Below are 115,343 nucleotides of genomic sequence, written 5' to 3'. Positions count from 1 at the left end.
CTGTTTCACCAAAACGTTTCGCATGTTGGGCCAAAAACAAAAAGCGACTACGGGATAACATACGGCCATTATTGCCTTTACGATAGGCTTCACGTAAAAACAATGTACATAATTCGGCGGCGCCAGTGTAATCGTGGCAAAGGGTTAAGGTTTCAACCTCATTACGCACATCAATTTGTTCAGAATGATAGACTTCGGTACCGAGTCGATAATGGTAGAACGCATCTTCCATCCCGACAGCGGCCTCAATGGCACAAGTGCCGACCACTGCGCGGGTATCGGTATCTTCCAATACCATCAGATAGCCTTCATCGAAGGGAGTCTCTACAGGTTTGACGAATGAGGCTTCTGCTCTCGCAATTTTATGTTTGAGCAAATCGGCATTCACAGGTAATGACGTAAAACCATGGCCAGACTCTTCGGCAATTTGATATAAAGCCTCAAAATCACCAGCCTGAATAGGACGTATGATTAACATCTTAGTGTCTCCTCACTTTGGCTTGCTGCGCACCAAGGCACCTATCTAAATAAGACAGGTAGTGATGCACACAAGCATTCCCTGACAAAAAAGGAGTGCGAATAAATTCAGCACTCCTTAGGTCATTTAGGCGGCAGCTATGCTCGCCACAGCACGTTCAAAACGAGCTAGACCTTCAGCAATATCTGCCTCGGGGATCACCAGAGAAGGAGCAAAACGCACCACGTTAGCACCCGCCATCAGACTCATTAAGCCTTCGGCGACAGAGGCGACCAAAAAGTCGCGTGAACGACCTTGGTACTGTTCATTAAGAACGGCCCCTAAGAGTAAACCTTTACCGCGAACTTCTGAAAAAACATGATATTTTTCATTGATTTTATTCAAACCATCACGCAGTAATTGCTCGCGATGTTTCACGCCATCTAACACTTCTTGCGTGTTCACAACATCTAATACTGCATTACCGATAGCACAGGCCAATGGGTTGCCACCATAGGTAGAACCATGGGTGCCCACTTTTAAATGCTCAGCAATTTCAGCCGTAGTCAGCATAGCTGCAATCGGAAAACCACCACCCAAAGCCTTAGCAGTGGTGAGAATATCTGGCACTATGTCTGTTCCCATATAAGCATAAAGCTCACCAGTACGGCCAACACCGGTTTGGACTTCATCAAAAATTACGAGGGCATTGTGCTTATTCGCAAGTTCACGTACCGCTTTGAGGAAGGCGGGCTCGCCACTGATAATACCGCCCTCACCTTGTAGTGGCTCAAGCATAATGGCACAAGTTTTATCCGATACTGCGGCTTCTAATGCTGCGATATCGTTATAAGGTAAATGTGTAATGCTCTGTGGTTTAGGACCAAAACCATCGGAATAGGCCGCTTGCCCACCCACACTTACAGTAAAGAAAGTACGACCATGGAAGGCTTTATCGAATGCGATGATTTCGTCTTTTTCAACACCGTATTTTTCTAAGGCATAACGACGGGCTAATTTTAATGCGGCTTCGTTTGCCTCAGCACCTGAATTAGCAAAATACACTTTGTCGGCAAAGGTGCTGTTCACTAATTTAGTCGCTAAGGCTAAGGCAGGTTCGTTTGTCATCACATTGGATAAATGCCACAGTTTTTCGCCTTGAGTTTTTAGTGCATTCACGAGAGCAGGATGACAGTGACCTAAGCAATTTACCGCAATACCGCCAGCAAAATCGATAAACTCGTTACCTTCTTGATCCCATACTCGGCTTCCTTCGCCACGAACGGGGATCACTGCCGCTGGCGCATAATTAGGCACCATCACTGCGTCAAATTGGGCACGGTTTAACTTCATATCAACGCTCATTCTTCTTCATCCTTTGTTTTTGTTTAGCGGCATAGGGCGCCGTCAGAATACCCTGTGTATCTTTATCTAGAGTTAGTGATACAGGGAATGCTTGTGTCTGTTAATAGCCATTATTAGCGAAAATGTGATCAAAATACCAGTTTTTCACAAACATCAATCGCTATGCTTTGACACAAAGTGCATAAAGATTGCAGTTTAAGAACTATACAAGCGTTTATCCCTAAGGCTTGTAGCATATTTAGTCAGAAAAAAAGTTATTTACCTCTATTTTTGCTAGCTATTCACTGAATATGAATAACTACACAATTTTAACGAATCAAATGTGAAAGCACAAAGTGACTGATTTTCTCCCTCGCCTCGAGGGCCTCAGGTAACAAGTCAAACATAGGAAATACGTGAGGCATATTGGGATAGAATATGCCTTGGATCTCCCCACCACTCGCTTTAATTTGAGTCACTAACCGTTCTGAATCCTGTAATAGCAACTCCCGAGTACCCGCGATCACTAAGAGCGGCGGCAGGCCTGCCAAGTTCCCTTGTAAAGGAGAAACTCTTGCAGACATAGGATCTGCGCCTGCAAGATAAGCTCCCCGTAAACGCAGCAATGACTCTATGGTAAAAAAAGGATCATCTGCACCAAGAATAAGCTCAGTGTCCCCCGTTATCGCCAAATCTAATGCTGGCGATAAGAGTACGCAGGCTTGGGGAAGCGGTAAATGAAGACGCTTAAGTTCGAGCAATAAACTTAACGCTAAATTACCTCCCGCAGAATCCCCCATCAGTACCAAATTATTTGCACCTTTCAAGTCGATTAAGCGTAAATACGCCTCCATCACATCATCACAGGGCGCGGGAAAAGGATATTCGGGAGCAAGACGATAATCGGGAATATAGATATCTAACTGACAACGCCGACCGATATCTGCAACAAGCCTTGCATGGGCATGGGGGGTTTTAAAGCAAAAACCGCCACCACGAACATAAAAGAGATTTCCTAATAGAGGTGATTTAGTCAGATGCACATAGTGCAATAGATTTGAATGCCTAAGCGGAATGGTGGCACTGACTAATTTATCGGGCCAGGGGATCCAGCGCTTATCCAGCTCAATAAGCTTTTCACGCACTTGTGCTAAGGGGACTTTTGCCTTGCCTCGGCTGATGGATGGGCGGGCAACGTAGGATAAAATAGTGTTTAATACAGATGATTGCCAGCTTGACATCTTCCCTCCACATCAGCGCCATATCGACACTGATAAAAGGGCATCGATTACAGCAAATCTAACTTTCGATAATTTTGTGCTTTTAAACGCAGCACTTCTTGCTCTGTTAACTCGTAATAATCAAACATTAAACGCTTTTCTTGCGGCTCAATATGGCGCATCTCTTCAAGTAACACCACCTTAGCATAACAATTAGCCCGTGCGACAATCGCGGCTTGAGGTGAGAGTTCACGATAGCTTAAAGTTTGATCAAGTTCTTTTAATAACAAAGTTAATGGACTATGTTCAAACTCAAGCAGTGTTAATAATTGCCAATTAAGTTTCAGCCCATGATTTAACACTTGTTCAAAAACCACTTTAGCAGGGAATTCTGTTGCTATCACAGCATCGTATACTTCTTTATCGCGGCTGCTACTGGCTTCCCGTATCCAAGTTCCCCATGTTTTATCGAATAAGCGAGCACTTAAACTCAATACAACCGACGTACCTAACTGGTTTAACAGAGCACTACTATAAACCAGTGCTGAGTCAGTATTGTGAAGCTTAGCCAGTGCATTGGCTGCAATACCGCTGATAATGCTGTAGCGCCAAAGTTTACGGGTAGTCCACAGCAATTTAGCATTGCCGCTAGGTAACCAGTTACGTAAACAAAAATAGGGAATTATGGTGCGAAGGTTCTCTATTCCAATGTAACTCATCACTAATTTGATATCAGTGACATGCACATCAGCCCCCTGAGGTCGATGGGCACGAAAGGCGGGACTGTTGACCATATTGGTTAAATCGCGACATAACCAACTTAGATTACTGATAAGCGGTCGTAATCGAGTGGCATCAAGGTTTTTTGCAAGTAGGAGTTCTAACAATAAAATTTGGGACTCATTGATATCAGCCTGCACCAAAACCAATTCAGGGGAGGCTAATTGATGCTCAATGGCGTTATTAACGGTTGCGGTCAATTGTTTCGACACCGCTTCAAAAACTTCTCGGGCTTGGAGCTGTTTCATCATACGCGCCAAAATGGCTTCGCGTTCAATATCCAACTTATTCGCATCGGCCTCAAGCTCCCTATCAAGTTCATCCAATAGTGTTGGACTCGCCTTTTGTTTGCCGAGGATTAATTGCTGATAGAGCCTATGTTCTATCTCTATAATTTTGCCAGGCCTTACGCCACCCGCTACCGAAATCGCCACTATTCATCTGTCCTATTAAGCCATGCCTGTGACGTCAATATTCTAAAATCCTAAAAAACATTATAATTTCAGCACATACAATCAATCTTAGCAATAAACAAACCCTGCTGCTTAGTACCTCTCAAATTTACTAACTTAAACATAAAAAAGGCCTCTTAAAGAGGCCTTTGTAAAACGCTAAACGCGCTTATTTGAGTTCTTGTTCAAATAGCTTATAGATACGACGATATTCATCTAACCAACTCGATGGCTGACGAAAACCGTGTGGCTCAACAGGATAAATTGCCATTTCAAACATCGGCTTTTCCAGTTCAATCAGGCGCTGCACCATGCGAACACTGTCTTGGAAGAAGACGTTATCGTCCATCACACCACTCATAATTAACAATGGCTTAGTTAATCCTTGGGCATGTTCAATCGGTGAACTGCGCTCATAGGCAATAGGATCCACATCAGGCGTGTTTAAAATGTTCGAGGTATAAGGAGCATTATAGTGTGCCCAATCTGCCACAGGGCGCAGTGCGGCGCCCGCTTGGAATAGATCTGGCGCGGTAAACAGCGACATAAAGGTTAAGAATCCACCGTAGGAGCCACCATAAGTACCGACACGTTGAGTATCGACATTGGCATGGTTCCCCATCCAAGTCACACCATCCTTTAAGTCCTCTACTTCGGGATGCCCCATATTGCGATAAATCGCAGTACGCCAATCACGGCCGTAACCCTTAGAGCCGCGGTAATCCATATCCATCACCACATAACCTTGTTGAGTTAATAGGTTATGGAACATAAACTCGCGGAAATAACCGCTAAAGCCATAGTCAGCATTTTGCAAATAACCTGCACCATGGTTAAAAATCACCGCTGGGTACTTTTCAGCGCGGGATTTATCATAGCCTTGGGGTAAATAGACTCGAGCATAAATATCACCTGCACCGTAATTTGACGGCACCGCCACCACTTCAGGCGCTTGCCATGGGTAGTTTTTAAAGGCATCACTCGTATAAGAAGTTAGTTGCTTTAACTCGCCGCCAATAGATTGAATATAGAGCTCATTCGGTTGTGTACGGCGTGAGGCATTGAGCAACAGCTTAGTTCCATCAGGGCTTAAGCTGTAATCTAAATTACCATCCCACTGAGTTAATTGCTCATTTTTACCCGTGGATATATTCACGCGGTGAACATTATAAATACCTGGATGATTTTGATTTGCTTTGTAATAAATAAAACTTGCATCCGGTGATAGCGTGATATCGCTTACCACAAACTTACCTTGGGTTAACGCACGTGGCTTTTCGCCTAATGATTTAATGTAAAGTTGCGAATAACCTGTTTCTTCCGACAGATAGTAAAGCGTATCTGTCCCTGGTATCCAACCGAACTGGTTATAGTCATAGTTCACCCAAGCATCATCATGGAGGCGATGTTCAGTAATAAACTTCCCCTTTGAGAGGTCAACACTGGCTATCCAGCGATCTTTATTATCTGTGGCTTCCAACATGAGGGCGACTTTAGCGCCGGACTCATGCCACTGAATCGCACTTTGTGTCCAACCCCAATCCTGCATTAACTGAATTTTACGTGGTGCGAGAGTGCTTTGATAAGTTTCGCCTTTAGCCTTGGCATTCTCAGTTTTAACCTTTGCCAGTACATCCTCATCGAATCCTGTTAGGCCTTCAATGGTGATATTGATTTGTTTGTGCAGGGTTAGGTCAAGTAATACAAAGCGTTGCCCAGGTGGAGCATCTTCAGCTACACGAGCGCGCACAGGCACAGGATCGATATATCCTTTGGCACCAAGATAATTAGGCATGATGTCATGCTCATTACGGCCGTTATAATTTTTATCGGTTAACGCCACTAAAATATAACGGCCATCAGGAGACAGGCTAAGCTCAGAAACCACCTCACTATCGCCTAAATACCAAGTACTGGCCGCAAGCGTCGGATCGTTTTTCTGCAAATCATCATTGAACTTCGCCTTAGCTTTGGCGTTTTCCTGTTGCAGTGCCACATATTGAATTAATCTGTGCTGCTGTTTAGCCAAATAAGTATTAGGCTCTTTTACCCCTTCTGGCGCTTTTGCCATTTTGATTTCGGCAAGCTGCTCAATTAACCCTGTCTCTTGATGAATTTGGAAAACATTACCCCCCTGCCAGTATGCAATGTCGCCATTATTCAAATAACGTACACCATCAATCGCAGTACGTTGGCGAGTCAATTGGGTGATCTTCCCTGTACTTAACTGCTTAACAAAAATATTGCCTTGATAGAGGTAGGCTTTATAAGACTGCGTGGGATCTACGACCCCAAATTGCTGATCAGCGGTATGCAGCTTATCGATAGCTAACTCAAGCGCACCAGTATCATCAATACCTTGCTGATAATAACTCCGCAAAGGTGCACCACTGGCTTGACGGGCAAAAAATACACTTTGACTATCATCACTCCAATAAGCTTCTTTAGCGAAAATCCCCATCCAATCGGGATTCGCCATAATTTGATTAAGCGTAAGGGTCTCTGAAACCTGCGGAGGTTGCGCCAATGGGACTTGGAACACCTGCGGCAATGATGTAGGGATTGACGTTTCTGTCGATGTTGCGGCACAACCCGCTAACACCGCAACGGTAAGTGCACTAAATCCCAAACTTCGGATTACGCTTTTCATTTATCCTTCCTTTTTATTGTTATCGCAACAGCCAAAGTATGATCTGTCTATCTTGTCTGTTTAGCGTAGTTTTGCGGCACTTATATCATATTTAGCGACTAAATTGACGCAAAAGGAGGGATAAATCTTGTAACAGAGAATGATAAAAGAGTGAATAAAAACGACTTTAACTTGGGGATAAAGATAAAAAGTTTGCTAAAAGATCAAGCCCTTGCTCAGTTAAAATTGATTCCGGGTGGAATTGCACCCCATAAAGCGGTAAATGTTGATGACTCATTGCCATAATCTCACGTCCATAGATAGGATCATCAAACCAAGCGTCGAGCACAAACCCCTCTGGCACGGCGTCCACAAGTAATGAATGATATCTTGTTACCGTCAAAGGGTGATTTAGCCTTGTAAATAATCGCTCACCACTGTGCTCAATTTCACTTACTTTGCCATGCATCACTCGCTCGGCACGAACGACATTCGCCCCAAAAACCTGAGCCATAGCTTGATGGCCTAAACACACACCTAAAATAGGTAAGTGTGTCGAAAAATGCTTAATCGCCGCGAGGGAAATTCCCGCTTCATTTGGAGAGCATGGGCCAGGGGAGATCACCAGATGAGAGGGTGCAAGGGCTTCAATCTCATCTAAGCTAATTTCATCATTACGTTTTACCACAATCTTTTGCCCTAGTTGCTGAAAATACTGCACTAAGTTAAAGGTAAAAGAGTCGTAATTATCGATCATTAACAGCATTAAAATACCAATAGATTAATTTTAAAAGGCAATTAAAGAATAACCCAGCTATTAGCTGGGTTAGTTTTAATATTAGCGATTAAAAGCATTTATTCTTATCGCTTCAATCAGTACCGCTCTAGAACGGAATATCGTCATCCCAGCCATCATCCAAATCTGGCGTAAAATTCTGTTGTGGCTGTGGTGCTGGACGCTGTGCTGGTGCTGCTGGCGCTTGATAAGCTGGCGCAGGAGCGGCTTGTGGCTTAGGCGCATAACCACCTTGTTGTGGTTGTTGAGCCTGTGGCTGACCATAACCTTGTTGCTGAGCAGGTGCTGGCGGAGCATATTGTTGCTGAACTGGCGCTTGGTAAGCAGGTGCTGCTTGAGGCGCTGGCGCATACTGATTTTGTGCAGGAGCGGCTTGCTGAGGTGCTGACTGATAGCCTGCATTTTGTGGCATACCGCCGCCCATTGGCGCACCTTGTGCTTGAACACCTTGACCACGGCTACCTAGCATTTGCATGCTACCGCTTTGATCGATAACCACTTCAGTGCTGTAGCGATCTTGACCGCTTTGGTCTTTCCACTTACGGGTTTGCAGTTTACCTTCAAGATAAACCTGTGAACCTTTACGTAAATATTCACCTGTAATTTCAGCTAATTTGCCGAACAGAACCACACGGTGCCATTCGGTGCGCTCTTGCTGTTGACCCTGTTGGTCTTTCCACGATTCGCTAGTCGCTACTGTAATGTTTGCGACTGCATTACCGTTTGGCATATAACGCACTTCTGGATCTTGTCCCAAATTGCCAACCAAAATTACCTTGTTAACACCACGACTGGCCATTGAAATCTCCTGCGATTCTTTAAATAATCTATTAATTCAGTATGTTGTTTATCAGTGTTGCCATAAGGGGAAATCTAGGTCCCAAAATACTTTGGCTATCACACATATTATTGAGCAGAGCCTAACACAGCTCGGGCTTCTCTTAAATCGAAATGCTCGTCTACCTTGAGATAAGCCACCTTCTCGTCCAGTACAACTATGGCTTCAACAACACCCATTAATTGCGATAACTGGGTTGCCATATCGCGCGCTTGCGCCTTATCTTTTACTTCGGCTTCTAAGGTGTAACTCTTTAACAGTACAGGATTTTGCATACCTAATGTCAGGAATAACCATATAGACATTAAGATCACAGCAACAATAAAGACCCCGACGGCGCCCACGAGCTGAAAAGCACCGCCACCGAGCATACCACCACAAAATGCCCCTAAGAATTGGCTTGTGGAATATACCCCCATGGCAGAACCTTTCTCCCCTACGGGACAGAATTTAGCAATTAAGCTCGGTAATGATGCCTCGAGATAGTTAAAACCAGTAAAAAACAATAATACCGCCGCACTCAAAGCCCATAGATTACTGGCAAATATTGCCATACCAGCCAATGAACATATCATGATCACCAGCGCAATTTGGAACATGGCTTTAGTATTCTTACGCTTAACCCCAATGATGATTAACGGCACCATTAAAATAAATGCGCCCACGAAAGCGGGAAAATACAGCATCCAATGTTTTTCTTTAACCAGCCCCGCATCAACCAGATCTAGCGGTAAGGCCACAAATACAGCGGTAAGCACTAAATGCAGGATAAAAATCCCAGCGTTAAGCCTAAATAATTGCGGCTCAAGGAACATACGTTTGAGCTTAGCGGGAGTGGCTAACGTGTCACCTTTCGGCGCCTGAGTGATGGGATTAGGCACTAAAAATTGGATCAACAACATACCCACAATCGCCAATACAGCCGTTAACCAAAATAATCCTGTCAACCCAAGATGCTGCGCGACTATCGGCCCCATTAGCAAAGACAGGGCAAAGGATAGCCCGATGCACATGCCGATGATCGCCATCACCTTTGTACGTTGTTCATCACGGGTTAAATCTGCTGCAAGCGCCAGTACTGCGGCTGCAATCGCGCCCATCCCCTGCACTGCTCGGCCAAAAACAACGCCATAAATTGTATCTGCATTAGCTGCGATAACACTACCGACAGCAAACAACACTAAGCCACCAAGAATAATCGGCTTGCGACCATACTTGTCAGATAAAATCCCCATAGGGATTTGCAGCACGGCTTGAGTTAGACCATAGGCGCCGATAGCAATACCCACCCACAGAGGCGAAAAACCTTCGAGGTGCTGACCATAAAGCGCAAAGACGGGCATGATCATAAATAAGCCCATCATGCGTAAACCAAATACACTGGCTAAAGAAAACGCGACTTTTTTCTCAGTACCTGAAAGCCCGTTGTTACCCATGATTATGCCCTAATATGAAGTCTTTTAGGGGGCGCATGTTATCACACCCAAAAGGGTTTGCTCAAAAGGAAATCGTGGCCTAGTCCACAGTGTTTGCACGCCCTATTTGTCCTTGAAAAACGAGCATTACACCTTCATAGGTCAATAATGCCATTACGCCACCATTACAACATGCTAACCAAGCGGTCACAAATATAATGAAGGCCATATAACATATCGCATTAATCTTAGTTAATCCTCATAGACTTATATCCCAAAGGAAGTACAACACTCCTCTATAAAGGCTTAAAAGCGACAAGGTATGGAATAGGTTTAGATCACAGAATCAACTAAACTCAGCGGCAGAACTGTGCGATACTTATGCTCATTTTTTTAAACGCATATGACTTGAGTGATAGATGGATAAGATTGAAATACGCGGCGCCCGCACCCACAATCTCAAAAATATCAACCTGACTATCCCAAGGGATAAACTGATTGTCATCACAGGTTTATCTGGGTCCGGCAAATCCTCCCTTGCATTTGATACTTTATATGCCGAAGGCCAACGACGTTACGTTGAGTCCCTATCAGCCTACGCTCGTCAGTTCTTAAGTTTGATGGAAAAACCCGATGTAGACCATATTGAAGGTTTAAGCCCAGCCATCTCTATCGAGCAAAAATCGACATCCCATAACCCGCGCTCTACGGTGGGGACCATTACCGAGATTTACGATTACCTACGTCTACTATTTGCTCGTGTAGGCGAGCCACGCTGTCCAACGCATAATCAACCTTTGGCAGCGCAAACCGTCAGTCAGATGGTCGATAAAGTATTGGAAATGCCCCAAGATAGCCGCTTAATGCTATTAGCCCCTGTGGTCAACGCCCGTAAGGGTGAACACGTTAAACTGCTGGAAGGCTTAGCCGCTCAGGGATATATCCGTGCCCGTATCGACGGTGAAGTATGCGATTTAACCGATCCACCAACACTGGATTTACACGTAAAACACACCATTGAAGTGGTCGTTGACCGTTTTAAAGTACGCGACGATATCCAGCAACGCCTAGCTGAGTCCTTTGAAACTGCGCTAGAACTCTCCGGCGGCATTGCCATCGTTGCCAGCATGAATGAAGGTGACGGTAAGACCAAGAGTGACGAGCTCATCTTTTCCGCTAACTTTGCCTGCCCGCATTGCGGTTATTCGATGGCAGAATTAGAGCCACGGATTTTCTCCTTTAATAATCCTGCGGGGGCGTGCCCAACCTGTGACGGTTTAGGCGTGCAGCAATTTTTCGACCCAGAGCGCGTGATCACTAATACCGAGCTTTCACTGGCAGGCGGTGCGATTCGTGGCTGGGATAGACGCAACTTCTATTATTTCCAAATGCTCAGTTCACTTGCCGAGCATTATAAGTTTGATGTGGAAGCCCCCTTCGAACAACTGAGTGAAAAAGTCCGCAAAATCGTACTCTATGGTTCAGGCAAAGAAAGCATTGCCTTTAAATACATTAATGACCGTGGCGATGTAGTGGTGCGTAATCACCCCTTCGAAGGCATTCTAAACAATATGGACAGGCGCTATCGCGAAACCGAAAGTAACTCGGTACGTGATGAATTAGCCAAGTTTATCAATACTCAAGCCTGTCAAAGCTGTGGTGGCTCGCGTCTACGTGAAGAGGCCCGTCATGTGTTTATTGGCGATCTCAACCTACCCAAACTCACCACTTGGTCAATTGGTGAAGCCTTGGACTACTTCGAGAAAGTCGAATTTAGCGGTCAGAAGGCGCAGATCGCTGAGAAAATTTTGAAGGAAATTCGCGATCGCTTAGGCTTTCTTGTCAACGTAGGTCTCAATTATTTGAGCCTGTCACGTTCGGCTGAAACCCTTTCCGGCGGTGAAGCCCAGCGTATTCGACTCGCCAGCCAAATCGGTGCAGGGCTCGTCGGCGTGATGTATGTGCTCGACGAACCCTCAATTGGTCTGCATCAAAGGGATAACGAACGCCTGTTGCAAACCCTGATCCATCTGCGGGATTTGGGTAACACTGTGATTGTGGTTGAGCATGACGAAGATGCGATCCGTATGGCGGATCATGTGATCGATATCGGTCCAGGCGCAGGAGTGCACGGCGGCGAAGTTATTTGCGACGGTCCGATAGAGAAGATCATCGCCTGTGAAGAATCGGTCACCGGCCAATATATTTCCGGTAAGCGCAGCATTCATATCGATACGCCGCGCATTCCGTTTGACAAAAACCAAGTCATCCAATTATTTGGCGCTCGCGGTAACAACCTGCGCAATGTCGATTTAACCATTCCTGTGGGATTGTTCACTTGTGTGACAGGTGTGTCTGGATCAGGTAAGTCGACCTTAATCAACGATACCTTCTTCAAAATCGCCCATAGGATGCTCAACGGAGCGACTGTGGATGAGCCATCACCCTATGATCGTATCGAAGGGATGGAACTGTGCGACAAAGTGGTCGATATCGACCAAAGTCCGATTGGCCGTACACCGCGCTCGAATCCTGCCACTTATACGGGCATCTTCACCCCGATCCGCGAGATTTTTGCCGGCACCCAAGAGTCACGTACTCGGGGTTATCAAGTCGGCCGTTTCTCCTTTAACGTAAAAGGTGGACGCTGTGAGGCTTGCCAAGGCGACGACTTGATCAAGGTCGAAATGCACTTCCTACCCGATGTGTATGTACCCTGCGATTCCTGTAAAGGTAAGCGCTATAACCGCGAAACCTTAGAAGTACGCTATAAAGGCAAGAATATTCACGAAGTACTGCAGATGACAGTGGAAGATGCGCGTCAGTTCTTCGATGCCGTACCTGCCATTGCCCGTAAACTGCAAACCTTGATGGATGTGGGTTTGTCCTATGTGCGCCTCGGCCAGAGCGCGACCACGCTTTCGGGCGGTGAAGCCCAAAGGGTGAAACTCGCCAAGGAGCTGTCCAAACGTGACACAGGTAAAACCTTGTATATCTTGGACGAACCGACCACAGGCTTACACTTTGCCGATATCCAACTACTGCTCGATGTACTGCATCGCCTTAAATCCCACGGCAATACCATTGTGGTGATTGAGCATAATCTGGATGTAATCAAAACCGCAGACTGGATTATCGACTTAGGCCCAGAAGGCGGCGGTGGTGGCGGCATGATCTTAGCCACAGGCACGCCAGAAGACGTCGCCGAACATCCAACCTCCCATACGGCACGCTTCTTAAAGCCACTGTTAAAACGGGATGTTGAACTGGCAAAGGCTAAAAAAGCCAAGGCGTAAAAACCAACCGCAATTATATTTAGAAGCGCAGTCGTTTAAGGACTGCGCTTCTTTAACTGAGTCTGCATTTGAATTACTTCAATTAAATGTTGAATATTTAAAGAATTAATGGGAAGTGGCGCGTTTCTTGCTCAGTTTTAGCGAAAAAAATGCAGAAAACAGGTTAAATAGTGTGACTCTGATTGGTAAAGTGGCTGCTATGCTGCTATAATCCGTCGTTCGCGGGAAATCGACACGGGGTTGATTTTCTGTCTGTGAAACTATTTAGCGCCATTTCGCGCGCATCCACAAGGCTACAACCCAATGTCATCCGATGAAAGAACTTTCCGTGAACTCGGCCTGTCCGAGAATTTGTTGCGTGCTCTTGACGAGCTAGGTTATGAAAAACCCACGCCAATCCAATCAGCCAGTATTGATCCACTTATGGCTGGCAAAGATATTTTAGGTCAAGCGCAAACAGGTACAGGTAAAACTGGCGCCTTCGCGCTGCCGCTACTTAACAAAGTCACCAGCCAAACTACACCGCAAATTTTAGTATTAGCGCCAACGCGTGAATTAGCGGTTCAGGTTGCTGAAGCATTTAGTAGCTATGCCAAATTTATGAAGAATTTCCACGTTCTGCCAATTTACGGCGGTCAAAGCATGCAACAACAGTTGAATGCCCTGAAACGTGGTCCACAGGTTATCGTGGGTACGCCAGGTCGTGTTATGGACCATATGCGTCGCGGTACCTTGAAACTTGATTCATTAAAAGCACTCGTGCTTGATGAAGCCGATGAAATGTTAAAAATGGGCTTCATCGACGATATCGAATGGATCCTTGAGCACACGCCAAGCGAGCGCCAATTGGCGTTATTCTCTGCCACTATGCCAGAGCAAATTAAGCGTGTTGCTAACCAACATTTACGCAGCCCTGTGCATGTTCGTATCGAATCAAGCCAAACAACGGTTGAATCAATCGAACAGCGTTTTGTGCAAGTGTCACAACACAACAAACTTGAAGCTTTAGTACGTGTATTAGAAGTTGAAAACACTGAAGGTGTGATCATATTCGTGCGTACTCGTAACTCATGTGTTGAGTTAGCTGAAAAGTTAGAAGCCCGCGGTTATGCTTCATCACCACTACACGGTGACATGAACCAGCAAGCCCGTGAGCGTGCAGTTGACCAACTGAAACGTGGCAAGTTAGACATTCTGATCGCGACTGACGTTGCGGCCCGTGGTCTTGACGTTGAGCGTATTGGTCACGTTGTGAACTACGATATTCCGTATGATGCCGAAGCTTATGTGCACCGTATTGGCCGTACAGGCCGTGCTGGCCGTACTGGTATGGCAATCCTGTTTGTGACAAGCCGTGAAATGCGCATGCTGCGCACTATCGAGCGTTCAACTAACAGTCGTATTTCACCAATGAAAATCCCAAGTCCAGAGACAGTTGCAGAACGTCGTCTGTCTCGCTTAGGTGAGCAATTGGCTGAAACCATCAACGGCGATTTAGATTTTATGAAAGAAGCTGTTGCTCAATTATGCCAACAGTTAGAAGTCGATACCGATCTGCTAGCCGCAGCCTTGTTACAGCAAGTTCAACAAGAACGTCCTCTGCAATTGCCAGCAATTCAAGAACGTGTTCGTGATGAACGTAATGAGCGCACTGAACGTAGCGACCGCGGAAGTGATCGTAATGACCGTGGTGGTGAGCGTGGTGAACGCAGAAGTCGCGAACCGCGTCCAATGCCAGCCAGCTTAGGCTCAGCTGAAGCGTTGAAAGACAACCCAGATTTAAAAATGTGCCGTTACGTGATCGACGTAGGTCGTGAGAATGGTGTAGGTGTGGGTAACATCGTTGGCGCTATCGCGAACGAAGCTAACATCGACAGCCGTTACATTGGCGCAATCCAACTTTACGATGCAGTGACCACTGTTGACCTGCCAGACGGCATGCCAAAAGACGTGTTACAGCATCTACGTAAAGTACGTGTTTGTGGCAAGCCATTGAACATCCGCGAAGCTGGCGATCAAGTATTTGTTGATTCAGGCCGCAGTGCTCGTTCAGACCGTCCTGCTGGTGACCGTAAACCACGTGGCGATCGTCCAACGGGTGACCGCCCAGCGGGTGATCGTAAGCCTCGCGCTGCGTCTACGGGTGACAAACCATTTGCTGATCGCAAACCACGTGCAGACAAACCTGCCGGTGAGCGTAAGCCACGTAAACCACGTGAAGACTAATCTAGCTTAAGCTAGAGACTAAAAAAGGAGCCTAGGCTCCTTTTTTGTTGGCTTGATTTTGTCTTAGTTTGCCTTTAGCAAAGATAAAGCTTAGTGTCTAATCTCCAAAGAGTTTAATGGCATAAGTAATCGACTCCAATGAAAAAAGCCCTTACCGCTGGACTATTATCCGCCTTCGTCGCCCCCGGCAGCGGCCATTTCTATCTTAAGCATAAACGCACTGGCCTAGTGTTTTTTGTACTGGCAATACTGAGTCTCGGCCTGATGCTGCAACAAGTCATGCAAGTCGCACAGCTTATCTCGCTGGATATTCAAACTGGCGTTTTGCCGTTGGATATAGGCGTGATTGCGGCCGAAGTGACCAAGCAAACCACCGCAACCATTCGGGATGGTGCAGACAAGTTAATGTATGGCTTTATCCTCTGCTGGCTAATTGCCTTACTAGATAGTGTGCGCTTGGGACTGAAACAAGATAAGCAAGATGCAGTCACGGCCCAAAACAATGCCTAGTCGCCAACTGTCCATGCTTGGATAAAGCTATGGTAGCAAGTAACGAGCATATCGGCGCCCTTGGCATAATCGGGAATGGTTTCAGGACAATAGAGGGCGCAGCGGCTACCTGCATTACGCGCAGTTTGCAGATCAAACAGATAATCGCCTACATACAAGATATCCGCCGGACTCAACTGCCATTGCTCGCAAATCAAGTGGATACCCTGCGGGTGAGGTTTAGGCTCGGCATCATAGCGCGTTAATACCAGTGCAATATCGATGCCGAGTTTATCGATAGTGATTTGCGCCGCTTCTGGCATATTGCGAGTCAAAATAGCCAAGGGCAGTGACTTGGCCCGTAGGCATTCGATAAGCTCCCTCGCGCCATCAATCCAACTGGCCTTGAGTGAACTTTGTCTTTCGTACTCATGGACAATGTCTAACGCCTTAGCCCGTGCTTCATCAGTACTGAGACTCTCAACATGGGCCAAGATATCCGTGCCAGAATGAATCCCCAATTCACGCCGCAGCCCAGCAAAGTCGGGATTAGAATGCGCAAGCGTACCGTCGAGATCGAAGATCACGCCACGGATATCCTGAAGTTTTAATTCGCTGAGTCTAGTGATCACTGGCCTTTCCCATAAATAAAATGTATGCGTTAGGCAGCCTGTAAACGCTTCGCCTGACGATTACGGTACATAGGCAGCAATTGCACCACCATCACAGACACAATAATCACGCCAATCCCCAGCAGAGATAAACCATCTAATTCATCAGCGCGGAATACTTCTGGCCACCAGCCAAGGCTCACCACTAACGCCGTGGCACTAAAGCTAAATACTGGCGTTAGGGCCAACATAGCGCTCACCTGTGCCGTCGGCCAATATTTTATCGACTGACCAAAACAACCATAAGCGATCAGTGTATTGGCAGCGCAAAACAGGGCAACCTGCCAATCGAAACTGTCCATGTTGGCGAACTGACTAAAGTCACTAAAGGGTGCCATAACCACAATGCCTAAACCATAGAGCACTAATAGTACGTTCGCGGGCGATAAACGGTTCAATAAGGATTTTTGTAATAACGCATAGGTCGTCCACGATAAGGCAGAGAACTGAATAATCATCACCCCAAGCCAAACCTGATGATTATCCGATGCAGAAAAATCTAAATACGGATGGAAAAACATCAACATACCTAATGCTAAAGTCGCAAAACAGCTGAGCTGCACCGCATTAAGCCGTTCCTTAAAAAACAACACACCACCAAAGGCGAGGAAAAAGGGTGAGGTTTGGAAGTTAAGCTGGGCGGCACCCGGTGCAAGAAAATCGAGGGAATACACAAATGAAACGTAGTTAAGCATCAAAAAGATGCCAGCAAGTACCAACCTTAACCAGGCCGTTCCCGTCAGTCCCGCAAATTGTTTTAAACTGCCCGCACTCCACTGGATAACTAAGCTCACTAGCCATGCAACTAAAAAACGAAACCAAGTCAAAGTAATGGGATCGATAAACGCGCCCGACAGTTTCAATGCTATGGGTAAAATACCCCAAAATAAAACCGCAACTGAGATGAATAGGAGCCCGAGTTGAGCATGATTATTTGCCTGAGGGGCGTTATGGCTAAGATTCACGAAGGAGTCCAGTAGAAACCGCAAAATGGACAGCCATTCTGGCACTGAGCTAACACAATATCTAGCGGATCATCATGGAAACATTCGCGTTAGCTTGGATACTTTAGCTGACACTTATGTGAGGCAAGTATCAGCATCTTACGATGGCTGAAATATTGGCCCTACGTTTGAATCAACGACAGCAGATTTACCCCGAAAGCCAACATTGGCATTTCCCGCGTTGCCAATAACCGAGTATATTTGGCCCATAAAAATGGCTTCTGCCACACACTCCCTAGGCCACTTCTTTTTAAGCTACGCTTTAAATAGGAAAGTTAATGTTATCTACCGTCACACTCGAACAAGTTAAAACGCATATTAATACCGCAGCCAAAGAATTAGCCGAGCGCCGCACCGCAGGCACGAGCGGCGATTTACTGATCCCAGAACTAAGGCCAACCAGCTTCGAACAGGCCTTCGCTATTCAACAAACCGTGGCAGAAATATATAAGGCAAGCGATAACAATCCTATCGCGGCGTGGAAATGCCTCTTACCCACAGCGGAAAAAACCGTGGTGGCGCCTATTTATCAAGTTGATGTGTACCAACAATCGACCACTTGCCCACTCTATCCATCGACTAAAGGGCTTGCCCGAGTCGAACCTGAACTCGCCTTCGAGATTGCTCGCGATTTACCGCCAAGAGCCACGCCTTACACTGAGGCTGAAATTGATGCGGCCTTAGGCTATATACGCTTAGCCTTGGAATTGATCAAAAGCCGCTACCACACACCCAGTGAAGCGACACATTTTGATGCCCTCGCCGATGGCTTAGTCAATCAAGGGCTGTGGTTAGGGCCAGTACTTAATCCGCAAGAAGGTTTAGAAACGAGCCGTTTTGAACTCCGCGTTGATATTCAGGATGGCGACACACTGCAAAAATCCGCCATTCATCCTAACGGTTTCCCTAAGGCGGGACTCTACTGGTTAGTTAACTTTTTATCCGCCCAAGGCATTGGCTTAACGCAAGGGCAATATGTGATCACAGGCTCCTACGCTGGCGTGCTCGATCTGCCATTGGCACAGGTCTGCAAATTTGAATACGGCGCGCTTGGGCAGTTCGCCGTGACTTTTATTGCCAAATAATCCGGTAGTCATTTAGTCATAACAACAAATAAAGTAAGCGACCCAGTGACAACTGGGCTCGCCTATTTTCAATCTAAGTGCTCAACACCTCTACCGCAAATTAACAAAAACCAAACTGACTTGTCCCATAATCCACATCTATGTATCATCCAACTTCATTAATAATAAGGATATATAGAATGTCACACGGAAAAATGCTGCCAATCGCCTGTCTTCTTACCCTCACTTTAGGCACTTCTCTTAGCGTGCATGCCTCAGAAAATAGCTTTGCCAAAGCCTATAGTGACTATCAAGCCGCCGTTGAAAAGGGCGATGCCGCGAATATTGAAGCGAGTGCTAAAACCGCTTATCAACTCGGCGAAGCTCAATATGCCAAGGACAGTATCGACCTAGCAAATCTCGCCATAAACTGGGCCAGCGCGATAGAAAAGCAAGTCGTACCCTACCCATTTGCAGAAAAAAACCTACCTCAAACTGCCAAGGCTAATGAGCTATATCAACTCGCACTGGCGAGCTATAAAGCCCATTACGGAAAAGAAGCCCTTGAGCTTATCGATCCCTTGCTAGGATCTGCTACAACCGAGAGCAAAGCTAAGGTTGCAAAAGATTACCTGCAAGCAGCAATTGATATCGCAGAAAAATCGGATAATAAAAAACTCATAGCCGATGTAAAAATGGCTGCCTTCAATCGCTTATCCAATACTGAGCTATACACCAAAAGCATAAGAAACTATGCCTTCGATGCCTATGATATTTATAAAGAAATTCTTCCCGAAAATGCATTAGATAGAGTCAAGGCAACCTATGTGGTGGGTGCCGTTGAGTATGCAGAAAAGCATGATGACAAAGCGATTCCATTGCTTTTAGAAGTCGTTAAGCAGTTTGAAGCCCTTAACTTTAGCCATCCCTATGCCTTAAGTGCCCACGCTTATTTAGTCGAACTCTATGAGCGCCAAGGAAAGCGTGAGGAGTCCACCGCTCACTGTATTGCTATCGGCAAAATGCGCCCATGGGCCGACGCACAGGAACAACAACCTATTTTCCGTATTAACCCTAAATATCCATTATCCTATGCCCAACAACGGAAAAGTGGCTGGGTTCAGCTTAAATTTACCGTAGATGAACATGGTTTCGTGAAAAATCCTGAAATTTTAGCCTCTAATGGTGGCATTTTATTTGAAAAAGAGAGCATTAAAGCCCTAGATAAATGGCGTTACGCACCAAAGTTTGAAAATGGTAAAGCGGTTGAAGCACAAACTAGCGTGCAACTGGATTACACCATAGATAAGTAACCCACTACCTATGAATAGCCTGTAATCAAGAAATAGCCGTTACTTCGCCTCATAACCTAGCCCATCCCTCACACTCGATGGGCTTTTTTCATCCTGCGCTTTAAGCTGATCCTGACTTAAACCCAGCTTGAGTTGGCTTAAACAAGCTTGGCAAATACACGCATCGCTAGGCGGTAAAATAGGGCTTAATGCCCCTTGCAGCGAACCTGATGCTTGCGCTTGCAAGGCGGCCAAAGGTGGAAATGTTTGCAGAGCGCACCAACAGTCCTTAATGCCCTTACCTAAAATTACAGCACATTGATTCGCGCCTTGGCACAAGGGGCAAATTTGCGCAGTTTCTAACTTAGGTTCTTCCAATCGCTGAGACACGGTAATCCTTATAGCAAGATAAGTCGTTATAGCGCGGGGATCATAATGGTTTTTTGCAACTCAGGCTTAGTTGATTTGCACCAAAGTGAGATTTTAAAACTTTCCAAACTTCGTTTGAATGCTTTAGTTAAAAAGTCGTGGGGCTTCACCCCTCAGGCTAATATTGGTGCTGTTTAGCACAATGCTATATTGATTGCGGCCTTACGGCCGAGATAAATCAAAGTCGTGGGTCTTCAACCCACACCCGACCAAGAGGGGATCAACAGCAATTCCCTCTTGGATCTCCCTTGCCGCCCCTAGCGAAGTTACATGCATTAGAGACTGACCTTGGTCTTATGGATAAATTGCTATCGCTTCCGAAGGATGCGTCCCTGCACCTGCGAAAGCTAGCCGGACATCCATGTCCGGACTCACGCAATTTATTCCAGCGCCCCACGGCAACTTCGCAGGGGATGGTGAACTTCTGTCGCCACAGTGCCAACGATTAATCCCCAAAGATCTGTGCCTGTCCGATCTTGCAATTGGTTGTATTCATTAAGTCGTACCTAGTTCAAATGATATTTGGGTGTATTCATTTGGCTCTGTGAGCTGCATTCCTGCGTTATAGCAAGTGTGTTCATAGATGCATACATGCTGATTGCGATTTATTGTTAATCCGAAGGTTGAATAGATAAAATATTTATTTAGAGGAATTCTTTAACGCCCGCAGCACGCGCGGCCTTGTAGTGTAGGCGCAGCCGCAACGAAAAGGCCGTCGCCGTACCAGCGCTTGTTATATGGCACCTCAAATGCCCATTAGAGTGTTCAAACTCTCAAGAAAGATAGGCCGTTGCTGGCTGTTCACAATTAAGCCCGAACGACAATTACTAATCGATACATCGTTTAATGAAACTGCCACAATCTCACCACCGCTGCAGCAATCTTGCTTGGCAGCTCGTGAAACAATTTCAACGCATGGAGCCAAAGGAGATAAGTTATATATTTCCTTAACAGCATCGCTGCCAGAACCTATAGAGGGAAATTGATCATCGGGCAAGTAAAATTGCTTTTCCTGGATATTATAGCGTAATACATGCGTTTCTAAACACGTAACCAAGATAACCTCTAGTAGGAGTTTGTCACACTCTCTCTGTGAATCTGTAACGTATTGATCCAAATAGTGGGGAAGATCCAGCACTAATTTTCTATAAGAAGCGTGTGACAATTGCCCGTAATTTTTTACAAAAAAATCTTGAGTAGCAGCCATAAGATTGCTTACACCAGCGCAACCACACAAAAGCGTAAAAGCACCAAGCTCGTATTTTACAATTTTAGGGGGGCTTAGCTCTGAGGCATTACTCCTGGATACTGAAATATCAACCCCATTTCCATCATGGTACAGGCTATCTGAGGCCAAAACCCCATTTAAATATGCAACTGTGGTCATGCCTATCCTCGTGCCATATAACGCCGCCAGCACGAGCGGCTTTGTAGCGAAGGCGAAGCCGCAGCGAAAAAGACGTCGCCGTGGCTGGCATTGTGTACGCCCAGCATGGGCATGAACTAATGAGGTGAAAGTCCTCTGTAGGAAGGTCACCGTTCAATAACATGCTGTTATTAAACGTTAACTACTAGCGAATGGCAAGGGCTTATCCGCGAGGATTGGTCTGAAGGAAGCCGCTAGCAAATTTGCGAGCTGATGAACAAGAACATCATATGAGGCGTAGGCTAGAGGTGAGTTGGCACAAGACGACGAAACCACGTGATCTAATGGCCACCGTAAATGATGCAGCAGTGCAAAGAAAGTTCATGTTCTTATCTGGGGAGATCTGCTTAACACGCGATCGGTCAATAACCAGTAAGGCTCTGGTCTATTAAGTGCCTTGGCTTTTCAATCTCATCGACTGAAAAGAGCGAACCAGATGAAAACCGATAGCGCATGACGGGGTAACTCGGTATGTGATTAAGCAGAAGTCAGCAGACGGCATAGTAGCCCAACGCCCATCGTAATGGTTGGGATATGGTGAAGGCCTGAACATTTAGAAGAAGGAGGAGTCTTGTCAAACTTGTCGATACCCACTACGTCGCCAGACGATTACTATCGGCAGCGTATTGATATGCAACCGGCCTTCAACAGCGATTTATTCCAACAACTACTCGAACCTGAAAATCTACACCGAGCTTGGCGTCAAGTTAAAGCCAATAAAGGCGCGGCTGGCATCGATGGCATGACTATCGAAGCCTTCCCGCTTTGGATGCAACAAGGCGGTTGGCAACGGTGTAAATCTCTACTGGAACGAGGTGAATATAACCCTTCAGCAGTCAGACGCGTAGAGATCGACAAACCCGATGGAGGTAAACGCAAACTGGGTATCCCTAACGTCATTGATCGTGTGATACAGCAAGCTATTGCTCAAATTCTCACGCCGTTGTTTGACCCTTTCTTCTCGGCTAATAGCTTCGGCTTTAGACCGAATAGGAATGCCAAACAAGCGGTCTTGCAAGTCAGAGATATCATCAAACAGAAGCGCAAATTTGCCGTCGATGTTGATCTGTCCAAGTTCTTTGATCGAGTAAATCACGACCTGTTGATGACTCAATTGAGGATCAAGGTACAGGATAAGCGTCTGCTGGCGCTTATTGGTAAATACCTGCGAGCTGGTGTGATGGTCAACGACCAATTTGAAGCAAGCTTCGAAGGCGTGCCTCAAGGCGGCCCACTCTCGCCATTACTCTCTAACATTATGTTGGACAGTCTTGATAAAGAGCTGGAAAGCCGAGGGCACAAATTCGCCCGCTACGCGGACGACTTTATCATTTTGGTAAAATCTATTCGAGCGGGAGAGCGGGTACTCAAGAGTATTACTCGCTACCTTGCCACTAAGCTAAAACTGGTTGTTAATGAACAGAAAAGCCAAGTGGTAGAGGTAGGTCAAAGCAAGTTCCTCGGTTTTACCTTTAACCGCGGGAAGATCCAGTGGCATGCTAAAACATTACACATTTTTAAACAAAAGATGAAACGCCTGACGAACCGAAATTGGGGCGTTAGCATGGGATATCAATTGTTTAAAGTACGGCAATACATGCAAGGCTGGATCAACTACTTTGGCATAGCCAACGCTTATCAAGGGTGTGTCGATTTAGACCATTGGATCCGTCGTCGAGTGCGTATGTGCTACTGGCGTCAGTGGCGAAAACCGCGGACTAAGGTACAAAACTTACTTAAACGTGGCGTCAGGATCCAAGCTGCCGTTGCTTGTGGGATCACAAGTAAAGGCCCATGGCGGAGCTCGAAAACACCAGGAATACAGCAAGCGCTGAGTAATGAGTATCTTAAGAAAGCAGGATTGTATTCACTGAGAGATGGATGGATCGCGGTTCACTATCCGAACCAGAAAACAGGTTAGGCGTTCTAAATGAACCGCCCTGTGCGGAGCCGCATGCAGGGTGGTGTGGGGGCTGGAGGCTAGATACCTCCGGCTACCCGATTATATTTTACCAACTTCGTACACCGGAAACACTTAGAGGACACTCACAAAGCTTTTCTCGGAATTTTTCTTCAATGTGATCCTGATTAGGATAAAAACCATTGTTTTCAATGTCCATTTCAATTTTACGTGTTGTCTCGATAAATAATTGTAGTAACTTGTTGCTTGCTTCTCTAAACGGCTTAGAGTCGAGAGCTATCATATGATTAAAAATAGAGTGACTATCGGAGTCCGTTGGTAGTTTAACAACTATGATTTCGCGTTGTGTTTTTCCGTGAGCCAGAAAATCTCTTAATTCAAAGCATTTTTTGGCAACTTGGTATTCTTTACTCCCCAGATAGTTCGGAAGATTAACAGCCCTAAAAAGCCGTCTATGAGAGTCCTTTCTACACTCTTTCTGCTCATTCCAGTCTTTAAAGAATATTATCCCGTAATGATTGAACATAGCCTCAAGAGCAAATGCTGTAAACGTAATACCTGTAATAGAATGATGCTCGATTTCCCATTCTTCTCCGGAGCGTTTGGCAAGCTCTAGACTAGTTGTTGCAACCCTGAAACAGTCACGAGCTGATCTTGCTTCTAACTCCACATTTATCGAAAGCAATCACTGAGCTCCAAGTAAAATATAACAGTGTATTACCCACTCTTCTTATAAAACCCAACCCGAATAGAGCTAGACATGGGAATAAACGAGTAAATAATTTAATGACGCCAATAAGTTAACATCAGCATCAGTGGCCTATCAACATTTTTCATCCTGAAAAATCGAGACCTTATTTACCGAGAAGCATTTTGGCGCGGTAAATAGTATTAGGCAAAGTGAAAGAGTAATAATTTCAGTTGATTGCATAAACACCCAAGCAAAAACCGATACTTTTTTAGGCTCGCTTTGAAGCCAGTTTATAAATTTCACATTATACCTGTATGTCTAAACAGTGCTTGAGGTTGGAACGCTCCGAGATTTCCTCTTACTAAAGAAATACAGTAAGGTGTAACAATACTTTGTTCCCTTTGACCAAAAACCATTGTAAATCAGCTTATTAGAAAACGTAGAGAGGGTTCGACTCCCCCGATATGTTTTGCACACTCAAGATAGTTTAATAAGCCACCCATGGCTAAATTCTCTGTGTACTTTAGATCAACAGATAACACTAATGCTCGAAAGGTGAGTCATGGTGATTTGCGAGACGACCGTCCGCCCCATGGACGGGGCGGTCGAGCATCCACGGATGGACTGGCTGCGTGTCGGTGAGCGAATACCATGACAAGCCGATACTAGCGGGCTAAACCACTAAGTATTAATACCCTGAAATCACAGAGCGCTCAGTAGAATTGACCAACACATGTTTGACCAATAAAAAAGCCAGCAAAGCTAAATGCTTACTGGCTTTTTTGTCTAATCCATTAACTCACTTTACTTCATCACGAGCACTTAATCTCAGCGGCTCAACTACGACTTCTTAGGAAAAATAGGATAGGCCTCAGCGCCTAACACTTTGCCATCGACTGTGACACCATAGTAGTCGCTGTCATTATGGTATTTCTCCTGCGCTTGCTTCACATCACCCTTGTTACGTGGGTCCTGCGGACGCTCGTGGGAGTTGATGTAAGCGGCAACATCCCAAGCCTGTTGGTTCGTCAACTGCATACTCTTACCAAAGGGCATATTTTCATAAATGAAAAATGCGGCAGTATTGACCCTGTGCATTCCCGCTCCCCAGTTATAACTTTGAGGTCCCCACAGCGGCGGCAGTGCATACACGCCAGCAATGGCTTGACCTTGCCCATCGGTGCCATGGCACGCTTGGCAATGGGCGACATACACGGCTTTACCTCGTTCAGGTGAATAGGCTTGTTCGGGTTTTGGGATCTCAGGATAAGCTCGGCCCGGCAAGTTAGCACGCTGTTCAACTGTCATCGTCTTAGCTAATGCCTCTGGTAATGGGAAGTCATCCCGCTTAGCACCTTTGACTAACTCAGCATCACTGATCTCAGGAACAGGACCACTGATATTAGCCTCATCCATCAAGCCGCCCATACCTAACCAATAAGCGTAAGCAGAAAGCGCCACTAACTCAGGGCTACCTGATGCTGGGGCTTTACCATTCATCGAATAGTTAAAACAACCTTGAATGCGTTCTTCAAAGCTACTGACTTTATCATCTTTTTTACGATACGCCGGATAAGCAAAATACGCGCCCCAGAGGGGGGATGCATTGGCTTTACGGCCTGCATCCATATGGCAATTGGTGCAGTTAAGCTCATTACCTACATACTTATCACGCAACTGTTGGGTATTCACAAACAGTTGATAACCTAAACGCACTTTGTCACCAAAGGCGCCTTCGGGAATCGCACTCAAAGGTCTAGGGGTAAGATAGGTTTGATCCGCTACCTTAGGGAAAGAAGGCAGCGGAGCTTGCTTATCTGGCCGTTCTTGTACTGGCTCAGTTTTAGCTTGTGCCTGCACAGTTAACGACCCCATCGCGGCCAGTAATAACATTGCGGAATATTTCATGGCCGGCTCCTTATTTTAAATTCGCAAAGTAGTTGGCTAACGCATCAATCTCGGCGACGGTGAGCTTATTCGCGACGCTCCCCATCATGCCATCGGCATCACCTTTACGTGTTCCCGACTGCCATGCCAATAATTGCGTTTTGATATAACTCGCCTGTTGACCTGCTAAGCGAGGAAATAAGCCGCCACCTAATGCAGAAGGACCATGGCAGGTCACGCAGGCGGGTAAACCACGGGACCAATCACCTTGATAGGCTAAACGGGCGGTGTCGTCATTAAAAACAACTTGTTCACCGCGGATAACGGGCTTGACGTCATTGACAGGCTTTGCTGAAAAATAGCTCGACACTTGCTCAATACCGTCACCTTGGAGCGTCATTGCCATAGGCATCATGGTCGCATTTTGGCGAACGCCCGTTTGGAAATGCTGCAATTGTGTCGAGATATATTCTTTAGATAATCCCGCTAATCGAGGGCCGAGTGGTTCAATTCCCTCACCCTTTGCCCCATGGCAAGACACACAGAGTTGCGCTGCGGGTGGGATAATGTCCATCGATTGTTTGCCAGAAGGCACATCAGAGGCGGCTGCATAACCGCTGCATAGGGTTAGACCTATGACGAATGTTCTAATATTCATTTTCTATCCTGAAAGAGAGGTAAGCTCTAAAGCATAGGGATAAGGTTATTTATGTGGGTTTGCTCACACATAATGCTTGTTACCTTACTCCGCAAACCTAAAAACGACAAGCATAAAAAAAATCTAATATATCTAATTACAATCAATAACCAAATCGCGTCGATTCGAAACGATTCAATAACTTATGTATCAGGTAACATAAAAGTAGCGTGCCAACGATAGCGATTAAAATACTGCTCACTCGGTATAAGGCACTGAAGATTAAATCGTTACCTGGGGTCAGATACTGGCCAAACAAAATCCCTAAGGTAGTCATAGCCCCAAAACCGACACCAGAGCCACTCGCCTCGCGCACATGAGCTTGGCTAAAAATCATCAGTCCAATCCACAATAAAGGAACAACTAACACCAATAACCCAGACCAATCATAAAGCAGTAACTGCACGAGTATCCCAAACGACACCCCCAACAAAGTACCGATGGCGCGCTTACGGGCATAGTCGAGTGCGCCATTCCAATGCATAGGAAACAGCAGTAAAAGAGTGGTTGCTTGAGCCGACATCGAATCCCGCAGATCAAATATTTGGAACACCAGAAACGATACCGTCGCTATAGTCGCACCAAGCAAAGCTTCGTGGCGCATTCGATGCGGCGCCTTAGGCCCAGGCTTGTAAGCCGCTCTTGGTTCAACATCGGGCCAGAGTGCCGTCATAGCGTAGGCAATAACAACTGAAAGGGCTGTTGCCCAAAAGTTACTGAAAATTAAATCGTTTAAATCAACGCCAGGATAACTAGCAAAGTGCAGCATGATACTGAGACTCAGCACACCGTTAGCACCAAAGAGAAACAAACTGCCGCGGGACATGGCTGCAAAACGGTATAAAAATAATAGGAAAACGATAGGAGTCATCATGCCGGGATGGCTACCAAAGAAACCACCGAGCAACCCAACCTCTAACCCAGCTATGGCAGATGAGGCCAATAATTGGCGCATCGCATGACCATTCATTACGGGCACTAATCCGAGGAGTAGCATAGGTGTCACAGTGAAAAATACCCCGTTACTCCAACCAAAAATTTTACACAGGGTAAAACCTAAGGTCGCGCCAGTCGCAATCCGTAAACACTGGCGTAAATCGTTGGCCGTCAATGGGCTATGGCGTAGTAACATGCTCGTCGCCTTGTTCTATCGATACATTAAATGAGGATGTTTAGCTGACTTATGCTGCGTTCATGCTTATGTTGTGAACTCTTTTACGACTCGCGGTAAATACAAATCAACCACGAATCACTGAGACCTCAACAGCGAGAAGCGCGAGTAGATAGGCTAGTAAATGGCTAGTAAATATAGTGCAACAGGCTTATCACTTTAATTTGCACTTTAGCGAGTAAACCAAACAGGCTATTATCCGGAAGTAACTGCACCGTAGCGCGCGCACCTGAGGGTAGGTCTTTCATTCCATCGCCATCCAAAATTAAGTGCAATCTGAGCCTTTGAGCATCACGCACCCAGCGGTCAGACTCCTGCGGCGCGGCTAAACGCCCATTGGCATCGAATTGCCCTGCGCTCACGCCCGCATCGACGCTGCTGACTTGAGCGCGATATAAACGACCGGGTTCGCCATCAAACGCAATCAAAGCAGTTGAAGAGGCATTAACACCACGCAGACTTTTCTCGCGAAAATCGGCAATAATATCCACTTTATCCGAGACCAAGGCCAACAGTGGCTGACCAACAGTGGCAAAACTGCCGACCTCAAGTTGCAAGTTAGTGACGACACCATCCTGATCGGCTCGAATCTGCGTGTAAGATAGATTCAGTTCTGCCTGTTCAAGGCTATTAAGTGCTTGGCGAACTTTAAGATTTGCCTCACCATAAGCACCACGGCTCACTTTAAGTTTATCTAAGCGCGCATTGGCGGCGAGTAAATTAGCTTCCGCGGCGTCAGCATCACTATCGGCCTGATCGCGCTGTTGCTGCGATACACCGTGGGTGGCATATAGGGCATCCAGACGTTTAGCTTCGCTGCGTTTTTGTAATGCAGTTGCTTTACTCGCATGCACATCCGCTTTAGCTGCGATAAGTGAAGCATCTAATTCGGCATTGTCCTGGCGAGCTTGTTCTAGTGCCAATTTAGCTTGTGATACTGCGAGCTCATAGGGCGCGGGATCGACTTGAAACAATAAATCACCTTTAGTGACGGCTTGATTGTTCGTCACCGCTATCGTCTGAATTTTACCGCTGATCTGTGGTGTCACTTTAGTCACCACACGGGTAGCCATGGCTTGAGGTGTCAATGGCATCACTGTATCGGCAAGCATGAAATAGCCAAAAATCATCACAAAGCCAAACATGGCAAATTTTACTAAACGGGCAAATTGTTGATCTGGTGTCATCTTTTTTCTCACAAAATGGTGTCTGTTACCTTGGCTAATTTGGCGCTGGCGTTGTCACTGATCAGGCTAATAATGCGTTCAAATTCACTGAGTTCAGTGGCACTGATCCCATCGAGTAACTCACGGCGAACTTGAATAATCCGCGCTTCCATTTGCTTTAAAACCTCTAATCCCGCAGGCGTCAGACTCACAATCCTTGCCCGCTTATCTTTGTCGCAGCAATGACGCTCGACTAAGCCCTGCTCCTCTAATTGTCCTAAAGTGCGCATAAGCGAAGCCAATTCAATCTCTAGCGCATCGGCCAATACTTTTTGACTCAGGTTGTCGCCTAAACGCAGCAGTTTCCATAGGGCAGTCCAGCGTGGATGAGTTAATCCTAAAGGTGCCAATTCAACATCGGCGACAGTGCGCCACAACCGATGTAGACGGCCTAAATGTTCCGCGAGGGATAATTCCTTTAAACGCTCTAATTCTGTTTGCATCATGCTTACCAGTTTACTTAGCCTGCTAAGCATTATACTTAGTTAGCAGGCTAAGTAAATAATTGAGGATAAAAAAGATCTGTGTTCAAGACCACGAAACCAACGTAAAGAAGGAAAAATAACCTAAAAAGGTTCGTTCCCTCTCAAATATTGTCATGTTGTATCTCTATAATATTAAACAGATAATTTAGATAGATGCGCACATGAACTGGAGGCTGCTTTGATAAATCTAAAAATTAGTACGAGGATCGTTATCGGGATCTGTCTATTACTGTTAACAGCTATGAGCTTTATCATGCCGCTCGTGCTCTCCGAATTCAGTCGCCAAGTTGCTGAATCCGAACAAAGAGAACTCCATAAGCTCTATGAAACCGCAGTGGCCGAAATCGCCTCTTCGGGCAAATTAGCCGAAGCAATGGCAACCATCATCTCACTCACACCTGAAGTGCAAAGCACCTTTGCAATAGGTGATCGTGATGAACTCACCACACGCACCTTGCCTATCTTTACCCAACTAAAGCGTGATTTTGCCGTTCAGCAATTCCAATTTCATAGGCCACCTGCCACATCTTTCCTGCGTTTACATCGCCCTGAAAAATTTGGCGATGATCTCACCAGCATACGTAAAACCATCGTTGAGACAAATAGCCAAAAACGCCCCCTCTATGGCTTGGAATATGGAGTGGAAGGATTGGGTATTCGCGGCTTAGTACCAATGAGTTACAACGGACAACACACAGGTTCGGTGGAATTTGGCATGTCCTTTGGTCAACCTTTTTTTGATAATTTTAAACAAGCCTATCAAGCGGAAATCGCCCTCATCTTGCCAGATGATTCTGGATATAAGTTATTTGGCGCTACATTCACGCCTGATACCCAAGCGACAGATGAACTCAATAACGTCATGCAAGGCCATGAAGTCATACGCACTATTTCCTTAAATAACAAAACCTACGCCCTGTATCGCCACGCCATAAAAGATTACTCAGGAAACGTGTTTGGCGTACTCGATATTGCGATGGATAGAACCCATTCAGAACAAGCGATAGCGGATATTCGCCTTAAGTTGATCCTTATCGGTTTAGTAGCTCTGGTCATTGGAACCGCCATTGCTTGGTTTATTGCCAAGGGTATTACGCGTCCTATCGCAGAAACCACCCAAGCCATGAATGATATCGCCGAAGGTGAAGGTGACTTAACCCGCCGAATCGCGGTAAATGGTAAGGATGAGATCGCAGAATTATCCATGGCATTCAACCGCTTTGTTGAAAAAATTCACAGCACAGTTTCCCAAGTTGCCGACTCTACCAGCCTGCTCGCCACCTCCGCAGAGGAAATGTCGAGCATTACGCGAGAAACCCAGCAAATGGCGGATCGCCAACACCTCGAAACCGAGCAAGTTGCTACCGCAATGAATGAAATGGCCGCAACGGTACAAGAAGTTGCCCATAACGCCACCGATGCGGCCGATGCCGCCAATCACGCCAATGACTCAACCGAACAAGGCAAATTGGTCGTACAAAAAGTGGTATCAACGATAGCAATTCTAGCCGAGGAGATAGCCACAGCAGCGAGCGCAATCAATGAATTAGAGCGTAATACCGCTGAAATTGATTCTGTGCTTGTGGTTATCCGTAATATTGCCGACCAGACTAACTTACTCGCACTCAATGCGGCAATTGAGGCCGCAAGGGCGGGTGAACAAGGTCGAGGATTTGCGGTCGTTGCCGATGAAGTGCGCACCCTTGCTAGCCGCACCCAAGCATCTACCACAGAAATTCAGCAGATGATCGAAGTGCTTCAACATAAAGCTAAATCCACGGTTAATGCGATGGAAACCAGCACCCGTACCACCCAAAGCTGCGTATCCCAAGTCCACCAAGCGGGTGAAGCACTCGAAGCCATTACCCATGCCGTTTCAACTATTAGCCAAATGAACATTCAAATTGCCAGCGCCGCAAATGAGCAATGCGCCGTTTCGGCAGAAATTAATAAAAATGTCAATAACATCAATGATATTGCAACCAATGCGACAGATAGTGCGGTACAAACTGCACGCGCTGGCGATGAACTTGCCCAACTCGCAGCCCGTTTAACAACGTTATTGGCTCAATTTAAAATTTAAAGTACAGAAAAAACAAAACGCCGCATTCTCTGCGGCGTTTTTATTAGCTCATTTTATAAGGTGTTATTTAGGGCGCACGCCTAAAGTGTGGCAAATCGCGTAGGTCAATTCGGCGCGATTTAAGGTGTAGAAATGGAAATCCTTCACGCCTTCACGGGACAATACTTTTACCATATCGATTGCCACGTTTGCCCCCACCAATTGGCGTGTACCCGCATCGTTTTCTAGGCCATCAAATTGCTTATGTAACCAATTAGGTAACGACACATTGGTCATGCCCGCGAAACGTTTTAGCTGGGTAAAGTTAGTCACAGGTAAGATGCCTGGCACGATTTCAACATCGATACCAGCGGCAACGCAGCGATCACGAAAACGCAGGTAAGATTCCACATCGAAGAAAAATTGGGTAATGGCACGGCTGGCACCCGCATCAATCTTACGCTTAAGGTTGATCAAATCCGCCTGTGCATTGCTCGCATCGGGGTGCACTTCTGGATAGGCCGCAACGGAAATATCAAAGTCAGCCACAGAGCGCAGCAAACGCACTAAATCGGCCGCAAAACGGGTTGGCTTTGGGCTGCCTGCGGGTAAGTCACCACGCAGTGCCACTATGTCACGGATGCCCGATTTCCAATAATGTTTCGCCAGTTCTAATAATTCTTCATCGCTGGCATCCACTAAGGTTAAGTGCGGCGCGGCAACAAGATCCGTTTCCTGTTGGATACGCTCAATCACGCCATGGGTACGGTCACGTACGCCAGAGTTAGCACCATAAGTCACAGACACAAACTTAGGATTCAGTGGCTCTAAACGACGGATAGAATTCCACAGGATCTGTTCCATTTCGGGGGTCGATGGCGGAAAAAACTCAAAAGAAACATTAATATCGCCATTAAGCTCAGACAAGCTCTGGTTTAGCGAATGTGAATGTTGTGCGTGATGAAAAGCCATGTGTATTTCCTCAACCGCCCTTGGCACGACTAACCGCCCATGGCACGACTCTATAGTTCAGTGGTTCAAATCAAATGGACGTTTGGACGTCTACATGTCCATATACTAGAGAAACTGAGATGCAAGTCAAGCCAAAAAATCCATTCAGGCCAATTTCTACCCCATTGCGTTCTAGAGTATTAACCCTTTCAAAAATTGTTTTGCAATATTTCCCATAGGAGATCTACAAGGTAAACTTTTAAAAAAAAAAATTAATAAGTTATACTAATTAATGATGATTGATAACGAGGCGGTAACAGTTGTCATTGTTCTCCTTCCTCGCTAATTTTAATCAACCGTTTTATTCCTGCTTAGAAAAGATCTAGGAATCCGCATGAACATATCAAATGATGAGATACGTGAAGTTGTTGAGATATCAATATTGGAGTTATTTGATAGCTTCCAAGCTGCACCTTATAGCTACTTATTCGAGTCAGATATCCAATCGATGCTGTATTCAGAAATTAAAAGGAAATTACCTCATCTAATAGAAATTTCCGGCACAGGACACCCTCATGCAAAATACAATATATCCGTTGTTCACACAGAATATTTCAATAAAATTGATATAGCTTGTATAGATGTTGAACGATATTTTGATCATCCCACACGAGTTCACAAGGGTAGTGATATACACTTGTATGATTTGCCGATCCTAAAGGGGATTGAGATTAAGTATAGAAAACTCGGCGATAAATTTGGGATAAAAGCTTGCTTATCTGATATGACGAAATTACAGAACATAGGGATAAAAGAACCAGTAGTACTCGGTTTTATCCAAAACGATACAGATGTAGATGACTTTTTTTCTGGCAGTAATGTTGGAATGAGATCTATTGAAGAGAAAATGAATGACCCACTTAGCAATATTAGTATTGTAAGCCCGACACGAAGATGGCGAATAGAGTTAGCCTAGCATATTAAACAATTAGAGGTAGCAAAGCTGAGTAGATAATGCTTAAGCTATTTCAATCAAACCAACGTCCAGCAGTGTTTGTAGGCTGCCATAAAGGATGAGTAGCCCTAAAAACAATCTTCTCTAATCGACAATGAACCAACTTAAAGTATCATCCCATATGCCACAAGCAAAAAAAGGACTCGAATGAGTCCTTTAAGCTTTTGAATTTAAATCTATTCCTGCAATAGATCGCGACAAATCTGGGTCAAGTCTGACTGCACTGCTGCCGCTGTCACTTCGCGGCCTGCGCCCGGTCCACGGATGATCAGCGGATTACCTTGATAGAAGGCGCTGCGGATCACAAACACGTTATCCCCCGGGGTTAAATTGGCATAGGGATGATCGGTATCAATCCACTGCAAGCCCACTTCAGCCTTAAGCTCTGGGCCGCTGTTGTCTAAGGATGCCACGTATCTGAGCACCTTATTTTGCTCAGCCGCCGCACCATATTGTTGCAGCAAATCGGCATCTAACTCGGCAATGCGAGCAAGAAACTGCTCTAAGGGAATATCCGCTAAATGTGCGGGCACTAATGAACGCAGCTCAATATCTTCAAGCTCTATTTCAAGGCCAATTTCACGAGCTAAAATAAGCAACTTACGCTGCATATCACGGCCGGATAGATCGTCGCGGGGATCGGGTTCAGTAATACCTAAGCCTCTGGCTTCAATCACTAATTCTGAAAATGGCTTGCTGGTATCGTATTTCTCAAATAACCAACACAGGGTGCCGGAGAAAATCCCCCCCACGGCCTCAACGCTATCACCGCTGTTACGCAGATCATTCAGCGCATGCTGGATAGGCAAGCCGGCGCCGCAACTAGCATTGTAGCGCCAAAATAAGCGACGATTACCTAGTTGCTGCTTTAACTCACGGTAAAAAGGTAGTGGACCCGAGCCCGCGAGTTTGTTCGCGCTCACCACATGGATACCGCGCTCGAACAGTTCTGGATATTGCAGCGTCAAACTGGCGCTGGCACTGATATCTAAGGCCACCAGCTCATCGCAGTTAACTTGCTCTAACTGCTCAAATAAATGCTCATATTGCCAAGGCGTAGCATCTGCCTCGAATTCGGTCTGCCAATTGGCTAAGTTAATGCCAGCGGATTTGATCAACGCCTTACTGGAGCTAACTAATCCCACTAACTCAACCTTAGCCTCAAGTTCATGGTCCAGTGATGGCGAAACCGACTTGAACAGATTGACCCAAGCCTCACCGATATTGCCCACACCGAGCAGTAAGACGCCAATGCGTTTACGCGGGCCAGCACAGCGGCGGTGGACTTTTTGGGTTAACAGATTCACCTGTGACTGTGGCACTAGCGTCACTAGGCTTAAATCGCCACTGAACAAAGGTTTAGCATCACGGCTCAGTAAACGTGCGAAGCTGCGGCGATAATGTTCGGCGTCCGCACTCACTAATGCGACTAAACCAAAATCTGTGTTGATCTGCTGATCGCTGATCCCGAATGCTTCTGCCTCGGCATCGAGTAATCTTTGAACTTGTTTTTGATTCTCAGCGGTATAAGCAAGTTCAACCCTTTGATGGGCAGAGGTCCAATGGGCCAATGGCGTGAAACCCGCGGCAATCAATAAATCTAATAAACGAGTTAACTCCCCTGTGAGTTTAAAGCCGAACAAGACAACGGCATTGAGATTAGTCACCACAGGCGCACTCGCCGACGAACTGTGGGGCGCGATTAAGGTAAAGTCAGTGTGGGACGCATAACTTGAACGCACCGCTAAGCTCACTTCGGTATTGAATAACGGCTGCAAAGTGCGCGAATGCAATACTGGCGAGCCTAAACGCGCTAGGCGATCGGCTTCGGCAAGTGACATACTTTTTAGTAACTTAGCATCGTTGATTTTATTAGGATCGGCGTTGAACACCCCTTCCACATCGGTCCAAATGGTCACGCGCTCGATATCGGCAAGACTAGCAATCAGGCTGGCGCTAAAATCTGAACCATTACGACCAAGTAATAAGGTATCGCCACGCTCGTTAGCGCAGATAAAACCTGTGATCACTAAGCGTTCATTGGGATGCGCGGCTAATAGGGCTTGTACTTTAGCGCGGGATTCCTGTACCCGAATTTGCGGCACAGCGGCTTCATCGGCCACTAAAATTGAACAGGCATCCACATGGCTTGCCGCCACACCAGATTCGCGCAGCAGCGCCGCCATTAAGCGTGCCGACCAACGTTCGCCAAAGCTCACCACATGGTTGATTTGGTAATCGTTGCGAACGTCTAAGGATAATAAGCTGATAAGTTGCGCTTTATCAGTCGCCAAACGCTCACGCAGATCGCGGGCTTGTTCATTCGACAACAACTGCTCAATCAACCCCTGTTGGTAGCTGATCAGCACTTGTAATTCTTCTTGCCATAGCTGAGCCGCATCACGCAGCGCTAATAATTTATACAGAAAATTCGTGCTCTTACCCGCTGCAGAGACCACCACAAGATCATCACTATGACCGTGGGTTAACAGGATATGGGCGACTCGACGATAACAATCGGCATCCGCTAAACTGGAGCCACCAAATTTATGTAAGTGACAACGTGCCATCTATTATTCCTCTACTGACAAGCCGCAGCGGCGGCTAATCCTGCTTGAATATCTGCAACTAAATCGGCGGCATCTTCAATACCCACCGATAGACGCAATAGGGTGTCTTTAATACCAGCCTCGAAGCGCGCCTGCGGCTCCATGGCTCTGTGGGTCATAGTGGCGGGCACGGCCACTAAACTTTCGACGCCACCTAAACTTTCTGCCACGCTAAATAAACTTAATGCACCTAAAAAGGCCACCACTTCGGTCTCGCCGCCTTTGAGCTCAAAGCTCAGCATAGCGCCAAAGCCTTTTTGCTGCTTGGCCGCAATGGCGTGACCAGGGTGATCCGCAAGACCAGGGTAATAGACTTTGCTCACCACAGGGCTTTGGGTTAATACCTCAACAATGCGCTGGGCATTGGCTTGATGTTCGCGAATGCGTACCGCTAGAGTACGTAGGCCGCGCAGGGTCAGATAACTGTCGAAGGCTGACCCCGTTAAGCCTAGAGTGTTCGACCACCAATGTAAGCTTTCGCCGATTTGTGCATCTTTGGCGACCACAGCGCCGCCGACCACATCGCTGTGACCATTGATATATTTAGTGGTGGAATGGATAACGATATCCGCACCTAACAATAGGGGTTGTTGCAATATCGGCGATAAAAAGGTGTTATCGACCACCACCAGCGCGCCGACATCATGGCTCGCCTTAGCAATGGCTTCGATATCCACCACACGCAATAACGGGTTCGATGGGGTTTCGAGCCACACCATCTTAGGATTCTGCGCTATGGCTGCGGCTAACGCTTGACTGTCAGTTTGGTCCACCACAATCAGCTTAAACTGGCCTTTCTTCGCCAAGTTGGTAAATAAACGGTAGGAACCGCCGTAACAATCGTGGGGCACAACCAAGAGATCATCTGGGCCGAGTAAGGTGGTCACTAAGGTGATGGCCGCCATGCCAGTGCATGTCACTATAGCAGTCGCCCCCTTTTCTAATTGGGCTAATGCTTCGCCTAAAATGCAGCGCGTTGGGTTGCCTGAACGACTGTAATCGAATTCGCGGGGATTGTTATGACCATCGAAGGCGTAATTAGTCGACAAATAAATCGGTGGCACAACGGCACCATATTGAGTATCGCTTTCGATACCCTGACGCACTGCCAGTGTGGCTAATTGACGCTCTGCCATGGGTGGACTCCTAAATTCGGTAGACTGATAGAGATGTCTGGACGTCTAAATGTACCTAAGCCCAACCACATCGTCAATAGGCGTTAAGACGTTTAGACGTCTAAACATAAAGAAATCTGTTTGCAATCCCTAAGAAATAGTAGCAATAATTTGACTGTTGTTTGTAAGGGTTTAAAATCTGCCCCGAATTTAGCGTTATAACAGGTGAGTCAATGACTGAATGGAATGGGGAATATATCAGCCCCTATGCTGAACATGGCAAGAAGAATGAGCAAGTAAAGAAAATTACTGTGTCCATTCCGCTCAAAGTGCTTAAGATCCTTACGGACGAACGTACTCGTCGTCAGGTCAATAATTTACGTCACGCCACCAACAGCGAGCTGTTGTGTGAGGCATTTTTGCACGCCTACACTGGCCAGCCATTGCCTAACGATGACGATCTGTCAAAAGACAACCCAGATAGTATTCCCGCCGAAGCCAAGTTGTTGATGGACGAAATGGGGATCGAGTGGGAAGACATGGAATAGCGACTCGTCGCTTCCAAGATTGCTGTTATTTTCAAGATCACATTGCTCATCAATAGGGATCGTTAACGGTCCCTTTTTGTTTATGCCTACATAATCTCAAGCGATGAGTTTATCTTGAGATTTTGGGGTATGTAGGAACCCTATGTTTTCTATGATAGATCCCCAGACACTTGCCTTAGCCTCGCTAATCGTGTTTATGGGCGCCTTAACCCAAAGCCTGATTGGATTTGGGCTTGCGGTTGTTGCTAGCCCCTTGTTGTATATCGTCGATCCGCAGCTTGTCCCTGCACCCGTTATTGCGATGGGATTCTCTATCGCGCTACTTACCTTAGTGCGTGAGCGCGGTCATTTAGAATTCAATGGCTTGCAATATGCTCTTATCGGTCGCGTACCCGGCGGTTTTATCGGTGCCAGCCTGTTGCTGTTTGCGCCTCAACCCATACTCGGTTTATCCATCGCCGCCATTGTGACAATCGCGGTTATTCTCAGCCTATATAAATTCAGTCTCCCCGTTAATAAAGCAACCCTCTTCAGTGCGGGTGTGGTTTCAGGGATTTTCGGCAATATTGCCGCAATTGGTGGCCCGCCAATGGCGATTTTATTGGCAGGCAAAGATGCCTCGCAGTTTCGCGCAGCTTTATCGGCCTTCTTTATTTTTAGCTCTATGATTGCGCTGTGTATTTTAGCTGTAACAGGCTTGCTAGAGATCAAACACCTATGGCTCTCCTTAATGCTATTACCCTCAGTCATTTTGGGTTATTTAGTCGCAGGTAAACTCGTGGGACGCATCGATAAACATAAAACAAAAATGGCGACATTAGCCCTCTGTGCCATCAGCGCGTTAGTGTTAACGGTAAAGTCGGTTATCGAGCTATTACCCCAATAAGTGCCCTGCTTGTACAGGCAAACCTTCTCAAGATTCAAACAATAAAAAGCACTGACATTGCCAGTGCTTTTTCTTTATCTCTCAATATGTAAAGCCTATCTACACTCAGCTTAAGTAGCTTTGTCCTGCGTACACAATAAAGTGTCTCAGTGCGAGCACGCCCGTTAAGCTAGCACAGGCAACCATGATCATTGCGCCCTTAGTATGGCGAGTCGCAGCGGGTAGCAGCATAAACAGCAATGGAATACCAAAGCCGATACCCACTACGCCAATCCAGAATACGCTTGCCCAAACACCTGTTGTCAATGAAGCCAGTGCTGCAGCCGCAGCACCACCTTTAAAGTACAAGGCGCAGAACAACATAAACAGGAACATGACTTCAATCGCCATCACAGGCAATTCTAAACCGTGCATTTTGACAAGCGTTTTATCGTGACTGTCTGTCTTAAACATCAGCAACGCCAGTACCGCGTTAGCCGCAGCGCCCGCCGATAAGCCTGACACTAAAAACAGTGCAGGCAGTACCGCAGTATTGAGCATAGGATAGGCATTCATGGCCGAAATTAAGAAGCCAGTGTAAGCCCCTACGCCAATAGCGAGGACAAACAGCAATACTTCAATCACCTTTCTAAAGGGCATAAGTAACTTAGCAATAGGCACTAAGAAACCTAAGCCCCACTTTGGCAAATCGTCACGCAATACGAGAATCGCGTAGGCAAATGCCAAGGGTGAATAAGCCAGCAGCGCCAACACCCCAATAGCCATCACTGACTGGAAGTTGTAGTTAATCAAGATTAACCAGAAATGGAATGGCTTGGTTAAATCAAACACTAAGCACGCCAAACCTAAACTGATCGCTACAGGCCCAATAATGGCCGCCGCCTTAAGAATACTGCTTTCAACTCCAGCGTTAAGCTCCTTATTCGCCCAACGTAGACCGATACCAATCAGTAAACTGCCCGCGGATAACCCCGCCATAAATAGGTAGACGGCGATAACCCAGTGCCAAGTCACTGGATCATATTGCGTCATATCGCCCCAAGTATTGTTCATAATCAAATCCCCCCTCTTTTGGTAGGAACGCGATACACCCTAGGCTTAGTGCCCAAATGGGTTTTATCTTGGTAAGTGATTTTGGTATTGAGCATGATGGCCACTTCACTCTTAGGATCATTGGCATCACCAAACACAAGCGCATCGGTTGGACACACAGTCACACAAGCAGGCTCTTCACCCCGCGCTAAACGCGTGTCTTTACAGAAGTTGCACTTATCCGCGACTTTAGTTTCTGGGTTCATAAAACGTACTTTGTAGGGGCACGCCGCCACACAGTACATACAACCCACACACTTATCTGCATGAATAGAAACAATGCCGTCTTCACCCACATAGGCAGCCCCCGTTGGGCACACCTTAACGCAGGGTGCATCTTCACACTGTTGGCAGGATACCCTGTGGTATTTGAAATGCAGATTGGGCATTTCACCATAGGGGCCTTCGACACGTACCTGTAGGCGGGTAACACCTTCAGGTACACCATTTTCACTGCGACACGCCACGTTACAAGCTTGGCAGCCGATGCACTTATTCTCGTCGTGCACCATTACATATCGTTTATTCATTTAAGCCTCCGATTAGCGCTTTGCCAGCGTGACACCCGTAGTGTGCACATTCATGCCGCACACAGGTGCTGTCACGTGGGGAAGTAAGTTTCCGCAGTGGATACCTTTGCCCGTTGCTCTGACCAACTCTTTGTTTTTAGAGCCGAAACCCATATAAGCAAATACAGTATCTGGGCGAATACCTGGTGTGACTAAGGCATGACCTTCTTCGGTACCTACGCTACTGGTGAGACGAATTGGATCGCCATTACTGATCCCTAACTTGCCCGCTGTCACTGGGTGAACCCAGATAGCGTTATCAGGCATCAGGTTCGCCAACATAGGAATATTGTGGGTGGCGCCATTGGTGTGTACAGCCACTTTGCCTTGGATAAAGTAGAGCTCGTCTGGTTTTTTCAGAGCCACTTCGCGGAACTTAATCACTCCACGCCCCGGAGCCATCGCTTCAACTTTAGCGGAGGTGAGTTCAATTTTGCCGCTTGGGGTTTTAAAGGTCAGTGCACTGGCGTAAGTGCCGTCTTCATCGGCGGGTCGCGCATTGGGGTATGCCTTAATAAACTCGGCAACCATCTTAGGTTCGCGCAACATAATAGGCTTACCAAAGCTGACAAAACCTTCATCCTTAATTCGGCGTAACAGCGCGGTATCGCGGTTCACTTGCATTAATTGCAGGGTTTCAATGTTGTCCCATGGATAAAACTCACCGAGGCCCAGTTCATTGCCAATGTCTTTAAAGATTTGCCAAGAGGGTCTTGTATCACCGAGTGTTTCAACCACTCGTTGACGCACATAGTAAGCAGGATTTTTCCCCGACCTATCGGCAATTTCTTCATCGCGCTCAAGGTAGGTTGATTCAGGTAAAATCACATCAGCATAGGCCGCAGTTTCACTGATATACACATCACACACGGCGATAAAGTCGAGCTTTTTCATGGCTTCAACAACGCGCGCTCTGTCTGTCATGGTTTGCATTGGGTTAGTGCGGGACATCACCCAGCCGTGTAACTGATATGGCACTGCACTTAAGGTCGCATCGAGAATGGTTTGGTAAATCCCCCCCGATGACCACATCATGGCGTATTGTTCTTCCACTTGGTCAATGCGTTTTGCGGCTGGTTTTGGCATATCTTTTATGCCGGGTTTGGCCAACACTGGCGCAACCGCTTCACCGGCGAGCTTGTTGTAATCACCCGGCTTTTGGCCGATATAAATCCCCCCCTTACGCTCAATGTTACCAATCAAGACGTTGGCAGCATAAAGGGCGCGGCGCATATCAAACTCTTCCGTAGTGAATGTCGCTCTATGACCAAAATCGACTACAGCATGGGGGGCTTTAGCGGCATATTCATGGGCGATACGGCGAATGTCCTTGGCGGGCACATCGGAAACCGTTTCTGCCCATTCAGGGGTATAGGCTTTCACTTCGTCGGCAAAGGCTTCGAAGCCTTCAACATAACGCTCAACAAAAGCTTTATCGTATAGATTATCTTCAATTAATACATGGCATAACGCTAAGGCGACCGCGACATCGGTGCCGGGGCGAATGGCATACCATTCATCGGCCTTGTCGGCCACAATCGAGAATCTTGGCTCGAACACCACCAACTTGGCGCCTTTATCCATCTGTGCTGCCATCATGCCGCGGGTTTCGGACATGTTAATGCCTTCGTACAGGTTATGGCCGAAGTTGATAATGTATTTTGAATTGCCTAAATCACGTTTTAACTTAGTCCCAAAGATGGCTTTGGCGGCAATTTCATAACCACCGGGGCAAGTTGATGCGTGGGTAAAGGTATTTGGACTGCCATAAGCCGTGGCTAAATGGAACAAATGCTGTTCGAGTGATCCAGATTTTGACGAGAATGCTACGGCTTCAGGACCATGTTCCTTTTTAATTTTATTCAGATTATCCGCAATCAGTTTATAGGCTTCGTCCCAGCTGATCTCAGCCCATTTGCCTTCGCCACGCTCACCAACACGTTTAAGTGGTTTAACAATACGTTGTGGATCGTACAGCAAGCTGTGACCTGCACCACCACGGGCACAGACTTTACCACCAAAGGATTTAGCCGCTTTATTGCCGCTAATGAAGACATTTTTGCCCTCAATCACCCGCGCAGAAATAGGGCAACGGGTTGAGCACATTTCACAAATACTGGCAATATCCTTGCCCATGCCCTTTAGCTGTTTATTCTCTAATGCCGCTAAGCTGCCCGGCAGCAGACTGGCTAAGGCACAGGTTGCACCGCTCGCCCCAGCACCCTTTAAAAAGGTTCGCCTATTAAGCTCTATCATGGTTACCTCCATCACGCTCATCCAACCCGTTTAATGCCTTTTGGCCATATCGAGTTAAAGTGTGCTCACTGATTTTGTTTTGCTTTTATCGTTATCAGCGCATTAAAGTTCGTTTAATGCACTTCTTCTAATCCAAGGCAATTGTTAACCCTAAAGAGGTAAGCGGATATTGTGGTAAACCACATAGGGGAGAGCGGTGTGATCTAAGGCAACTAAAAGCTAAAATCAATCTAAAAAATCGTGAATAAGATCAATAGACTTGCTGAGGACTTTTAGAGGAAAAAGATGATGTTTTTTTATAAAAAAATCATCTTCGATAAACATAAAAATTTATGAAAATACTTTAAAAATAATTAGTTAATACTGATTAAACCGCATTTTAATCGACAAGTTCGATATCGAGACAATTGAGCAAACGAATCGCCTCATCACAACTAAATTTAGCCCCTTTGATTTTATTATTAAAAATATCAATATCGTAATTTGTCGCTTCAGAGAAATCCGCATCAGCTAATTGGGTGCGGCCAAACAGGCTATGGCTAAAATCCGTGTAGGTGAAATTGGCTCGATTGAAGCTGCCTTCTCGAAAATCCACATCGTGGGCTTTACACTCCTCAATCACTATTTCGTCGAGGGATAAACCAAGAAAAGAACTATCGTTGAGGATGCATTGTTTAAAGGAAAATGGCGCAGCAAAGGATAAACGTGGCCATGCAGCGCGGGTCCAATCTATACCGACGAGCTTACATTCTTCAAATACAACGGCATTGAACTGGCATTGGGGCACTTTGACTAAACTCAAGTTACAGCGCACAAAGCGGCACTCGATAAACTTACATTTACGGAAGGTACTCTCGCTAAAATGGCAATCCAAAAACTCGCAATCCTCAAATTCAACCTCCTGCCACTCCTGCACATTCTCGGATAAGCCACTAAACTGCTCAGATAAAAAATGGCTACCCTGTGGTGCCGCCCTTTGGCCAATCTTAAATGCCATCACCTACCCCTTTATAAAATGATTCCAATGCCATAATTCCACAGACATTGTTCAACGGCCAATTGCGCCATCATCAATAAACCTTAGGATTTTGTCCACTGCGTCGCACAAATAGCCATGGTAAATTTTGTCAAAAACGGTAGAATGTCGGCACTTTTTCGCGGCAGTCTAGAACAAGGTTCTCTCGGATTAATGGTTAGCATTTTCGAGCAAAATGACACGGGCCCAGCCCGCTTTAGCAGACCACTTTCACTGTGGTGCCAACCTTGCCCTGCGTTCGTTCCATCCCTTGCCTTATCTCCAACAAACACAATTCAAACACCGCCCGAAAACAACATTTTTGCTGTTCAAGATTTAACATCAAATCCCACCAATGGACTTCTCCAATTAAATGGTAAGCCTTTGGTAAATAATAAAAAGATTGTACTAAACAAGGCGCTCGCTCGAAGCATGGCCCTAGTGCAAACCGACACCTATAAAAACCTTATCCCTACACTCTTAATCCAAAGGAATACTCGTCATGAGTCTTGCTGATTCCGTATTAGCCGTGAACAACGATTTACCCATCCGTACCGACAGCCCAGTCCACAGCGGCAAGGTACGTAGCGTTTACTGGCTAACCGACGCCGACAGCCGCCGTTTAATCAAAACCAAAGGTTATAACGTCCCCGAAGATACCCCGCTCGCCATCATGGTGATAAGCGACCGTATCTCCGCCTTTGACTGTATCTTCCACGGTGAAGGCGGTTTAAAAGGCATCCCAGGTAAAGGCGCTGCATTAAATGCCATTTCTAATCATTGGTTTAAGCTGTTCGCCGAAAACGGCCTAGCCGACAGCCATATTTTGGATATCCCGCATCCCTTCGTATGGATAGTCCAAAAAGCCCGTCCCATTAAAGTCGAAGCCATTTGCCGCCAGTACATCACAGGCTCCATGTGGCGCGCCTACTCTAAGGGCGAGCGTGTATTCTGTGGCATCACACTGCCAGAAGGCTTAGAGAAAGATCAAAAGCTGCCTGACTTACTGATCACCCCTTCAACTAAGGGCATTTTAACCGGCATCCCAGGCGTGCCAGCCCAAGATGACGTTAACATCAGCCGCAGCGATATCGAAGCTAATTACCAAGCCTTTGGTTTTGAAAAATTAGAAGATATCGACCTGTACGAAAAACTATTAAAAGATGGCTTTAAGGTTATTTCAAAAGCACTGGCCGACATTGACCAAGTGTTTGTCGATACCAAGTTCGAGTTTGGCTATGTGACCGACAAAGATGGCAACTCAAAGCTGATTTATATGGATGAAGTCGGCACCCCAGACTCATCACGTATTTGGGACGGCGCCGCCTACCGCGATGGCAAGATTTTGGAAAACTCCAAAGAGGGTTTCCGCCAATTCCTGCTAAATCATTTCCCTGATCCTGATGTGCTGCTCAACAAAGACAGAATGCCAGAGCGTGAAGCCCTCGCCCGCGACAATGACCTCCCACTTGAGGCCATGATGCAAGTGTCACGCACTTACACCGGCGTTGCCGAGAAAGTGACTGGCGCGGCGATTCCGCTTCCAGCGAATCCAAAGGCAGATATCATTAAGATCCTACGGGAAGAGTATGATCTGATTCTCTAGTAGAGAGTTGTAAGCAAATCTGAGGTTTTGGGTGGTTTACCCATAGCTGAATAGTAAAAAAGGCGCTTAGGCGCCTTTTTCTTTAAGTTATTCATAAACTAAACCAATACATCGCTGATGATTAAGCACTGTCATTCCAGTGACACGCCATAAACTCATCCATGAGGGCTCGACGACGGCATCCATGCCGTCAACGGTCACTTACATGCCAATGCTTAATTCAACCAACTCCCCAGTAATCTGCATGCCTTTTTACAAGCATACACTTTGCAAATTTAACAATGGGTGGCTCGTTAAATTGTTAGCTGTTAATCTCAAAAGAGTGCAGCCTGCCCTATCTTTGTCTTAAAAAGCCATGGGGTAATAGTTTTGGGACAGAGGTTATTTTGTCGATATAGCAGGGGTTAATGAAGAAATCATTAGACGATATGTGCGCCATCAAGGTAAATAAGATCTGGAACACGAGGCTAAATTATCGTGGCAGACGATGTAGGCTCTTGGAATAGCTCCTTCCAGGGAAAAGTCAAAGCCGCCTTCTAAAAAGGCGAGTTCTTTACTGAGAGTAAGCTGGCTACATTTTAAAATGTTATTCTGTAAATTAATAGTTTAGTATTAAAGTATCTATTTTTAATGCAGTAATTTTCTAGATCTTAATTTTTGAAAGAAAATATAATTATATACCTGTATTTAAACCTAAAAAAACCACTAAAGTGCTTCACTCCTATAATACTATTTAAAACATGCTCATCTTTTATATTATGATTTCAATTCCGTCAATAATTATTCTACTATTAACCCCACATATTTCAACTCATATCTGTCATTAACAACTTCATTGTAAACTAAGGTTTAATAAGAATCATGTTTATATGTTTTAATGGGAAAGCTCAAAAACAGTTGAAAAGCAATTAACATCCAGATCACGGCAAGCTCCTCTCCTTTCATAAAAACACAACTCCTATCTAAAAATTAATTAAAAATCTATATATCTTTATTTAACTCGTTATGTGTATCAAAATAAAAACCCTGAAAATAGTCAAATGGCAAATAATAAACAGTCAAAAAATCCTGCTTTGATTGGACCTTTTCTGCGATAAGCTTGGCATTATTATACTTTAATCTATATAAGTGATCAGTAAACCCATTGATATCATTCTTTATACTTTTATAAACAATATCCATATCGATTTTTATATATTGATAGTCATCTACAAAAATGTGTGTTTTCTTTTCAAAAGAATAATCATCTGCCGCAAAATCAATATCGTCAACCAACATTTTGTAGAATACATTTTTTATATTTACATCTGTTTCATACTGCCTTTCTGTAACTTCGTAAACAAGCTTTACTCCCTTCATCTTTAGTTCTTTATTTGCAATAGTTAGTATATCAACTACTTTAGGGTCAACAAGTAAATAACGGTCTATATTTAAAAAGTATTTATAGCCACTAAGATTAAGTATTCTCCAGTTTTTAGTCAGATTAAGAAGTTGATGTTTTATTAACCTTTTATCCTTATCAACACTCATGGTATCAAAATACTCTTCAATATTGTTACTCGGGTTATAATGGGGCCTTGATAATATTTCTACCGCATATAACTTTCCATATCTATCAATAATATGCTGAAAAATATAATAGTGCTCACAACCTTTTTTTCACAATTTAATCCAAAAAAAAACACAACGTTTGCAAAGAGTATCTTTCAGCAACCTAAACATCAATTCTCTCCATAATATTTCTATATTTGTAGTAAATTATTAAACTACCAACAAATAACTAGCAAGAAATATTGCCAAAGAGACCAATGTGTCAAAAATATGACTCAATGATAATAAAAGGTGATAATATCGTTTCAAAAAAAATTAAGATTAACAATGGTTGCAGTTCTTCGTATTATCAAATTATGTATCATTCAGAGAGCCAATAAATCCTACTACCCATTGTAAAACAATAATATAATGCATTTTTGATATGGGGTAGAGTAACGGCAAGCCGCCATAGGCGACTTCCGCGCTAAAAGCACTAGAAAGCACTATTCGAATGGACATTGCTTAGCTAAATAGGTCGATATGGCTTTCTAAGCCCGCTACAAATGGAGGACAAGATCTATTTCTCCCAACACTAATTGTCAATTGCTGCAATTTTTTTAAAGATTCCATCTAACTAATCATTATTATAAGTCGTTTCTTGAATTAAATGGCCATCTTCATTATAGCTTTTCCAAATACCTTCTTTCTTACCATTTTCATAAGTTCCTTCTACTTCTATTATACCATTTTTATAATAACTCTTAAAAAGCCCCTCTCGCTCTCCATTTTTATAATATTCCTCAGCTTGCAATATTCCTTCCTCATCATAGGCTTTATAAAGACCATCTAATTGATCATTTTTATAAACGCCTTCCGCCTCTAATTTACCGTATTCATTATAATATTTAAACAGACCATTTCTAACACCATTAACATAGGTTTTTTCCACTGTTAATCTACCATTTTCATTATAACACCTCCAAACACCTTCTAATTTTCCATTTATATACAACGCTTCATTCTCTAGTTCACCATTACAATGATAAGTTCGATAAAAACCGTCTTCTTTCCCATTTTTAAAAATTTGCACTGTTACTTGACCATTTTCATTATAATATTTCCAAACACCTTCTAAAGTCCCATTTTCATAAGTCAATTCTGACTCTAACTGACCGTTTCTATAATAGCTTTTACAAATACCCTCTTCTTTCCCATTTACATAAAACTTTTCCTCCATTAGTTTTCCATTAGACCAATAATGCTTATAAATGCCTTCTCTATTGCCTTTTCTATAAGTTCCCTCTTTTTCTAACTGACCGTCTTTATAATAACTATTACAAATACCATCTAACACTCCATCTTTATAATTCTCTTCTTTTTCTAGCTGACCGTTTTCATAATAACTATTACGAATACCATCTAACTTTCCATCTTCATAATTTTCCTCAATCCTTAGTTGACCATTTTTATAATGACCTGTTACTTTTCCTGTAAATATTTTTTTACTCATTTTGCTATACCATAATTAAGATAACCCAAATTCAACTCCGAAGTGCGATACTCTAATCGAAGCAAGATTAACGCCCAAGAGTGCCAATCTCAATCTATCAGTTCTATTTTCAACCATAGTTTACTCAAAAGCATACTTATGTTAACCATAGATATAAGAGACTATCACCATGAATTATCTGTATTTGACCATAGTAAGACGATACCAGATTTCTGTTCTTTTAGAACAAAGCTTTCGATATAAATGTACTGATTGTCATCGTCCTAGTGACGATAGGCAATCCTCCCATGCCTAAAATCGGTGGGGGTTTGCATGTTTAAAAACGCCTTTTTTAATGAATTAGTTTGATTTTTGTCCCCTATATCGTCCCATCATTTCTAATGGTACTCGTTCAAGCAATTTTCGTCATAACAGATTGTAGGCAAAAATGGAAAGTGCATTATATTGTTGTTTGTAAATAGCTCTCAACATTTCTTATTAAATCTAATAACATCTACCATCAAGATAATATTAAAGTAAAAAAGGTATAACACTTAGCGTGTTACACCTCGATGATTAGTACTTTAATTTTAAGGAATTAAAAATATCTAGAATCGATATTCAACACCTAAACTTGCTTGTTTAAAGTCCGTTTCTGTATTTGCACCATTAGCTACATTATCTGCATTAATCTCTGCATCATACCAAGTGTACTCAGCATTAATTAAAAATCGGTCTGTGACTTTAAATGCGACACCTGCACCCGCAAATACACCTTCATCATCTTTATTTCCAGAAAAGCCTACGACTTTATAATCGGTGGAATACCATAGCTGCCCAGCTTTAGCGTACAACTCGACTCTGTCTACAATTGGAAACATGACTTTAAGGCCTGCAGTATAACCATCCGTTTCGGCCTTAGCTAAGTTGTTGCCATACTTGCCAAAGTTAATGTATCCACCTTCAAGGGCTAAGTACTGGTTGAAACGATAACCAACAAGACCTTGAAAAACATCGCTGTTATCATCAAAATCGTCGGCTCCATCGACCTTTAAATACCCATAGTTAGCGCCTACATAGATGCCATTTTGTGCAACATCGATGTTGTTAGAACTATTGGCATGAGAATATGTACTAAAAGACACTAAGGAAATAATGGCTGCCAAAGTAATAATGTTATTTTTCATAAAGTACTCCTAGTTAATTAATTTAAATACACTAAAGTACATTACAAATTTGATGCCAGCTTTTAATAAGTAGCATTGGACAACTTAAATAAATCAAAACTTACCTTGATTATCAATGCTATGCCATATTTAATATAATTAATTCTAAATAATACAGCTTTTTAAAAGTGTTCAAGATGCTTATGTAATGATGACAAAATTCACACTCATTCTATTTTAATGTATTTATTTCCGATGCATTTGTAACTATTTCATAAGCCATTCCATAAAATATGAGCTTATCTTATATAGTGCCGCGCCAATGTAAAATACAGCGATGTCTTATCGGGATAACGGGATCAAATAGCCTGAATTTGCTATAAATGCTGGCGGATATCCATCACATGGGCGACCAGATAGTTTTGATGCTCCAGTACACCATAGGCAAAATGCGGAGTAAATGTGCTGCTTTGCGCAACAGTTAACAAATGTAAATAACAATAACTATCATTAACACTAAAGTGCTATTGCGCTATATTGTGCCCACTTTTGCATTTGATTCTTCACACCATTGGGCCTATTGATGAACTCACCACGCTTATCCCTACTCTATTCAGCCATGTTGCTGGCGCTAGGCACCGCGGGCCTAAGCCATGCGGATGACAGTGCCACCAACAATAAAACCACTGATAATATTGAAAAAATTGAAGTGAAAGGCAGTTATATCGCTGGCTACAATGCCAGCACTGCCAGCGGAGCCTCTCGCCTTGATTTAGCAATAAGCGATATTCCCCAATCGGTATCGGTGATCACCAATGCCCAGATGAGTGATTTCCAACTCACTAACATTAATACCGCCCTCGACTCGGCAACGGGTGTGAATGTTGAGCGAATTGAAACCGACCGTACCTATTACACCGCCCGTGGTTTCGATATTACCAACTTCCAAGTGGATGGCATTGGTTTACCCTTAAGCTCGGGTAGTAATCATGCCGATGAAGATACCGCGATTTATGATCGTATCGAAGTGATCCGTGGTGCTAACGGTTTGATGACGGGCGTGGGTAATCCTTCGGCGACCATTAACTTTATCCGTAAACGCCCAACGGCCGACACTCAACTGAATATCAATGGCAGTTATGGCAGCTTTAATAACACCCGCCTCGAACTCGACGGCTCCACCAAGCTGAGTGAGAATATTGCCGCCCGCGCCGTGGCGGTAAAACAAACTCAAGACTCGTACCTTGACCGTTATGAGCAAGACAAAACCGTGCTCTATGCCTTTATTGAGGCCAATTTATCCGATAGCACCAGCTTTTCCATCAGCCACAGTTATATCAATAACGACGCCAACGGCGGCCTGTGGGGCGCATTGCCACTGTATTTTACCGATGGCAGCGCCACAAACTACGACCGCTCCACCAGCACATCGGCCAATTGGTCGGCTTGGGTGGTAGAGAAAAACAATACCGTAGTTGAACTGAGTCATTACTTTAATGATGATTGGCACTTACGGGCGACTTATTCCCATAAATCCGCCGATGAAGACACTGAACTCTTTTATGTTTTCGGTACACCTGATAAAACCACTGGCTTAGGGTTAACGGGTTACGGCAGCGCCTATGATGCGAAAGAAACCACCGATCTTGCTGATATTTATGTAAAAGGTGATTTTAGTCTGTTTGGCCGTGATCATCAGTTAGTGTTTGGTGCTAACTATTCCACCGCCGATAAACAAGAACACTCCCTCTACGATGACACCACGGGCAATGGTTTTCCGAAAATGCCCGATCTCAACACTTGGGATGGTAATACCCCGTACCCCACCTTTGTTGACAGACCATCGGGGAGCGATACCGAATCGACTCAAAAAGCCGTCTACTTTACCGGACGCTTTAATCTGTTTGAGGATATGCACCTTATCGCTGGGGGCCGTTTTAACCGTTGGGATACCAAAGGTGAATCCTATGGTAAGTCTCGTGACGCCGAAGCCGAGGAGTTTATTCCCTATATCGGCGCCGTTTACCGCTTTATGCCAGAATTGGTCGCCTATGCCAGCTATACCGAAACCTTCTTGGCGCAAACCGAAGTCGATATCAATGAGCAACCACTCGATCCAGTGACGGGTGAAAGCAAAGAAATCGGCCTCAAAAGCGAGCTATTTGAGGGTAAGTTGATTGCCAGCTTAGCTTATTTCCAAATCGATCAGGTCAACCTCGCGAAGTTAGATCCTGCCACCATTAACTTACCGCCTAACCAGCAAAAATATATTGCGGCTGACGGTATCAGCAGTGATGGCTATGAAATAGATATTGCAGGCGAAATCTATGATGGTTTGCAAGTGAGTGTTGGATTTACTGACTTCAATATTAAAGGCGATGAGTTAGTGGCCAACTACACCCCAAGCAAGCTATTCAAATTAGCGGCAACCTACGATGTTGCCCAACTAGAGGGCTTAAGCTTGGGGGTCAATATGCGCTGGCAGGATGATATTTCTCGCGAGCAAGGCACGGTCGGTGCAGGTTTTGCTAATGCGGGAGACACCATTATCACCCGTCAAGACGCTTATGCCATCGTCGACCTGATGGCGCGCTATGCCTTTAGCGAAAACATCAGCCTCACCTTCAATGCCAATAACGTGACCGATGAGAAATACATTAACAGTTTGTACTGGGCGCAAGGGTTTTACGGCGCACCAGCCAACTACAGCGCAACCTTAAGCTGGAAGCTGTAATACATGTCATCAAAGTGGGCTGCTCATATCAAGCAGCCCAAGGTCAAATCTTCACACAGACAAATAAGGCATTACCCGAATTTAAATCCCATGGAATAATTTTTTCATAGTCATGTTCAAAAATATGCACTTCAAAATAGGGGGCTAACAGTTCCTGTAGCTCAGCAAAACTGGTGGCAACCATGGCATGTTGATCCTGCCATAATTCTGTTTGGCGCTGGCTTTCCTCGGCATTAAACTCTACATCAGTGAACCGACTGAAAGGTTGATTACTCTTCTCAATACTGAGCGTTAGCGACTGTTTCTCACCTTGTCCGCTGTAATGCCAACCAGATTCAAAGGCGAAGTGGTTACCCTCAAACTCGGCAAAATGCTTAATCGAGCTTGTGTTATCGATTCTGTGCTTATCAACCGTATTAAAACAAAACAGCCCACCATCATTAAGTGCGCTATGCACACTGGCGATACAGCTTTTAAGGCGTTCGATGCAAGCACTGTAATGGATGGAGTATAAAAAACAGGTAATCAAATCGACGCGCTCTTCTAAATAAAAAGCCGTCATATCTTGGAGGTTAAACTGAGCTTCAGGGCAACGACGCATGGCCATGTCTAGCATAGGCTGATTAATATCAAGGCCACTACACTGATAACCAAGGTCGATAAAATGCCGCACATGTGGACCAGTGCCACAGGCTAAATCAAGATGTTGCTTACCATTATTGCCGAGGAACTGATGCAGACGATGGATACTCGCGCTCTGTTGCTGGTAGTTGATATCGGAACACATTAAATCGTAATAACCGGATAAATCGGTATAGAGCGCGTTGGAAGACATAGTAGCGAATAGGTAACAAGGGCAATTTTAGGTGGCGCATGATATATCAGTTAGCCGATATCAGAAACAAAGAATTATCCATCGAGTCTCAGCACGTGTTATCACTCTAATCGTGCAACGATATCAATCCACCTAACCATTTACTTTGGGGCGTGAAAGCTCAGCTCTTCATAGGAACTCAAATATTCGAGTTGTGGTTTGGCAAAATAATAACCTTGAAAATACTCAATCCCTATTCCAGCGAGATAATTAAGTTCGGCTTCAGTCTCAATGCCTTCAGCCAAAACTCTTGTATTAAGCTCTAAACAAATACGCAGTATTTCATCCACGGCTAACTGCTTTTCTTTGTCTAGATCGATATCTCGGATCAAGGTCATATCGAGTTTTAATACTTTTGGAAGAAGAGCTTCGAGCCAGCTTAAATCGGCAAAGCCACTGCCAAAATCATCGATTGCCGTGATAAAGCCACGCTTAGCATAGCTCTCGAAAATACGCATTAATTTTGCCCGATCGACAATTTGCTCGCCCTCAGTCATTTCAAACATGATTTTATGAATATCAAAACCATAAAGATCTGCAGCTTCAATCGTCGCGCGGATACAGGTCTCAGGGTTATATACGGCATTAGGTAAAAAGTTGATGCTGAGCATTTTATCGAGTCCCAGCTTTGAAGCGGTTTCTATCGCTTTAACACGGCAAGCCTGATCAAAATAGTATTTATTATCTTCATTAATCCGCTCAAACACCCACGCAGCACCTTCTCCATTTGGGCCTCGAACAAGGGCTTCATAACCGCTAATTTCACGACTAGGCCAATGGATAATAGGTTGAAATGCCATTCGGATTTCAAAGCCTAATGACTTACCACTTAAGCAATCCATGCAAGTTTGTTGCTTTATTCGAGCGGGAAAATCCATAAACGGCCTCCTAAACATTAACCTTACTAGTGTGAGGATAAATGCTTAAATTTGCCAGTTTTTACTGTTCATCATCCTAATAAAATCCATCACATATAGAGTGAAGAATGCTATTTCCAAAAATATAAAACGATTGTAAACGGCATAAAAAATGGATGAATCCCAATAGGAGCTTCATCCATCACCATATGCCTCTGACTGATTTACTTCAGTTTATAAATCACTTCGACTCTATCTTCGATGCTTACTTGGCCGTATTGATAGCTCTCGGCGGCGCCTATGGCATCGGCTTTGGCGCTCATGCGTAACATAACAGGTTGCACAGGGCGTTGATCGTAATAACGGATCTGCCAAATTTTACCGAGGTTTTCACCAAAACCTTTAGCCAAAGATTCGGCTTTTTGCTTAGCATCCGCTATCGCCTCTTGACGTGCTTTTGCAACATATTCTGCTTCTTTGCTCGACTTAAGGGCAATGTTATTCACCCGATTCATCCCCTCTTCTAAGGCCGAATCTAAGATAGCATTTAAGCGGCTTAAGTCTGTCACCGTCACAGTAATTTGGCGACTGGCGGTATAACCCGTCAATTCTGGCGCTTTATCCTGCACATACACATATTGCGGCTGCAGATTTAAATTGGCGCTTTGGATTTGATCCTTTGCTACACCAGCAGCCGTTAAGCGAGCAATAAACTTAGCCACTGCCGCATCGGAATTATCCTTAGCGGCTTTAGCGGTTTTTTCTGTCACGGCCACTTCCACATTTAAATCCGCCATATCGGGTTCGACTTGGATTTGGCTCACACCCATGGTTTCAATATGCGGAAAATCGACCTCAGCGGCGAGCACTGCTGGCGCCATAAACGCGCTAGAAAAAAGACCACCCGCCACCAATACCGCTAAAAGAGAATTTTTCATAACTTACTCCAAAAATTTAAGATAAATAAAACTGAATATTCTCGACTATCTAAACTGACTATCTAAGCTATCACTTAAAGAGACAAATACCTGTGTCAATATGTAACCCTGCTAGAAGCTAGAACCTTGCACTGATAAACGCGCTGAAATTTAAAAAGGGTTAATTTTTCTGAAAAATGTTTAGATCTTTTTATCCCGATGAGTTTTACCGCAGATCGTTGGCTTATCTTCCTATGTCCACACCCAGAATAGGCCTTTGGGTTAACTGGCATATTCAACGCCTTGGTTGTACATTTTTCAGCCAAAGCTACTGTACCTTTTAATCACTTCAGGTATAATCCGCCAACTTTTTTAAGGTAGCTTATATCTCAGCGAGAAACCATGACAGTTGAAACGTTTAAACCCAAGCAAACGACCACGCTTGATACCCCAGCAAAAACATTAGAAGCAACAAGCACTAATGCTGTGACCACTGGGAATCGCATCGGTTTCGTGTCTTTGGGCTGCCCAAAAAACCTCGTGGATTCAGAGCGTATTCTGACTCAGTTACGCATCGACGGCTACGAAGTGACTAACAGCTACGACAATGCAGACTTAGTTATCGTCAATACCTGCGGCTTTATCGATGCTGCGGTGGAAGAATCTCTGGACGCTGTACGTGAAGCCTTAGAAGAAAACGGCAAAGTGATCGTCACTGGCTGCCTTGGCGCCAAAGAGAACCAAATCCGCGAAGTGCATCCAGATGTATTAGAAATCACTGGCCCACACAGCTATGAAGCGGTGTTAAAGCACGTTCACAAATACGTGCCTAAGCCAGAGCACAACCCTTTCACCTCGTTAATCCCACAAACTGGGGTTAAGTTAACGCCTAAGCATTACGCTTATTTAAAGATTTCAGAAGGTTGCGACAACCGTTGTACTTTCTGCATTATTCCTTCACTACGTGGCGATCTCGACAGCCGCCCAGCGGGCAGCATCCTAGATGAAGCTAAGCGTTTAGTGGAATCAGGCGTACAAGAAATTTTAGTCGTCAGCCAAGACACCTCGGCCTACGGCAAAGACAAAGGCGGTCGTACCGATTTTTGGGACGGCATGCCAGTCAAGCAAGACATTACTAGCCTAGCGCGCCAACTGGGTAAAATGGGCGCTTGGGTGCGTCTGCATTACATCTATCCCTACCCATGGGTTGACGATTTGATCCCGCTAATGGCCGAAGGTTTAATCCTGCCGTATTTGGATATTCCAATGCAGCATGCTAGCCCACGTATCCTGAAGATGATGAAGCGTCCAGGCCGTGTTGACCGTCAGTTAGAAGCGATTCAACGCTGGCGTGAAATCTGCCCAGATCTAGTGATCCGCTCGACCTTCATCGTCGGCTTCCCAGGTGAAACCGAAGAGGATTTCCAAATCCTGCTCGATTTCTTAAAAGAAGCTCGTCTTGATCGCGTAGGTTGCTTTAAGTATTCTGAAGTGGATGGCGCTGTAGCCAACACCATCGCTGAGCTTATCAGCGAAGAAGTGAAAGAAGACAGATACCACAGATTTATGGAAGTCCAAGCCGAGATCAGCGCCGAGCGTTTAGCCCGTTTCGTTGGCCGCACCTTAGATATTCTGATTGATGATGTAGATGAAGAAGGCGCCATTGGCCGCAGCTTCGCCGATGCACCTGAAATCGACGGCATGGTGTTTATCAATGGTGAAACTGAACTTGAGCCCGGTATGTTGGTTCGTGCCCGCATCACCCATTCAGATGAACACGATCTGTGGGCCGAAGTAGTCGACGCTGACACTCAAGATTAAGCGAGATTCTAGGTTCTAGGTTTTAGAGCCTAGATTCTCGCAGCTGCGCCTTTTGCAGCGGCCTAGCAGGGCGAAGCCCGCCCTGCTTTCTACCTTCACTAGGCATCTGGCCCTAGCATCTTATTGGCATTGACCCACAGATCGAATTCTTCCGCCGTCACAAACTCCAGCTCTAATGCCGCTTGGCGCAGCGTCTTATGCTCGCTATGGGCTTTTTTGGCTATCTTAGCGGCCTTTTCATAGCCGATATGTTGATTCAGCGCTGTGACTAACATAAGTGAGTTTTCCAGATGCTGAGCAATCTGCGGCTCGTTCGCCGCTATGCCGACCACACAGTGATCCTTAAACGACTGGCAAGCATCCCCCAATAAGCGCCCCGATTGCAGCACATTGGCGATAATCATCGGCTTAAACACATTGAGCTCAAACTGACCATTGCTGCCGCCAATCCCAACGGCGACATCATTACCCATGATTTGCGCACACACCATAGTCATAGCCTCGACCTGAGTCGGATTGACTTTTCCCGGCATGATTGACGAACCGGGTTCATTTTCAGGCAGTAATAACTCACCGATGCCGCAGCGCGGGCCAGAACCTAACATCCTAATATCATTTGCGATCTTCATTAAACCTACCGCCGCCACTTTATAGGCCGCCGACAGAGCGACCAATTCATCGTGGGCAGCAAGGGCAGCAAACTTATTCGGCGCCGTCACAAAGGGCAAACCCGTGAGTTTTGCGATATTGTCCGCCACCTTAACGGCGTAATCCTTGTGTGTATTCAGCCCAGTGCCGACGGCGGTCGCACCTAAGGCTAGCTCAGCTACACGCTTGAGACTGTGCTCAATGCCTTCGATGGCATGACTTAACTGCGCGGCGTAACCCGAAAACTCTTGGCCTAAGGTTAACGGCGTCGCATCCATAAAATGCGTGCGACCGATTTTAACTAGGTGCGCAAACTCCTCGGCCTTCTTCTGCAAGCTCTGCTGCAATGACTTCATGCAGGGCAAAACCAGTTCCACCGCTTGGCGATAGGCGGCAATATGCATGGCGGTGGGAAAGGTATCGTTGGAGGATTGCGAGCGGTTAACATCGTCATTAGGGTGCAAGCATTTAACCGCATCGGTGAGTTGCCCGCCCGAGAGCACATGGCCGCGATAGGCGATCACCTCATTGACGTTCATATTGGTTTGCGTGCCCGAGCCCGTTTACCAAATCACCAAAGGAAATTGCGCATCGAGTTCACCTGCAATCAGCTCATCGCACACTTGGGCAATCAGTTGGGCTTTATCTTGATGCAAGACGCCAAGCTGTTGATTGGTGATGGCGGCGGCCTTTTTTAAATAGCCAAAAGCATGGATCACTTCGACAGGCATAGATGCCTCAGCACCAATACGAAAGTGCTGCCGCGAACGCTCAGTTTGTGCGCCCCAATAACAATCGGCGGGGACTTTCACCTCACCCATAGTGTCGTGTTCAACTCGATATTGCTGTGCCATGTGCATCTCCTTCGCTAAAACCCTCTAAGCGTTCACCATACTCGCTCAGGGCGAAAGTACAATTAACCTCCAACAAGGAGTATCAATAATAAAGCTGATTTAAGCGTAAAGATTGGCGTAAGGACAGATGGAAGAGCATGAATAGACTGGATTAACGAGCACTAAAACAACAAACTAAAACAGCGAACTGAGGCCGTAAAAAAGCAGATTAACAAAAGCGCAGACCTAAAAAGTCGAAAGGGGCATCGCCCTTATGCTGATGCCCCTTTCGGTTTGCTGCTTTACGGTCATATGACCCTTTGCCCTTTTTCGCTTTCTCGGTGCGGGTCCTAAACAAGGGACTCGTCACTAAGGCTTTGAGTGCATTATCGGTAATGGTGCCTCGACCACTTTCGTGTTCTAAAGTTACATTTTGCGGTTTTTGCTTAGTCATTTTATTCCTCACTGCTTAATGAAAGTTAAGCCCATGGCCTAACGGCGCAAACTATAGCGCAATCTAATCAGATGTACAGAGTTTGTGCTATCTACCCTAAAAAATGGCTTTTACCCACCTAAAAGTATGATAGATTACCTCAACAAAAATAACACATTAGCCCAACAAAGCATAAACAGTCACCGTTGAATTTAGCCATCATGTTTTGGCAAATAGATTACTGATGTAATCGCTAGATAAGGAGATCAATATGAAATCCGGATCCATATACAAAATAGGACTTACCGCTTTTTGCTTATTTATTGCCCTACAACCGATATTAAGCTATGCCTTTTCCAGCGCCGAATCCTGCGTACTCACTATGGGATATCGCACCAGCGAACGCCTTCCCTTTATTGAAGGAGAACCCAGTAATAACGGGCTATATCAGGATATCTACCAAGCTGCCGCAGAAAAAATAGGTTGCAAGCTTAATATTGTTCGTGCGCCTAAATTACGTATTTTACGGGATATAAAACTTGGCAATATCGACTTTTACCCCGGCCTTAATTTTACTGAAGAACGTGCAGAATATGCGCTTTTTATCCCTAATGGTCTGTCGGAACGTGCCATAGGCATTAGTCGTTCGGGAGCCGCAGATATTCGCTCTAAAGAGCAGTTATCCCAAAGCGGCCTAACTCTCTTAATTGCTCCAGGCAGTTATGATTTTGGTGGTTTAGCAAACAATATGCAGGTACGTAAGCCTCCAGAGCTAGATGTATCGAGAGCATTAGATTATTTATTGTCAAATCAGGGTGATATATTTATCTATGATCAAGCCACTATCAGCTACTACTTGCGAAATCGTGATAAAACTCGGTTTAAACTGCACTATACCTGCTGTGAAATCCCACAAGAAATGTATTTAGGTTTCTCAAAAAACAGTCAATATTTTCGCAGCGAACCCAATCCCCACTATCGCAGCGATAAACCGCTAAGCCCTGATAACAGCCCCATATTGTTATCACCTCAGTCTAAAGCCTATGAATTTGCCAAAGCACTGGCAGCTATGGACTCGGGTGGAGAAACAGAGCAAATTTACTTCCACTACTTTGGCTAATAGCTCAAGACAGACCTCTATACCCAAACAAGCTATTTGCATATCTAAATAAAATGATAAATGGGGCTTACTTTACTTAAGTCTTTATTTTATAAGGTATGCGACAATATGCCGCACCTACCACAATGAGATAATCTTTATAATGCAGCGCAATTATCCAAGTGAATGGAAGACAATAAAATGGCTGCAAATTCTGCGTATTTATCTCACGCCTTTAACACCTCAATACTCTATTCATCCCTTGCGATTGCGCTAGGAATTGCCCCTATAACACAGGCAATGGCAGATGATAGCGAAGTCGCTAATATTGAACATATCCAAGTCCATGGTCAGCAAAGTGAGCCCCGAAACATCCTAGGCTCAGCAGAAAATAGACTTAAAGAACAAGGTGTTGATTTTTCTGAAGCGGGCGGCGTATCGGCCCTACCTATCCTCAATGGCATGATGGGCGATCGCATCAAAGTGCTGGTCGATGGCGCAGACATTACCGCCTCCTGCGCAAACCAAATGAATCCACCGCTGTCCTATATCTCCGCCAATCAAATCACCACGGCCGAAGTCATTGCGGGCGTATCGCCAGTCAGTGCCGGTGGCGACAATATTGCGGGTGTGATCAAGGTTAGCAGCCTTAACCCTAAATTTGGTGAAAGCGAGGCTATCAAGTGGAATAGTGGCGATATTTCAACTGGATACCGTAGCGTGAGTGACACTTTATTACTCGGCACCAACGCCACAGTCGCCAGCAAAAATGTCAGTCTTAGCTATCAAGGCGCCTATGAAGATGCCAACAGCTATAAAGATGGCAATGGCGATAAAGTCATCGATACCCTGTACCGCGCACAAAACCATGCACTGACCGCCGCATGGCGCGATGAGACTCAAGAAGTTGCCATCAAATTGACCCACCAAAATATTCCATTCCAAGGTTTTGCTAACCAATACATGGATATGACGGATAACAAGAGTTACGGTGCCCTCGCCCGTTATCAACTTAAACTCGACGATGACGGTGAATTCAGTGCCCAAGTAAACTGGCACGGCGTGAAACACGAGATGGGCTTTTTCACCCCAGAAAAAACCGGCAAGATGCCAATGAACACTGAAGGTGATGACTACAGCTATCAACTACACTGGCGCTTGCCAATGGGTGATGACAGCACCTTACTGGTCGGCCAAGAATACTATAGCTACCAGCTCGACGATGTTTGGCCTGCGGTGCCTGGCACTATGATGGCGCCCAATGACTACATCAACATCAACGATGGTGAACGCCGCCGTGCCGCCGTTTATGGCGAATGGCAGCAAGATTTAAGTCAAAGCTGGTGGTTATCGGCGGGTATTCGCTTTGAGTATGTCACCACCAATACCGGTGAAGTCCAAGCTTATAGCCCTAGCTCTATGATGGGCATGCCCAATGTCGACGCCGAAGCGGCAAAAGCCTTTAATGCAATGGACAGAAGTAGAGACGATAATCTTATCGATGCGACATTACTAGCGCGTTATCAATTATCGACCAATCAACAACTGGAATTTGGACTCGCCCGTAAAAATCGTGCTCCAAACCTTTATGAGCGTTACAGCTGGGGCCGCGGCACTATGGCGACCACTATGATAGGTTGGTATGGTGATGGTAATGGTTATGTGGGTAATCCGGATCTTAAACCAGAAACCGCCCATACCTTAAGCGCAGCCTACAAATATAACGATGATAGCTGGCAAGTCTCGACCACGGCTTGGTACACAGCTGTGACTGACTATGTCGATGCCGAAGTCATTGGTAGCTTTAATCGTACCAACACGCCTGATGGCAAACGCAATATTCTCCAATTTACTAACCTCGATGCCAATCTCTATGGCGCACGTTTTAATGCGCTCTATCAGTTTGCCGAAACCAGCACAGGTAAGTGGCAAGTGTTAGGCAAAGTGAATGTCACCCGTGGCGAGCGAGATGAAGGTGATGAACCTTTATATCAAATCAAGCCGCTACAAACGGAACTGGCACTGCAACATCAGTTAGGTAACTGGGAAAACAGTCTTTCATGGCAATGGGTTGCGACCAAAGATCGCGTCGATGACCGCCGCCTTGAAAATGAAACTGACAGCTACTCCTTGCTCAATTTGAACAGCAGCATGAAATGGCAAGATCTGACCGTCACCTTCGCCGTCAATAACCTGTTTGATACCTATTATGCGTTGCCACTGGGCGGCGTGAGTGTGGCTGAATTTAAGGCCGATAATACCAATGGCTTTAATCAGGTGGCTGGCGCGGGACGCTCATTTGAACTCAGCGCAAGCTATGCGTTTTAACCTTAGCGGTTCATTAGACGAATAGCCGTAATCAGCGCGTTATACAAAAAGGGCAAGCAGATTAAATAGTTAATCGCTTGCCCTTTGTTATTTTAATTCAGTAGCTTAAATATGGATATTAAAACCTAAAGCACTCAGTGCCCAACTCACTGCGCACAGATGCGCATCTGTGCGCATTAGTTACCTGCAATCTTCATTTCAGATAACAAGATACCGCCGGTACGAATCGATGAGCGCAAATCAAAATCCTTACTCACGGCTTGTACGCCACGGAACATCTCTTTCAAGTTGCCCGCGATAGTGATCTCTTCCACTGGATATTGGATCTCGCCGTTTTCAACATAGAAGCCCGCCGCACCACGGGAATAATCCCCCGTGACCATGTTCACGCCTTGGCCCATGACTTCGGTCACAATCAAACCTGTGCCCATGTCTTTAACTAGTTGGTCGAAAGTTTGGCCCGTGTGGCCAAGCGTCCAATTGTAGATACCGCCCGCATGACCCGTGTTCGGCAAACCTAATTTTCGCGCCGAGTAGCTAGTCAACAAATAGGTTTCTAACATGCCGCGGTCGATAATGCGTCTATCTTGGGTCGCCACGCCTTCGCTATCGTAGTTCGCACTCGCCAATGCGCCCAGTAAATGCGGCTGCTCTTCGATACTGAACCAATCGGGGAAGATTTGTGTGTGGATTGCATCCAATAAGAAGCTGGATTTACGGTATAAACTGCCGCCACTGATGGCACCAATTAAGTGACCAATTAAGCCAGTTGCTATCTCAGGAGCCAATAAAATAGGTAAACGTGTCGTGGCAATCTTGCGCGCACCTAAACGGCTCACCGTCTTCTCGGCGGTCTTTAACCCTACGGTTTCTGGCGCAAGCATCTCACTGAATTTACGGGCGATAGTGTAATCGTAATCCCGTTGCATATTGCCTTCGCTATCTTCACCGATCACGCTGCAACTCAAACTATACCGTGAGCTGCAATAACCGTTTAAAAAGCCATGGCTGTTGCCATACACTTTAACCGCGGTGTGCGCATTGGCACTGGCGCCATCGGAATTATTGATACGAGGATCGGCATCGAGTGCCGCAGTTTCGGCGCGGATGGCAAGCTTCGCTAATTCCTCGGGGGAAATATCTTCAGGATAATAGAGCTTAAGATCGCGGATCTGATTTGCCATCAAGGCGTTATCGGCAAGGCCACTGAATGGATCGGGAGAAGTATAACGGGCGATATCGTCGGCCGCTTTCACCGCTAAGGCAATGGCCTCAGGGCTTAAATCCGACGTTGATGAACTGCCCTTGCAACCATCGCGGTAAACCGTAATTCCTAAGGCACCATCTTTATTAAATTCAACGGTTTCAACTTCTTTTAAACGGGTAGAAACCGATAATCCCTGTTGTTTGCTGATCGCCACTTCGGCCGCGTTCGTTCCTAGTTTGTTGGCATATTCGAGTGCCACGGCAACCGCATCTTTCAGCGCGCCCAATTCACTATCAATTCTGTTCAAAGACACAAAGCTACTCTTTCGTTGTCGGCAATGGCGCTAGCATAACAAACACAAAACCCATTCACATTAATTATTAACGTCATATCAGTAGCAAAATGAGACTGATGACCCGCACTATAAGCACATTCACCTAGGCGATTTTTGGCTGGAGATGTTATTATTAGCAAGATTTTTACTTGAGGTTTTATCTATATGAAGATAGTTGGTGATTCAGAGCATTTTAAACAGCCCTACGACATTGATGAAGATTATGTCAGCAGCAAAACATCGGACAAGCGTGATAGCGAAGCCGTGCAAAAAGTCGGTATGGAGCTTGTTTCACTGAGCAAGACTCAGCTAGATAAAATCGAGCTGGATGAGTTTTTGTACGACGCTATTTTGCAAACGCGCAAAATCAAGGTCAATACTGAGGCGTACCGTCGCCATATGCAGTATATCGGCAAATTGATGCGCAATTTTGATATTGAACCGATCAAAGCTGCTCTCGCTGTTGTGTTAAACAAAAACAACAACGAAACCGCTAAACTGCAGATGTTTGAGAAAATGCGTGAGCGTTTGTTAACCCAAGGTGACGATGAAATTCAAACCTTAGTCGAGCACTATCCGCAATTAGACAGACAAAAACTGCGTACTTTGGTGCGTCAAGCGACTAAAGAGCTGGCTAAAAGTCCAGAATCAAAATCATCTAAAGAGCTGTTTAAATATCTACGCAGCGAAATCCAAGACTAATTAACTTCAGCCTCACAAGGATGTTGCTTATGCGACTCAGCAAAATGTTAGCGGTATTTTCTTGGGTGTTACTGGGCGCATTAGCGCTCAGTGGTTGTAATGGCGCCGCCGATGAAGATAATGGCGGCACAGATGCCACTGACGGTATCTATAAACTGTCTATCGACTTTAAAACCTTATCGGGTTCTGAATGCGGCAGTTTGACGTCACTCCAACATTTCCCTAAAGACACAGGGTTTTGCGCAGTCGCGAAGTTAAAGAAAAGCTCAGCCGCAGTCAGTAATCAGAAAGTCGACTTTACGACTGACCTTGGTGTATTAACGCCCAGCAGCAAGCTAACCGACAATAACGGTGAAGCCATTATTATCGTGAGTAATCCAGATTTACTCATCAATGCTGGAACAATTTCGGCAACAACCATCCCAAAAGATTCCACAACAGCACTCACCGCTAGCCGCAATTTTGAGTTTTTAAGCACGGGCGATAATACCTCTCCGACCACCCCTAAACTCAGCGCCAGTATTTTAAGCAGTTCGGCCTTAGTCACTCGCTTTAAAGTCGATGAGGCGGTGCAACTGCAAGCCATATTGCTCGATAGCGAAAGTAAGGGTATCGAAGGCGCTAAAGTGACCTTTACTGCAGGTTCGGCAACGCTCAATCCAGCCAGTGCGCTAACCAACAATCAAGGTATTGCGCAGGTGACCTACACGCCAAGTGGCAGTGAATTAGGGGCAAACGCCTTAACGGTCACTGTGGATTATCAAGGTCAATCGCTGCAAACCAGTAGCCTGTATGAAGTGTTGAGTAAAGATGCCGTCAACCAAGAAGGTACGCTAAAACTCGGCTCATTCAATGGCACAGTGTTTACCGAAGGCAAATTAGCAAGCACCTTAACGGCCGATGCCAAGGGCGTATATAAGATCAGCGCAGGTGGCAGCTTTGGCGTAAGCGCAAGTTTAGTCTTAGAGGCCAATGACGGCACAATTACGCGAGTACAAACACCGGCTTCCATCAGCTTTAGTTCAGATTGCACCACAAACAATAGTGCAACTCTCGATACCCCCGTTACCACCCTATCGGGTAATGCCAGTTCGACCTTCCAAGACACAAGTTGCAGCGGCAATAGCGAGCGTAACGATCAAATCATCGCCACCACAGTTGCGGGCAATCAAACCTTAACGGCTAGCCTACCTTTTACCCTACAACGCCAAACGCTGGCTAGCTTAAGTTTTGAATCGGCGGAACCCACTCAAATTCGCATCAAAGGTGCGGGCGGTACGGGTTCAAGCGAATCCTCTTTAGTCAGCTTTAAAGTCACCAGCGCCAATGGTCAACCCGCAGCGCAGCAAGAGGTCAGCTTTACCTTAGATACGGTTGTCGGTGGTTTAAGTTTTGCCAATGGCACTGCGAATGCGCAAAGCCTGACTAACTCCCAAGGTATCGCCAGTGTACGGGTATTATCCGGTACCGTCCCCACGCCAGTGCGCGTAGTCGCTACTGCGGTTGATACTGATACTAAAGAAGTCATCACTAGCCAATCTGAACAATTAACCGTGAATACGGGTCTGCCACAACAGCTTGGATTTAGTTTAGCGACCAGTAATGCCAATCCTGAAGCGGGTAACATTGATGGCGAAAAAGTCACAGTGACCGCAAGACTGTCTGATAGTTTTGGCAACCCTGCGCCCAATGACACAACAGTTAACTTCACCAGTGAAGGCGGCCAAATAGAGCCAAGCTGCTTAACTCAAAATGGTGTCTGCAGTGTGACTTGGACATCAAGCGATCCAAGACCTCAAGACCATCGCATAACAGTATTAGCCTACGCTTTAGGTCACGAAACCTTTTTCGACACCAATGGTAACAACCAATTTGATTCGGCCGATGGTAGCGCCATTGCAAAAGCTTGCTTGATAAATGGCGTTCCTGTGGCTTGCAGTGGTAACGGCTTAGATGTAGAAACCTTCCACAACTCAGGCTTTAGCGATCTGCCGACAGCCTTTCGCGATGATAACGAAAACTTTGCCTATGACAGTGGTGAACGCTATTTCGATAACCTCGCCAGCAGCACCTATAAAGGCGCCGATGGCAAGTTTAACGGCCCTCAATGTCAAGGCGCACTGTGTGGCACAGGCCAAGCCAACAAGACTTATGTTCGCAAAGCAACCGTGATGGTAATGTCAGGTTCAACAGCCTATTTCAGCCTATGGCAAGATGGTGTCAAAGTATATGAAGATCGCCAAGGTCAAAATATTCTCAATAATCTTGACGCATTAACTGCAATCCCTGCCGGGAAAACGGCTAAATTTACCGTAAAATTCTACGATAGTGCCGATCAAATTATGCCCTCGAGCACAACGCTTAATATCGGTGCGGATAAAGGGGAATTACTATCAACAACCTATACTGTCCCTAAAACGAATAATGCTAATGCTGGTATGACGGACTTTTTCCTCAAGAATACTGGAACCGCTAGCAGCCAAGTGGTACTAACAGTGAATACACCAAGTGGTGTTGAAACCTTGCTTAAGTTCAATATATTGCTGCAATAGTCGGTAATGTATCCGTAAAACAAAGACCCGCCAATGCGGGTCTTTTTTTAGCTCCAGATGACCTATCATTGGGGCTAAGAAAAAACACGCAAGAGGTGTATCCTCTGGCTTTTCCTCTTGCTTTCCAATGCCTTCTGTAAACTCTCTGCTACTCTTGTTTATCCTCTTGATCTCCCACGCTCGCTTTAGCAGGACTCATCAGCCTCAAGGTAAAGAACGTCATGGCACTGAGCACCAGCGCAATTTCGAGGCGGCCAGTGGCGACCGATATTCCGATAGCTCCTGTTAACCACAGGCTTGCTGCTGTTGCTGTACCTGAAACAACACCTTCACCTTTCACCGCATTTTTAAGAATGGCACCGCCACCAATAAACCCTATCCCTGTGATGATACCTTGCATCACACGGGCTTCTGCATCCGTTGAGCTCAGTACCTCAATACCAACCAGCATATATCCGCATGCGGCAACCGCGACCAGCGGAAAGGTGCGTAAGCCCGCCGTACGTTCACGCTTTTCACGGTCCCAACCGATCGGCAGGGCCAGAATAAAGGCAAACAATAAATCGCGTACATGCAGTGCGGCAACACTCAATTCAAGATCAGGTATTAGGTTCATAGGCCTTTTTACAGAGTTTAAAAGTGAGTCTAAAAATCCTAGTCAAGCTCTGCTTATCGACCTTTAGCTGCGACAAAACAGGCGTTCCACAACCAGTCTGAAGGATACAAATCACAGCGTCGGTGCGTTGTCGAACTGAACAAAAAAACGGCATATGGTGATGCAGATACAGTCCAGTGGATGGTTCGCTATCGAACAGACACAGCCCATCAACTCAATAAGAATCGATAAAGGTTGGCGGTTTGAGCAGTATCTCTATTGTCAACATTCCCCACCTCACCGGAGAACAATTATGACTATGAACAAAAAACCAGACCCGTCATCACGAGTGCAAAGCAAAGATGACTCATCCGTCGCCACAACTGAGGGTATGGAATCAGTGCTTAAAACGAATGACATAGTTGCAAAGCAAGCTCGCGATAGCGATACCTTGGTCGCGGCTATGCCCTACAACATTAATAAGGCATTCGACTATGGTCATGATAACGCTATGGCACCTGTACCTGGAGTGACTGTGGAGTTGCCCTCTATCGCATTAACGGCAAGCACAGCAACTGAGGATATCGAAACGGCTAAAACCGGTAGCGCAGTGCGGCCTGGGATTAACCCTATGGTCGACTCGCTCAATCGGGTTCGTGTCGATGCGAGCGCTCAGCCTTTGACCACCAATCAAGGGGTTAGGATTGGCGATAATCAAAATAGCCTGAAAGCTGGATTACGCGGGCCATCCTTGCTTGAAGATTTCATCCTGCGGGAAAAAATTACCCATTTCGATCACGAACGTATCCCAGAACGAATCGTTCATGCTCGCGGTTCAGGAGCTCACGGCTACTTCAAAGCCTATGACGCGCTGGGCAAATATACTCGCGCAGCACCTTTTGCGGAGCAAGGCAAAATCACCCCTGTGTTCGTACGTTTTTCTACGGTAGCTGGCGAGCGTGGCTCAAAAGACACGGCGCGTGATGTGCGCGGCTTTGCGGTGAAGTTCTATACCGACGAGGGTAACTGGGATCTGGTTGGAAATAACATGCCAGTATTCTTTATTCAGGATGCGATGAAGTTTCCCGATCTAGTGCACGCAGTTAAACCAGAGCCACACCACGGCATGCCTCAGGCGGCATCGGCCCATGATACGTTTTGGGACTTTGTTTCACTGATGCCAGAATCCACCCATATGCTGATGTGGGTGATGTCGGACCGCGCTATACCGCGCAGTTATCGCATGATGCAAGGTTTTGGCGTGCATACCTTCCGTTTAGTGAACGAAGAGGGGCAATCCGTATTTTGTAAATTCCACTGGAAGCCGCTGCAAGGCACGCATTCATTGCTGTGGGATGAGGCGGTGAAAATATCGGGCGCCGATCCTGATTTCCACCGACGTGATTTATGGGAAGCCATAGAGTCGGGCGAGTTTCCAGAATGGGAGCTCGGGTTACAAATTTTTAGCGAGGAACAGGCCGATGGTTTCAGCTTCGATGTACTCGATTCAACTAAGCTGATCCCAGAGGAACTGGTGCCAGTACTGCCTGTTGGGCGTATGGTGCTCAATCGCAATCCTGATAACTTCTTTGCCGAAACCGAACAGGTTGCGTTCTGTACCGCACATGTTATTCCGGGCATAGACTTCTCTAATGACCCACTGCTTGCGGGTCGTATCCACTCCTATGTGGACACGCAAATTACCCGCTTAGGTGGCGCTAATTTTCACGAAATCCCGATCAATGCGCCACTAGCCCCAGTTCAAAATAACCAACGCGACGGCATTCATCGTCAGGCGATCCATCGTGGCCGTGTTGCCTACGAGCCAAATTCACTGGCGGGTGGCTGTCCATTTCAAGCTGGAAGCAGCGGATTTGTATCGTTTCCAGAAAGAATTAGCGAAGACAAAATCAGGGGTAAGCCGGAAAAATTTGCCGAGCACTATCTACAAGCCACTTTGTTTTTCAACAGTCAAACGGCTGTCGAAAAAGCCCATATTGTCGATGCATTTCGCTTCGAGCTCAGCAAAGTTACAGTCACTGCCATACGCAATCGGATGCTGTCCTCGTTGGTGAATGTCTCCCCTGAACTTGCCGCTGAAGTTGCAGCAGGCCTAGGCATGGCTGTTCCAGATGCAATGCCCAAAGCCATCGCTGAGCCGCAGTCACCTGAAGTAACAGTCTCTACCGCCTTGTCGCTGATGGCATTACCGGGCGAATGCGGTATCCGTACACGTCAGATTGCCGTGTTAATCGAGGACGGTGTTCACCATGCATCCTTGGTCAGCCTTCATTCGGCCTTAGTGGAAGCTGGAGCTGTCGTTCATTTTGTTGGGCCGCGAATAGGGAGCTTTGTGGGTGCTTCAGGCGAGAAAATAGAAGCGGACAAATCGATGGAGAATTCTCCGGCTGTGCTGTTTGATGCCTTGGTCCTACCCGATGGAAACGAGGTGGTTCAAGCTCTCGCAGGCTATAGCCACACAATCCCATTTATAAAAGAGTTGTACCTACACGGCAAAACAATCCTCGCTTTAGGTGACGGACGGGAACTGCTGGATTTGGCCAACATTGGATTCCGCATGGAAGAAGACAGGGGGATCCTGCTAGTAGACAGCAGCAATATGGCTGAAATTGTGCCGGTATTTATTGATGCGGTCGCATCTCATCGCCACCCTTCTCGCTATTCAATAACGCTGTAGGCACATGAAGCAGTCCAATTATCGCTCACGACCAACCACTGCTTAAAAAATGCCACTAAAAGGATAAAGCTATGAACAAGAAACCTTATATCAAAAAACAGCTACACGAGTTGCTGTATCAGGCTATCGAGACAGAGCGCGGTGGCATAAAAATCTACGAAACGGCCCTGTCATGCGCGCTAAACAAAGATTTAAAAACTGAATGGCAAGAATACCTTGAGCAAACCCGCATCCACGAGCAGGTACTTATGGATGTTTTTGGTGAGCTAGGGTTGGATCCTGACACTAAGACACCTGGTCGTGAAGTCGTGGCTCATATAGGGAATTCACTGGTCAAAGCGATGCAAATAGCAAAGACACGAGGCAGTACTGCCGCAGCGCAACTGGTCGCTGGCGAGTGCGTGGTTCTGGCAGAAACAAAAGATCATCAGAACTGGGAGCTGATTGGACATCTGGCAGAACACGGTGAAGGTGAGGAAACCAATGCACTAAGGACTGCGTTTGAATTGGTGGCGCAGGATGAGCACCATCATCTCTATCACACCAAGGGATTCCTACGCGAACTATGGATCGAATCGCTGGGTTTACCCGCCGTCCTACCGCCGCCTGAGGAAATTAAAAAAGTGGAAACCGCCATTGGCGCCGCGCGGGCAATAAACCTACGCGATGACATGTTGAAGTCTAAAAGCTAATGGATATATGGCGGCATCAAATAGCGGAGTGACGCCAACAAGGAAGTCTGTGCAGTTATAACCGCACTGTTTTTCAGTTCCAACAACAATGCCAACACTGTGGATAACCTTACTATGAATCGAACCGGTAAATTCGGAGGCGGATTTGTTTGAGTCATGCTGCCGTATCTTGCCTTAATTGTCGATAATAGTTTTCCTCATATTCAGCTGGCGGGATATCGCCAATCGAGCCCAGTAATCTTCTGTTGTTAAACCAGTCAACCCAATCCAGCGTTGCAAGCTCGACCTGCTCCAACCCTCGCCAAGGGCCGTCTTTATAAATGACCTCGGCTTTGTACAGGCCATTTATCGTCTCGGCTAATGCATTGTCATACGAGTCACCAACGCTGCCGACAGACGCGGTAAAGCCTGCTTCTGATAATCGTTCTGAGTATCGTATCGAGACATACTGGCTTCCTCTGTCGCTGTGATGAATAACGCCTTTAGGCTTGCCCCTGGCCCATAAAGCCTGTTCCAGTGCATCCAGAATTAACTGCGTCTGCATCGACTTCATTACCCTCCAGCCCACAACTTTACGGGAGAACACGTCGGTGACGAAGGCGACGTAAACGAAGCCTGACCAAGTGGCCACATAGGTAATATCTGCCACCCAAAGCTGGTTTGGCCGACTTGCCGTAAACTCCCGGTTAACCAGATCCAGCGGCTTAGCAGCACTCTCATCAGGGATCGTTGTGACACAACGACGTCCTCGTCGCACGCCCTGGATCCCAAGAGTGCTCATCAGTCTGGCAACAGTACAGCGGGCTACTGTAAAGTCTTCTCGCTTCAGTTGCTTCCAGACCTTCCTGATGCCATAGCATTGCCGATTGTCCTGCCATACGCGCAGAATCTCTGGCTTTAACGCCTCATCCTGATGATAACGCTGACAGCGCAGCTGTGGCTGGGCTGCAAGTGACTTGCACCGGAAATACGTTGATGGCGCGATTTGCAGCACACGACAAATCGGCTCGACACCATGCAACGCTCGGTGCGAATCAATGAACTGGACTATTTCTTCGGTTTGCGGTCGAGCTCCGCTTGGGCAAAAAACGCAGCAGCTTTTTTCAGGATCTCGTTGGCCTGCTTAAGCTCTTTGTTCTCTCGCTCAAGTTGTTTGATCTTGGCTGCGGCATCGGTGGTAACTCCAGGCCTTTTGCCTGAATCCACCTCAATTCGATTAACCCAAGCCCTTAATGTCTCAGGTGTACAGCCAATTTTTGATGAAATAGACACCAGCGCTGCCCACCTGGAAGGGTGATCATGCTCTGAGGTTAAAACCATACGAACTGCGCGTTCGCGGACTTCTGCGGAATAAGTTGTTCTCTTGTTCATAGACTAATTCTCTCAAGAAAATTAGCCTCCGACAAACCCGGTATGATTCACTACCTTATTTATAAATACAAAATGGAGAGACACATGTCAGAAGTTAACCTAGGTATGGAAACGATGAAAGATCGCCGCGTTCCAGCAAACAGCATTAACACCCCATACGGATCTAGCGCCGTCTCATGGGCAGCCATCTTTGCAGGAGCGGCAGGCGCCGCAGCACTGTCACTGTTATTAATGCTCTTAGGCACTGGGCTGGGTTTCTCTGCTATATCGCCGTGGAGCATGGAGGGCATCAGTGCAGCAACCTTTGGTGTTGCAGCAATCGCATGGCTGAGTTTCACTCAACTCGCTGCATCAGGCATGGGCGGTTATCTAGCCGGACGACTACGCACCAAATGGACAGATGTACATACGGATGAAGTGTACTTTCGCGATACCGCTCACGGTTTTCTGACATGGGCTGTCGCATCACTGCTAACTGTTGTGGTACTGACGTCCGTCGTGGGTAGCATTGGCAGTGGCGTCCGTGCTAGTGCTGACGTTGTCGGTAAAGCCGCAAGTGCCGCAGGAACTGCAGTGGGTTCGGCGGCAACGCTAGCCACAGGTGAAGCTGGCAATGGCAACCATTCCATCGGCTATTTTGTTGATTCACTGTTCCGTGATGACTCTAACGGCTCCCGTAAAAGAACAACACCGCAGGTAAATAAACCAGCCCAAGAAATCCCAGCAGAAAGAATGACACCTCAGGTCAATGAACAAATGCCTGAAGTCCAAACTGAAGCTACAGCCCCCCAAGTAAACGCATTGGCAAACGAGCAACCCCCTGAAATCTTGCCAATTCCAGTCCGTGAAGTCTCACGGATACTCGCACAGGCACTGCAAACAGGTACGTTGTCACCAGAGGACGAACGCTATATAGGTCAACTCATTACACAACGCACCGTTCTGACTCAGCAGGAAGCAGAGCAGCGAGTGTCACAAGGGTTTGAGAAAGTGCAAACCACGCTGAAAAATGCGGAAACTACGGCTCGCCAAGCCGCAGATGAAGCACGTAAAGCATCGGCCTATGCTGCACTTTGGATGGCGGTAGCACTATTGTTGGGCGCATTCGTCGCCAGTGTGATGGCTATTTTCGGTGGCCGTCAACGCGATGCTTAATTCGCACACTGTTTATTCAATTTAAAGGAGGTTGTTATGCGTTCAGTATTACTTTGGTTTATCGGGATCCCAATTCCGATCATTATCTTAATCGCGCTGTTCTTTTAGAACACGTGACTCCCTTTACCAGTATGCGGAGTACTATCTGGTAAAGGGTTTTTATCGTCTAACTTAGGTGAATTGCCATGTATTGAACTCAACTAATTTTGTAGCTCTACTGCACGGCGTAAACGGAAACTCCGTAAAGCCAAATACATCGCTCCCACTGCCGCCCAAATGAGCCCCAGCTCTAATGATTGTGGTTCTAAGTTCACCCAAAGCACACCAATAGTACCCGCGCCACACAATGGCAAGACTAAGTATTGCAAGTGATCTCTAAGTGATTGATTACGCTGATCCCTCACATAAAACTGCACAATGACAGATAAATTCACGAAGGTAAAAGCGACTAAAGCACCAAAATTAACTAAGGCTAGCGCCATTTCTAAGTCAAATGAGACGGCAGATAGCGCAAGCGCGCCCACCAACAGAACATTAAATGCTGGGGTGCGCCACTTAGGGTGGATATAAGCAAACCCTTTACGTGGCAGCATATTATCCCGCCCCATCACATATAAAATCCGTGCAACGCCTGCATGGGCTGCCATACCCGAGGCTAATACTGCAACCGTGGTTGCCACTAATACGATGGACTGGAATAGATTACCGCCAACGTAGAGTGCAATTTCAGGCAATACCGCATCAAGCTGTTGAAAGCGTGAGATATCCGGGAAATAAAGCTGCAAGAAATAGGATACACCAACAAAAATCACGCCACCGATCAAGGCTGTCAACACAATCGCGCGAGGAATAACACGTTGAGCATCCTTAGTTTCTTCGGTCAGCGAACTTAATCCATCAAAGCCGAGGAAGGAGAAACACAGAATCGTCGCCCCCGTGAATAATGGCGCCATCGCCATATTATCTGCATAAAATGGTCGTACACTCGCAATCACACCCTCGCCTTCACCGAGGGAAATGCTATAGCCCATTAGACCAATAAACACCACAATAATGGCTAGCTGTGCAAACACTATCACCCCATTAAAGTTAGCGACCAGATCTATCCCCTTAAGATTAAGTAAGGTCATTATGGTCACAAGAGCGAAAATAAAGATCCAAGGTTCAACATTGGGGAACATAGCGGTTAAATAGATTTTTGCCAGTAACATATTGATCATCGGCATAAACATATAATCCAGCAGCGATGACCAGCCCACCATAAAACCGACGTTCGGACTAAAGGTTTTTTGAGCATAAGTGTAGGCTGAACCCGCATAAGGATATTTACGCACTAAGTGGCCATAACTGAACGCGGTAAATAAGATCCCAGCGAGCGCAAAAAGATAGGATGTAGCAACATGACCTGAGGTTATCTCGGAAACAATACCAAAGGTGTCAAAAACGGCCATCGGCGTGAGATAGGCAAGCCCCATTACCACCACTTGCCATAAGTTGAGGGTCTGCTTCAAACCCGGATTTTGTTGACTCATCAGCACACCCCCATTCTATAGGGATGAACACTTAACCATACATCTGCAATTGGTTTTTGCTTGTGAGTCACCATCAACACCTTAGGTTGAATAGCTAACGCAACTACTTGATTTACAGCAACGACCGAAAATTCGGTACACAACAACCTCATTGGTTTGTCCTCAGTAAAATAGGTTCAGCCGAACCTCATATCATTTCCGGATGTTTACCGGCCTCAATTGGTGTTAAACGCATATTCATAAATGAAAAATAACCGAGCCACTGAGTAGCTCGGTTATTTTTTCGGCGCGCATTCTCCCCCAAAACCAACCAGAAGACAACCCAATAAAAATATTAAGTGATCCGCAATCTGTGATGGTTTAGCGAAAAACGACAGAATCTAAGTATAAGACTTGATAACCGCTCACGATCCTCAATCTGCTTTAGTCAGAACCAATGTTTCCCTTTGTCGACACATTAGAAGAATCACCAGCAGCATTGCGCAGCAAGGTTTGTAATTGTTGTAGCTCGAGTCTGATGGCTTTCAACTCCTCGTGCATTTGTCTTTGTTCCTGCTCTAAGATTTGTTTGTCTTGCTCACGCTCTAATGCATGCTCTTCGTCGCTGAAGGTTTGCATGGTATTGACGATAATCGCAATAAACAAATTTAGCATTGTGAAAGTCGCTACCAGAATAAATGGTACGAAAAATACCCAAGCATAAGGGTAGACTTCCATCACTGGCCGCGAAATTCCCATAGACCAGCTTTCAAGCGTCATTATTTGAAATAGGGTATAAAATGAGTCAGCAATAGTGCCAAACCATTCAGGGAATGCATCGCCAAAAATTTTGGTAGCAATCACCGCAAACACATAATAAATCAACAGTAATACCGTGGCGATCGATGCCAATCCAGGAAGTGATCCCAACAGCGCAGACACCACCCGTTTCATTGATGGCACAATTGTTAACACTCTCAGCACCCGCAATACCCTGAGCGAACGCAGGACAGCCAATGGCCCAGATGCAGGGATCAGTGCTATCACTATCACGGTAAAATCGAACACGTTCCAAGGGTCTTTAAAAAATTTCCCCCTGTAGGCATAAATCCGCAGCAATAACTCCACCACAAATACACTCAGCAGCACCTTATCAAGACTCATCAACAAAGCACCGTATTGCGCCATCAGGCTGGCTGAGGTCTCCATACCTAACTGCACCGCGTTGATTAAAATCAATGTCAAAATAAAATGACCAAACCAGTTTTGCTCAACCAAGTTAATCACTCGTGCCTGCAAACCCGTTGGCGCGTTAAGTAAAGATGTACTCATGTCGACTCCTATAATCACAATGGCGGCGATTGTAGCGATTGTACTTTCAGATGCCCAGTTCTTTGCGGTGGGCTATACCAATCGTATTAAATGACAACAGGAGTAAACGCAGCGGATTGACTAAGATTCGAATGATATGAGTAACAAATTTTTGGTGGGGGCAAAGCGTCGTTGCGTCCTAGCAAACTATTCACACTCGCCAATAAATAGAAATAGCGAATATTGCTAAACCTAGGGGTTATCAATTAACAACAACTTCGCTCTTCGCTTGATCCCTACAATTGCTAGGCCGAAAAAGACCGCAAATAAGCCCCAGAGTTGTAGCCATTTTGGGGTTACACTCGCCCAACTCGCCCCCATTTGATTGAGCTCGAGCATGCCCATAATCGCAGGCACGGCAGGAATAAACTGCGAGCCTAACACCAGCGGCTCGGGGATCAATGCTATCGGCCAAACAAAACCTGATACGAATAGAATGGGCATAGAAATAAGCAGTAGCACTTGTGTTGGTAAATCACGGCGAGTGAACAGTGTGCTCATCGCAACCCCTGCTGCTGCGGTAGCCAGTAAAAACGGCAATAACCACAGCGCAACTAAGCCAAGGCTCGCTTGAATACTGACGTTATACCAGTGATAACAATAGCCCACATAAAAGCTGGTAAAAAATATATAAATCAACATAAAAGCAAGTATACGGCCACAGACTAATTGCACTGGCGACATCTGTTGCCAATACCCTTTATGCCGCCATTGCCCAGCCCCTAAAATACCCGTACCAATCAATAAGGTTTGATGCAGGATCAGCAAAAACAATCCGGGTACCACATAGGGCGTATAACCTAAACTTGGGTTAAAAGCAGGAACGCTATTTAGATGGAGCGATTGTAGACTTTCTTGAGCCTGCTTAGGATTTTGCCCTTGGGCAAGCATGCCAATCAATTGCACTTGTTTACCCGCATCCATTCCCGCACTGACTAAACCTTCGGCAACGGCGGAGTAAATCAAAAAGTAACTGGCGTCACCACCATAACTTAGCGTGACGCCTTTACCGAGCAATAAATCGCGGCGAAATCCTTCGGGGATCACCAATAAACCATGGGCTTTACCTATCTCAATAAATCGCTTCGCCTCGGTAATCGAACCGACTTGACCTATGACTTGAATTTTTGCGCTGGCATCGGCATGACGGATCAATTGACGGCTTAGGGAAGAATGATCTAAGTCCACCACGATCAATTGTTGCTCGGTCGGCACTTGGTTTAGATAGGGCAAAGGATAGAGCACCGAATAAAACAACACGCCACCAAATAAAGTCACGGCAATCGCTTTATCGCTAATAATGGCTTTAAGTTCAGTGAATACCAGCCGCCATATATTCATACTATTGCCCCTTGGCAGGCTGTGCTGCATCCGAATCACTTGCCGCTAACCCACTCTCAGTATTTGCTGTCATGGGCAGTAACTTACGCGCTAATAAATAAATTAGAGGAAACAGGCAGATAAAGCCCCAATAGCTGCTCATTTGGCTCACCACGTCCAGCCCACTGGCGCCGTAACTCACCACGCTCACATGGGACTCCATATAGTGGCTCGACGGCATAATCAATCGCCACCACTGGGCTAATGGCGGCATATCATGGGTCGGGAAGGTAATGCCCATAAAAGCAAAGGCGGGCGCAAATAAAGCGGTACAAAAACTGATGACCCGCGCACTGTCACGCATCACAACAAATATAAATAACACTAAGCTCCAGACCGCCAATAACATCACTAATTGCGCGAGCAGTAATAGGGCTAAACTGCCCGCCATCGGCAGGGCAAGATACAAATACAGCCAAGCTAAAATAAAGCCACCCTGCAACATTAATATCGGCGTAAACAATGCCACTTTAGCCAATACTTTAGGCCAGAAATGTGTGGTTAATCGATCCGATATCACATCGGCTTGTACAACAGACGCTAAATGTAACTCACGATTTAGGCTATTTGCCATCACCAACATCGATAATAACTGCCACAGTGCAATAAGCACTGGCGGCACCAAGAAACCGATATAGTTGTTATTACGATTAAATAATGCCGTAGTTTGGCTTTTGACAGGGCTTAAATTGACTGCCACTTGGGATTTTGGCGTACCCGTTGCCAGTTGTTTTAATTCCGCAACTTGCTGTAATCCCTCACCTAAACTCAGTTGAATTTGGCTTGACAGTAACTTACCCACCAGCAAAAACTGGCTATTGTAGCGCACATCAATTGTCGGTTTATGGCCTGTGAGTAAATCCTTCTTCATATCATAGGGAAAGACCACAATCGCGTAGACTTTCGCCTGCTGCATGGCGCTAACGGCTGAGGATAAATCGGTAAAACTTTGGGGTTCGGTAACGGGATTTGCCTTCATCTGACGGGTCAACATGCGGCTCAATTGGCTATGATCTTGGTCGACAATCGCCACGGGCAGTTGTCTTGGAAGACCGGCACTGAACAGCCACCAAAGGCATAACATTCCCAGTAGCGGAATATAACTTATCAGTGCTAACTGCCAAGGATCATGCCATAGGGCACGCAGCTCACGACGAACTAATGCGACGAACAATGCCATAAAGCCCATGTCAGCAGCCCTTGGCGCGCTGCGAGTGTCCAGCGCTTTGATGTTTGTCGAGTGCTCAGTCACGGCCTTTACTCACCGCGTAGCAGCACTGACATGCCGACACGTAGGTTAGCAATCGGTGCATTGGGGCGTAATTCCACCTCAAAGGTACGCATATCAAAGTCATGGCCACTCTCGGTCGAGCGCCAAGTGGCAAAGTCACCCATGACACTGATATGGGATACTGTAAATTCGACATCCTGCCCGAGTGCCGGAATATTGAGTTGAATTTTATCGCCTTTGTTGAAACGCTTGAGTTGATCTTCACGCACTTGGAACACAGCCCAAGCATCCTGCATATCAATTAAACTCACAATCGGAAAACCACTTGGTGCCAATTCACCCGCCTGTAATAGCACCTCGCTAATTTCGCCCGATTTAGGGGCGCGCATTTGGCTGTCTTCCATCACGGCGCTCACTTCTTTTACCGCGCCTTCAGCCATGCGAGCATTGCCTGCCGCCGCCGCTTTGGTCTCAACTCGTGCGCCTTCCTCGGCCATTTGATACATGGCTAAGGCCGCTTGTTCTGTGTATTTTGCCGCTTGCCATTGAGTAAAGGCTTCATCACGTTTTTGTCTTGCTGCCACACCTTCGTTGAATAAGTTTTCAACGCGGGTATAAGTCGTTTTAGCGAGCGTTGCCGCCGCCTGCGCCTTGAGCCATTGCTCCCTAGCCGCCATCACTTCTTGGCTACGAGCACCATTATTAGCTTCTAACTGCTTAGCCTTAGCGGCATCACGGCCGCCTTCAGCCTGCATCAACTTTGCATCCAGCTCTGGGCTGTGGATGGCAAACAACAAATCCCCTTCGGCCACGCTATCACCACGGCGCACTAACACTTGCTCGACACGACCGGGCACTTTGGATGACACATTGTATTCTCGGGCTTCTATCTGCCCCTGCAATAGACTCGGCTGCGGGCTATAAGCCAGCTTAAGCCCATAGGCTAAGATGAGGCCTAATGCGACCAACGCCACAAGGGCCAGCATTCGATTAGCGCGCATGATTTATCTCCTGCACTGGGTGACGATCGACGGTACGACCAATAAATTCATCTAATTGACCACTGATAGCCATCAATCTGGCATAGGCTTGTACATAACGATAACGGGCAGCCAATTGCTGGGTTTTCACTGCGCTCAGTTTTAGCTCGGCATCGACTCGGTCGATAGAAGTGGAAAGCCCTTGATTAAAAGCAATCTCCCTAAGCCGCAGATTTTCGGTCGCAAGCTCGAGTGAGGTATCAAGCGCCTTCACTTCTTCTTCGGCCTGTAATAATTGGCGATAGCTTTGATCCACCAGCAGGCTTAAGTCTTGCTTGGTTTGTGCCTTGGTATAGCGGGCTTGCAGTAGGGCACTTTTCGCTGCTTCGACCTTACCGCTGCGGCCATCACGGCTGATCAGCGGCACATTAACCCCGACACCAACCATCCAATCAGGCGTAATGCTCGATAAGAGTGTGTCTTCTTCATACAAGGTGTAATTACCAAAGAGGAATACCGTTGGGTGGTATTTCCCCTTTTCTAATGACACTAAACCATTCGCTTGCGCTTCTTTCGCTTCGAGCAATTTGAGTGCTGGATGTTGGCTTAAGGTCATTTGGCTAAGTTGATCTAACGATGGAGCGTGCGGCAGTACGAATAAAGAGGAATGGGTACTCACCTGACTTTGCTGGAGCATACGAGCCAGCGCGATAACAGCCATTTCATGTTGGCGGCGGGCACTACCTAAATTGACTTTAGCATTATCTAAAGCGACCTGAGCATTGAGGCGCTCAACCTTCGCAATTTGCCCTTCGCGCTCCATTGCTAGAGCATGTTCAACATGCTTTGTTAAGGAGCCAACCAGATCGGTTTGGGTCTCAACTAATGCCTGAGTCACATCGACAGCATAATATCTGTCCACCAACTGGGTAAATAAATCGCGGGTGGCTAATTGTAATTCTTGTTGTTTTTCAGCCACCATGGCCGCGTGTATACCTTGAGCGGCCGTGATCTGCCCACCCGTATAAATCGGCCACATTGCCTGCAAGCTCGCACTAAAAATATCTTGCTCACTTAAGGGCAGCGGCGGAATACCCGCGATGATGCCGCCAAGGGCTGGTGGAATAGAAACCACTGAATTTAATTCTTTCAAATCAAACTCTATCGGTTTATCCAAATGAATATAGTTACCGCGAATATCTAAGGAGGGTAAGTTTAACCCCTCTCCGGCCTGCTGCTCGCCTTTAGCACGGTTAACTTCCTGCGACTGCGCCTGTAGCTTATCGCTCACCTTCAGCACTTGTTGCCAAGCGTCACTGAAGCTTATCGGCTCTGCATGCAAAGCCGATGGCAATAAAAAAGGCACTGACAGTAAACACAGCCAAGCCACTCGTGATCGTTTCATTAACACCTCTAGAGTTGTTACTCTAATTTAGTTTGCGGATGATAACATTCATGGTGGAAAGCGGCTAGAACTCGCCTCCTTAAGTGTGGCGTTAAGCCTAGGTTCTAGGTTCTAGATTCTAGATTCTAGATCTTATGCTGTCCCCCCCACTGTTAAGCGATCTAACTTCAAGGTCGGTTGGCCGACACCTACAGGTACACTTTGACCATCTTTACCACAAACGCCAACGCCTCTATCCAGTGCCATATCATTCCCCACCATCGAAATTTGGCTCATGGCTTCTGGGCCGTTACCGATTAAAGTCGCGCCTTTAATGGCTTGAGTCACTTCACCATTTTCAATCAAATAGGCTTCAGAGGCTGAGAACACAAACTTACCCGAAGTGATATCAACTTGACCACCGCCAAAGTTAGGGGCGTAAATGCCCTTCTTCACTGACTTAATAATCTCACTGGGATCTGACTCACCGGCCGTCATATAAGTGTTAGTCATACGTGGCATAGGCAAATGCGCGTAGGATTCACGGCGGCCGTTACCCGTTGGCGCAACGCCCATTAAACGCGCATTGAGTTTGTCTTGGATGTAGCCCTTTAAAATACCGTCTTCAATCAATACGGTTCTTTGGGTTTGTACACCTTCATCGTCGATACTCAGTGAACCACGACGATTAGGCAAGGTACCATCGTCGACCACAGTCACTAATTTAGACGCGACTTGCTGGCCAACCTTGCCGCTAAAGGCACTGCTGCCCTTACGGTTAAAGTCACCTTCTAAACCATGTCCAACCGCTTCGTGGAGCAAGACACCGGGCCAGCCATTACCCAATACCACTGGCATTTCACCCGCTGGTGCATCGATGGCGTTAAGGTTAACCTGCGCTTGGCGCACGGCTTCGCGGGCAAAGGCAAAACACATAGGTAAACCTGTGTCATCATTTGCCATTAAAACACCGTAGTCATGGCGTCCACCGCCCCCTGCACCGCCACGTTCACGTTTACCGTTTTCTTCTAAAATCACACTGCAATTAAAGCGCACTAAGGGGCGAATATCGGCCGCCAACGTACCATCGCTCGCAGCAATAAGGATTTCTTCGTGCACGCCGGCAAGGCTAACCACCACTTGGATAATCCGGCTATCGAGACTGCGAATAAAGGCATCAGCCTCTTTTAGCAGGTTGATTTTTTTGACTTCTTCCATCGCCGCTATGGGATCTAAGCTATCATATAGCGCTAATGCTTTTTGGCGTTTAAAGGCTTGCACTTGAGTTTGCTCACCCGCACTGGCAATACCTCGGGCAGCCTGTACTGCAGCGCTTAAGGCAGCAGGAGTGATATCGTCGGCATAGGCAAAACCGGTTTTTTCACCGCTAATAGCCCGCACGCCCACACCGCGCTCAATATGAAAACTACCGTCTTTGATGATGCCGTCTTCCAGCACCCAAGACTCGTGGCGACTGCCTTGAAAATAGAGATCGGAATAATCGATATTGTGCTGATGTATGGTGTTCAAATAGCTTTGCAAGCCATCTAACGCTAACCCATTCTTTAATAAACTTTGCTCTACTTGTGCTAAAAATGGCATCTATGCTCTCTTTGATCCCAAAGGATCTTGATATTCTGAGTGTAAACTCGGTGTACTCATTCTATGTGTTAATGCTGCGTATCGACTCAAGCGTAAATTCAGCATTTCAACTCGTCTGCTGGCTATTGGCGCATTATTTCAAACATGGTTCACGGAAACGATTATGCTGCATGACGGGCATTTTACTGCGAATACTGTGCAGTTCGGTTAAGTCGACCTCGGCCTGCACCCAACCCGTACCCGTTTTAAGCTCAGCCAAAATATTTCCCCAAGGACCGACTATCATGCTCTGCCCCCAAGTTTCGCGGCTACCTTCATTATGGGCTCCCCATTGCGCCGCAGCGAGAATAACGCATTGGGTTTCAATGGCTCTTGCCTGTAGCAATACTTGCCAATGGGCCTCCCCCGTCACTTTAGTAAAGGCCGAAGGGACTGTAATAATCTCGGCACTCGCAAGACGCATCGCCCTAAACAAGTCGGGAAAACGTAAATCATAACAGATAGCTAGGCCTATTTTGCCAAAAGGTGTATCGATAACAGTTATATGATCGCCAGGGCAGAAGGTTTCGCTCTCGCGATATTGCTTTGTACCGTCGGCAACATCCACATCAAAAAGGTGTAGTTTATCGTAATGCCCTAAAGTATCACCTTTATCATCAAACAGATAACAGCGACTATAAACACGACCATCCTCAGCCAACGCCGGAATAGTTCCCGCGACCATAAACACCCGATACTTGGCGGCCAGTGCACTTAACGCCGATTTGAGTGGGTTCTGATGAGCATCGCCCGCATAGGCAAGTTGCTGACTTTCATGGCCACCAAACAGTAAGCTGCATTCGGGTAATACCACTAAGTGGGGCGCATCGGCATCCCGTTTGAGTTCGTTAAGCTGCGATTCGATAAACAGCAGATTGGCGCTGACGTCGCGACTGCTCTGACATTGCAACAGGCTGATGTGCATTGTTATCTCCCTGATTTTGCTTAATCGGTTTAACGTCTTGGCTATTGGTAGGTTCGATAGGCTTGATGGCTGGCTCGGGCGGCATCGTATCAGGCTGAGAGCCTTGAGGCAGAGGTTCGCCAAGTTTCATGTCCTCCGAAGCCTTTGGGCCTAGCTTCGGGGTATGTTGTTCATTGTTACCCTCGGTCGGCATGGCTTTATCGCCAGCGCCAATAATGGGCAAAATAGACTCTGGAATTTCAATCTCTTTACTCTTACGCTCTAATTCTTCGACCACAGGCTCAGCCATAGTCCCCGTTACCCTAAAACGAATTTCTGAAATCACCTCAATCACAGGCTCAAGCACTTTGGTCAGGGCAAATGCGCCCAGTCCCAATGTCCACGCACTGGTGCTGAGCAATACCACTGTCGGCACACTCGAGGCCAATTGCGGCACAAAACGAATATCGTAATTTAAACTTTCAGTGGTGAGATCCGTGTATCCTCGCACCTTCATATTGCCGGCAATCGCATCCATTTCGGTATCAGTGGTTTTCACCACCCCATTATCAATTTGCAGGTTTCCGGTAAAGGAATTGAAATACATGCCTTGCCCAAAAACATCGCTAAAATCTAACGATAGCTTACGCACGAGGGAATCTAAGCTGAAAAGTGAAAATATTCGCGCCCCCTTATCACTCACTTGGGATAAATGACCTTTACCCAAAGCAAAGTTTACTTTGCCGTTTAAGCTTTCAAGGGAAAATGCATAGGGCGCGCCCTCCCACGATAAGTCAGCATTAACCTTGAGTGGCGCCTCATTAACGCCAGGATCAATCCCTAATTGCTCGGTCAAATGATTAAACTGGGTCGCATTTAACATCATGCTCAACTCTGTTTTATTTTTCCCATCCTGCTGTTGCCATATCCCACTCCCTTTTAGGGTTACATTGGGTGTAGCCAAAGACAATGTCTGGATCTGATATCCCGATGGTTGTGGACTAGCCTGCAGCACTAATTTGCCAAAGGGTTTATCAAAAACATGGAAATCTTCCACATTTACGGCAACGGGTGGCAAGTTAGTAAGGACTTGTTCCGCGCCAAAATCGGCTTCTGCATCATTTTTTAACTCAGGAGCAAAATAGAATTTGCTTGCAGCAATTTTAAGCCCCTGCGTCATCCAGTTTGGATAGAAATCTATCCAACCTTCGAATTCATTGGCGTTGGCATTGAAGCGCCATCCCGTTTCATTAGGTTTCGCATTAAGCCTAAGCTCTGTCAGTTGTTGCCCCAATAGATCGAGACGACCAATATGAGAATCGATACTTGCTACCGCGGGAAATACGTTTTTATGTGGGATCTCATCAACTAAAATCCCCGTTTTAGGCATTTTTTCTTGCCCAACAAAAGCATTAATCACTGGTAACCATTCAGCTAATTTGGCTTTGCCAAGATCAATTTGGATATGACCTTGCTCTGTATTTTTGGCCTCATCCTCATCGAATAAACGCCCCAATAACAAATCAAAGTAACTAAAGCGAGTACCATTATCGGCTGTAAACCCACCGACAAACTCGGCATGACTGGCAAGCTTTACGTCTAAGATCGCATCATTTTGATCGCCAATAAACTCCGCAACTAAAGATCGCGGTTCATCTTCTGGCTTAGCAAAATATCCGGGGAATGACAGTTGCGTCCCCAGCATATCGGATGTCACTTTGGCTTGGATTTGATAACCTTGCTCAGTAAAGAGCATATCCATTGCACCATCCCAACTGATTTTCCCCTGATAGAAATCACTCAAAGGATGATGTAATTCATCGGGAAGACGGTTGAGATCCCAGCGACTTTTCAACTGAAGATTAAGGGCAAAATCTTTACCTTTGGGCTGAGTGTCAAAGGTAAAACTGAGCGGCTGTTCAAACAAGCGGGCTTTGATGCCTTTGCCTGTAATCACTTGATTTGTAAAATTGATTATACCTGTCACGCCATTAAGCAGAATCCCAGGTTGCGCAATATACACAGGCGTATTATCAAAACTAATTTGGCCTCGAATGTCTTCATCTTCGCCCTCATATAAGGGAATACTGATATCTAAGTTTCCTGTCACAGCGCCTTGAACTTGCACAACGTTGAGTGTTTTACCTACGGAGTCTGCAAGGGGAGATGCCTGTAAAACTTGAGTCGCGGCACGACCTTGGGTCGCCAGCTCTGCTTGAATTTTTAGTAATGAATATTCACCCAATTCAGGAATAAATACATGGGCGCCATCAGCGATAACATCCATTAACTTTCCTTGATTAACCCAAATATCCATACGAGCATTTTCAAATAGGGCGTCGAGGGAAAGATCCGTGACCGCTGGCCAATCGGGTTGAAATTGGAATTGCGCATCCTGCAACGTAAAGGCTGCTTGAAAAACCCCACTATTATCATCAAAGGGAAAATTCGCCAATGCTCCTTGCCATAACACCTGTGCATTTTGGCTATGCCCAGCTTTTATCGCATCATCAAGGTATTTAGCTAAAGACTCGCCCATGGCTTTTACGGGAAAATATTTATCCGCATTGGCAGCATTTTTTACCTCCACATTGGCGGCAAGCGACATCAATACTGCGGCACTGAAGTCCAATTTAACGGCTGCATCGAGCGCTATATCATCATTATCAAACCGAATTTGCGGCACACTTAAGGTTAAAGATTCAGTATCGAATTGCCCAACAATGGCTGCACCATTAAGCACTAAGGGGGCAGGAAACTCATCGCCAAAGTTCAGGGTATAAGCTTGCTCTGGCAATGAAAAGACGAGGGTTTTATCCTGCCACTGCAGATGAGCATCCAATGGGTTAGCATTAGGAACACCCTCATCCATCCGCCAATGAAGCTGTTTAATATCCGTGTTGGCAAGCCAAGGTTCACCTTTTTTATGGTATACGCGGATAGGGCCAATTCCGCCCTCTGGAGCCAATTGATACCACTGTTTTAAAGCAGCTAAATCAACGCTGGGAAATAAGGGCAATAATGGAAATAAAGTTTGTAACTCAAGTTGACTTGCATAGCCAAATAACTCATCACCCTGCTGTTTAAGCGCCAATGTCAACTCAGGCCAAGCCTCGCCATTGGTTATAAAATCCAGATCCGTGCTATTAACCTCCCAACCAGAGGCTGTCGGTAACCACGTAATGCTGCCCGAGTTGATCTCAAATTTTTGTGGTTTGTCCCCTATTGCCCATTCAAGCCAACTCGGTTCAAAGTGGATCATCCCCGAATGGATACTCCGCTGAGCAAAAGTAAGCCAAGCTTTGAGATTGATAACACCTTCCAAAGGGAGTTTCTCGCTAGGCTCATCTGGATGAGATTGACGCGACGCCCACTCTCCTAAATCCAAGGATTGAGCCGCTAGATAGATTTGACCTGTGAGGCTATCAGGGGTAGCGCCATCGCCCTTAATATCGAGTTGTAATTGTAATGACTCGTGCATAGAGGCGTGATTATCGAGATAAACTTGACCCGCACCGCGATGGCTATCACCATTATTACGCCAATTTAAATGCCGAATATGAATGGGGCGATATTCATGCTGCTGACTTAACAACTGTACCGAAACATCTGTGAGAGAAAAACGCTCAAGCTGTTTTAGGAGTAATTTGTACAACCAATCGGTCTGATAGACGTTACTTTGTGTCGTCACCGACGAATCTTCGATGAGCTTATCGATATCGAGGGCGAGTCTGATCCCATCAAAATTGACATCCTCAATACGCGGGCTGGTTTTCAATAAGGATTGCCAAAAATCCAGCTTAATTTGGATATTCTTGACCAATACTGTTACTGGTACTTTATGTTGGGGTGGGATAATCAGGTTTTCAATGGTCAGTGCGGGTCCAAAGGCTTGCCATTGAGCCGATAATTCCCCCACTTGAACATCGAGATGATATTCATTTTTTATATAATCAACGAGCTGTTGACGCACTTCATCGACCTGAGGTAATAATCCACGGATCAAGCTAACAGCCAGTGCAAACAACACCAAGACAACTGCTAGAAGCTGCCAGCAAAAACGGCTCACTGATTTAACGGTAACAAACGCAGCCACTACATCATCACCACATCGTATTTGTGCTGTGAGTACATAGGCTCATTTTGCAGGCGAATACGTTTACTAATATAAACTTCAAGCTCAGCGATCAGATGACTTTCTTCGCCACTCAAACTTTGATATACCGCAGGAGAACAATACAGCAAAAACTCATCGGCATCGTATGCACGATTTAATCGAATAATTTCTCGGAATATTTCATAGGAGACAGTTTCAACTGTCTTCATACTCCCAGTGCCATGACAAGCTGGACACTCGCTACAAACCACATGCTCTAAACTCTCGCGAGTGCGTTTACGCGTCATCTCGACCAGCCCTAAACCAGAAAACCCACTGACATTCGTTTTAACGCGGTCCTTGGCTAAAGCACTATTTAAACTATTAAGCACACGTGTTTTATGCTCTTCATTAAGCATATCGATAAAGTCGATAATAATGATGCCGCCTAGATTGCGTAGGCGCAGTTGTCTTGCAATGGCTTGGGTCGCTTCGAGATTGGTATTAAAGATGGTTTCTTCGAGATTACGATGACCCACAAAGGCACCAGTGTTGATGTCGACGGTCGTCATGGCTTCGGTTTGATCGATGATCAGATAACCGCCCGACTTTAACTCAACTTTACGCCCCAGCGCGCGCTGAATTTCATTTTCAACATCGTAGAGATCAAAAATAGGTGCCGGGCCTGAATAATGCTCAATTTTCTCAGCAATTTCAGGCATAAATTCTTGAGCGAAGGTTTGCAACTCATCAAAGGTGCGGCGTGAATCGACCTGAATACGATCCAGTTCAGTGCCAACAAAATCACGCACAATACGCACTGGCAACGCTAAATCTTGGTATAAAAGCGCCACGCCACGGCGTTGTCGTCGCTCGCTGACCTTAGACCAAACTCGGCGTAAAAACGCCGCATCTTGGGCAAGCTCATCTTCTCCAACGCCTTCGGCAGCCGTGCGAATAATAAATCCGCCATCTTCATCCACATAAGGAAGTGTGATTTTCTTTAAACGGCTGCGCTCTTCCTCAAGCTCAATACGTTGGGAAACCCCAACATGGCTAGAGCCAGGCATAAAGACTAAATAACGGGAAGGCAGCGTGATATCAGTTGTTAAACGCGCTCCCTTAGTACCCAAGGGATCTTTAACTACTTGCACCATAATATCTTGCCCTTGGCGGACTAATTCAGCGATATCACGGACAACGAAGTGGCCTTTTTCAACATCGGCAACGCACTCAGTGTGTGGCACTATGTCAGAAGCATGAAGAAATGCAGCTTTATCTAAACCTATATCAACAAAAGCCGCTTGCATGCCAGGTAACACGCGGCTGATTTTACCTTTATAAATATTGCCGACTAATCCCCGTTTCATACGGCGTTCAATATGCACTTCTTGCAATACACCGTGTTCAACTAAAGCGACGCGAGCCTCGGATGGGGTTACGTTGATCAGTAATTCTGAACCCATCTTGCGCTGTATTTTATTTTGATTTAAGCGACTGGTATTCACGACTCACCCCATTCGGGAAATTAGATTAAATAATTGAAGTTATAGCGTCTCTCAGCCTGAAACCGATACTCCAACTACGACCAACACCGTAAGTTCACGGACTAAAACTTGGTAGTAAGAGGTTATCAACATCGATAAGGTTCCGTTTTAAATCCTTTAAACCTCGCAACAGGGATAAGATTAACCGAATCCAACCTCAGCTAATAATGCACACGTTTCAACTAAAGGTAAGCCAACCACGCAGGAATAACTGCCTTCAATCGACTCAACAAAACAGCCGCCTAACCCCTGAATACCATAACTACCTGCTTTATCCATGGGTTCCTTTGAGGCAACATAGGCATCGATATCAGCATCACTTAGCGTACAAAATCGTACTTGGGTTTCAACCAAACGCACTGATGTTGTAGGGTTGTCGACATCACCATAGGTTATCGCCACCGCTGTCATTACTGTGTGTGTTTTGCCAGATAATGCCCGCAACACACGTTTTGCATCCTGTTCGTCAACGGGTTTTCCTAATATTGCGTTTTCAAGCACAACGATAGTATCAGAACCTAATACAGCAGGCTGTGACATGCCAAGGCATAATGCAAGCCCTGCTTGCGCTTTTTCAGCGGCGAGACGTTGTACATAATCCCTTGGAGTCTCATCATTTAAAGGGGTTTCATCAATATCTGGGGCGACTTGAGTAAAACTAAAATCTGTACGCCCTAAGCCAATATTTGCCAATAATTCTTTGCGACGTGGAGAGGTAGAAGCGAGAACTAAATTCACCGTTAGCGAACCTTATAATGACGTCGAACACGACGTAAAATCCAAAAAATCCAAGGCCAAATCACTAGCCCAGAAATTGCAGGTAGAAACAAATCCGCATTAAATGTCGCTTCATCCATCACAAACTCTACCCAGTAAACGACTAAGTGGTAAAGGGCAATTAGCAGCGCCACTACTAAGGTTTGCTGCCATTTTGGGAAATTACGCAACCGTTGGCAATGCAAAATCGCAATATAGATCACCAATGACATCGCTAATGAGCGCACACCCAAGGTTGCTCCCAACAGAATATCGAGGGCCAAACCTAAAACCCAAGCAGTTAAAATATTGTATCTGTGTGGCAAGGCAATAGACCAATACATAACCACCATTAACAGCCAGTCAGGGCGCCAAGCTTCAACCACCGAAGGTAAAGGCATAATTTGGCTTAGCAATCCGATAAACAGCGTCAACCAGACGATGAGTCGACCATTGGCAGCTTGTAAACTCATTAATGCACCTCTGCTGGCGGTGGAGTGGTCACAGCGCCCGTTGTAGCATTCACATTAGTTGCAGCCCCTTGTGGCGTGTTTGCCGAACCTTGGGTATTGGGTGCACTATTTATCGTATTGGGATCCGGCTTAGCCTCTTCAGGCTGATCCGCAGCAGGTACTGGCATTTGATGCGGCAAAGTCACACCTGAATCTGGTGATGGCCAAATCAATAATAAATAACGAATACGATCAAGGGCTGCCAGTGGTTGAGCGGTAACACGGGCATAGCTTTGGCCATCCTCCGTCAGGACTTCCATGACCCGAGCAACGGGATACCCTTCGGGAAAACGATTACCAAGGCCAGAAGTCACTAATAAATCACCAACACGCACATCGATACTTTTAGCCACATGGCGCAATTCAATCTCATCATTTTCACCCGTACCATTGGCGATTAAGCGCACATCGTTGCGGGTAATACGCACAGGTAAACCATGGGAGACATCAGAAAGCAGCAATACACGACTGGTCATCTCGCTAATTTGCACCACCTGCCCCACAACCCCTTGTGCATCAACAACGGGTTGCCCGACGAACACGCCACTGCGCGCTCCGTGATTTAACACAACATAATGATGGGAGGGATCGCTAGCGACCTCGAGCACTTCTGCCACCATTTTGCGAGAATCCTGATACGCAGGAGACCCAAGCAAGGCGCGTAAACGCTCATTCTCTTGGCGCAAATGTTCAAAACGCTGCAAACGCTCGCTCATTAGTAATTGCTGTCTTAATAGCTCTTTATTCTGTAACGCCAGCATATTACGCGTTGCAAAACTCTCGGATGACCAATCGAGTAGGGCCCCGGGAAAACTGGCGAGATATTGCACAGGGCTTAATACAGATGAAAGGGATTGACGCGCAGGTTCGAGACGATGATTAGCCACGAGCAAAATCACCGACAAAATAATTGCCAGTGTTAAACGAAATTGGTTAGAAATACCACGAACAAAAATTGGCTTCATAGAAAGCTAGGGCGGTGATTAGCCGCCCCATACCGAAGTTAAATTAAGTTTCTTCGGAGAACAGATCGCCGCCGTGCATATCAATCATTTCGAGGGCTTTACCACCGCCGCGTGCAACACACGTTAGTGGATCGTCCGCAACCATTACAGGTATACCCGTTTCTTGCATTAATAAACGGTCTAAATCACGCAACAGTGCGCCACCGCCCGTTAATACCATGCCACGCTCAGAAATATCTGAGGCTAACTCAGGTGGAGACTGCTCTAATGCCACCATCACCGCGCTAACAATACCCGATAATGGCTCTTGCAGCGCTTCTAAAATTTCATTGCTGTTGAGTATAAAGCTACGCGGCACACCTTCAGCCAAGTTACGACCACGTACCTCAATCTCTAACACTTCATCCCCAGGATAAGCCGTACCAATTGTGTGCTTAATACGCTCAGCCGTTGCTTCACCAATTAAGCTGCCATAATTACGGCGCACATAGTTGATAATGGCATCATCAAACTTATCGCCACCAATACGCACTGAAGAAGAATACACGACACCGTTCAATGAAATAATAGCGACTTCAGTGGTACCACCACCAATATCCACTACCATAGAACCTGTTGCTTCAGAGACAGGTAAACCCGCACCAATCGCAGCAGCCATTGGCTCTTCAATTAAATACACTTCGCGAGCACCAGCCCCCATGGCCGATTCACGGATAGCACGACGTTCAACCTGAGTTGCCCCCACGGGCACACAGACTAAAACGCGCGGGCTTGGACGAAAAAAGCTATTGTTGTGCACTTGTTTGATAAAGTGCTGCAGCATTTTTTCAGTCACATAAAAGTCAGCAATAACACCGTCTTTCATTGGACGGATAGCTTGGATGTTACCGGGTGTTCGGCCTAACATTTGTTTAGCCTCTGTGCCGACAGCGGCAACAGATTTCTGACCAGAGCTGTTACGCTCACCACGTATAGCAACAACAGAAGGCTCATTGAGGACTATGCCTTCGTCACGAACATAAATTAATGTGTTAGCTGTACCCAAATCGATCGATAGATCATTAGAAAAAATGCCACGCAGCTTCTTGAACATGTAACTAGCCTGTATTCTGTGGAGTCAGAAGAAAAGAAAAATCAGCTAACTTTATCAATGCCACCTTGATTCCACAAGACCATTGAGGTTAACAATCGCTAATGGCGTGATTTTTTTTCAAATATACAGCTTAAAAACAGTATTTAGCCGAAAAATACGCTTTACAGGTTAAAGTTTGAGCAGTGAAAAGTAAAAAGCAATACAAACTAGCAACACATGCCAAACGTCATTTTTGCATTTAAAGCCGAACGTAGACATTTAAGCCAAGGCTCAAAAATAAGTCGCCTAACGATTTACCACTAAAGTTACAACTTAATTTAGCGGGATAGATTACTAAAACTAATTAATTAACCTCTCGCCAGTAGATGATCCTGTCATGCCCACGGTAACGACCAAAAAATGCACTGGCGCGGGGTTCGGATAAGCTAGTAGGTGAAACCCCGTTCCAATTCCAATACCATTCTAGCCAAGCGGGTACATCTAAAGGTGCGGTCACTTGTCCTCGGTAAAGCGGGCCACTTGTCGCCACGGCTCGCCACAGCAACTCAAATTGGCCAGATTGGAATGTTGATGTGCCACCGGAGCGCACAACACTTTGTCCTGTGGCTAAATTTGGGTCAAAGTGATAGCCAAGACCAGCATTATCAACCTGCGAACCTAAGCCATAAGTGGCGATAGTGCAGCTATCATCCCCATTTAACACCCAATTCGTGCCATTCCAATACTCGGCCCGAACAGGCATACTTAATGTTTCAGTCTCTGGGCCGTAAGTGTTGTCCATTACCACTCGACCATGGCGATATCTCTGCTGGATAGCGGATAATATAACAGCATCACAACTAGTACCCGCACTGCAGTCGCCAAGGGTGGCAGCATTCATATTTGGCGATGCAACTGAACTAACATTCCCATCATTATCAAATACTTTAACTCCCAACAACATTTGCTCATAGGGACCATCGACTTCACCACCAATTAAAGCGGGGAGGCGGGAAAAATGAGGTTGATAATCTATGCTCGCCTCACCAGCTGTCCACGAACTCGATTTCAAGGGTACAGCAACGTCATCTAAGCGTAGCTGCATATCATTACCATCATCATTATTTTCTCCCACCAGCAGCCCCGTCGCTTTGGCAAAACTACCGTGATAATTCTGTGTCACAACTCCAGCGACATTTCGCGCCTCAAGATTAAATGCTACATCAAAAGGCTGATCCATATAGCTAAAGCTATAGGTACTACTACACGCAGGCACCACACTCGATGTGGTCACTTCAAAGTGGTCGGGGACAAATCGGCCTATGTTGGCACTCTTTGCGAGTGGTATTGAGTAAAAACTCGATCCTAAGTAACTCGATGGCGGCGCAGCACTAAAGGTAAATACCCCCACTTCACTTATGCTTTGAGCCACTGTATTAAGATTATTTATCTTGCCCTCTTGATCGTAACTGGCTACGCCTACTGCCCCCTGTACACCGGAACTTGGCGCCACCAGTTGGCTGGATAACGCGATACCAGATTGGACATAATTGGGCGTACTAGGGTTATCGCAATAATTGCCGTCGTTATCAACAACCCATGCTTTAGCAACAATCTGCAAATTAAAACTCTCACCCGCTTTTTTATACACAGAACAGCTCTCATTTCCCGCGGGACACAAGGCACCGTTGTCTTCTGGGGTAACACATAAACCTACAGGGACATTGACAAACTGATCTGAGCCTATCATCAATAAACCTTGCTCATCGCCCGTGCCTGTATATTTCGCATTGAGCTGTAATTTGCCCGCATCGGGGTAATTGACCGTGATTTTTGCCTGCCCATTAATATCAAAGCCCAGGCTCAATGCAGTAGGTACGGCGCTCGTAGTACTGATTGCTGTGCTATTAATAGTGACAGCCTTAGGTGTGATTGGCGCACTAGGCTCCACATACTGACTCCAAAAACTAAGGCTCTTAGCCTGATTCTGGAAACTCGGAATACACTGCTGTGTGACATCCGACTTTTTAACCGCTTTGACCAACACCTCAACCGGTTTATTAGCTAATTTATCAGGTACATCAAAAATAAAACCGCTATCGGCAAAGGTCAGCGAACAATTATTTTCACTTAATGCACCAGCACCAATACGGCATAAGGTCTTGCTTAAGGGCCTAGTTGTTGGACTGGACCCTTTTACACCTAAGGTCACAACGCCAGCAGTATTGCGCCGTAGTTGTAATTGCGCAGTACCACCACTAAAACTCACTTGGTTACCGCCAACCCACACACCCTCGGCTGTAGACTCAGGCAATAATGTTGCCGTTAGCGGTTCGGTAAAGAGTTGACTACAACTCGTATTGGCACAGGCTCTAATGGTCACAGTCTCGGGATTACAGGTGAGTCCCTGACCCGTATGATCAAATTCAAAATGATCGATCTGTGTGGTAATTGGATTCGACTTTAATGCGCAAATCTGAACATTATCAATTTCATGGTTATTATAGTAATCCCCCGTCGATCCCGTTAATGACAATAAAAAATCCTTCGGAATGGTTGCTTGCCCCGTCTGAGCCGCAGCATTGAAAGAAGATATTAAGGTGACAAAACCTGAGCCTGTATTACGCTCAATCTTCACCATCGACTGGCCCGCAGACTGCGAATCAATGGTTATTTTATATCTGTGTGCTGGGGTTACGTTGTTTTTATCGACGGTTGGAGATAAACAGCTACCACTGGTATTGGTCTTGCCATCATTACAGGTGCCATGTAAATAATTATACCCAGATGTGCCAGCACCTGAGCCACGCACTGCAACCGACTGACGCCGCTGGCCAACATTGCCATTGCCACCTTCACCGGAGAAGTTCCCAAACTCATCAATACCAACCCCAAGCCAGCCACCCGCAAATCCATTAATACCAGGTTTAAAGCCATAACCTAAAGGTCCACCAAAGGCACCTGGCTGCGGTGTAATCGCGGCATCAGATAACACCACGGCAATACCATCGGCACCATTATTGGTCGCACCACCGTAGGCATAATGATCAAACTGGATTTCGACTAAGTTTTCAGCGGCGGGGAAAAGTCTTTGATAAGTGGATGCCGTTGATTGTTTCTGACTCGCTTGCGTTAAACGCATGCGGCCACCCACGATTGAAGGGATAAAACTGCCACTGCTACGGGAAACAACCCAATCACTGCTTAATGCACTTTGGGAGAAATCATCATTAAAGCATTGTAAGACAGGTGCACCGGCATCATAAACCACCTTACTACTGCTTTGAAGGGTTACATTTTTAGCACTGAGACGGCCAGTTAGGACTGTGGTTTCTTGTAATGTTGCGTTACCAGCAACATAATAACTCCCTTGAACTTTAGCACTACCTCTAACTAATAAATCATTCTGAATATAAACATCTAATGTGCTCAATCCTGTAAGTTGCGATACTCCATCGATAATGAAACTACCTTTAATATACAATTTCGTATCACCTGACCCGACAATATTTAAAGTACCTGAATTAAGATTCAGATCACCATCAATAATATAAGTTTTACCTGGTTTTAAAGTCATAGTCGCTGCATTATAAAACGTCAGATCTTTTATAACATACGTTGAATAGGTATCTGATACGGTAACATTACCACCTGTATTAATCGTTAAAGCACCTATATCCCAACGACTGTTATTAAATTTTTGACCGTAACCCGCTGTAGTGCCAAGCTCTACGGTTGAAGTAGTATTATTTGCTACGACATAACTACTTGTCACAGAACTCGTAACAAAAGTGGGGGCCGCTCTTGCTAAACTTGGTATACCTGTTATTTCACACTTACCAATACCGCAAGCTAAAGCGTTCATCTCATACTCATAACCCCTTACCTGTTTAAAGCAGACATCTACTTTATTCACATTTTCAATGAGCGCACCACTTTGCATATAGAGTTCGCCGGTACTACTAAAACTCTGTATTGGCCCCGGAAATACACTATTGCAATCAATTGCGGCATAAGTTGGCGATGAGGTAAGAATAAAAAATATAAGCAGCAAGTTAGACAATAAGCCACGCATATAATGAGTTTGATAACGTAGTGCCAAGTTTAATATCATCAAAAATCTAACCACGGGCTTCTACCTCAACTTGTCGGCTGACGCGAATCTCACCACTCTCACATACCGCTTTACTATTTATTCGATATTGGGTGACAGTGTCTACGGCATATGCTTTACAACTGAGTTCAACACGGCAAGCATGGAAACCGACTACATTCGGTGGCGTCCAAGAACTGCTTGCCAAACAAACACCGACACTACCGTTTAGTGGAAATAACTGTGCTAATGCGGCATCAGCACCGCTATTGGCCGCGGCTAAGGCACGAGCCCCCCACACTTCTTGCGTCAATCCAGTATCCGCATCTTCCACAATATTGATAAGCGCAGACGCTAATAAAAACATCACAGTGATAACAAATATCCCAATGATCAACGCACTCCCCCGCTGCCGCGTAGGTAAGGCTGGTCGTTGCGACCTTACTCGCGATGTTCTGGGTAACATTCGCATTATCGAGTGATGACCTGTCAATTGACGAGATACATTATGGAACATTGATCACCTGCACTTGATGTCGATATTGGAATGTCTCACCATTAACATTAAACCGCGGTTGTAAATGCACCATGGCATGATTAACTAAACTTGATGGGGTTAATGTCATTGGTAAGTCATTACTATCGTTCAAACGATTTGCCACACTTTGCGCCATCAACACCCCTGAACCCAGATCGCCCGGTTTAGATTGAGTGGCAGTAAAGGCATAGCCCGCGTAACGTCGTACCTGCAATTGATTAGCACTTGGCTCTTTTTCAAAACAATAACTCACAGGATTTGAACCCAAATAGATTCGCTGCCGTGGTGATGCTTCAGCAAAACGTACTGGCGCAGTAAACGTCAGCGTTACCTGATTACCCAAAGGCGCCATGGTGTTAATCTGAGCGCGTTTTTGCCTCGCACTGTTATACACATCGCTATCAGTCAAAGGATAAATCCAAGCATATTGGTTAACCGCAATCTTACTGGTCACATCGTCTAAAATCACCGTTCCCGAGAGAGCTGTGGCGCTCGGCGATATTGGCATAGATAAATAGGAGGTGCTGGCTTGGATAGGTACAAATTCAATACATTGATAGGTGAGTGAATCCGTATTCACTCGCACACTATTAGGCACTGAGCTGCGTAATTCGCGCGTCATTCGCTCGACCACAAAACGGCTCTGACTGAGCACTTGATCGACCGAGCTCGACTCGACAAAAATCCGCGTGCCAAAAATAATAAAGCTACTGACCCCAACCACAAGAATACCCAGAATCAAGATAACAGTAACCATCTCGACTAAGGTAAATCCCCGCGCGAATTTTTTATTTACAGCATAGTGTGAAGCCATCAGTAATTACTCCTCACCATATTGTAAGTAATCACTTCGTTATCAGGCGTTGTCACATTAATCGTCACTAACTTGGTATTGGGCACGGCCCCATAAGCAACAGTGACACTTAAACGATAGTTAGGATAAGCCTCGGTATAAGTTTGGCTGGAGTTAAGCATAGTCGCGGTTTCATTTAAACCGTGGTAATCATCCACATCATTAAAATTATTGCGGCTTTCCACTATTCCAGAAACGATATCTTTACCTAACTTATCGGCAGGGGTACAACTCATCCCTAAAGGACTCCCACAGGCGGGCACACCGCCATTGGCATTGGTATTTTGATCGTATCTTTTACCCCATATCTCATTCATGACCGAATGGGCAAGTTCGGCGCTTCGCACCCTATGCAAGGTTTTTGCTGCACGATCCGCTTGGGGAAATAACATACTGCTAAGCATCACGATAGCAATCGCAATCACCAGCATGCCCACCACTAATTCAATTAAGGTAAAGCCCTTGTGTGGCGATATTTTATGAAGGAATAAGCGAGGATTAGTTGGCATAGATATATCCCTCGCTCGAGATATTGATGCTTACAATATCGTTGGCGATGACTTTGATACAGTGACCATTACAAGCTAATGAGGGTCTACCATTAATATCAAAATCAATATTAAAACTACTGGCATTGCTACTGGATAACGCAAGCGTAGCACCACCTTTAAAGGCTTGGGTATATAGCGGTTCTGGAGAAAGCGGCGCGCCCGTGCAACCTGTATTATCACGGGTCGCAAATTGACTCACTTGATAACCCACACTGGAGACAGCGATCCGATAACATCTATCGGTATTGTTTAATGCTCTTTGTTGCACTTGACGCAGCTCTGCCATAAATTCATTACGCAAGCTAAAAGCACTATAGGATGACTGTGTAAACAGACGCGGCAGTACGGTCACAGAAAGGATCCCAATCAAGATGACCGTTGTGACTAACTCAACTAAGGTAAATCCCGCCTGTTTTGCCATTGAAAATTTAGCCATTGTCCATATTAGGTTCTAGGTTCTAGGTTCTAGGTTCTAGGTTCTAGGTTCTAGGTTCTAGGTTCTAGGTTCTAGGTTCTAGGTTCTAGGTTCTAGGTTCTAGGTTCTAGGTTCTAGGTTCTAGGTTCTAGGTTCTAGGTTCTAGGTTCTAGGTTCTAGGTTCAGTTTCTGCCAACTGTTTGATTAAAGCAAATAAATTGCTATAAATTTGGATGCAAATTCTAAGTAAATTCATTTTGTTGCAACCGATTTAACACATGTATTTTATCTAAAAAAAAGGCCTGCTAGGCAGGCCTTATACTCTGTAAAAATTAACACTTAGAAGCATCAGGTGTTGCTAAAAAACTTGGGGCTTTTGTCTCTGTTGCTGGATTGTATTGGATAAAACATGCCGCTGGTGCACCATTTTGCCAAAACTTAACAGCTGTGTCGGTTGAATAAAGTACCCAGTCTGCGTTATCTGTCGATGATACCTTACCCGTAGTAATATCATCTGTAGCTGTTGAAATGCTGATTTCCAAGGCATTTGAAAAATTAGTTGCTGTAGTATCCATATATCCATAGGCAAGGCTTATTTCAACATCTGTCGCAATATCTACCGTTGGATCGTCCTCTGGTGCAACCTTTTCAACACCAGCCAATGCTGCTTTTGAATAAACTAGCGTATTTGCGCCTTGGATTGATGCTTTCAAGCCATTTAATGCCGATACTCTTGCATCGCCTTGCAGGTTCATAAACTTAGGTGCCGCGGTGACAGCAAGAATACCTAAGATGATGATCACTACTACTAATTCAATTAAGGTAAAACCTTGTTGTCTTTTCATATAAAAACTACCTTTCTACGTTTGGGTTAGTTAAGCCAATTTAGACATTTATGTCAGTTATAAACGACTGGGTAAACACATTAAACCATTTACACATTAGATACGGTATTAAGGCGTAAATGGGGTTTGGGTAAAGCTTAATACTCTGCCTGTACCTGGGTTATAGACCACGCCCTTAGCACCTGCCGTGGATAAATCGGGTGTAGGCGTCGCGACCCCCGTTGTTTGGTTAACCACCAGTGAAGCCACTTGGTGATAAACACATAAATCTAAGCCAGTTACCGTTGCACCTGCAATTGAGGTCGCACTGCCGCCCGCACCATCGATCACTCTGACGGTATAGCGTTGATTACGGGTATCTTGAGTGTAAAGCACATTGCGTGGAGCACTCTGCAACACGGTATTAAAGACTTCTTGGCAACTGGCATCCGTCATTGCGGTCGCATCCGTGACTGAGGTTCCAGTAGGGTAACCAAAACGAGTATCGAGGTTAACCGAGGTACCATCGAGGAGCACATTATTATTGCGACGTCCATCCACTTCCCACTGTGAACGTACAAAGCTCACCGCAGTGGATAAACCACCCGCAACCCCATCGACACTCGCATCCTGTGCGTCGTCGGTTACATTTAAAAACCGTGGGATCGCCGTTGCCGCTAATAAGCCTAAAATCACAATAACGATAACGAGTTCAATCAATGAAAAACCATTTTGCTTAGTCTTCATTTACTTACCCTCATACTTAAGACATGTCATTCTAACAGTTAAATTCATTTTAAAAAGCCTACTGCTTAACAATATTTTAAGGATTCGTCAAAAAAATGACCCTGCCAGAATCCAGTTGGTAGCCAATGCTATCGCCATTTTGCGAGCGATAATGGCAGCTATTATCCCGTGGAAGATACGCGCCGATTAGAGTGCTTTTTTTTAATTCTGTTCCCATTAACTGTTGCCATAACGCTTGGCAACCTTGGTTATTCCGTTGCTGAGGTTGTGGCCAACCAAGGGTATTCATCTTAACCACGCTAGGCTTAAGCTGCTGATTTTGATTATCAAATATTTCCCAGTCTAAATTCATCTGTGACGGTTTACCAAGGGATAACCATTGGGAGCGCACCATAGCCACTATATTTAAAAAACGCGTATGCTCTAATTCAAGCCCTCTAGCGGCCAACTGCGGCATCGTTGAAAAATATTTGATACCGATAATAGCCATCATAGTTAACACCACAATTAACGCGATCATCCGACCATAGAGGTTCAATAGATTGCTTTCAGCCTTCTGCTGACTTCGCATCTAGTCGCATCCTTTGCAATAAGCAGGTGTGCAGCGCATGCTGTTAATTCCCACCCTTAACCACATTGAGCATATCCCACATAGGGAGATAGATACCGAGCGCAAGCACTAATACGATAACGGCGACTATGCCAATAAGAATAGGCTCTAATTTTGCCGTGAGATTTTTAAGATCGTAATCCACTTCACCCTCATAAAAATCGGCAGCATCATTCAATAACTGATCGATTTGCCCGGTTTCTTCACCTACCGCCACCATTTGTAGCACTAAGGGCGTAAATAACTGGCTCTGATTCGAAACCCTAAGCACTGAGTCACCGGATTCAATCCCTCGGCGCATGCCCACAATCCTATCGTGCATATAGGCATTATCCACCGCATCAGCCACCAGACTTAATGCTTGAGTCATAGGGACTCCCGCGCTGAGCATCATCGAAAAACTGCGGCAATAACGTGAAAGGGTTGAACGCTCAATAATAGAGCCAACGGCCGGAATATGCAGCTTCCACTTATCCCACTGCTTTTCACCTTTTTCCGTATGATGCCAATAACGTATCCCAACTATGGCTCCGATAAGCGCCACTAGCATTAAGGGCCAATAATTAACAAAAAGGTTTGATGTACCAATTAACACTTTGGTCGCCCAAGGTAAATCGGCCCCAAAGCGACTAAACATTTCAGCAAATTTGGGGATCACCATAATATTCAAGATCACCATGGCAATGGTGATGGCGATTAATACAAATATGGGGTAACGCATGGCGGCTTTAATTCGACGTCTCGTCTCTTGCTCGCGCTCGATATAGCCTGAAAGCTGGATAAATGCATCCTCTAACTTACCGGTGTTTTCACCCACATGCACCATAGAAACAAACAAAGAATCAAACACCTCAGGGTGTTGATTCATCGCAGAGGACAAGGGGCGCCCAGCGGTAAGTTGCTCAGAAATATCATTGAGGGCATCTTTCATCCGCTGAGAATGGGCAGTTTCAGATAATCCTGCAATCGCCCGCAAAATCGGAATGCCAGAACGAGTCAAAGAGTACATTTGGCGAGTGAAAATTTGTAACTCGTCTAAACCGACTTTACCGCCAAATAACTGAGTCACAGAAAAGGATTTAACGACTTTAGCCACTTTCACTTCAAGGGGAATAATCCCGCGGGCTAAGAGCATATCCGCCGCCGCACTTTCCGAGGCAGCATCGAGCTGTCCCGTAACGGCTTGGCCTTGACCACTGCGACCACGGTATTGATAAACTGGCATAATTACGCCTCAACGCCTTGTTGGCTTATCAGATCCTTAGATAAAGGGATCTGCGACTCACTCACATCTTCCACCAGCTTCGCCACCTCTTCAATGGTCGTCATGCCTTCAATTAAATATTGCAAGGCTGACTCGGCCAGTGGCGTAAAATTGGGGCTTTGTAATGCTGCGCGGGCAAAATCCTGTGGATTACCCGTACGCATGGCATCGATCATCTTCTCGTCCAATTCGAGGATTTCAAAGATACCGATCCGACCACGGTAACCACTGCCATTACAACTCTGGCAACCCGTGCCAATTCTAAAATTCGCCGTTGAAAAATCTTTACGGCTTACACTGCTCAACCAGGCTTTTTCCTGTGGTGTAGGTTGATAGTCAACCCCGCAATTATGGCAAACGCGGCGCACTAAACGCTGGGCAATAATGACCCTGAGCGCACTTGCTACCAGATAGCTCGCCGCCCCCATATCGAGTAAACGCAGCGCACTGGTGACCGCATCATTGGTATGTAGCGTCGATAACACAAAGTGACCAGTTAAGGCACCGCGTAGTCCAATTTCTACCGTTTCTTGATCGCGCATCTCACCGACCATGATGATATCGGGGTCTTGACGTAATGTGGTACGCAGTACGTTTGAAAAATCGAGCCCAATCTTGTGGTTCACTTGTACTTGGTTTATCCGCGGCAATTGATACTCGACAGGGTCTTCCACCGTAATAATTTTACGGTCGGCGGTATTAAGCTCACTTAAAATGCCGTACAGCGTGGTGGTTTTACCGCTACCCGTGGGGCCTGTTACCAATAACATGCCATGGGGACGTTTAATCTGTTTACGAATTCGCGCCAAAATATGCGGCGGCATCCCGGTTTCATTAAGTGTAAGCAAACCTGCGGATTGGTCGAGCAAACGCATTACCACAGATTCGCCGTGGTAAATCGGCATGGTCGACATACGCACATCAATATGATGGCCTTTGATTTCGATATGGAAACGCCCATCCTGTGGCAGACGTTTTTCCGAAATATCAAGGCCTGCCATTAACTTCAGCCGCAGCACTAAGGCGGCTGCAATATTTACTTCATTCAGAATCGTTTCATGCAGTTGACCATCGATACGCTGACGAATACGCAGTGCTTTATCACCGGGTTCGATATGAATATCCGAGGCGCGCATTTGTACCGCGTCTTCGAAAATCGATTGCAGTAACTTAACCACGGTCGTTTCATTATCGCTATCACCCGAGGTTAAACTCGCCAAATCAAACATTTTATCAGCGGCGTATTCTTCTTCGAGCTTGCCGGCAATTTGTGCGATTTGATCGGTACGACGATAAAGGTTATCAAAGGCCTCTAGCAGTTGTTGCTCTGGCGCAACCGCTAAGGTTAAGCGTTTAGGGGCAACGAGAACCTCTAAGTGATCGAGCGCCTGTAAATCCGCGGGATCGCTCATGGCAACCAGTACACTGTCTCCCCTATCTTCAACTGCAAGTGCCCGAAAACGCCGCGCTTGTACTTCAGGGATAAGCTGTACTACTTCTGCTGAAATGGGGCGCTTACTGATATCGAGTAAGGGCAAATTCAATTGTTGGGAGAGAAATTGCAGCAATTGATGTTCGCTAATGGAGCGTAAATCAATCAAGGTACGGCCAAGTTTATGGCCTGTTTTACGCTGCTCAGTTAACGCTTGCTGTAACTGTTCTTCGGTAATAATCGATTCTTGCACTAACAGATCGCCCAAACGCATCTTTAATCTGGGTTTCATTGGCTATCTCCTAGTTGGCTTAATCGTTGTTCAATAAAAGCAGTTGCCTGCGCCGAGAGCCCTGAATGGCTTAATGCGGTGCGATAGGCTTGACTCGCCTTGGCAAATTGCTGCTGAGAATCTAAAGCATACCCTAAGCCCATCCACCATTTTCCTTGCTGCGGCTCCTGTTGCAATAGCTGCCGATAAGCCTGTTCAGCTAAAGTAAATTGCCCTTGTTTTTGGGCTAAATCGGTTTGCGCTAACCATTTTTGCCGTGCTAAAACATGGCTGTCGGGGATTTGCGCTAGGCTAGCTAATGCTAAATCTACTTCGCCAAGCTCCTGCTGAACTCGTGCTAATAACAGGTAAAACTCAAATTCTTGAGGGTATAACAGTACGGCTTGCTGCAACACTTGTTCGGCGTTATTGAGCCGTCCTTGGCCATAGTGCAATGCCGCAAGTTGCTGACGCACATTATGTAAGCTTGGGTCAAAACCGAGGGCCTTTTCATAATATTCGAGTGCCTTATCGAGTTTTCCCTGTTTTTCGGCATCAGTTGCAAGAGTAAGCTGCTTTTGCGCGAGCTGGCTTGGCGTAAGCTTAACTTCTGTCACCGCCATTTTACCCGCGGGTTTAACAGGCTCAATTGTGGGGGTATCTACGGATGGCTTAACGAACTCACGTTCGGGCGCACTGGCCTGAATCGCTTCAACAATTTCATCCTCTTCTGTGACTATTGTCTGTGGTTCAGATTGGGCATTAGCGGTCACAGTGGCTTCTATTTGGGCATTCTGCTTGGCGACTGGATGCGATCCCTCATCGAGGGGCATTTCTGTATTAACCAAACCATTAGATGCTTTGACCACTGTCTTTTTGCTAAGGGCTAAAGGCTCGGTGACATTCACAACCTCTGAAGTGATTGTCTCTGCTTCAGCGTTTATTTCTGGCACTGTTGGTATTATCGCCACTTCAGTCTCACTCGCGGCGGCGAACTTAGGTGCTGGCTCGACAGGCATTTGACTGATTAATTGATAGCCATAAACACCAACACCGCCAATAAGCAATGACATTAGGCTGATTGAAACCCAGATGTTAACGCTATGCTTGCGACCTAAATATTGCACTTGATGCTGGGCAATATTTGAAAGTTGATGTCCCTGTTGGCGCTGATCAAGATCTTTTAGCATTTTGTTGATAACACTCATGCTCTATTCCCCCAAATCTGCAGGAAATCGATACCTGATGCTGCTATCGCAAAAATGAAGACCGTTAATAGCGCTAGAACGAGCGCCATGCTTCGAGACCAGAACGAATTTTTACTGGCATCTTCAGTATCTAAAATAGCATCACGCACATGGGATGCCTTCACCCGTGTAACGCCTTCACCAAAACTTAGCAATAGCGCCTTGTGGGCGAGAATATTAATCAATCTGGGGATCCCTCGGGAGGCATTGGCAATCTTACGCGTTAGTTTAGGTGTAAATAAGGCTTCACCTTGGCGACCCGCAATGGCTAATCGATAGCGAATATAGGCATCGGTTTCATCCCATGTGAGCGGGCGTAAATTGTAGCTAAAAGTAATGCGCTGCCTTAACTGTCTAAATTCTTGACGTTTTAATCTTTCATCAAGCTCTGGCTGCCCAAATAACACGACTTGGAGTAATTTGCGACTCTCGGTCTCAAGGTTGGTGAATAAACGCAGCGCTTCTAAGCTATCGTCCGGTAATGCCTGCGCCTCGTCTAACACTAACACTATCGCCTGCCCATGACTGCTTAACTCGAGCAGTTGCTGCTGAATCAAGCCTGTAAGCTGCTGCTGATCGATATCTTTCCCGTAATGAAGCCCCAATTCATTTGCTACCGCCCAACGTAATTCCGCTGGTGTTAAATAGGGATTAGGCAAATAAGCACAATGAAATCCACTCGGTAGGTCATTAATTAACTTACGGCAAAGTAATGTTTTACCTGTACCGACCTCACCTGTCACCTTGATAAACCCCTCACCTGTTTGCAAGGCCGTTTGGAGCACTTGCAAGGCTTCCACATGTGGCGATAACCCGAAAAAAAATCCGGTATTCGGGGTGAGTGAAAATGGGGTTTGGCTTAGGCCAAAATGCTTCAAATACATAGAAGCTTACTTAGTCTCCGGATACCAGCGATCTAATAAGGTTTTTGAACGCTCTAACTCATTCTTCCATGTATCACCGCCAACAACGGTGGGTTTTAACAGAATAATCAGCTCGGTTTTCTTCTTTTGCTTACTACGGTTTTTAAACAGCTCGCCTAATAATGGAATATCACCCAATAACGGCACCTGTGAGACAACTTCTACGTTCTCGCTTTTCATCAATCCACCGATCACCACCACATCACCAGACGCGGCGCGGATCACTGTATCTGATTCTCGGATCTCACTCTGTGCTAAGGGTAATTCCAGCGATTCATTACTCACTTTGATATTTTTTGTCTGCTCTTTCACATCAATAACCGATGGATGAACATGCAATAACACATTGCCATCTTTATCGATTTGCGGTGTGACGTCCAAGGCAATGCCCGAGAAGAACGGTGTCAACTCTACCTGAGGTGTCGTCACTGGCGTAGTTCCCGCTACAGTGGTTGAAGATACATCAGTGACAAAATACTCATCAGTGCCGACCTTAATCACCGCTTTTTGATTGTTCGATGCGGTCACTCTTGGGCTAGACAACACATCCACATCACCCTGAGTATCTAATAGATTGATCATAGTTGTGAAATCAGAGCCTTTAATGCTAAGTGATGTTACACCGCCCAGAGTGGATGTGACTTTATTGCCCACAGTTCCCGCTGTTGTACCAAAATTAATATTGGTATTTCCCACATGACCTAACACGTTTTCCCATTGGATCCCTTGCTGAAAATCATCCGATAGTGTGACTTCTAGGATTTTTGCCTCAAGGATAACTTGGCGTTGCAAATGGGTTTCCGCCGAATTTAAAAAACTGCGTACTTGGCGTAATTCGCTAGGGAAAGCTCGAATAGTGACTAACCCTGCCTGTGGTGTAACAACCACCTGACGCCCATTGCCCGTATCACCAATAATGGCCGTTAGGGTTTCTTTTAAATCACCCCAAAAATCTGTTTTAGTGCGCGAACGGATAAAAGTGCCGTTTGAACTATCACTATTATTGTTTGAATTACTACCGTTGTTCGAATTGTTATTGCCGCTATTATTGTTGGAATTACCGTTATTCGAATTGTTATTGTTATTAGTATTACTGTTGGAATTATTATCGGAAATCCGACCCGAGCTAACAGAGGTCAATGACAGACCATCACGTTCCATATAGAGGTAGTTTAAGGGGAACGTTTCTGTACGCATGCCCGCAGGGAATACCCGTAAAACTCGCCCTTCTCGACTGACTTCATAGCCATAAATATCTTCAACAACTTGAATAGCTTCACTTAAGGTAACGCCCTTTAGTGATAGAGAAATCGTGCCCTCCACCTCGGGATGTACGGCAACGCTCAGTGGTGTACCTTGCACTAAGCTAGGAAAAAACACTCTCGCATCCACATCATTTGCCGAAACATCAAAGCGTCGCTCGGTTTCTAATGCCGGAGCGAGTCCTGCCAATAAAGCACCCGAATTTAGTTCACGTTGCACTGCATCTGGCATAGTTGCTGGAGGTGGCGTCGTCGCACGATTCGCCGTTTGCATTGATGCAGCCAATGCAGCCTTAGAGGCTTCAGGTTGTGGCCTATCTGTGGATTGGCACGCCACAAGACAAAGTGAGAGCAGAGGCGTGAAGTATTTGATCGCTGTCATGTAATTTGTATTCCCTATCTCTCGGTTATTGCTTGAAACAGTGCCAATTTACGCCCATCAGAAAGTGACACAGACGAAGGGGTGATCCTAACGATTTTGACCCCTTGAATGCTGTCGCCGACAGACAATATTTTATTATTAATCACAGCATAGGCTGTGCTTCCTGAGCTAACGATGCTATTTAGGATCAGTGTTTGTTCCTGAGACTGAGTGACTTGCCCTGCACCAGAGTAACCTTTTCCGGGTAAGGTTGGATCGCGCAGCGCTTCGGCCGATACGCTCGAAGCTACACATAATAATGTCATGAAAAGATAAGGCTTATTTAGCAACACTGATAAAGTCCTTATTAAGGCTCAAAGTATAAACTTCGATATCAATCATCCCTTTAGGATATTCGGCCACCTTATAATCAAGGCGCTTCCAATAGAGTTTGTCAGGCATGGCTTCTACCGCCTCGACAAAGCGCATGACCGAAAAATAATCTCCCTCAAGACTCATACGAATGCCATGGCTGTAAAGGTTGAGTTTTTTCTCATCGCCCACCGCCAGCAAAGGTACTGGGGCAATAGAAGTAAACTTAATGAGCTTTATCCCCTGCACTTGCCCAAGCAAATTACCCAGTAACTCCGGCATGTAATCTGCTGGCACCATGTCGACCATCTGTTCATTAAGCTGCATATCAATCTCTTGATTTTGCTGCTGTAATAACACCAATCTTTGTTGGTAATCCTGATTAGGATCCATGGTTAAACGCTGCTGATATAACTCAATCTGCTGAACCGAAATCTGATTTTCCTGCTCCAGAGCCTTAAGTTGCTGTGATATCGACGTCTGTTTTTTCCAAAGCGATTCTAATGGCATAAACCCGATAATGCTGACAAGTGCTAATAGGGCGATACCGATCAAGACTCGTTCGCGGCGGCTTAAAACCTCAAACTGTTGGCCGACATGATTAAACATCGTCTTCATCGCTTCGGCTCCACTAAGATCTCACTGGTTAATGTGAAAGCCAAAGGCTTATCCTCACCACGATCCATCGTCATAGAAGAAAATGCCTGCCCCTTTAATGTATTTGTTGTTTTTAGCTTACCCACCCATAACGGGATACTTTTAGGATGGTCTGCAAAACCTTCAAACATCACGTTTTGCTCATTAATCATAATCCGGCTCAGCCACACACTCGCATCGGAAACCTGTGCTAAATCCTTAAGCACTGGTGCAAAGCCTCGACTCGTTAAAGCGGAACGAAGGGCTAATTCACTAATTAACAACTGTTTAAGTTCGAGTTGCTGCGACTCTAACTCGACCCGTGCCACCAATACAGGATCCGGTTTACGTGCCGCGATTTGCGCTTCAAGTGCTGCTTTTTGCTGTTCGAGTTGCTGCTTTTGCTGGGAAGCCTGTTGTAATGCTTGCTCTGACTGACTCACCTGCCAATAGCCGTATACCCCGGCTAACATGCACAGCAGGGCCAATCCAGCCACATAGGCCATCAGTTTTGCAAAGGTTAACTGCTGCTTAGGAGGTAATAATGTTGCAGAATAAAGGTTTACTCTCGATTTAATCACTCTGCACCTCGAGACAATTCATAAAAAGCCAGTCCCGCCATGCACGCACCCACAGCATTTTTCTCGATAACATTGACTGCTTGATTGAAATTGGTTGAAACCAATTTGGCTAAGGCGTCGGCCGCGCCATCAATGAGTAACTCAATAGATGCCACAGGAGCCTGCCTAAGCTGGCTCTCAAAATAATCCATAGAACGTTGAATTTCTAAACTTAAGTTATCAGCAAGACCATAGTTAAGCTCATCTACTTCCGCTTTATCTAACTGCATAAAACCACGCACACGTCGCTGCATATAAAGTTGGCCTTGCTTGACTACGGTAAGCAAGAGATCGTGCCCAGAATAATGGCTCACAACGAGACGAGCTTGGTTATCATCGACAAACAAATTCGTCATGGCGAGCTCTTCAATACTGATGCCTGCAATGGAAAGCCCATGCGCATGTATAGCTTGCACCATATTGATTAATTTATCTTTTTCAACTACCACCACATTGATTTTACCGCTAGGTAATGGCGACTCAAAATAATCCAAATGGATCTGTGGCACAGGCAGGGTCACCATATCTTTAACTGACCAGAGCAAGGCTTGGGGTAGTTCCTCGGGAACCACATTGGGTTTATCGGCCACGAGTAGCTGATAAGGGCCACTTGCTAATAGTAGTTGTAATCGAGCATGGGGGAAAACGCGGGCGAGCTCAGCAAAAGCCATTAGCCATTGCTCATGTTGCAATTCGAATGTGACCCACTGCTCTGCATAGCGCTCTGTTGCAGGGGCATAGACCCATAGCTTATCGGCACAAACATAGACGCCAAGATCTGTCGTAATCGCTTTATTTTGCCAGAAGGCTAATCGACCAATACGTCTTTTATCCATAAAATGCTTATAACCTAATGAATTTAAAAGCTAGAGCAATGATTTTGCAAAAATTATTACGCCAACAACAATACAGTGTAAGGTGAAATAGAAAACGTGAAACCTGTCATATTCACCGTCATAATTTTGGCACCGGCTAGTCTAGCCGCTAATCAGTGAATTTTATAGGAAAATACGTCCGTTATGCGCCCAATCTTCCATAATGATCACAGGAGCAAATATTTATTACGCCTCCACAGGATCACTGAAAAACATACCTTGTCCCATGCCTACACCAAGAATTTGTAGTGTTTGCCATTCTTCAAACACCTCCACCCCTTCGGCGCAGACTTGCACTTCGGTACGATATAAACCACCGATCAAACTTCGAATAAATAGCTGATTTTCAGGGCGTAAGTGAATATGCCGAACAATAGAGCGATGGAGTTTAATCATGTCAAAATGACATTCGCGAATATAATAAGTGCCGACCACTTGCTGACCTACGTGATCAACACAGAGCCTTGCCCCCATTTTGCGGATCATATCCAACTTAGGCTGTAACTTGGCTTGATGCTGAATAACGATATCCTCAGAGACCTCAAATATCAGCCTTGGAGTTAAATGGCGATATTCCAACAAAGTCGTTTTTAACCACTGGCTAAAGGCACGGCTCGTTAGGGAGTCGAGGCTTAAGTTCACACTATAAATCTGTTTACTATGTCGCTCATCGGCAAGCAACGCTAAAACCCGCTCAATCATTTGCCGCTCGATTTGCGGCATTAATCCACACTTATTGGCCATAGGAATAAAAAGCGTTGCACGAATTAACGCGCCTTGATTATCCCTTGCACGGGTGAAAATTTCCTTATGGTGTTCATTCGCATCTGAATCAATCACGGGTTGGCTAAAAGGAAAAAAGCGCCGCTGAACTAAGGTATTCTCTAAAAAACTGCGCCAACGCACAGAGCCCTTTGCAAACTCCTCATCAATTGCCCCTTTATCGTACATAAACCAATTACTGTTACCCTGTAATTGAGCGGCACGTAAGGCCATATCAGCCTCATCGATCAACTGCGTTGCGTTGTCGCCTGCGGTAAAATAAGCACATCCTAAGTGGAAAAAATTGTCTCGATTATCCACATCCGTTAACGGCTGGCTTAAACACACTTTTAACAGTTTACTGGCAAGTTGATCGGCTTCAATCAAAGAGACTTGGGGTACAACAATGGCAAATTGATTATGGGAACGACGGGCAAAAATACTGTTTGGTAGCGTTTGCAGGATCTGATTAATCCCATTGACTGTTGAATTTAACAGCTCTTTGGCTACAGACTCACCTTTCGCTTGCTGTAATAAATCGAGATCATCCATCTCTAATAAGTAAATAACCCCATGGGCAACCATACCTTGATTGTGACTTAAAGCATCGAGACGATTATTTAAGAAAAGTCGATTACCAATACGAGTCTCAGCATCTAAAAAGGTATTTGAGCGGATAAATTTATCAAAACGTCCACGCTCTTTTTGCGCATCCTGCAACTCTTCAAGTAATTTTGTCAGTGCACGATTAATTAACCGAGGTTTACCTTTACCAGGGCTCGCCAGTGCTTGCTCATGCTTTCCTTGTAAGATTAAACGGCTCCGTAATGCTAATTCTTCAATCCCATCGAGCTGCTGTGAAAACCATAAATAACCAAAACGCACTAAAACAACAATGGCAAAAATCCCTACCGCGAGGATTAAAAACTCGTACCAACCAACATGATATTGTTCAAAAGGCTGCGGCAAAATGAGTGACATTCGCAGATCGGAATTGGGATCGAGAAGATGGTTATATACCATGGCATTTTGTGTTAACACATTACCTTGATAAGCGAATAGTACTTCCGTTTTCAAGGTCAACTTAAACTCAACGGTATTGTACGCTAACAACAGTGGTGGCAACCAAGAGTCCAATTCCCAACCAGATTGGGCGTGATAATGGTTAACCAACATAGATTCAAGTTCAGTCACTTTTTGCTGCTGAAATTTATAGGTCAGTTGCACAAAACTCATCATGGCACAGAGTAAAAATACAAAAGCAATGGCAGCTAAAGACATCAACCAAAAACTGGTCAATTTTGTAGTTAACATTCGAGTGAATTTCATCGATCCGCTATCCTGCAGAATTATTATAATTATCGGTGCGTATTTAACATTAGCTCAACAAATGCTGCCCCCTGATTATTCAGTAGCATAAGCCAAAAGGCAACTAAGGATAGGCGTATTTACCTACAGCTAAAAACTAAAAAAGAGGCCAATGAGCCTCTTTTTAGATGATATACCACTTTTTACTTAATCAGCATACTTGGGAAGCGTAGTGATTGCAGCCACTCCCGACTCAATTGCGGCCTGTGCAACGGCACGTGCCACCTGAGGCAATAAACGTGGATCCATAGGTTTTGGTAATACATACTCAGGGCCAAAACTTAATGAACTCACCTTAGGATAGGCCTTAAGTACACTCTCAGGCACGGGTTCTTTGGCTAACTCAGCGATAGCATGTACGGCGGCGATTTTCATTTCATCATTGATGCAAGACGCTCGCACATCTAAAGCACCACGGAAAATAAATGGAAAACACAGTACGTTATTCACCTGATTTGGATAATCGCTGCGACCTGTGCCCATAATCAAATCATTGCGAATGGCATGGGCAAGTGCAGGCTTAATTTCAGGATCTGGATTTGAGCAAGCAAAAATAACCGGCTTGTCAGCCATCATGGCAACTTCTTCTGCGCCAATCACATCTGGACCAGATAAGCCCAAAAAGACATCGGCACCTTTAATTACATCTTGTAAAGTGCGTTTATCGGTATCATTGGCAAATAATGCTTTATATTCATTAAGATCGGTACGACCAGAATGGATAACGCCTTTAGTGTCTAACATATAAATATTGGCGCGATTAGCACCACACTTGACTAACATCGTCATACAAGCAATAGCAGCAGCACCCGCACCCATACACACAAAAGTCGCGTCACTTATCAACTTGCCTTGAATTTCCAACGCATTGATCATACCGGCAGCAGTCACAATGGCCGTACCATGCTGATCATCATGGAATACGGGCACTTTACAACGGGCAATTAACTCGCGTTCAATGACAAAGCATTCGGGCGCTTTAATATCTTCGAGGTTAATGCCGCCAAACGTATCTGCAATCGCGGCAACAGTGTTGATAAATTCCTCAGGAGTATTGTGAGTAATTTCAATATCTGTCGAGTCGATATTGGCAAAATGCTTGAATAGTAAAGCTTTACCTTCCATTACAGGCTTTGATGCTAGCGGACCTAAGTTGCCAAGACCAAGAATTGCCGTGCCATTGGTGATCACCGCAACTGTGTTGCCTTTATTGGTGTAACGATATGCATTGTCAGGATTAGCGGCAATTTCACGTACAGGCTCTGCGACACCAGGGCTATATGCTAGGGCGAGATCGTGGCTCGTTTCGGCGGGTTTAGTAAGACAAACGGCAGTTTTACCTGGAACGGGAAATTCATGATAATCGAGTGCTTGTTGACGAATATCTGACATTTTAACATCCTGAAATGCGACATTTATAATAGTATGGGTAAGGCCTAGTCAGCGCAGATGAGTTCATTTTTGAGACATCTGTCGACTTTGTAGGTGAGGGGTAAGATACGCCAATCACAGTAATTTTTAAATAAGAGATTGAGAAATTTCGCCTTTGCGCATCAATCTGACATCTAAGCCCAGTTTTATAAACTTATCTGTACGGATAAGACCTGATTACCTATTTACTTTTTGTAGGAAACAAACTTAAATTTTACTGAAATAATGCGGCTCACAACCATAACTCACAATAAATTTTGGCTAAATTACAATAAAGATAGTGAACTCCACTTATCTTATCGTTAATTGCAATGAATAAGTCGTTTTACCGTGTTAAAGCGTCAGCTTCCACAGTATTGATGATTTTTTAATTGAAGTCATACCAGCGGCTATTACTGTGAAGAGTCATAAATATCAAAAATTGAAAAGCAAAAAGGCGCCGAGGCGCCCTTTCTAGAAACATTGCCGTCGCAATTATTTCTTAGCAAGCACAGCAAAGCGCTTGTTGAATTTGTCGATACGACCGCCTGTATCAACAACTTTTTGTGTACCTGTGTAGAATGGGTGACATGCACCACAAACGTCTAAGTGCAGGTCTTTACCAGCAGTAGAGTTTACTTTGATTACGTTGCCACAAGTACAGTTTGCAGTAATAACTGCGTATTCTGGGTGGATACCTTGTTTCATTGGGGTTACCTCAAAATGTAAGGCCATGTCGCTCTTCCAACCCTTAGTCGGACACCACATGCAGTTAATAACGATATGTTAGGGCGCAGAATGGTACAGTATCGTCACTGCGGATACAAGTAGATTATCTGAGCATTTCACAGATAACTCAGCATGATAATACCGTTGAGTCTCGCTCTTATT

General features: G+C 45.6%; 91 protein-coding genes, 3 pseudogenes and 1 other annotated feature (2 of these 95 cut by a window edge). Of the genes and pseudogenes, 22 read left to right on the top strand and 72 right to left on the bottom strand.

From position 1 onward, the window contains the following. The 8 genes from astA to MZ182_RS02855 all read right to left on the bottom strand — a co-directional run. Positions 1-478 carry the 5' end (the start) of an arginine N-succinyltransferase gene (astA, locus tag MZ182_RS02890; protein ID WP_011790771.1) on the bottom strand. The gene continues 542 nt to the left of window position 1, outside the view, so the window shows 478 of its 1,020 coding nt (coding positions 1-478); its start codon is at positions 476-478; its stop codon lies beyond the left edge, outside the window. A 126-nt stretch (positions 479-604) separates the two neighbouring features. After that, positions 605-1,822 (bottom strand): aspartate aminotransferase family protein, encoded by a 1,218-nt coding sequence (locus MZ182_RS02885; RefSeq protein WP_011790772.1) that lies wholly within the window; start codon positions 1,820-1,822, stop codon positions 605-607. A 308-nt stretch (positions 1,823-2,130) separates the two neighbouring features. Then, positions 2,131-3,042, bottom strand: a complete 912-nt coding sequence (locus MZ182_RS02880; RefSeq protein ID WP_011918637.1) for an alpha/beta hydrolase — start codon at positions 3,040-3,042, stop codon at positions 2,131-2,133. A gap of 47 nt (positions 3,043-3,089) precedes the next feature. Next, positions 3,090-4,235 carry an HDOD domain-containing protein gene (locus tag MZ182_RS02875; RefSeq protein ID WP_011918636.1) on the bottom strand — a complete coding sequence of 382 codons (1,146 nt, stop codon included), beginning with the start codon at positions 4,233-4,235 and terminating at the stop codon, positions 3,090-3,092. A gap of 187 nt (positions 4,236-4,422) precedes the next feature. Beyond that, positions 4,423-6,903, bottom strand: coding sequence for a S9 family peptidase (locus MZ182_RS02870; RefSeq protein ID WP_248067808.1), 2,481 nt, complete (start codon positions 6,901-6,903; stop codon positions 4,423-4,425). A gap of 166 nt (positions 6,904-7,069) precedes the next feature. After that, positions 7,070-7,648, bottom strand: coding sequence for an anthranilate synthase component II (locus MZ182_RS02865; RefSeq protein WP_248067806.1), 579 nt, complete (start codon positions 7,646-7,648; stop codon positions 7,070-7,072). A 118-nt stretch (positions 7,649-7,766) separates the two neighbouring features. Further along, positions 7,767-8,477, bottom strand: coding sequence for a single-stranded DNA-binding protein (gene ssb / locus MZ182_RS02860; protein ID WP_248067804.1), 711 nt, complete (start codon positions 8,475-8,477; stop codon positions 7,767-7,769). Positions 8,478-8,584: 107 nt separating this feature from the next. Next, positions 8,585-9,952 (bottom strand): MFS transporter, encoded by a 1,368-nt coding sequence (locus tag MZ182_RS02855; RefSeq protein WP_011790778.1) that lies wholly within the window; start codon positions 9,950-9,952, stop codon positions 8,585-8,587. A gap of 398 nt (positions 9,953-10,350) precedes the next feature. Here MZ182_RS02855 and uvrA point away from each other — a divergent pair, with 398 nt between their 5' ends. The 3 genes from uvrA to MZ182_RS02840 all read left to right on the top strand — a co-directional run bounded on the left by uvrA (position 10,351) and on the right by MZ182_RS02840 (position 15,963). After that, positions 10,351-13,227, top strand: a complete 2,877-nt coding sequence (uvrA, locus tag MZ182_RS02850; RefSeq protein WP_248067802.1) for an excinuclease ABC subunit UvrA — start codon at positions 10,351-10,353, stop codon at positions 13,225-13,227. Between the two features lie 303 nt (positions 13,228-13,530). Next, positions 13,531-15,453: a DEAD/DEAH box helicase gene (locus tag MZ182_RS02845; RefSeq protein WP_248067800.1), complete on the top strand. Its 1,923-nt coding sequence runs from the start codon at positions 13,531-13,533 to the stop codon at positions 15,451-15,453. A gap of 138 nt (positions 15,454-15,591) precedes the next feature. Further along, entirely contained in the window at positions 15,592-15,963 is a 372-nt protein-coding gene (locus MZ182_RS02840) for a DUF6677 family protein (protein WP_011790781.1), read from the top strand. Here MZ182_RS02840 and MZ182_RS02835 read toward each other — a convergent pair. Together MZ182_RS02835 and MZ182_RS02830 are read right to left on the bottom strand one after the other, a co-directional pair. Next, positions 15,960-16,574 (bottom strand): HAD family hydrolase, encoded by a 615-nt coding sequence (locus MZ182_RS02835; RefSeq protein ID WP_248067798.1) that lies wholly within the window; start codon positions 16,572-16,574, stop codon positions 15,960-15,962. The two genes, MZ182_RS02840 and MZ182_RS02835, sit on opposite strands and share 4 nt — an antisense overlap. A gap of 29 nt (positions 16,575-16,603) precedes the next feature. Further along, on the bottom strand, positions 16,604-17,578 hold the full coding sequence (locus MZ182_RS02830) for a DMT family transporter (protein ID WP_014609812.1): 975 nt from the start codon (positions 17,576-17,578) through the stop codon (positions 16,604-16,606). A gap of 317 nt (positions 17,579-17,895) precedes the next feature. Between MZ182_RS02830 and MZ182_RS02825 the strand changes: the two genes are divergently transcribed. Then, positions 17,896-18,702 carry a hydratase gene (locus tag MZ182_RS02825; protein ID WP_248067795.1) on the top strand — a complete coding sequence of 269 codons (807 nt, stop codon included), beginning with the start codon at positions 17,896-17,898 and terminating at the stop codon, positions 18,700-18,702. A 179-nt stretch (positions 18,703-18,881) separates the two neighbouring features. Beyond that, complete coding sequence (locus MZ182_RS02820) at positions 18,882-19,994, top strand: energy transducer TonB (RefSeq protein ID WP_248067792.1); 1,113 nt, start codon at positions 18,882-18,884, stop codon at positions 19,992-19,994. A 39-nt stretch (positions 19,995-20,033) separates the two neighbouring features. Here the strand turns inward: MZ182_RS02820 and MZ182_RS02815 are convergent, their stop codons facing one another. Together MZ182_RS02815 and MZ182_RS02810 are read right to left on the bottom strand one after the other, a co-directional pair. Further along, positions 20,034-20,363, bottom strand: coding sequence for a cysteine-rich CWC family protein (locus MZ182_RS02815; protein WP_248067789.1), 330 nt, complete (start codon positions 20,361-20,363; stop codon positions 20,034-20,036). A 784-nt stretch (positions 20,364-21,147) separates the two neighbouring features. Next, positions 21,148-21,789, bottom strand: a complete 642-nt coding sequence (locus MZ182_RS02810) for a hypothetical protein (RefSeq protein WP_248067783.1) — start codon at positions 21,787-21,789, stop codon at positions 21,148-21,150. Positions 21,790-22,399: 610 nt separating this feature from the next. On the opposite strand from MZ182_RS02810, the gene ltrA reads away from it, so the two are divergent. Then, positions 22,400-23,749: a group II intron reverse transcriptase/maturase gene (gene ltrA, locus MZ182_RS02805; RefSeq protein ID WP_014609903.1), complete on the top strand. Its 1,350-nt coding sequence runs from the start codon at positions 22,400-22,402 to the stop codon at positions 23,747-23,749. An 88-nt stretch (positions 23,750-23,837) separates the two neighbouring features. Here ltrA and MZ182_RS02800 read toward each other — a convergent pair whose 3' ends face one another. From MZ182_RS02800 to slyA, 6 genes are all read right to left on the bottom strand, one after another. After that, a complete protein-coding gene (locus tag MZ182_RS02800; RefSeq protein WP_181811399.1) occupies positions 23,838-24,419 on the bottom strand; it encodes a hypothetical protein in 582 nt (193 codons plus the stop codon). A gap of 861 nt (positions 24,420-25,280) precedes the next feature. Continuing rightward, positions 25,281-26,348: a c-type cytochrome gene (locus tag MZ182_RS02795; RefSeq protein ID WP_248067780.1), complete on the bottom strand. Its 1,068-nt coding sequence runs from the start codon at positions 26,346-26,348 to the stop codon at positions 25,281-25,283. Between the two features lie 10 nt (positions 26,349-26,358). Continuing rightward, on the bottom strand, positions 26,359-26,985 hold the full coding sequence (locus MZ182_RS02790; RefSeq protein ID WP_248067777.1) for a c-type cytochrome: 627 nt from the start codon (positions 26,983-26,985) through the stop codon (positions 26,359-26,361). A 142-nt stretch (positions 26,986-27,127) separates the two neighbouring features. Next, positions 27,128-28,156: a DUF2955 domain-containing protein gene (locus MZ182_RS02785; RefSeq protein WP_248067775.1), complete on the bottom strand. Its 1,029-nt coding sequence runs from the start codon at positions 28,154-28,156 to the stop codon at positions 27,128-27,130. A 167-nt stretch (positions 28,157-28,323) separates the two neighbouring features. Beyond that, complete coding sequence (locus tag MZ182_RS02780) at positions 28,324-29,382, bottom strand: HlyD family secretion protein (RefSeq protein ID WP_248067772.1); 1,059 nt, start codon at positions 29,380-29,382, stop codon at positions 28,324-28,326. An 8-nt stretch (positions 29,383-29,390) separates the two neighbouring features. Beyond that, positions 29,391-29,864: a transcriptional regulator SlyA gene (gene slyA / locus MZ182_RS02775; RefSeq protein ID WP_041420520.1), complete on the bottom strand. Its 474-nt coding sequence runs from the start codon at positions 29,862-29,864 to the stop codon at positions 29,391-29,393. A gap of 223 nt (positions 29,865-30,087) precedes the next feature. On the opposite strand from slyA, the gene MZ182_RS02770 reads away from it, so the two are divergent. Beyond that, entirely contained in the window at positions 30,088-31,989 is a 1,902-nt protein-coding gene (locus MZ182_RS02770) for a methyl-accepting chemotaxis protein (protein ID WP_248114744.1), read from the top strand. A gap of 63 nt (positions 31,990-32,052) precedes the next feature. Here the strand turns inward: MZ182_RS02770 and metF are convergent, their stop codons facing one another. Then, the gene (gene metF, locus MZ182_RS02765) at positions 32,053-32,940 is read right to left on the bottom strand and encodes a methylenetetrahydrofolate reductase (RefSeq protein WP_011790795.1); all 888 of its coding nucleotides are present in this window, start codon (positions 32,938-32,940) and stop codon (positions 32,053-32,055) included. 373 nt (positions 32,941-33,313) lie between these two features. On the opposite strand from metF, the gene MZ182_RS02760 reads away from it, so the two are divergent. Beyond that, positions 33,314-33,895 (top strand): hypothetical protein, encoded by a 582-nt coding sequence (locus MZ182_RS02760; protein WP_248069453.1) that lies wholly within the window; start codon positions 33,314-33,316, stop codon positions 33,893-33,895. Positions 33,896-34,110: 215 nt separating this feature from the next. On the opposite strand, the gene MZ182_RS02755 is transcribed toward MZ182_RS02760, so the two are convergent. Beyond that, positions 34,111-36,504 carry a bifunctional aspartate kinase/homoserine dehydrogenase II gene (locus tag MZ182_RS02755; protein ID WP_248069445.1) on the bottom strand — a complete coding sequence of 798 codons (2,394 nt, stop codon included), beginning with the start codon at positions 36,502-36,504 and terminating at the stop codon, positions 34,111-34,113. An 11-nt stretch (positions 36,505-36,515) separates the two neighbouring features. Next, on the bottom strand, positions 36,516-37,679 hold the full coding sequence (gene metB / locus MZ182_RS02750) for a cystathionine gamma-synthase (protein WP_248069443.1): 1,164 nt from the start codon (positions 37,677-37,679) through the stop codon (positions 36,516-36,518). A gap of 212 nt (positions 37,680-37,891) precedes the next feature. Here metB and metJ point away from each other — a divergent pair, with 212 nt between their 5' ends. Both metJ and MZ182_RS02740 read left to right on the top strand, forming a co-directional pair. Beyond that, positions 37,892-38,206, top strand: coding sequence for a met regulon transcriptional regulator MetJ (gene metJ, locus MZ182_RS02745; RefSeq protein ID WP_011790798.1), 315 nt, complete (start codon positions 37,892-37,894; stop codon positions 38,204-38,206). 142 nt (positions 38,207-38,348) lie between these two features. Then, positions 38,349-39,092, top strand: coding sequence for a sulfite exporter TauE/SafE family protein (locus MZ182_RS02740; RefSeq protein WP_011790799.1), 744 nt, complete (start codon positions 38,349-38,351; stop codon positions 39,090-39,092). Between the two features lie 105 nt (positions 39,093-39,197). Here the strand turns inward: MZ182_RS02740 and nrfD are convergent, their stop codons facing one another. The 4 genes from nrfD to MZ182_RS02720 all read right to left on the bottom strand — a co-directional run bounded on the left by nrfD (position 39,198) and on the right by MZ182_RS02720 (position 44,006). Beyond that, positions 39,198-40,145, bottom strand: a complete 948-nt coding sequence (gene nrfD / locus MZ182_RS02735; protein WP_014609796.1) for an NrfD/PsrC family molybdoenzyme membrane anchor subunit — start codon at positions 40,143-40,145, stop codon at positions 39,198-39,200. A 2-nt stretch (positions 40,146-40,147) separates the two neighbouring features. Beyond that, a complete protein-coding gene (locus MZ182_RS02730) occupies positions 40,148-40,714 on the bottom strand; it encodes a 4Fe-4S dicluster domain-containing protein (protein ID WP_011790801.1) in 567 nt (188 codons plus the stop codon). Between the two features lie 12 nt (positions 40,715-40,726). Further along, on the bottom strand, positions 40,727-43,009 hold the full coding sequence (gene phsA, locus MZ182_RS02725; protein WP_061783462.1) for a thiosulfate reductase PhsA: 2,283 nt from the start codon (positions 43,007-43,009) through the stop codon (positions 40,727-40,729). A 379-nt stretch (positions 43,010-43,388) separates the two neighbouring features. After that, positions 43,389-44,006, bottom strand: a complete 618-nt coding sequence (locus MZ182_RS02720) for a pentapeptide repeat-containing protein (protein WP_011790802.1) — start codon at positions 44,004-44,006, stop codon at positions 43,389-43,391. A gap of 520 nt (positions 44,007-44,526) precedes the next feature. Between MZ182_RS02720 and MZ182_RS02715 the strand changes: the two genes are divergently transcribed. Further along, entirely contained in the window at positions 44,527-45,630 is a 1,104-nt protein-coding gene (locus tag MZ182_RS02715; RefSeq protein WP_011918610.1) for a phosphoribosylaminoimidazolesuccinocarboxamide synthase, read from the top strand. A gap of 347 nt (positions 45,631-45,977) precedes the next feature. Beyond that, positions 45,978-46,081 (top strand): annotated as a pseudogene (locus MZ182_RS02710) (transposase); the annotation flags it as partial. Positions 46,082-46,611: 530 nt separating this feature from the next. Here MZ182_RS02710 and MZ182_RS02705 read toward each other — a convergent pair. Together MZ182_RS02705 and MZ182_RS02700 are read right to left on the bottom strand one after the other, a co-directional pair. Further along, positions 46,612-47,265: an EAL domain-containing protein gene (locus tag MZ182_RS02705; protein ID WP_264302694.1), complete on the bottom strand. Its 654-nt coding sequence runs from the start codon at positions 47,263-47,265 to the stop codon at positions 46,612-46,614. Positions 47,266-47,797: 532 nt separating this feature from the next. Then, the gene (locus tag MZ182_RS02700; protein WP_248069441.1) at positions 47,798-48,673 is read right to left on the bottom strand and encodes a toxin-antitoxin system YwqK family antitoxin; all 876 of its coding nucleotides are present in this window, start codon (positions 48,671-48,673) and stop codon (positions 47,798-47,800) included. A 169-nt stretch (positions 48,674-48,842) separates the two neighbouring features. Between MZ182_RS02700 and MZ182_RS21415 the strand changes: the two are divergent. Beyond that, a pseudogene (locus MZ182_RS21415) lies at positions 48,843-48,953 on the top strand (IS30 family transposase); the annotation flags it as partial. A 307-nt stretch (positions 48,954-49,260) separates the two neighbouring features. On the opposite strand, the gene MZ182_RS02695 reads toward MZ182_RS21415, so the two are convergent. Both MZ182_RS02695 and MZ182_RS21410 read right to left on the bottom strand, forming a co-directional pair. After that, positions 49,261-49,839, bottom strand: coding sequence for a porin family protein (locus tag MZ182_RS02695; RefSeq protein ID WP_011790808.1), 579 nt, complete (start codon positions 49,837-49,839; stop codon positions 49,261-49,263). Between the two features lie 356 nt (positions 49,840-50,195). Further along, the gene (locus tag MZ182_RS21410; protein WP_411028071.1) at positions 50,196-50,306 is read right to left on the bottom strand and encodes a DUF1569 domain-containing protein; all 111 of its coding nucleotides are present in this window, start codon (positions 50,304-50,306) and stop codon (positions 50,196-50,198) included. 95 nt (positions 50,307-50,401) lie between these two features. On the opposite strand from MZ182_RS21410, the gene MZ182_RS02690 reads away from it, so the two are divergent. Further along, positions 50,402-52,552 (top strand): TonB-dependent siderophore receptor, encoded by a 2,151-nt coding sequence (locus MZ182_RS02690; protein WP_014609787.1) that lies wholly within the window; start codon positions 50,402-50,404, stop codon positions 52,550-52,552. Positions 52,553-52,595: 43 nt separating this feature from the next. Here the strand turns inward: MZ182_RS02690 and MZ182_RS02685 are convergent, their stop codons facing one another. The 3 genes from MZ182_RS02685 to MZ182_RS02675 all read right to left on the bottom strand — a co-directional run bounded on the left by MZ182_RS02685 (position 52,596) and on the right by MZ182_RS02675 (position 55,221). Further along, complete coding sequence (locus MZ182_RS02685; protein WP_248069439.1) at positions 52,596-53,387, bottom strand: class I SAM-dependent DNA methyltransferase; 792 nt, start codon at positions 53,385-53,387, stop codon at positions 52,596-52,598. Between the two features lie 140 nt (positions 53,388-53,527). Beyond that, positions 53,528-54,304, bottom strand: coding sequence for an EAL domain-containing protein (locus MZ182_RS02680; RefSeq protein ID WP_011790811.1), 777 nt, complete (start codon positions 54,302-54,304; stop codon positions 53,528-53,530). A 203-nt stretch (positions 54,305-54,507) separates the two neighbouring features. Then, on the bottom strand, positions 54,508-55,221 hold the full coding sequence (locus tag MZ182_RS02675; RefSeq protein WP_248069437.1) for an oxidative stress defense protein: 714 nt from the start codon (positions 55,219-55,221) through the stop codon (positions 54,508-54,510). Positions 55,222-55,602: 381 nt separating this feature from the next. Here MZ182_RS02675 and rimO point away from each other — a divergent pair, with 381 nt between their 5' ends. Continuing rightward, on the top strand, positions 55,603-57,021 hold the full coding sequence (gene rimO / locus MZ182_RS02670) for a 30S ribosomal protein S12 methylthiotransferase RimO (protein ID WP_248069435.1): 1,419 nt from the start codon (positions 55,603-55,605) through the stop codon (positions 57,019-57,021). Positions 57,022-57,119: 98 nt separating this feature from the next. On the opposite strand, the pseudogene fumC reads toward rimO, so the two are convergent. Together fumC and MZ182_RS02655 are read right to left on the bottom strand one after the other, a co-directional pair. Then, positions 57,120-58,523: pseudogene (gene fumC, locus MZ182_RS02660) on the bottom strand (class II fumarate hydratase). A 208-nt stretch (positions 58,524-58,731) separates the two neighbouring features. Beyond that, positions 58,732-58,956, bottom strand: a complete 225-nt coding sequence (locus MZ182_RS02655; protein ID WP_014609781.1) for a ribosome alternative rescue factor ArfA — start codon at positions 58,954-58,956, stop codon at positions 58,732-58,734. 250 nt (positions 58,957-59,206) lie between these two features. Here MZ182_RS02655 and MZ182_RS02650 point away from each other — a divergent pair, with 250 nt between their 5' ends. Further along, positions 59,207-60,055, top strand: a complete 849-nt coding sequence (locus tag MZ182_RS02650) for a substrate-binding periplasmic protein (RefSeq protein WP_248069433.1) — start codon at positions 59,207-59,209, stop codon at positions 60,053-60,055. 180 nt (positions 60,056-60,235) lie between these two features. Beyond that, on the top strand, positions 60,236-62,362 hold the full coding sequence (locus tag MZ182_RS02645; RefSeq protein ID WP_082785931.1) for a TonB-dependent receptor: 2,127 nt from the start codon (positions 60,236-60,238) through the stop codon (positions 62,360-62,362). 176 nt (positions 62,363-62,538) lie between these two features. On the opposite strand, the gene pmbA is transcribed toward MZ182_RS02645, so the two are convergent. Beyond that, positions 62,539-63,882, bottom strand: a complete 1,344-nt coding sequence (pmbA, locus tag MZ182_RS02640; protein ID WP_248069431.1) for a metalloprotease PmbA — start codon at positions 63,880-63,882, stop codon at positions 62,539-62,541. Between the two features lie 186 nt (positions 63,883-64,068). Between pmbA and yjgA the strand changes: the two genes are divergently transcribed. Both yjgA and MZ182_RS02630 read left to right on the top strand, forming a co-directional pair. Then, the gene (yjgA, locus tag MZ182_RS02635; protein WP_011790819.1) at positions 64,069-64,605 is read left to right on the top strand and encodes a ribosome biogenesis factor YjgA; all 537 of its coding nucleotides are present in this window, start codon (positions 64,069-64,071) and stop codon (positions 64,603-64,605) included. A 29-nt stretch (positions 64,606-64,634) separates the two neighbouring features. Continuing rightward, on the top strand, positions 64,635-67,157 hold the full coding sequence (locus tag MZ182_RS02630; protein WP_248069422.1) for an Ig-like domain-containing protein: 2,523 nt from the start codon (positions 64,635-64,637) through the stop codon (positions 67,155-67,157). A 148-nt stretch (positions 67,158-67,305) separates the two neighbouring features. On the opposite strand, the gene MZ182_RS02625 is transcribed toward MZ182_RS02630, so the two are convergent. Beyond that, a complete protein-coding gene (locus tag MZ182_RS02625; protein WP_025008676.1) occupies positions 67,306-67,773 on the bottom strand; it encodes an MgtC/SapB family protein in 468 nt (155 codons plus the stop codon). 292 nt (positions 67,774-68,065) lie between these two features. On the opposite strand from MZ182_RS02625, the gene MZ182_RS02620 reads away from it, so the two are divergent. Both MZ182_RS02620 and MZ182_RS02615 read left to right on the top strand, forming a co-directional pair. Beyond that, entirely contained in the window at positions 68,066-70,450 is a 2,385-nt protein-coding gene (locus tag MZ182_RS02620; RefSeq protein WP_248069420.1) for a catalase, read from the top strand. Positions 70,451-70,521: 71 nt separating this feature from the next. Continuing rightward, a complete protein-coding gene (locus MZ182_RS02615) occupies positions 70,522-71,142 on the top strand; it encodes a hypothetical protein (protein WP_011790823.1) in 621 nt (206 codons plus the stop codon). Positions 71,143-71,296: 154 nt separating this feature from the next. Here the strand turns inward: MZ182_RS02615 and MZ182_RS02610 are convergent. After that, a protein-coding gene (locus MZ182_RS02610) for an IS3 family transposase (protein ID WP_165564867.1) occupies positions 71,297-72,513 on the bottom strand; the annotation gives its coding sequence in 2 pieces (ribosomal slippage) (positions 71,297-72,231 and positions 72,231-72,513; 1,218 coding nt in all). After that, positions 72,119-72,235 (bottom strand) — a sequence feature (AL1L pseudoknot). Its footprint overlaps the gene before it by 117 nt. 84 nt (positions 72,514-72,597) lie before the next feature. On the opposite strand from MZ182_RS02610, the gene MZ182_RS02605 reads away from it, so the two are divergent. Further along, positions 72,598-73,668: a hypothetical protein gene (locus MZ182_RS02605; protein ID WP_248069596.1), complete on the top strand. Its 1,071-nt coding sequence runs from the start codon at positions 72,598-72,600 to the stop codon at positions 73,666-73,668. 200 nt (positions 73,669-73,868) lie between these two features. Here the strand turns inward: MZ182_RS02605 and MZ182_RS02600 are convergent, their stop codons facing one another. From MZ182_RS02600 to MZ182_RS02430, 35 genes are all read right to left on the bottom strand, one after another. Next, complete coding sequence (locus MZ182_RS02600; RefSeq protein WP_248069598.1) at positions 73,869-75,200, bottom strand: APC family permease; 1,332 nt, start codon at positions 75,198-75,200, stop codon at positions 73,869-73,871. A gap of 423 nt (positions 75,201-75,623) precedes the next feature. Next, the gene (locus tag MZ182_RS02595; protein WP_011918591.1) at positions 75,624-76,511 is read right to left on the bottom strand and encodes an ion transporter; all 888 of its coding nucleotides are present in this window, start codon (positions 76,509-76,511) and stop codon (positions 75,624-75,626) included. A gap of 231 nt (positions 76,512-76,742) precedes the next feature. After that, positions 76,743-77,891 carry an ABC transporter permease gene (locus tag MZ182_RS02590; RefSeq protein WP_248069600.1) on the bottom strand — a complete coding sequence of 383 codons (1,149 nt, stop codon included), beginning with the start codon at positions 77,889-77,891 and terminating at the stop codon, positions 76,743-76,745. A gap of 1 nt (position 77,892) precedes the next feature. After that, positions 77,893-79,110 carry an ABC transporter permease gene (locus tag MZ182_RS02585; RefSeq protein WP_248069628.1) on the bottom strand — a complete coding sequence of 406 codons (1,218 nt, stop codon included), beginning with the start codon at positions 79,108-79,110 and terminating at the stop codon, positions 77,893-77,895. 77 nt (positions 79,111-79,187) lie between these two features. Continuing rightward, a complete protein-coding gene (locus MZ182_RS02580; RefSeq protein ID WP_061782877.1) occupies positions 79,188-80,162 on the bottom strand; it encodes an HlyD family secretion protein in 975 nt (324 codons plus the stop codon). Beyond that, positions 80,152-81,546 (bottom strand): TolC family protein, encoded by a 1,395-nt coding sequence (locus MZ182_RS02575; RefSeq protein ID WP_011918587.1) that lies wholly within the window; start codon positions 81,544-81,546, stop codon positions 80,152-80,154. The genes MZ182_RS02580 and MZ182_RS02575 overlap by 11 nt, the downstream gene beginning before the upstream one ends. Positions 81,547-81,678: 132 nt before the next feature. Next, a complete protein-coding gene (gene tldD, locus MZ182_RS02570) occupies positions 81,679-83,127 on the bottom strand; it encodes a metalloprotease TldD (protein WP_011790831.1) in 1,449 nt (482 codons plus the stop codon). Between the two features lie 133 nt (positions 83,128-83,260). Beyond that, positions 83,261-84,091, bottom strand: coding sequence for a carbon-nitrogen hydrolase family protein (locus MZ182_RS02565; protein WP_248069603.1), 831 nt, complete (start codon positions 84,089-84,091; stop codon positions 83,261-83,263). Further along, the gene (locus MZ182_RS02560) at positions 84,015-88,166 is read right to left on the bottom strand and encodes a YhdP family protein (protein ID WP_248069604.1); all 4,152 of its coding nucleotides are present in this window, start codon (positions 88,164-88,166) and stop codon (positions 84,015-84,017) included. Before MZ182_RS02560 ends, MZ182_RS02565 begins: the two co-directional genes overlap by 77 nt. Beyond that, positions 88,166-89,632, bottom strand: coding sequence for a ribonuclease G (gene rng, locus MZ182_RS02555; protein ID WP_014609762.1), 1,467 nt, complete (start codon positions 89,630-89,632; stop codon positions 88,166-88,168). The genes MZ182_RS02560 and rng overlap by 1 nt, the downstream gene beginning before the upstream one ends. A gap of 222 nt (positions 89,633-89,854) precedes the next feature. Beyond that, complete coding sequence (locus MZ182_RS02550) at positions 89,855-90,451, bottom strand: Maf family protein (RefSeq protein WP_248069613.1); 597 nt, start codon at positions 90,449-90,451, stop codon at positions 89,855-89,857. A gap of 2 nt (positions 90,452-90,453) precedes the next feature. Further along, positions 90,454-90,942 (bottom strand): rod shape-determining protein MreD, encoded by a 489-nt coding sequence (gene mreD, locus MZ182_RS02545; protein ID WP_011790836.1) that lies wholly within the window; start codon positions 90,940-90,942, stop codon positions 90,454-90,456. Further along, the gene (mreC, locus tag MZ182_RS02540; protein ID WP_248069622.1) at positions 90,942-91,946 is read right to left on the bottom strand and encodes a rod shape-determining protein MreC; all 1,005 of its coding nucleotides are present in this window, start codon (positions 91,944-91,946) and stop codon (positions 90,942-90,944) included. The genes mreD and mreC overlap by 1 nt, the downstream gene beginning before the upstream one ends. Positions 91,947-91,989: 43 nt before the next feature. Further along, positions 91,990-93,039 (bottom strand): rod shape-determining protein, encoded by a 1,050-nt coding sequence (locus MZ182_RS02535; protein WP_011790838.1) that lies wholly within the window; start codon positions 93,037-93,039, stop codon positions 91,990-91,992. 343 nt (positions 93,040-93,382) lie between these two features. Next, the gene (locus MZ182_RS02530; RefSeq protein WP_248069624.1) at positions 93,383-97,132 is read right to left on the bottom strand and encodes a DUF6701 domain-containing protein; all 3,750 of its coding nucleotides are present in this window, start codon (positions 97,130-97,132) and stop codon (positions 93,383-93,385) included. 7 nt (positions 97,133-97,139) lie between these two features. Next, entirely contained in the window at positions 97,140-97,628 is a 489-nt protein-coding gene (locus MZ182_RS02525; protein WP_014609759.1) for a hypothetical protein, read from the bottom strand. Continuing rightward, the gene (locus tag MZ182_RS02520; protein WP_248069626.1) at positions 97,618-98,463 is read right to left on the bottom strand and encodes a PilW family protein; all 846 of its coding nucleotides are present in this window, start codon (positions 98,461-98,463) and stop codon (positions 97,618-97,620) included. The genes MZ182_RS02525 and MZ182_RS02520 overlap by 11 nt, the downstream gene beginning before the upstream one ends. Beyond that, positions 98,463-99,011 (bottom strand): type II secretion system protein, encoded by a 549-nt coding sequence (locus MZ182_RS02515; RefSeq protein WP_011790842.1) that lies wholly within the window; start codon positions 99,009-99,011, stop codon positions 98,463-98,465. The genes MZ182_RS02520 and MZ182_RS02515 overlap by 1 nt, the downstream gene beginning before the upstream one ends. Continuing rightward, positions 99,001-99,489 (bottom strand): type II secretion system protein, encoded by a 489-nt coding sequence (locus MZ182_RS02510; protein WP_011918577.1) that lies wholly within the window; start codon positions 99,487-99,489, stop codon positions 99,001-99,003. The genes MZ182_RS02515 and MZ182_RS02510 overlap by 11 nt, the downstream gene beginning before the upstream one ends. A 311-nt stretch (positions 99,490-99,800) precedes the next feature. Further along, positions 99,801-100,313 (bottom strand): prepilin-type N-terminal cleavage/methylation domain-containing protein, encoded by a 513-nt coding sequence (locus MZ182_RS02505; RefSeq protein ID WP_248068686.1) that lies wholly within the window; start codon positions 100,311-100,313, stop codon positions 99,801-99,803. Between the two features lie 108 nt (positions 100,314-100,421). Then, a complete protein-coding gene (locus MZ182_RS02500) occupies positions 100,422-101,039 on the bottom strand; it encodes a prepilin-type N-terminal cleavage/methylation domain-containing protein (RefSeq protein ID WP_014609755.1) in 618 nt (205 codons plus the stop codon). 76 nt (positions 101,040-101,115) lie between these two features. Then, on the bottom strand, positions 101,116-101,610 hold the full coding sequence (locus MZ182_RS02495; protein WP_011918575.1) for a hypothetical protein: 495 nt from the start codon (positions 101,608-101,610) through the stop codon (positions 101,116-101,118). A 43-nt stretch (positions 101,611-101,653) separates the two neighbouring features. Further along, the gene (locus MZ182_RS02490; RefSeq protein ID WP_011790848.1) at positions 101,654-102,874 is read right to left on the bottom strand and encodes a type II secretion system F family protein; all 1,221 of its coding nucleotides are present in this window, start codon (positions 102,872-102,874) and stop codon (positions 101,654-101,656) included. A 2-nt stretch (positions 102,875-102,876) separates the two neighbouring features. Beyond that, positions 102,877-104,637, bottom strand: a complete 1,761-nt coding sequence (locus MZ182_RS02485) for a GspE/PulE family protein (RefSeq protein ID WP_248068683.1) — start codon at positions 104,635-104,637, stop codon at positions 102,877-102,879. After that, positions 104,634-105,824, bottom strand: coding sequence for a tetratricopeptide repeat protein (locus MZ182_RS02480; RefSeq protein ID WP_248068667.1), 1,191 nt, complete (start codon positions 105,822-105,824; stop codon positions 104,634-104,636). The genes MZ182_RS02485 and MZ182_RS02480 overlap by 4 nt, the downstream gene beginning before the upstream one ends. Continuing rightward, entirely contained in the window at positions 105,821-106,747 is a 927-nt protein-coding gene (locus tag MZ182_RS02475) for an ExeA family protein (RefSeq protein WP_011790851.1), read from the bottom strand. The genes MZ182_RS02480 and MZ182_RS02475 overlap by 4 nt, the downstream gene beginning before the upstream one ends. A gap of 6 nt (positions 106,748-106,753) precedes the next feature. After that, on the bottom strand, positions 106,754-108,430 hold the full coding sequence (mshL, locus tag MZ182_RS02470) for a pilus (MSHA type) biogenesis protein MshL (protein ID WP_025008515.1): 1,677 nt from the start codon (positions 108,428-108,430) through the stop codon (positions 106,754-106,756). 14 nt (positions 108,431-108,444) lie between these two features. After that, positions 108,445-108,762 carry a hypothetical protein gene (locus MZ182_RS02465; RefSeq protein ID WP_011790853.1) on the bottom strand — a complete coding sequence of 106 codons (318 nt, stop codon included), beginning with the start codon at positions 108,760-108,762 and terminating at the stop codon, positions 108,445-108,447. Beyond that, positions 108,749-109,399 carry an MSHA biogenesis protein MshJ gene (locus MZ182_RS02460; protein WP_248068665.1) on the bottom strand — a complete coding sequence of 217 codons (651 nt, stop codon included), beginning with the start codon at positions 109,397-109,399 and terminating at the stop codon, positions 108,749-108,751. The genes MZ182_RS02465 and MZ182_RS02460 overlap by 14 nt, the downstream gene beginning before the upstream one ends. Next, entirely contained in the window at positions 109,396-109,998 is a 603-nt protein-coding gene (locus MZ182_RS02455; RefSeq protein WP_248068663.1) for a PilN domain-containing protein, read from the bottom strand. Before MZ182_RS02455 ends, MZ182_RS02460 begins: the two co-directional genes overlap by 4 nt. After that, positions 109,995-110,873, bottom strand: a complete 879-nt coding sequence (locus tag MZ182_RS02450) for an MSHA biogenesis protein MshI (RefSeq protein ID WP_248068647.1) — start codon at positions 110,871-110,873, stop codon at positions 109,995-109,997. The genes MZ182_RS02455 and MZ182_RS02450 overlap by 4 nt, the downstream gene beginning before the upstream one ends. Positions 110,874-111,098: 225 nt before the next feature. Further along, positions 111,099-113,003 carry an RNase E specificity factor CsrD gene (gene csrD / locus MZ182_RS02445; protein ID WP_025008518.1) on the bottom strand — a complete coding sequence of 635 codons (1,905 nt, stop codon included), beginning with the start codon at positions 113,001-113,003 and terminating at the stop codon, positions 111,099-111,101. A gap of 186 nt (positions 113,004-113,189) precedes the next feature. Continuing rightward, on the bottom strand, positions 113,190-114,434 hold the full coding sequence (locus MZ182_RS02440; protein WP_011790858.1) for a malic enzyme-like NAD(P)-binding protein: 1,245 nt from the start codon (positions 114,432-114,434) through the stop codon (positions 113,190-113,192). A gap of 513 nt (positions 114,435-114,947) precedes the next feature. Further along, entirely contained in the window at positions 114,948-115,160 is a 213-nt protein-coding gene (rpmE, locus tag MZ182_RS02435; protein ID WP_011790859.1) for a 50S ribosomal protein L31, read from the bottom strand. 178 nt (positions 115,161-115,338) lie between these two features. After that, positions 115,339-115,343, bottom strand: the 3' portion of a protein-coding gene (locus MZ182_RS02430; protein WP_248068644.1) for a FimV/HubP family polar landmark protein. The gene runs 862 nt beyond the window's last position; only the last 5 of its 867 coding nucleotides appear in the window; its start codon lies off the right edge, out of view; it ends in the stop codon at positions 115,339-115,341.

Origin of the sequence: Shewanella sp. JNE2 (assembly GCF_023159115.1) — a bacterium.
Lineage (GTDB): Bacteria > Pseudomonadota > Gammaproteobacteria > Enterobacterales > Shewanellaceae > Shewanella > Shewanella putrefaciens.
This window is presented reverse-complemented; position numbering and strand designations above follow the sequence as displayed.

Excerpts from the sequence above, each read along its gene's own strand:
- MZ182_RS02885 (WP_011790772.1), bottom strand. The coding sequence starts at position 1,822 with ATGAGCGTTGATATGAAGTTAAACCGTGCCCAATTTGACGCAGTGATG.
- MZ182_RS02880 (WP_011918637.1), bottom strand. The coding sequence starts at position 3,042 with ATGTCAAGCTGGCAATCATCTGTATTAAACACTATTTTATCCTACGTT.
- MZ182_RS02870 (WP_248067808.1), bottom strand. The coding sequence starts at position 6,903 with ATGAAAAGCGTAATCCGAAGTTTGGGATTTAGTGCACTTACCGTTGCG.
- MZ182_RS02865 (WP_248067806.1), bottom strand. The coding sequence starts at position 7,648 with ATGCTGTTAATGATCGATAATTACGACTCTTTTACCTTTAACTTAGTG.
- ssb (WP_248067804.1), bottom strand. The coding sequence starts at position 8,477 with ATGGCCAGTCGTGGTGTTAACAAGGTAATTTTGGTTGGCAATTTGGGA.
- MZ182_RS02855 (WP_011790778.1), bottom strand. The coding sequence starts at position 9,952 with ATGGGTAACAACGGGCTTTCAGGTACTGAGAAAAAAGTCGCGTTTTCT.
- uvrA (WP_248067802.1), top strand. The coding sequence starts at position 10,351 with ATGGATAAGATTGAAATACGCGGCGCCCGCACCCACAATCTCAAAAAT.
- MZ182_RS02845 (WP_248067800.1), top strand. The coding sequence starts at position 13,531 with ATGTCATCCGATGAAAGAACTTTCCGTGAACTCGGCCTGTCCGAGAAT.
- MZ182_RS02840 (WP_011790781.1), top strand. The coding sequence starts at position 15,592 with ATGAAAAAAGCCCTTACCGCTGGACTATTATCCGCCTTCGTCGCCCCC.
- MZ182_RS02825 (WP_248067795.1), top strand. The coding sequence starts at position 17,896 with ATGTTATCTACCGTCACACTCGAACAAGTTAAAACGCATATTAATACC.
- MZ182_RS02820 (WP_248067792.1), top strand. The coding sequence starts at position 18,882 with ATGTCACACGGAAAAATGCTGCCAATCGCCTGTCTTCTTACCCTCACT.
- MZ182_RS02810 (WP_248067783.1), bottom strand. The coding sequence starts at position 21,789 with ATGACCACAGTTGCATATTTAAATGGGGTTTTGGCCTCAGATAGCCTG.
- MZ182_RS02795 (WP_248067780.1), bottom strand. The coding sequence starts at position 26,348 with ATGAAATATTCCGCAATGTTATTACTGGCCGCGATGGGGTCGTTAACT.
- MZ182_RS02790 (WP_248067777.1), bottom strand. The coding sequence starts at position 26,985 with ATGAATATTAGAACATTCGTCATAGGTCTAACCCTATGCAGCGGTTAT.
- MZ182_RS02785 (WP_248067775.1), bottom strand. The coding sequence starts at position 28,156 with ATGTTACTACGCCATAGCCCATTGACGGCCAACGATTTACGCCAGTGT.
- MZ182_RS02780 (WP_248067772.1), bottom strand. The coding sequence starts at position 29,382 with ATGACACCAGATCAACAATTTGCCCGTTTAGTAAAATTTGCCATGTTT.
- slyA (WP_041420520.1), bottom strand. The coding sequence starts at position 29,864 with ATGCAAACAGAATTAGAGCGTTTAAAGGAATTATCCCTCGCGGAACAT.
- metF (WP_011790795.1), bottom strand. The coding sequence starts at position 32,940 with ATGGCTTTTCATCACGCACAACATTCACATTCGCTAAACCAGAGCTTG.
- MZ182_RS02760 (WP_248069453.1), top strand. The coding sequence starts at position 33,314 with ATGAACATATCAAATGATGAGATACGTGAAGTTGTTGAGATATCAATA.
- MZ182_RS02755 (WP_248069445.1), bottom strand. The coding sequence starts at position 36,504 with ATGGCACGTTGTCACTTACATAAATTTGGTGGCTCCAGTTTAGCGGAT.
- metB (WP_248069443.1), bottom strand. The coding sequence starts at position 37,679 with ATGGCAGAGCGTCAATTAGCCACACTGGCAGTGCGTCAGGGTATCGAA.
- metJ (WP_011790798.1), top strand. The coding sequence starts at position 37,892 with ATGACTGAATGGAATGGGGAATATATCAGCCCCTATGCTGAACATGGC.
- MZ182_RS02740 (WP_011790799.1), top strand. The coding sequence starts at position 38,349 with ATGTTTTCTATGATAGATCCCCAGACACTTGCCTTAGCCTCGCTAATC.
- nrfD (WP_014609796.1), bottom strand. The coding sequence starts at position 40,145 with ATGAACAATACTTGGGGCGATATGACGCAATATGATCCAGTGACTTGG.
- MZ182_RS02730 (WP_011790801.1), bottom strand. The coding sequence starts at position 40,714 with ATGAATAAACGATATGTAATGGTGCACGACGAGAATAAGTGCATCGGC.
- phsA (WP_061783462.1), bottom strand. The coding sequence starts at position 43,009 with ATGATAGAGCTTAATAGGCGAACCTTTTTAAAGGGTGCTGGGGCGAGC.
- MZ182_RS02720 (WP_011790802.1), bottom strand. The coding sequence starts at position 44,006 with ATGGCATTTAAGATTGGCCAAAGGGCGGCACCACAGGGTAGCCATTTT.
- MZ182_RS02715 (WP_011918610.1), top strand. The coding sequence starts at position 44,527 with ATGAGTCTTGCTGATTCCGTATTAGCCGTGAACAACGATTTACCCATC.
- MZ182_RS02700 (WP_248069441.1), bottom strand. The coding sequence starts at position 48,673 with ATGAGTAAAAAAATATTTACAGGAAAAGTAACAGGTCATTATAAAAAT.
- MZ182_RS02695 (WP_011790808.1), bottom strand. The coding sequence starts at position 49,839 with ATGAAAAATAACATTATTACTTTGGCAGCCATTATTTCCTTAGTGTCT.
- MZ182_RS02690 (WP_014609787.1), top strand. The coding sequence starts at position 50,402 with ATGAACTCACCACGCTTATCCCTACTCTATTCAGCCATGTTGCTGGCG.
- MZ182_RS02685 (WP_248069439.1), bottom strand. The coding sequence starts at position 53,387 with ATGTCTTCCAACGCGCTCTATACCGATTTATCCGGTTATTACGATTTA.
- MZ182_RS02680 (WP_011790811.1), bottom strand. The coding sequence starts at position 54,304 with ATGGATTTTCCCGCTCGAATAAAGCAACAAACTTGCATGGATTGCTTA.
- MZ182_RS02675 (WP_248069437.1), bottom strand. The coding sequence starts at position 55,221 with ATGAAAAATTCTCTTTTAGCGGTATTGGTGGCGGGTGGTCTTTTTTCT.
- rimO (WP_248069435.1), top strand. The coding sequence starts at position 55,603 with ATGACAGTTGAAACGTTTAAACCCAAGCAAACGACCACGCTTGATACC.
- MZ182_RS02655 (WP_014609781.1), bottom strand. The coding sequence starts at position 58,956 with ATGACTAAGCAAAAACCGCAAAATGTAACTTTAGAACACGAAAGTGGT.
- MZ182_RS02650 (WP_248069433.1), top strand. The coding sequence starts at position 59,207 with ATGAAATCCGGATCCATATACAAAATAGGACTTACCGCTTTTTGCTTA.
- MZ182_RS02645 (WP_082785931.1), top strand. The coding sequence starts at position 60,236 with ATGGCTGCAAATTCTGCGTATTTATCTCACGCCTTTAACACCTCAATA.
- yjgA (WP_011790819.1), top strand. The coding sequence starts at position 64,069 with ATGAAGATAGTTGGTGATTCAGAGCATTTTAAACAGCCCTACGACATT.
- MZ182_RS02630 (WP_248069422.1), top strand. The coding sequence starts at position 64,635 with ATGCGACTCAGCAAAATGTTAGCGGTATTTTCTTGGGTGTTACTGGGC.
- MZ182_RS02625 (WP_025008676.1), bottom strand. The coding sequence starts at position 67,773 with ATGAACCTAATACCTGATCTTGAATTGAGTGTTGCCGCACTGCATGTA.
- MZ182_RS02620 (WP_248069420.1), top strand. The coding sequence starts at position 68,066 with ATGACTATGAACAAAAAACCAGACCCGTCATCACGAGTGCAAAGCAAA.
- MZ182_RS02615 (WP_011790823.1), top strand. The coding sequence starts at position 70,522 with ATGAACAAGAAACCTTATATCAAAAAACAGCTACACGAGTTGCTGTAT.
- MZ182_RS02605 (WP_248069596.1), top strand. The coding sequence starts at position 72,598 with ATGTCAGAAGTTAACCTAGGTATGGAAACGATGAAAGATCGCCGCGTT.
- MZ182_RS02600 (WP_248069598.1), bottom strand. The coding sequence starts at position 75,200 with ATGAGTCAACAAAATCCGGGTTTGAAGCAGACCCTCAACTTATGGCAA.
- MZ182_RS02595 (WP_011918591.1), bottom strand. The coding sequence starts at position 76,511 with ATGAGTACATCTTTACTTAACGCGCCAACGGGTTTGCAGGCACGAGTG.
- MZ182_RS02590 (WP_248069600.1), bottom strand. The coding sequence starts at position 77,891 with ATGAATATATGGCGGCTGGTATTCACTGAACTTAAAGCCATTATTAGC.
- MZ182_RS02585 (WP_248069628.1), bottom strand. The coding sequence starts at position 79,110 with ATGGCATTGTTCGTCGCATTAGTTCGTCGTGAGCTGCGTGCCCTATGG.
- MZ182_RS02580 (WP_061782877.1), bottom strand. The coding sequence starts at position 80,162 with ATGCGCGCTAATCGAATGCTGGCCCTTGTGGCGTTGGTCGCATTAGGC.
- MZ182_RS02575 (WP_011918587.1), bottom strand. The coding sequence starts at position 81,546 with ATGAAACGATCACGAGTGGCTTGGCTGTGTTTACTGTCAGTGCCTTTT.
- tldD (WP_011790831.1), bottom strand. The coding sequence starts at position 83,127 with ATGCCATTTTTAGCACAAGTAGAGCAAAGTTTATTAAAGAATGGGTTA.
- MZ182_RS02565 (WP_248069603.1), bottom strand. The coding sequence starts at position 84,091 with ATGCACATCAGCCTGTTGCAATGTCAGAGCAGTCGCGACGTCAGCGCC.
- rng (WP_014609762.1), bottom strand. The coding sequence starts at position 89,632 with ATGGGTTCAGAATTACTGATCAACGTAACCCCATCCGAGGCTCGCGTC.
- mreD (WP_011790836.1), bottom strand. The coding sequence starts at position 90,942 with ATGAGTTTACAAGCTGCCAATGGTCGACTCATCGTCTGGTTGACGCTG.
- mreC (WP_248069622.1), bottom strand. The coding sequence starts at position 91,946 with ATGAAGCCAATTTTTGTTCGTGGTATTTCTAACCAATTTCGTTTAACA.
- MZ182_RS02535 (WP_011790838.1), bottom strand. The coding sequence starts at position 93,039 with ATGTTCAAGAAGCTGCGTGGCATTTTTTCTAATGATCTATCGATCGAT.
- MZ182_RS02530 (WP_248069624.1), bottom strand. The coding sequence starts at position 97,132 with ATGATATTAAACTTGGCACTACGTTATCAAACTCATTATATGCGTGGC.
- MZ182_RS02525 (WP_014609759.1), bottom strand. The coding sequence starts at position 97,628 with ATGTTCCATAATGTATCTCGTCAATTGACAGGTCATCACTCGATAATG.
- MZ182_RS02520 (WP_248069626.1), bottom strand. The coding sequence starts at position 98,463 with ATGGCTTCACACTATGCTGTAAATAAAAAATTCGCGCGGGGATTTACC.
- MZ182_RS02515 (WP_011790842.1), bottom strand. The coding sequence starts at position 99,011 with ATGCCAACTAATCCTCGCTTATTCCTTCATAAAATATCGCCACACAAG.
- MZ182_RS02510 (WP_011918577.1), bottom strand. The coding sequence starts at position 99,489 with ATGGCTAAATTTTCAATGGCAAAACAGGCGGGATTTACCTTAGTTGAG.
- MZ182_RS02505 (WP_248068686.1), bottom strand. The coding sequence starts at position 100,313 with ATGAAAAGACAACAAGGTTTTACCTTAATTGAATTAGTAGTAGTGATC.
- MZ182_RS02500 (WP_014609755.1), bottom strand. The coding sequence starts at position 101,039 with ATGAAGACTAAGCAAAATGGTTTTTCATTGATTGAACTCGTTATCGTT.
- MZ182_RS02495 (WP_011918575.1), bottom strand. The coding sequence starts at position 101,610 with ATGCGAAGTCAGCAGAAGGCTGAAAGCAATCTATTGAACCTCTATGGT.
- MZ182_RS02490 (WP_011790848.1), bottom strand. The coding sequence starts at position 102,874 with ATGCCAGTTTATCAATACCGTGGTCGCAGTGGTCAAGGCCAAGCCGTT.
- MZ182_RS02485 (WP_248068683.1), bottom strand. The coding sequence starts at position 104,637 with ATGAAACCCAGATTAAAGATGCGTTTGGGCGATCTGTTAGTGCAAGAA.
- MZ182_RS02480 (WP_248068667.1), bottom strand. The coding sequence starts at position 105,824 with ATGAGTGTTATCAACAAAATGCTAAAAGATCTTGATCAGCGCCAACAG.
- MZ182_RS02475 (WP_011790851.1), bottom strand. The coding sequence starts at position 106,747 with ATGTATTTGAAGCATTTTGGCCTAAGCCAAACCCCATTTTCACTCACC.
- mshL (WP_025008515.1), bottom strand. The coding sequence starts at position 108,430 with ATGACAGCGATCAAATACTTCACGCCTCTGCTCTCACTTTGTCTTGTG.
- MZ182_RS02460 (WP_248068665.1), bottom strand. The coding sequence starts at position 109,399 with ATGAAGACGATGTTTAATCATGTCGGCCAACAGTTTGAGGTTTTAAGC.
- MZ182_RS02450 (WP_248068647.1), bottom strand. The coding sequence starts at position 110,873 with ATGGATAAAAGACGTATTGGTCGATTAGCCTTCTGGCAAAATAAAGCG.
- csrD (WP_025008518.1), bottom strand. The coding sequence starts at position 113,003 with ATGAAATTCACTCGAATGTTAACTACAAAATTGACCAGTTTTTGGTTG.
- MZ182_RS02440 (WP_011790858.1), bottom strand. The coding sequence starts at position 114,434 with ATGTCAGATATTCGTCAACAAGCACTCGATTATCATGAATTTCCCGTT.
- rpmE (WP_011790859.1), bottom strand. The coding sequence starts at position 115,160 with ATGAAACAAGGTATCCACCCAGAATACGCAGTTATTACTGCAAACTGT.